The sequence below is a fragment of the Ferrimonas marina genome, assembly GCF_900129905.1.
GTDB lineage: Bacteria > Pseudomonadota > Gammaproteobacteria > Enterobacterales > Shewanellaceae > Ferrimonas > Ferrimonas marina.
In genome coordinates this window covers 1-112,267 of record NZ_FQXG01000005.1, presented here as the reverse complement: position 1 = coordinate 112,267, position 112,267 = coordinate 1, and the positions used below count along the sequence as shown (strand labels likewise).

The 112,267-nt window shown below is 62.1% G+C and carries 106 protein-coding genes, 2 tRNA genes and 1 pseudogene (1 of these 109 cut by a window edge); 50 read left to right on the top strand and 59 right to left on the bottom strand.

The window, feature by feature from the left end; translation table 11 throughout:
* From BUC04_RS12885 to gndA, 5 genes are all read left to right on the top strand, one after another.
* Window positions 1-987 carry the 3' end of a M3 family metallopeptidase gene (locus BUC04_RS12885; RefSeq protein WP_067661261.1) on the top strand. 1,164 nt of this gene lie to the left of the window's left edge, so only the last 987 of its 2,151 coding nucleotides appear in the window; its start codon lies beyond the left edge, outside the window; it ends in the stop codon at window positions 985-987.
* A gap of 169 nt (window positions 988-1,156) precedes the next feature.
* A complete protein-coding gene (locus tag BUC04_RS12880; protein WP_067661263.1) occupies window positions 1,157-1,909 on the top strand; it encodes an SDR family oxidoreductase in 753 nt (250 codons plus the stop codon).
* 87 nt (window positions 1,910-1,996) lie between these two features.
* On the top strand, window positions 1,997-2,503 hold the full coding sequence (locus tag BUC04_RS12875; RefSeq protein WP_067661055.1) for a prepilin-type N-terminal cleavage/methylation domain-containing protein: 507 nt from the start codon (window positions 1,997-1,999) through the stop codon (window positions 2,501-2,503).
* Window positions 2,504-2,565: 62 nt separating this feature from the next.
* The gene (locus BUC04_RS12870; protein WP_067661058.1) at window positions 2,566-3,405 is read left to right on the top strand and encodes an MOSC domain-containing protein; all 840 of its coding nucleotides are present in this window, start codon (window positions 2,566-2,568) and stop codon (window positions 3,403-3,405) included.
* Between the two features lie 465 nt (window positions 3,406-3,870).
* Window positions 3,871-5,382, top strand: coding sequence for an NADP-dependent phosphogluconate dehydrogenase (gndA, locus tag BUC04_RS12865; protein ID WP_067661059.1), 1,512 nt, complete (start codon window positions 3,871-3,873; stop codon window positions 5,380-5,382).
* A gap of 76 nt (window positions 5,383-5,458) precedes the next feature.
* Here gndA and BUC04_RS12860 read toward each other — a convergent pair whose 3' ends face one another.
* Together BUC04_RS12860 and BUC04_RS23950 are read right to left on the bottom strand one after the other, a co-directional pair.
* The gene (locus tag BUC04_RS12860) at window positions 5,459-6,022 is read right to left on the bottom strand and encodes an outer membrane beta-barrel protein (RefSeq protein ID WP_082766694.1); all 564 of its coding nucleotides are present in this window, start codon (window positions 6,020-6,022) and stop codon (window positions 5,459-5,461) included.
* A 121-nt stretch (window positions 6,023-6,143) separates the two neighbouring features.
* The gene (locus tag BUC04_RS23950; protein ID WP_159437695.1) at window positions 6,144-6,707 is read right to left on the bottom strand and encodes a protein tyrosine phosphatase family protein; all 564 of its coding nucleotides are present in this window, start codon (window positions 6,705-6,707) and stop codon (window positions 6,144-6,146) included.
* Between the two features lie 193 nt (window positions 6,708-6,900).
* Between BUC04_RS23950 and BUC04_RS12850 the strand changes: the two genes are divergently transcribed.
* Both BUC04_RS12850 and BUC04_RS12845 read left to right on the top strand, forming a co-directional pair.
* Window positions 6,901-9,129: a patatin-like phospholipase family protein gene (locus tag BUC04_RS12850; RefSeq protein WP_067661065.1), complete on the top strand. Its 2,229-nt coding sequence runs from the start codon at window positions 6,901-6,903 to the stop codon at window positions 9,127-9,129.
* A gap of 140 nt (window positions 9,130-9,269) precedes the next feature.
* Window positions 9,270-9,590, top strand: coding sequence for a hypothetical protein (locus BUC04_RS12845; protein ID WP_067661067.1), 321 nt, complete (start codon window positions 9,270-9,272; stop codon window positions 9,588-9,590).
* Here the strand turns inward: BUC04_RS12845 and BUC04_RS12840 are convergent.
* The 8 genes from BUC04_RS12840 to BUC04_RS12805 all read right to left on the bottom strand — a co-directional run bounded on the left by BUC04_RS12840 (window position 9,584) and on the right by BUC04_RS12805 (window position 17,858).
* Entirely contained in the window at window positions 9,584-10,045 is a 462-nt protein-coding gene (locus BUC04_RS12840; protein ID WP_067661069.1) for a ferritin-like domain-containing protein, read from the bottom strand. The two genes, BUC04_RS12845 and BUC04_RS12840, sit on opposite strands and share 7 nt — an antisense overlap.
* Window positions 10,046-10,291: 246 nt before the next feature.
* The gene (locus BUC04_RS12835; protein WP_067661071.1) at window positions 10,292-11,116 is read right to left on the bottom strand and encodes a hypothetical protein; all 825 of its coding nucleotides are present in this window, start codon (window positions 11,114-11,116) and stop codon (window positions 10,292-10,294) included.
* 117 nt (window positions 11,117-11,233) lie between these two features.
* Entirely contained in the window at window positions 11,234-11,887 is a 654-nt protein-coding gene (locus tag BUC04_RS12830; RefSeq protein ID WP_067661073.1) for a TetR/AcrR family transcriptional regulator, read from the bottom strand.
* 82 nt (window positions 11,888-11,969) lie between these two features.
* Complete coding sequence (locus BUC04_RS12825) at window positions 11,970-13,010, bottom strand: M14 family metallopeptidase (protein WP_234977402.1); 1,041 nt, start codon at window positions 13,008-13,010, stop codon at window positions 11,970-11,972.
* Window positions 13,007-14,479 (bottom strand): glutamate-cysteine ligase family protein, encoded by a 1,473-nt coding sequence (locus tag BUC04_RS12820; RefSeq protein WP_067661075.1) that lies wholly within the window; start codon window positions 14,477-14,479, stop codon window positions 13,007-13,009. Before BUC04_RS12820 ends, BUC04_RS12825 begins: the two co-directional genes overlap by 4 nt.
* 118 nt (window positions 14,480-14,597) lie before the next feature.
* The gene (locus BUC04_RS12815) at window positions 14,598-15,446 is read right to left on the bottom strand and encodes a carboxypeptidase-like regulatory domain-containing protein (RefSeq protein WP_067661077.1); all 849 of its coding nucleotides are present in this window, start codon (window positions 15,444-15,446) and stop codon (window positions 14,598-14,600) included.
* Between the two features lie 110 nt (window positions 15,447-15,556).
* A complete protein-coding gene (locus tag BUC04_RS12810) occupies window positions 15,557-16,318 on the bottom strand; it encodes a ribonuclease H family protein (protein WP_067661079.1) in 762 nt (253 codons plus the stop codon).
* A gap of 55 nt (window positions 16,319-16,373) precedes the next feature.
* Complete coding sequence (locus tag BUC04_RS12805; RefSeq protein WP_067661081.1) at window positions 16,374-17,858, bottom strand: pyridoxal-phosphate dependent enzyme; 1,485 nt, start codon at window positions 17,856-17,858, stop codon at window positions 16,374-16,376.
* Window positions 17,859-18,012: 154 nt separating this feature from the next.
* Here BUC04_RS12805 and BUC04_RS12800 point away from each other — a divergent pair, with 154 nt between their 5' ends.
* The 4 genes from BUC04_RS12800 (at window position 18,013) to BUC04_RS12785 (ending at window position 20,946) form a co-directional block, all read left to right on the top strand.
* Window positions 18,013-18,273, top strand: coding sequence for a DUF5062 family protein (locus BUC04_RS12800; protein ID WP_067661083.1), 261 nt, complete (start codon window positions 18,013-18,015; stop codon window positions 18,271-18,273).
* A gap of 92 nt (window positions 18,274-18,365) precedes the next feature.
* A complete protein-coding gene (locus BUC04_RS12795) occupies window positions 18,366-20,018 on the top strand; it encodes an FAD-dependent oxidoreductase (protein ID WP_067661084.1) in 1,653 nt (550 codons plus the stop codon).
* 58 nt (window positions 20,019-20,076) lie between these two features.
* Entirely contained in the window at window positions 20,077-20,472 is a 396-nt protein-coding gene (locus BUC04_RS12790) for a YeeE/YedE family protein (RefSeq protein ID WP_067661086.1), read from the top strand.
* Between the two features lie 9 nt (window positions 20,473-20,481).
* Window positions 20,482-20,946: a YeeE/YedE family protein gene (locus tag BUC04_RS12785; protein WP_067661088.1), complete on the top strand. Its 465-nt coding sequence runs from the start codon at window positions 20,482-20,484 to the stop codon at window positions 20,944-20,946.
* Here BUC04_RS12785 and BUC04_RS12780 read toward each other — a convergent pair.
* Window positions 20,924-21,475, bottom strand: a complete 552-nt coding sequence (locus BUC04_RS12780) for a lipid-binding SYLF domain-containing protein (protein WP_067661090.1) — start codon at window positions 21,473-21,475, stop codon at window positions 20,924-20,926. The genes BUC04_RS12785 and BUC04_RS12780 overlap by 23 nt on opposite strands.
* Window positions 21,476-21,636: 161 nt before the next feature.
* On the opposite strand from BUC04_RS12780, the gene BUC04_RS12775 reads away from it, so the two are divergent.
* The gene (locus tag BUC04_RS12775) at window positions 21,637-22,344 is read left to right on the top strand and encodes a hypothetical protein (protein WP_067661092.1); all 708 of its coding nucleotides are present in this window, start codon (window positions 21,637-21,639) and stop codon (window positions 22,342-22,344) included.
* Between the two features lie 15 nt (window positions 22,345-22,359).
* Here the strand turns inward: BUC04_RS12775 and BUC04_RS12770 are convergent, their stop codons facing one another.
* The 6 genes from BUC04_RS12770 to BUC04_RS12745 all read right to left on the bottom strand — a co-directional run bounded on the left by BUC04_RS12770 (window position 22,360) and on the right by BUC04_RS12745 (window position 28,558).
* A complete protein-coding gene (locus BUC04_RS12770; protein WP_067661094.1) occupies window positions 22,360-22,578 on the bottom strand; it encodes a hypothetical protein in 219 nt (72 codons plus the stop codon).
* Complete coding sequence (locus tag BUC04_RS12765) at window positions 22,568-23,782, bottom strand: DUF389 domain-containing protein (RefSeq protein WP_067661097.1); 1,215 nt, start codon at window positions 23,780-23,782, stop codon at window positions 22,568-22,570. Before BUC04_RS12765 ends, BUC04_RS12770 begins: the two co-directional genes overlap by 11 nt.
* Before the next feature lie 111 nt (window positions 23,783-23,893).
* Window positions 23,894-25,084: a cation:proton antiporter gene (locus BUC04_RS12760; protein WP_067661099.1), complete on the bottom strand. Its 1,191-nt coding sequence runs from the start codon at window positions 25,082-25,084 to the stop codon at window positions 23,894-23,896.
* An 8-nt stretch (window positions 25,085-25,092) separates the two neighbouring features.
* Complete coding sequence (locus BUC04_RS12755; protein ID WP_067661101.1) at window positions 25,093-25,404, bottom strand: hypothetical protein; 312 nt, start codon at window positions 25,402-25,404, stop codon at window positions 25,093-25,095.
* Window positions 25,405-25,533: 129 nt separating this feature from the next.
* The gene (nrfA, locus tag BUC04_RS12750; RefSeq protein ID WP_067661103.1) at window positions 25,534-26,883 is read right to left on the bottom strand and encodes an ammonia-forming cytochrome c nitrite reductase; all 1,350 of its coding nucleotides are present in this window, start codon (window positions 26,881-26,883) and stop codon (window positions 25,534-25,536) included.
* A 325-nt stretch (window positions 26,884-27,208) separates the two neighbouring features.
* Window positions 27,209-28,558 carry an ammonia-forming cytochrome c nitrite reductase subunit c552 gene (locus tag BUC04_RS12745; RefSeq protein ID WP_067661105.1) on the bottom strand — a complete coding sequence of 450 codons (1,350 nt, stop codon included), beginning with the start codon at window positions 28,556-28,558 and terminating at the stop codon, window positions 27,209-27,211.
* A gap of 510 nt (window positions 28,559-29,068) precedes the next feature.
* On the opposite strand from BUC04_RS12745, the gene BUC04_RS12740 reads away from it, so the two are divergent.
* The 5 genes from BUC04_RS12740 to BUC04_RS12720 all read left to right on the top strand — a co-directional run bounded on the left by BUC04_RS12740 (window position 29,069) and on the right by BUC04_RS12720 (window position 34,066).
* A complete protein-coding gene (locus tag BUC04_RS12740; protein WP_067661107.1) occupies window positions 29,069-29,473 on the top strand; it encodes a hypothetical protein in 405 nt (134 codons plus the stop codon).
* Window positions 29,474-29,635: 162 nt separating this feature from the next.
* The gene (locus BUC04_RS12735) at window positions 29,636-30,349 is read left to right on the top strand and encodes an SDR family NAD(P)-dependent oxidoreductase (RefSeq protein ID WP_067661109.1); all 714 of its coding nucleotides are present in this window, start codon (window positions 29,636-29,638) and stop codon (window positions 30,347-30,349) included.
* Window positions 30,350-30,501: 152 nt separating this feature from the next.
* The gene (locus BUC04_RS12730; RefSeq protein ID WP_200804688.1) at window positions 30,502-31,857 is read left to right on the top strand and encodes a cytochrome C biosynthesis protein; all 1,356 of its coding nucleotides are present in this window, start codon (window positions 30,502-30,504) and stop codon (window positions 31,855-31,857) included.
* A 113-nt stretch (window positions 31,858-31,970) separates the two neighbouring features.
* The gene (locus BUC04_RS12725) at window positions 31,971-32,975 is read left to right on the top strand and encodes an NADP-dependent oxidoreductase (RefSeq protein ID WP_067661113.1); all 1,005 of its coding nucleotides are present in this window, start codon (window positions 31,971-31,973) and stop codon (window positions 32,973-32,975) included.
* Between the two features lie 164 nt (window positions 32,976-33,139).
* The gene (locus BUC04_RS12720) at window positions 33,140-34,066 is read left to right on the top strand and encodes an SPFH domain-containing protein (RefSeq protein ID WP_067661115.1); all 927 of its coding nucleotides are present in this window, start codon (window positions 33,140-33,142) and stop codon (window positions 34,064-34,066) included.
* 92 nt (window positions 34,067-34,158) lie between these two features.
* Here BUC04_RS12720 and hemL read toward each other — a convergent pair whose 3' ends face one another.
* From hemL to BUC04_RS12700, 4 genes are all read right to left on the bottom strand, one after another.
* Window positions 34,159-35,448: a glutamate-1-semialdehyde 2,1-aminomutase gene (hemL, locus tag BUC04_RS12715; protein WP_067661117.1), complete on the bottom strand. Its 1,290-nt coding sequence runs from the start codon at window positions 35,446-35,448 to the stop codon at window positions 34,159-34,161.
* A gap of 240 nt (window positions 35,449-35,688) precedes the next feature.
* The gene (pyrI, locus tag BUC04_RS12710; RefSeq protein ID WP_067661119.1) at window positions 35,689-36,153 is read right to left on the bottom strand and encodes an aspartate carbamoyltransferase regulatory subunit; all 465 of its coding nucleotides are present in this window, start codon (window positions 36,151-36,153) and stop codon (window positions 35,689-35,691) included.
* A gap of 11 nt (window positions 36,154-36,164) precedes the next feature.
* Window positions 36,165-37,094 carry an aspartate carbamoyltransferase gene (gene pyrB / locus BUC04_RS12705; protein WP_067661121.1) on the bottom strand — a complete coding sequence of 310 codons (930 nt, stop codon included), beginning with the start codon at window positions 37,092-37,094 and terminating at the stop codon, window positions 36,165-36,167.
* Between the two features lie 259 nt (window positions 37,095-37,353).
* Entirely contained in the window at window positions 37,354-39,024 is a 1,671-nt protein-coding gene (locus BUC04_RS12700) for a chloride channel protein (RefSeq protein ID WP_067661123.1), read from the bottom strand.
* Between the two features lie 60 nt (window positions 39,025-39,084).
* Between BUC04_RS12700 and BUC04_RS12695 the strand changes: the two genes are divergently transcribed.
* Entirely contained in the window at window positions 39,085-39,840 is a 756-nt protein-coding gene (locus BUC04_RS12695; RefSeq protein WP_067661125.1) for a DUF6776 family protein, read from the top strand.
* Window positions 39,841-39,894: 54 nt separating this feature from the next.
* On the top strand, window positions 39,895-40,245 hold the full coding sequence (gene erpA / locus BUC04_RS12690) for an iron-sulfur cluster insertion protein ErpA (RefSeq protein WP_067661128.1): 351 nt from the start codon (window positions 39,895-39,897) through the stop codon (window positions 40,243-40,245).
* 67 nt (window positions 40,246-40,312) lie between these two features.
* Here the strand turns inward: erpA and BUC04_RS12685 are convergent, their stop codons facing one another.
* On the bottom strand, window positions 40,313-41,695 hold the full coding sequence (locus tag BUC04_RS12685; RefSeq protein WP_067661130.1) for a sensor histidine kinase: 1,383 nt from the start codon (window positions 41,693-41,695) through the stop codon (window positions 40,313-40,315).
* Between the two features lie 343 nt (window positions 41,696-42,038).
* Between BUC04_RS12685 and BUC04_RS12680 the strand changes: the two genes are divergently transcribed.
* Entirely contained in the window at window positions 42,039-42,482 is a 444-nt protein-coding gene (locus tag BUC04_RS12680; protein WP_143165712.1) for an OmpH family outer membrane protein, read from the top strand.
* 871 nt (window positions 42,483-43,353) lie between these two features.
* On the opposite strand, the pseudogene BUC04_RS24280 reads toward BUC04_RS12680, so the two are convergent.
* The 4 genes and pseudogenes from BUC04_RS24280 to BUC04_RS12660 form a co-directional block, all read right to left on the bottom strand.
* Window positions 43,354-44,208: pseudogene (locus tag BUC04_RS24280) on the bottom strand (Ig-like domain-containing protein); the annotation flags it as partial.
* Between the two features lie 198 nt (window positions 44,209-44,406).
* A complete protein-coding gene (locus BUC04_RS12670; protein ID WP_067661135.1) occupies window positions 44,407-45,042 on the bottom strand; it encodes a response regulator in 636 nt (211 codons plus the stop codon).
* Window positions 45,039-46,418 (bottom strand): sensor histidine kinase, encoded by a 1,380-nt coding sequence (locus BUC04_RS12665; RefSeq protein WP_067661137.1) that lies wholly within the window; start codon window positions 46,416-46,418, stop codon window positions 45,039-45,041. The genes BUC04_RS12670 and BUC04_RS12665 overlap by 4 nt, the downstream gene beginning before the upstream one ends.
* A 438-nt stretch (window positions 46,419-46,856) precedes the next feature.
* Window positions 46,857-47,606 carry a DsbA family protein gene (locus BUC04_RS12660; RefSeq protein WP_067661139.1) on the bottom strand — a complete coding sequence of 250 codons (750 nt, stop codon included), beginning with the start codon at window positions 47,604-47,606 and terminating at the stop codon, window positions 46,857-46,859.
* 256 nt (window positions 47,607-47,862) lie between these two features.
* Here BUC04_RS12660 and chrA point away from each other — a divergent pair, with 256 nt between their 5' ends.
* Window positions 47,863-49,026, top strand: coding sequence for a chromate efflux transporter (chrA, locus tag BUC04_RS12655; protein ID WP_200804687.1), 1,164 nt, complete (start codon window positions 47,863-47,865; stop codon window positions 49,024-49,026).
* Between the two features lie 422 nt (window positions 49,027-49,448).
* Here the strand turns inward: chrA and BUC04_RS12650 are convergent, their stop codons facing one another.
* Window positions 49,449-50,546, bottom strand: a complete 1,098-nt coding sequence (locus BUC04_RS12650; RefSeq protein WP_067661141.1) for an anhydro-N-acetylmuramic acid kinase — start codon at window positions 50,544-50,546, stop codon at window positions 49,449-49,451.
* A gap of 49 nt (window positions 50,547-50,595) precedes the next feature.
* Complete coding sequence (locus tag BUC04_RS12645) at window positions 50,596-51,900, bottom strand: peptidoglycan DD-metalloendopeptidase family protein (protein ID WP_067661269.1); 1,305 nt, start codon at window positions 51,898-51,900, stop codon at window positions 50,596-50,598.
* Between the two features lie 148 nt (window positions 51,901-52,048).
* Here BUC04_RS12645 and tyrS point away from each other — a divergent pair, with 148 nt between their 5' ends.
* Window positions 52,049-53,236: a tyrosine--tRNA ligase gene (gene tyrS, locus BUC04_RS12640; protein ID WP_067661143.1), complete on the top strand. Its 1,188-nt coding sequence runs from the start codon at window positions 52,049-52,051 to the stop codon at window positions 53,234-53,236.
* Window positions 53,237-53,759: 523 nt separating this feature from the next.
* On the opposite strand, the gene BUC04_RS12635 is transcribed toward tyrS, so the two are convergent.
* Entirely contained in the window at window positions 53,760-54,710 is a 951-nt protein-coding gene (locus tag BUC04_RS12635) for a TDT family transporter (RefSeq protein ID WP_067661144.1), read from the bottom strand.
* A 90-nt stretch (window positions 54,711-54,800) separates the two neighbouring features.
* Between BUC04_RS12635 and BUC04_RS12630 the strand changes: the two genes are divergently transcribed.
* Window positions 54,801-55,679 carry a LysR substrate-binding domain-containing protein gene (locus BUC04_RS12630; protein WP_067661146.1) on the top strand — a complete coding sequence of 293 codons (879 nt, stop codon included), beginning with the start codon at window positions 54,801-54,803 and terminating at the stop codon, window positions 55,677-55,679.
* A 70-nt stretch (window positions 55,680-55,749) separates the two neighbouring features.
* On the opposite strand, the gene BUC04_RS12625 is transcribed toward BUC04_RS12630, so the two are convergent.
* The 7 genes from BUC04_RS12625 to BUC04_RS12595 all read right to left on the bottom strand — a co-directional run bounded on the left by BUC04_RS12625 (window position 55,750) and on the right by BUC04_RS12595 (window position 60,407).
* Complete coding sequence (locus BUC04_RS12625; RefSeq protein ID WP_234977397.1) at window positions 55,750-56,271, bottom strand: nuclear transport factor 2 family protein; 522 nt, start codon at window positions 56,269-56,271, stop codon at window positions 55,750-55,752.
* A gap of 11 nt (window positions 56,272-56,282) precedes the next feature.
* A complete protein-coding gene (locus BUC04_RS12620; protein ID WP_067661148.1) occupies window positions 56,283-56,912 on the bottom strand; it encodes a trimeric intracellular cation channel family protein in 630 nt (209 codons plus the stop codon).
* Window positions 56,909-57,304, bottom strand: coding sequence for a DUF2721 domain-containing protein (locus BUC04_RS12615; RefSeq protein WP_067661150.1), 396 nt, complete (start codon window positions 57,302-57,304; stop codon window positions 56,909-56,911). The genes BUC04_RS12620 and BUC04_RS12615 overlap by 4 nt, the downstream gene beginning before the upstream one ends.
* A gap of 8 nt (window positions 57,305-57,312) precedes the next feature.
* The gene (locus BUC04_RS12610) at window positions 57,313-58,278 is read right to left on the bottom strand and encodes a cobalamin biosynthesis protein CobD/CbiB (protein WP_067661152.1); all 966 of its coding nucleotides are present in this window, start codon (window positions 58,276-58,278) and stop codon (window positions 57,313-57,315) included.
* A complete protein-coding gene (gene mtnN / locus BUC04_RS12605) occupies window positions 58,278-58,979 on the bottom strand; it encodes a 5'-methylthioadenosine/S-adenosylhomocysteine nucleosidase (RefSeq protein WP_067661154.1) in 702 nt (233 codons plus the stop codon). Before mtnN ends, BUC04_RS12610 begins: the two co-directional genes overlap by 1 nt.
* 86 nt (window positions 58,980-59,065) lie before the next feature.
* Window positions 59,066-59,566: a hypothetical protein gene (locus BUC04_RS12600; RefSeq protein WP_073325912.1), complete on the bottom strand. Its 501-nt coding sequence runs from the start codon at window positions 59,564-59,566 to the stop codon at window positions 59,066-59,068.
* A complete protein-coding gene (locus BUC04_RS12595; RefSeq protein ID WP_067661158.1) occupies window positions 59,559-60,407 on the bottom strand; it encodes a winged helix-turn-helix domain-containing protein in 849 nt (282 codons plus the stop codon). The genes BUC04_RS12600 and BUC04_RS12595 overlap by 8 nt, the downstream gene beginning before the upstream one ends.
* A 431-nt stretch (window positions 60,408-60,838) precedes the next feature.
* On the opposite strand from BUC04_RS12595, the gene BUC04_RS12590 reads away from it, so the two are divergent.
* From BUC04_RS12590 to BUC04_RS12570, 5 genes are all read left to right on the top strand, one after another.
* Complete coding sequence (locus tag BUC04_RS12590; RefSeq protein WP_067661160.1) at window positions 60,839-61,753, top strand: C-GCAxxG-C-C family (seleno)protein; 915 nt, start codon at window positions 60,839-60,841, stop codon at window positions 61,751-61,753.
* A 12-nt stretch (window positions 61,754-61,765) separates the two neighbouring features.
* Complete coding sequence (locus BUC04_RS12585; protein ID WP_067661162.1) at window positions 61,766-62,227, top strand: hypothetical protein; 462 nt, start codon at window positions 61,766-61,768, stop codon at window positions 62,225-62,227.
* A gap of 308 nt (window positions 62,228-62,535) precedes the next feature.
* Complete coding sequence (locus BUC04_RS12580; RefSeq protein ID WP_067661164.1) at window positions 62,536-63,516, top strand: C-GCAxxG-C-C family (seleno)protein; 981 nt, start codon at window positions 62,536-62,538, stop codon at window positions 63,514-63,516.
* A 10-nt stretch (window positions 63,517-63,526) separates the two neighbouring features.
* A complete protein-coding gene (locus tag BUC04_RS12575; RefSeq protein WP_067661166.1) occupies window positions 63,527-63,991 on the top strand; it encodes a hypothetical protein in 465 nt (154 codons plus the stop codon).
* 261 nt (window positions 63,992-64,252) lie between these two features.
* Window positions 64,253-64,441, top strand: coding sequence for a hypothetical protein (locus BUC04_RS12570; RefSeq protein WP_143165711.1), 189 nt, complete (start codon window positions 64,253-64,255; stop codon window positions 64,439-64,441).
* A gap of 126 nt (window positions 64,442-64,567) precedes the next feature.
* Here BUC04_RS12570 and BUC04_RS12565 read toward each other — a convergent pair whose 3' ends face one another.
* Window positions 64,568-65,986 carry an FAD-dependent oxidoreductase gene (locus tag BUC04_RS12565; RefSeq protein ID WP_067661171.1) on the bottom strand — a complete coding sequence of 473 codons (1,419 nt, stop codon included), beginning with the start codon at window positions 65,984-65,986 and terminating at the stop codon, window positions 64,568-64,570.
* Window positions 65,987-65,998: 12 nt separating this feature from the next.
* Window positions 65,999-70,450, bottom strand: a complete 4,452-nt coding sequence (gene gltB / locus BUC04_RS12560; RefSeq protein ID WP_067661173.1) for a glutamate synthase large subunit — start codon at window positions 70,448-70,450, stop codon at window positions 65,999-66,001.
* Between the two features lie 430 nt (window positions 70,451-70,880).
* On the opposite strand from gltB, the gene BUC04_RS12555 reads away from it, so the two are divergent.
* Complete coding sequence (locus tag BUC04_RS12555) at window positions 70,881-71,801, top strand: tRNA modification radical SAM protein MnmL/YtqA (protein ID WP_067661175.1); 921 nt, start codon at window positions 70,881-70,883, stop codon at window positions 71,799-71,801.
* 34 nt (window positions 71,802-71,835) lie between these two features.
* Here the strand turns inward: BUC04_RS12555 and BUC04_RS12550 are convergent, their stop codons facing one another.
* From BUC04_RS12550 to lpxL, 4 genes are all read right to left on the bottom strand, one after another.
* Window positions 71,836-73,548 carry an RCC1 domain-containing protein gene (locus BUC04_RS12550; protein WP_143165710.1) on the bottom strand — a complete coding sequence of 571 codons (1,713 nt, stop codon included), beginning with the start codon at window positions 73,546-73,548 and terminating at the stop codon, window positions 71,836-71,838.
* Between the two features lie 135 nt (window positions 73,549-73,683).
* Entirely contained in the window at window positions 73,684-74,484 is an 801-nt protein-coding gene (locus BUC04_RS12545) for an acyl-CoA thioesterase (RefSeq protein ID WP_067661179.1), read from the bottom strand.
* Window positions 74,485-74,669: 185 nt separating this feature from the next.
* Window positions 74,670-76,373 carry an ammonia-forming cytochrome c nitrite reductase subunit c552 gene (locus tag BUC04_RS12540; protein WP_067661273.1) on the bottom strand — a complete coding sequence of 568 codons (1,704 nt, stop codon included), beginning with the start codon at window positions 76,371-76,373 and terminating at the stop codon, window positions 74,670-74,672.
* Between the two features lie 459 nt (window positions 76,374-76,832).
* Window positions 76,833-77,750, bottom strand: coding sequence for an LpxL/LpxP family Kdo(2)-lipid IV(A) lauroyl/palmitoleoyl acyltransferase (gene lpxL, locus BUC04_RS12535; RefSeq protein WP_067661181.1), 918 nt, complete (start codon window positions 77,748-77,750; stop codon window positions 76,833-76,835).
* 428 nt (window positions 77,751-78,178) lie between these two features.
* On the opposite strand from lpxL, the gene hldE reads away from it, so the two are divergent.
* From hldE to BUC04_RS12505, 6 genes are all read left to right on the top strand, one after another.
* Entirely contained in the window at window positions 78,179-79,609 is a 1,431-nt protein-coding gene (hldE, locus tag BUC04_RS12530) for a bifunctional D-glycero-beta-D-manno-heptose-7-phosphate kinase/D-glycero-beta-D-manno-heptose 1-phosphate adenylyltransferase HldE (RefSeq protein ID WP_067661183.1), read from the top strand.
* 4 nt (window positions 79,610-79,613) lie between these two features.
* Window positions 79,614-80,486 carry a hypothetical protein gene (locus BUC04_RS12525; RefSeq protein WP_067661185.1) on the top strand — a complete coding sequence of 291 codons (873 nt, stop codon included), beginning with the start codon at window positions 79,614-79,616 and terminating at the stop codon, window positions 80,484-80,486.
* A gap of 237 nt (window positions 80,487-80,723) precedes the next feature.
* The gene (locus BUC04_RS12520) at window positions 80,724-80,954 is read left to right on the top strand and encodes a hypothetical protein (protein ID WP_067661187.1); all 231 of its coding nucleotides are present in this window, start codon (window positions 80,724-80,726) and stop codon (window positions 80,952-80,954) included.
* Window positions 80,955-80,970: 16 nt separating this feature from the next.
* A complete protein-coding gene (locus BUC04_RS12515) occupies window positions 80,971-81,258 on the top strand; it encodes a coiled-coil domain-containing protein (protein WP_067661189.1) in 288 nt (95 codons plus the stop codon).
* 10 nt (window positions 81,259-81,268) lie between these two features.
* Window positions 81,269-81,520 carry a coiled-coil domain-containing protein gene (locus BUC04_RS12510; RefSeq protein WP_067661191.1) on the top strand — a complete coding sequence of 84 codons (252 nt, stop codon included), beginning with the start codon at window positions 81,269-81,271 and terminating at the stop codon, window positions 81,518-81,520.
* 10 nt (window positions 81,521-81,530) lie between these two features.
* Window positions 81,531-81,785, top strand: a complete 255-nt coding sequence (locus BUC04_RS12505) for a hypothetical protein (protein WP_067661193.1) — start codon at window positions 81,531-81,533, stop codon at window positions 81,783-81,785.
* Window positions 81,786-81,865: 80 nt separating this feature from the next.
* On the opposite strand, the gene BUC04_RS12500 is transcribed toward BUC04_RS12505, so the two are convergent.
* The gene (locus tag BUC04_RS12500) at window positions 81,866-82,534 is read right to left on the bottom strand and encodes a LysE family transporter (protein ID WP_067661195.1); all 669 of its coding nucleotides are present in this window, start codon (window positions 82,532-82,534) and stop codon (window positions 81,866-81,868) included.
* Between the two features lie 97 nt (window positions 82,535-82,631).
* On the opposite strand from BUC04_RS12500, the gene BUC04_RS12495 reads away from it, so the two are divergent.
* Window positions 82,632-83,360, top strand: a complete 729-nt coding sequence (locus BUC04_RS12495; RefSeq protein ID WP_067661197.1) for a hypothetical protein — start codon at window positions 82,632-82,634, stop codon at window positions 83,358-83,360.
* Between the two features lie 83 nt (window positions 83,361-83,443).
* The gene (locus BUC04_RS12490; protein ID WP_067661200.1) at window positions 83,444-84,064 is read left to right on the top strand and encodes a hypothetical protein; all 621 of its coding nucleotides are present in this window, start codon (window positions 83,444-83,446) and stop codon (window positions 84,062-84,064) included.
* 98 nt (window positions 84,065-84,162) lie between these two features.
* On the opposite strand, the gene BUC04_RS12485 is transcribed toward BUC04_RS12490, so the two are convergent.
* The 4 genes from BUC04_RS12485 to BUC04_RS12470 form a co-directional block, all read right to left on the bottom strand.
* Complete coding sequence (locus BUC04_RS12485) at window positions 84,163-84,543, bottom strand: DUF3622 domain-containing protein (protein WP_067661202.1); 381 nt, start codon at window positions 84,541-84,543, stop codon at window positions 84,163-84,165.
* Window positions 84,544-84,704: 161 nt separating this feature from the next.
* Entirely contained in the window at window positions 84,705-86,093 is a 1,389-nt protein-coding gene (locus BUC04_RS12480) for an NAD(P)(+) transhydrogenase (Re/Si-specific) subunit beta (RefSeq protein WP_067661204.1), read from the bottom strand.
* Between the two features lie 6 nt (window positions 86,094-86,099).
* Window positions 86,100-86,375, bottom strand: a complete 276-nt coding sequence (locus tag BUC04_RS12475; RefSeq protein WP_067661206.1) for an NAD(P) transhydrogenase subunit alpha part 2 — start codon at window positions 86,373-86,375, stop codon at window positions 86,100-86,102.
* A complete protein-coding gene (locus tag BUC04_RS12470) occupies window positions 86,375-87,586 on the bottom strand; it encodes a Re/Si-specific NAD(P)(+) transhydrogenase subunit alpha (protein WP_067661208.1) in 1,212 nt (403 codons plus the stop codon). The genes BUC04_RS12475 and BUC04_RS12470 overlap by 1 nt, the downstream gene beginning before the upstream one ends.
* Window positions 87,587-87,866: 280 nt before the next feature.
* Here BUC04_RS12470 and BUC04_RS12465 point away from each other — a divergent pair, with 280 nt between their 5' ends.
* From BUC04_RS12465 to BUC04_RS12450, 4 genes are all read left to right on the top strand, one after another.
* Complete coding sequence (locus BUC04_RS12465) at window positions 87,867-89,639, top strand: assimilatory sulfite reductase (NADPH) flavoprotein subunit (RefSeq protein WP_067661210.1); 1,773 nt, start codon at window positions 87,867-87,869, stop codon at window positions 89,637-89,639.
* Window positions 89,639-91,384, top strand: coding sequence for an assimilatory sulfite reductase (NADPH) hemoprotein subunit (cysI, locus tag BUC04_RS12460; protein WP_143165709.1), 1,746 nt, complete (start codon window positions 89,639-89,641; stop codon window positions 91,382-91,384). The genes BUC04_RS12465 and cysI overlap by 1 nt, the downstream gene beginning before the upstream one ends.
* The gene (locus tag BUC04_RS12455) at window positions 91,374-92,111 is read left to right on the top strand and encodes a phosphoadenylyl-sulfate reductase (RefSeq protein ID WP_067661212.1); all 738 of its coding nucleotides are present in this window, start codon (window positions 91,374-91,376) and stop codon (window positions 92,109-92,111) included. Before cysI ends, BUC04_RS12455 begins: the two co-directional genes overlap by 11 nt.
* Window positions 92,112-92,315: 204 nt before the next feature.
* Window positions 92,316-94,166: a methyl-accepting chemotaxis protein gene (locus BUC04_RS12450; protein ID WP_067661214.1), complete on the top strand. Its 1,851-nt coding sequence runs from the start codon at window positions 92,316-92,318 to the stop codon at window positions 94,164-94,166.
* 479 nt (window positions 94,167-94,645) lie between these two features.
* On the opposite strand, the gene BUC04_RS12445 is transcribed toward BUC04_RS12450, so the two are convergent.
* Window positions 94,646-94,722 (bottom strand) — tRNA-Pro (locus BUC04_RS12445).
* Between the two features lie 57 nt (window positions 94,723-94,779).
* Window positions 94,780-94,856 (bottom strand) — tRNA-Pro (locus BUC04_RS12440).
* A gap of 238 nt (window positions 94,857-95,094) precedes the next feature.
* Here BUC04_RS12440 and cobA point away from each other — a divergent pair.
* Window positions 95,095-95,922: a uroporphyrinogen-III C-methyltransferase gene (gene cobA, locus BUC04_RS12435; RefSeq protein ID WP_067661216.1), complete on the top strand. Its 828-nt coding sequence runs from the start codon at window positions 95,095-95,097 to the stop codon at window positions 95,920-95,922.
* On the opposite strand, the gene BUC04_RS12430 is transcribed toward cobA, so the two are convergent.
* The 3 genes from BUC04_RS12430 to BUC04_RS12420 are packed head-to-tail and all read right to left on the bottom strand — an operon-like array spanning window position 95,865 to window position 98,464.
* Complete coding sequence (locus tag BUC04_RS12430; protein WP_067661218.1) at window positions 95,865-96,710, bottom strand: TIGR03899 family protein; 846 nt, start codon at window positions 96,708-96,710, stop codon at window positions 95,865-95,867. The genes cobA and BUC04_RS12430 overlap by 58 nt on opposite strands.
* 3 nt (window positions 96,711-96,713) lie before the next feature.
* Window positions 96,714-97,253: an SRPBCC family protein gene (locus tag BUC04_RS12425; RefSeq protein WP_067661220.1), complete on the bottom strand. Its 540-nt coding sequence runs from the start codon at window positions 97,251-97,253 to the stop codon at window positions 96,714-96,716.
* A 26-nt stretch (window positions 97,254-97,279) separates the two neighbouring features.
* The gene (locus tag BUC04_RS12420; protein ID WP_067661222.1) at window positions 97,280-98,464 is read right to left on the bottom strand and encodes an MFS transporter; all 1,185 of its coding nucleotides are present in this window, start codon (window positions 98,462-98,464) and stop codon (window positions 97,280-97,282) included.
* 107 nt (window positions 98,465-98,571) lie between these two features.
* Between BUC04_RS12420 and BUC04_RS12415 the strand changes: the two genes are divergently transcribed.
* Window positions 98,572-99,696 carry a transglutaminase-like domain-containing protein gene (locus tag BUC04_RS12415; RefSeq protein ID WP_067661223.1) on the top strand — a complete coding sequence of 375 codons (1,125 nt, stop codon included), beginning with the start codon at window positions 98,572-98,574 and terminating at the stop codon, window positions 99,694-99,696.
* 6 nt (window positions 99,697-99,702) lie between these two features.
* On the opposite strand, the gene ppa is transcribed toward BUC04_RS12415, so the two are convergent.
* The 5 genes from ppa to BUC04_RS12390 all read right to left on the bottom strand — a co-directional run bounded on the left by ppa (window position 99,703) and on the right by BUC04_RS12390 (window position 103,505).
* A complete protein-coding gene (gene ppa / locus BUC04_RS12410) occupies window positions 99,703-100,236 on the bottom strand; it encodes an inorganic diphosphatase (RefSeq protein WP_067661225.1) in 534 nt (177 codons plus the stop codon).
* A 79-nt stretch (window positions 100,237-100,315) separates the two neighbouring features.
* Window positions 100,316-101,281: a class 1 fructose-bisphosphatase gene (locus BUC04_RS12405; RefSeq protein ID WP_067661227.1), complete on the bottom strand. Its 966-nt coding sequence runs from the start codon at window positions 101,279-101,281 to the stop codon at window positions 100,316-100,318.
* A 75-nt stretch (window positions 101,282-101,356) separates the two neighbouring features.
* Window positions 101,357-101,626, bottom strand: coding sequence for a hypothetical protein (locus BUC04_RS12400; protein ID WP_067661230.1), 270 nt, complete (start codon window positions 101,624-101,626; stop codon window positions 101,357-101,359).
* 111 nt (window positions 101,627-101,737) lie between these two features.
* Window positions 101,738-102,058, bottom strand: a complete 321-nt coding sequence (locus BUC04_RS12395) for a hypothetical protein (RefSeq protein WP_067661232.1) — start codon at window positions 102,056-102,058, stop codon at window positions 101,738-101,740.
* A 94-nt stretch (window positions 102,059-102,152) separates the two neighbouring features.
* The gene (locus BUC04_RS12390; protein WP_067661234.1) at window positions 102,153-103,505 is read right to left on the bottom strand and encodes a Na+/H+ antiporter NhaC family protein; all 1,353 of its coding nucleotides are present in this window, start codon (window positions 103,503-103,505) and stop codon (window positions 102,153-102,155) included.
* A gap of 202 nt (window positions 103,506-103,707) precedes the next feature.
* On the opposite strand from BUC04_RS12390, the gene mpl reads away from it, so the two are divergent.
* Genes mpl through hpt form a run of 3 tightly spaced genes read left to right on the top strand, consistent with a single transcriptional unit; the run spans window position 103,708 to window position 106,253 of the window.
* On the top strand, window positions 103,708-105,075 hold the full coding sequence (gene mpl / locus BUC04_RS12385; protein WP_067661236.1) for a UDP-N-acetylmuramate:L-alanyl-gamma-D-glutamyl-meso-diaminopimelate ligase: 1,368 nt from the start codon (window positions 103,708-103,710) through the stop codon (window positions 105,073-105,075).
* On the top strand, window positions 105,062-105,706 hold the full coding sequence (locus tag BUC04_RS12380; protein WP_067661238.1) for a flavin prenyltransferase UbiX: 645 nt from the start codon (window positions 105,062-105,064) through the stop codon (window positions 105,704-105,706). Before mpl ends, BUC04_RS12380 begins: the two co-directional genes overlap by 14 nt.
* A gap of 19 nt (window positions 105,707-105,725) precedes the next feature.
* Window positions 105,726-106,253: a hypoxanthine phosphoribosyltransferase gene (gene hpt, locus BUC04_RS12375; RefSeq protein ID WP_067661240.1), complete on the top strand. Its 528-nt coding sequence runs from the start codon at window positions 105,726-105,728 to the stop codon at window positions 106,251-106,253.
* 86 nt (window positions 106,254-106,339) lie between these two features.
* Here hpt and BUC04_RS12370 read toward each other — a convergent pair whose 3' ends face one another.
* On the bottom strand, window positions 106,340-107,104 hold the full coding sequence (locus BUC04_RS12370; RefSeq protein ID WP_067661242.1) for an outer membrane protein assembly factor BamD: 765 nt from the start codon (window positions 107,102-107,104) through the stop codon (window positions 106,340-106,342).
* Window positions 107,105-107,226: 122 nt separating this feature from the next.
* On the opposite strand from BUC04_RS12370, the gene rluD reads away from it, so the two are divergent.
* The 4 genes from rluD to BUC04_RS12350 all read left to right on the top strand — a co-directional run bounded on the left by rluD (window position 107,227) and on the right by BUC04_RS12350 (window position 111,994).
* Complete coding sequence (rluD, locus tag BUC04_RS12365) at window positions 107,227-108,198, top strand: 23S rRNA pseudouridine(1911/1915/1917) synthase RluD (protein ID WP_067661244.1); 972 nt, start codon at window positions 107,227-107,229, stop codon at window positions 108,196-108,198.
* Window positions 108,198-108,926, top strand: coding sequence for a peptidoglycan editing factor PgeF (gene pgeF, locus BUC04_RS12360; RefSeq protein ID WP_067661245.1), 729 nt, complete (start codon window positions 108,198-108,200; stop codon window positions 108,924-108,926). The genes rluD and pgeF overlap by 1 nt, the downstream gene beginning before the upstream one ends.
* A gap of 58 nt (window positions 108,927-108,984) precedes the next feature.
* Window positions 108,985-111,558 (top strand): ATP-dependent chaperone ClpB, encoded by a 2,574-nt coding sequence (gene clpB, locus BUC04_RS12355; RefSeq protein WP_067661247.1) that lies wholly within the window; start codon window positions 108,985-108,987, stop codon window positions 111,556-111,558.
* A 106-nt stretch (window positions 111,559-111,664) separates the two neighbouring features.
* Entirely contained in the window at window positions 111,665-111,994 is a 330-nt protein-coding gene (locus BUC04_RS12350; protein ID WP_143165708.1) for a hypothetical protein, read from the top strand.
* A 19-nt stretch (window positions 111,995-112,013) separates the two neighbouring features.
* Here BUC04_RS12350 and BUC04_RS24135 read toward each other — a convergent pair.
* A partial coding sequence (locus BUC04_RS24135; RefSeq protein ID WP_234977394.1) for a hypothetical protein occupies window positions 112,014-112,267 on the bottom strand: 254 nt, incomplete at its 5' end.

The window sequence follows — 112,267 nt, the reverse complement described above, 5'->3', positions numbered from 1 at the left end:
GTCTCCGAGTATCTGGAGTTCCACCGGGTGCTGGAGGACGGGGTGTTCTACACCATGAAGCGGCTGTTTGGCATCCGTTTTGAGCCTCGTAGCGACCTGCCGGTCTACCACCCGGATGTGCTGGTCTACGAGGTGTTTGATGAACAGGGCCAGGGGCTGGGCCTGTTTTACGGCGACTTCTTTGCCCGCCCCGGTAAGCGCGGTGGTGCCTGGATGGCCAACTTCGTTCACCAGTCCAACCTGCAGGGCAGTCGCCCGGTGGTGCTCAACGTAGCCAACATCGCCCGGGCGCCGGAGGGGCAACCGCAACTGCTGACCCCCAAAGAGGTCAACACCCTGTTCCATGAGATGGGCCACGGGGTTCATGGCCTGCTGTCCGACGTGACCTACCGCAGCCTGTCCGGTACCGCGGTACCACGGGATTTTGCCGAGTTCCCAGCCAAGTTCCAGGAGGACTGGCGCTTCCACCCCGAGGTGATCGCCAACTACGCCTTCCACCATCAAACCGGCGAGCCGATCCCGCCGCAGCTGTTGGCCAAAGCGATGGCTGCGGAACGGTTCAACAAGGGGTTCGACACCCAGGAGTACCTGGCGGCGGCGCTGCTGGATCTGGAGTGGCATTCGCTGGCGGCGGATGCGGAGATCCCCTCGGTAGCAGAGTTTGACGCGGCAGCCCTGGCGCGCCACGGCCTGTCCAGTGAGGTGATCCCGCCGCGCTACGGCTCCACCTTCTTTGGCCATGTCTTTGCCCGGGGCTACTCGGCCAGCTACTACGCCTACCTGTGGAGTGAGATCATGGCCGCCGATGCCTATGCCCACCTGCAGCGACAGGGCGGGCTGAGTCGTGAGTCCGGCGAGCGCTTCCGTAAGGAGGTGTTGGCCAAGGGCAACAGCGAGGATCTGATGTCCATCTACACCGCTTTCCGTGGCCAGCCGCCTAGCCCGGAAGCCCTGCTGGCACGACGTGGCCTCTCGGTAGGACTCTAAACAGCAAAAAGGCCCCACGCGGGGCCTTTTTTGTTGCCCTGAGTGGACCTCATGGCTTGGGTTTAGCCCGGCAGAGCTGGTGGCGACCCCGGGCTGTGCTTAGTGGTGGGGTTTACTTGTGCCGCTCAGGACTCTAACTTGGCCAAGAGTTGAGCAAGGAGGCAATCAAATCGTGCGACAGAACATAGTGATCACCGGTGCCAGTTCGGGCCTGGGTTGGGAGATGGCGCGGCAGTTTGCCGCCATGGGACGAAACCTGGCCCTGTGTGCCCGACGTACCGAACGGCTGGAAGCGCTGCAACAGGAGCTAAAGACCTCCTACCCCGATATCCAGGTGCATGTCCGCGCCCTGGATGTGAACGACCATGAACAGGTGTTTGCGGTGTTCGAGGCCTTTGCTCAAGACTTCGGCGGTCGCATCGACCGGGTTATCGTCAACGCCGGCATGGGCAAAGGGGCTTCCCTGGGCACCGGGCATTTCGAGGCCAATCGCCAGACCGCGGAGACCAACTTTGTCGCAGCACTGGCCCAGTGTGAAGCGGCACTGACCCAGTTCAGGGCACAGAATCATGGTCACCTGGTCACCATCTCTTCGGTCAGTGCGGTGCGGGGCTTTCGCCGCGCCATGACGGTGTACGCTGCCACCAAGGCGGCGCTGACCAGCTTGAGCGAGGGGATCCGGGTGGATCTGCTCAATACCCCCATCAAGGTAACCACGGTACATCCTGGCTATATCCAGAGCGAGATCAACGATCGGGTCGATAAGGTGCCCTTTATGGTGGACACCGAAACCGGTTGCCGCGCCATCATCAAGGCGATTGAGAAAGAGGGGGATAACGCCTTCGTACCCGGCTGGCCTTGGGCCTGGATGCGCTGGGTATTGCGCTGGGCACCGCTGCGGATGCTGCGCAGCCTGGGATAGACGCAGAGACGGATTGGCCTGACGGACACTCGGTGTTACTGTGCGTGGGAATTCCCATTGATGGGCAGCAGTACATGGAGTGGTTGTATGAAAGGAAGGCAGCAGGGGGGCTTTACCCTCATCGAGTTGGTGGCGGTTGTGGTGGTGCTGGCGGTGCTGGCACTGGTGGTTTATAGCCGCCAGATCAGCCTGCGTCAGGATGCGCAGGTTGCTGTACTCAATGAACTTCGCGGCCAACTTCAGCAGGTCATGGTTCAGGTGGACACCCTCAAGCAGGTCCCCAGTCGGGTACGAACCGACAGCAATGGTAACCAGTACCTTAGCTACGACAATAACAAGGAGTATCGGCTGGAGAAGGGCTACCTGAGCCGTGTGGAGATCTGCCATATCCTTGGTCTGACTGACACCGCCATGAGCAGTAACGGCAAACAGGATTCCACTGACGGTCGCTTTAGCTGCAAGGATGAAAACCGGGATTTTGCCTGGATCCGGATGACCGGGCTTGATAGCAGCGTGTGCTACCTGCGCTACAAGACCTTCAACAACTACACCCAGCGGCCCCAGCCGGTGCTCGAAGGAGAGTGCAGCAGTTGATCGGATCTCGACTGTTATCGGCCCAGGGTGCTGCGGCCACTGGCTATTAATGAGGTAAGGCATTGCGAGTCACCCAACTGTACCGTTACCCGGTGAAGTCCCTGCAGGGGATCGCCGTCGATCAGCTGCCACTGACCGAGACCGGCCTGCCCTGGGACCGCCACTGGATGCTGGTGGATGCCAACGGCCGCTTTGTCACCCAGCGGCAGCTGCCAGCGATGGCCCGCATCGCCACCGAGATCACCCAGGACAGCCTGCTGTTGCGTTGCGGCGATCAGCGATTTGCTGTGCCGCTGCAGCAAAGCCCGCAAGCCAGCACGCCGATCAGGGTGTGGCAAAGCGAGATGCCGGCACTGGATGAGGGGGCCGCGGCCAGTCACTGGCTGACCGAGCAGTTGGGGGCCTTTCGTGGCGCGCCGCTGCGCCTGGTGCGCTTTGACCCGCAGCAGACCCGGGCGATCAAGCCCAAGTATCTGCAAGCCGGCGAAAGCTCCAGTACCCACTTTGCCGACGGTTTCCCCTACCTGGTTGCCTCCCAGCAGAGCCTGGACGGGCTCAATCAGCAGTTGCAGGCCAAGGGCTGCTCGCCAGTTGAGATGGCGCGTTTTCGCGCCAATGTGGTGATCGACGGCTTTGAGCGCCCGTTCCAGGAGTTGGAACGGCTGACCCTGCAGGGCCCCAACTGGCGGTTGGCGCTGCGCAAGCCTTGCGAGCGCTGCCCGGTAACCACCATCGATCAGCAAACCGGCGAGCGAATAGGGGGCAAGGAGCCGCTGTCTACTTTGATGGCGATGGATCCCCTGGCAGATGGACGCGCTTACTTTGGTGGCAACGCGGTGCTGATCTCGCACCAGGGTGAGGCGATTCGCGTTGGCGACGCGGTGACCTTCAGCCTGGACTGATCAACGCAGCCAAGCCGCTCATCCCGAAAGACGGTGCGCTAACCAACCCAGGAGAAGATGGCTAAGTGCCGAATTCTCCTGGGTTTTATTATCGCTCGCGCACCCTTTTCTGTAATTATCTTTCAGCCTGCTGAGGCGCCCTGCCCACCGAGAGTCCCAAGACAAAAGTTCACAAATTGGCCGTTTGTGAGTGTGACGAGATGAAAATGCACAACTTATCACGAGGGTCGGTCCCCCGATCAGTTCCTGTTGCGCCGCGCAACCCTGCTTGGTGTGGCGTTTTAGGTGGTAGGCGTGATCTTTACGCTGAGTCCGGCGGGCAAACCATGACCTTGTTCAAAAAAGTCATCTCCTGCTGCCAGCAACCGAAATTAACGTGGTTTCACACTTACGCTCACCCGCTGCAGCGGGTATAATCCTGCCCGAATTTTGACTGGCTGTAATTTTTTTTCAGGGGAAGCGAGCATGGCGCAGTGCGATATCGGTTTTGTGGGCCTTGGGGTAATGGGCAAAAGCCTGACCCTGAACCTGGCGGACAACGGCTTCCAGGTGGCGGCCTTTGATCTGGACGCCGGCAAAGTCGATGCGGCCATGACCCAGGACCAGGTGGAGAACAACGGCGTAGCCCGTGTTCAGGGCTGCAGCTCTTTTGGCGACCTACTGGCCAAGGTGAAGGCACCGCGTACCATCGTTCTGTCGGTACCGGCTGGTGCCCCGGTGGACAGCGTCTGCCGTAAGCTGATTGAAGCGGGCATCGGCCCGGACGATACCGTGGTCGACACCGGCAACAGCCTGTGGAGCGACACCGTTCGCCGTGAGAAGAAGTACGCTGGCCTGTTCATGTTCTTCTCCACCGCCGTGTCCGGTGGCGAGGCGGGTGCCCGTTTCGGACCGTCGCTGATGCCTTCTGGTGACGAGCGTGCCTGGCAGCGCATCAAGCCGATGTGGCAGGCGATCGCCGCCAAGGTCGACCCGCAAACCGGCAAGCCCATCGAAGGCGCAGCCCCGGGCAAGCCGATCACCGAAGGCGAGCCCTGTGCTGAGTACATCGGTCCCAACGGTGCCGGTCACTACGTCAAGATGGTGCATAACGGCATTGAGTACGCCGACATGCAGCTGATTTGCGAAGCCTACCACGTGATGCGCGATGCCCTGGATATGACCCCCAAGGCGATCGCCGAGGTGTTCCGCCAGTGGAACCAGGGTGTGCTGGACAGCTACCTGATGGAGATCAGTGTCGAGGTACTGGAGCAGCAGGACAGCCACAGCGGTCAGCCGCTGGTGGACGTGATCATGGATCGCGCCGGCCAAAAGGGCACCGGCATGTGGACCGCCATGAGCAGTCTGGAGCTGGCGGCCCCAGCCCCGACCATCACCGCCGCGGTGTATGCCCGTGCCATGTCCGCCATGAAGACCGAGCGCGTTGCCGCTGCCAAGGTACTGCGTGGCCCGCAAGTAGCGCCGATGAGCGAGCAGGAGAAGGCGGAGACCATCGCCCAGCTGCATGATGCCCTGTACTGTTCCAAGATCTGTGCCTACGCCCAGGGCTTCCAGCTGATGAGTGCGGCGGCCAAGGCCAATGGCTGGAAGCTGGACTTCATCGCCATCGCCAAGATCTGGCGGGCCGGCTGCATCATCCGCGCCGTATTCCTGCAGTCCATCGCCGACGCGTACGGTCGTGACCAGGAGCTGGCTAACCTGCTGGTGGATCAGTTCTTTGCTGAGCAGATCGAGTCTCACCAGGGCAACTGGCGTATGGCCATCGCCAAGGCCACCATGATGGGGATCCCGGTGGGGGCCTTCAGCTCAGCGCTGTCCTACTACGACGCCTACCGCCTGGAAACCCTGCCGGCCAACCTGCTGCAGGGCCAGCGTGACTTCTTCGGTGCGCACACCTTCGAGCGTACTGATCAGCCGGCCGGTGAGATGTACCACGTTGAGTGGGGCACCGCCGAGCGCAAAATGGTGAAGATGTAAGCGTCGCTGTTAAGCCACGTTACCAAATGGCCCCGCAATCGCGGGGCCGTTTTTGTTTGGGCTTACCTGTTCGTGCTTACCAGCGGTGGCTGAAGTTGAGCATAACGGCCTCGGCGTCGTAGCGGGAGGAGAGGGCGTAGTGCTGGTATTCCAGGCCAAAGCTAAACTTGCGCGTTGGTGCCAGACGGATCCCGGCGGCGCCATAATAGCCTCCGTGCCAGCTCGAGCTGGTCTCCTGGGTGTCACCCTGGTAGCGGATCTTCTCGGTCAGCTCACCGAGCTGGACACCGCCGCGCAGGGTCAGCTGGGCCAAGTGATCATGGGGCCAGTACAGCATCAGCCCGGTGCCTGCGCCCACGTAGCTGGGCTCCACCCGCTCCGGTACCAACCAGTCGAACATCCAATCAATGGCACCGCCTTGCAGGTACAGTGCCTGGGCCTCCCAGTGCAGGTGACGGGCCAGTTCACGGCGGTAGCCCAGCTGAAAACTGAAAGAGCTGCTGGTATCGCCGTCGAACTCGCTGGTGTGCTCAATCACACCGCTGCCGATGCCCCAGTGGATCGCCTGCTTTGGCGGTGCTACCTCTGCCCCCAGCACAGCACTGCTCAGCAAAAGACAACCCCAAACGACCCCTCGCATCCCCACCTCGTCATCAACAATGCAAAGCAGCAGGCTAGCGAAAAGCGACTAACAATGGCGTGAAGCGGGTATTGAACGGCGTATCTTCGGCGTATCTTCGGCGGATACGTCGGCTAGGGCCTTATCGAGCGTTCGAGTCGGCCGTGGTGCGATGCTGCTCGATAAAGCGCTGCCACTGGGGATACTCGGCAAAGGCCTGGTCCAGATCGCCCCAGGGCTCCAGCAGGCCGATGTCACCCTGACCCTGCTGACTTTGGTAGAGGTAGTAGAAGGCGGAGGCGCGGTAGTTGGCCATGCAGTGCACCAGGACTCCCTTGCCCTGGTACTGCTGCATCAGCTCGGCAAACCGGGCCAGGTTATCCGAACTGGGGGCCTGCCAGTCCACCGGGATGTTGGCGTAAACCATGCCGGCGGCGCGCACCTGGGCCGGTTCCTGCGTGGGAGCATGGGGGTGATCCGGCGGGATCAGATCGATCACCAGTTCGATACCGGCGGCCTTGAGGGCGGTGAACTGCTCTGGGGTCGGCAGGCCGGCGGTGACCACCTGGGCGTCGTTGACCCGCATCGCCTTGAGTGCCGGCAGGGCTTCAGGGTCCACGGCGGCGCTGGCTGAACCACTAAGCAGGGCCAGCAGCCCCAGCCCTGCAGCCAGGATCTGCCGAGCCAATCTCTTTGTTTTCGCCATCACTCTCTCCTTCGATCTTTCTCCGCTGGAACCGGGGATACGCTGCCGATGTTGTGGTGGGTTTAGCCCATTGCCGCAGGCGCTGCCACGGCGCGGATTGCCCTTAGCTGAATAAGCTACCCCATCAAGATTCAAAACCTCCAAATAAAACCGTATTTTATTGTGAAGGTGAGACCAAGTTTGGAGCGAGATGATGCAGGGATGGCGATGGCTGGCGCTGATGCTGGTGGGGGTGTCCATGACCGCGGTGGCGGAGCGACCCAAGATCGGGGTGGTGCTCTCCGGCGGCGGTGCCAAGGGCGCAGCACACATTGGCGTGCTTCGGACCCTGGAGCGCAACCAGATCCCGGTGGACTATCTGGCCGGCACCTCCATGGGGGCCTATGTCGCCACCCTCTATGCCGTCGGCTACAGCGCCGATGAGATTGAAGCGATCATCGGCTCGATGGACTTCAACACCGGCTTCTCCGATGACGTCCCCCGGGAGCAGCGGATCTACCGGGATAAGGCGTTTTACGATCATTACCCCATAGAGACCAAGGTGGGGTTTAACGAGGGCGAATTCACCCTGCCCAAGGGCGCCTTGCAGGGCCAGACCATGTCCTCGCTGATCCGCCGCTCGCTGGGACCGGTGCCCACGGTGGAGGATTTCGATCAGCTGCCCATCCCGCTTCGCACCGTAGCGACGGATCTCACCGACCGCTCCGCCATGGTATTTGACCAGGGCAGCCTGGCGATCGCCATGCAGGCCAGTATGACGGTGCCCGGCGCGCTGGCGCCGATCCAGTACGAGGATAAGCTGCTGGTGGACGGTGGCTTGGTCAACAACCTGCCGGTGGACGTGGTCAAGGCGATGGGCGCCGATGTGGTGATCGCCGTGGACATCGGCTCGCCGCTGCACAGCCGGGATGAGCTCAACTCGGTGATCGATGTGCTCAGCCAGCTGTCGGGCTACCTCACCAACCTGACCCGGGATCAGCAGGTGGCGCTGATGTCGGAGAAGGATCTTTTGATCGTGCCGGACATTGGGGATGTCGGCACCAGCGATTTCGACAAGATGCCTTTGATGATCCAGCGCGGTGAGCACGCTGCCCAGGAGATGCTGGCGCAGCTGCTGCCCTACCAGGTCAGCCCCGCCGCCTATCAGCGTTACCAGGCAGAAAAGACCGAGAAGCGGGAGGCGCTGTTTGATCAGGCGCCGGTGATCACCGCGGTGGATCTGGAGAACGCCTCCTGGGTGGATCCCACGGTGATCCTGGAGGCATTGGATCTGCCGCTGGGCACGGCGCTGGACAGCGCCACCCTGGAGGAGGCGATCAGCCGGGTCTATGCCCTCAACCAGTTTGAGCGGGTGGATGCGCGCATCGATCGTCATGGCGATGAAGCCACCCTGGTGATCAGTGCCCGCAACAAGGACTGGGGCCCCAACGTGTTTGACCTGGGTCTGCGCTTCGAAGACAACTTCGAGGAGGAGCTGGATTTTGGCATCGACGTGGCGTACAGCGCCTACAACCTGTTCGACCTGCGTACCCAGTGGCGCACGGAGCTGAACCTGGGGACCAACAAACGCTTCGCCACTGAGCTGTACCAGCCACTGGGGCGTAACGAGATGCTGTTTAGCCGGGTGGGCTACCAGTACATCAATCAGCGCTGGAACGTGCTGGAGACCGAGGCCAACCTGATCCAGAGCCTGCGCCAGAGCAGCCACGATCTCTATGCCGGCCTGGGCCTGCATCTTGGCCGCGCCGCCCAAGTGGAGCTGCTGTATCGCTACGAGGATGGTGAGCTGGACTCCATCCCCTCCGGCAACAGCTCCAAGCTGGCCTACTACCACTACAAAGGGCCGGAGCTGCTGGTGGGCTACGATACCCTGGATAATGGTGTGTTCCCGACCCGAGGGATGGAGTGGCGGTTAAGTGCCGCCTACCTGGACAGCTATACCCGTTTCCTGCCGCCCTCCGGCATCGACGGGTCCGAGCACCAGTCGTTGTGGGCCTACCAGGCACGCTGGCGTGGTGCCTACAGCTTGGGTGCCCACACCGTGTCCGGCAAGGTGGAGGTGGAGAGTCTGGACCAAAACTCGCTGCAGCTGTCGCGGCTGACCTCCATCGGTGGCTTCCTTAACCTGTCCGGCTATTACAAGGATGCCCTGTTTGGCAATCACAAGGGGCTGGGCACCCTGATCTACCGCTATGACCTGAGCAATGCCCCCTTTGGCATCACCCTGCCGGTTTCCATTGGTGCCTCCGCGGAGGCGGGCAATATCTGGGACAGCAAGGACGACATGGCCCTGGATGACCTGATCTACGCCGGCAGCGCCTTTGTCAGTACCGATACCCGTTGGGGGCCAGCGGCCTTTGCCTATGGCCAAACCGACGACGGCAACCGCAGCATCTATTTCTTCTTTGGCAAGCCGTTCTGATCGCCTCTTCGGTGAGGCAGCGTAGAGAGGAGGTACGGTTTTGCTTGTGTTTGCTACGGCAAAAGCGTTTACTCGAAATGAGTAGAATAGAAAATACACAGGCTTAGGCAGGAGCCAAGCCACTTCAGGGGAGCGGAAGGATGACCGTGATCTGGGGCTATCTGACATTGGGTGCAATGGTGGTGCTTTGGGCCAGACTCAAGCGCGGCTACCTGCTCGGCCAGGTGCAGCCAACCGGCAGAGCCACTTGGCTGGTATACGCCAGCCTGTGCCTGCTGTTCTGGCCGCTGATCCTGCTTGACCTAATGACCGCAGGCTCAGTCGCCCCACGGCGACGGGATTGGCACCAGAGTGACCCCTGTGACGACACCATCCCCACCGACCGCCGCTGGTCGTTCCAGCGGCACTGGCTGGCCCAGCAGAAGCAGAAAGAGCGGGTTCGTCAGCGCCAGGATCAATGATCCGAATCGAACGCCTCAATATCGCCAGGCCGACGGAGCATTTTGTCGACTTCGTCCTCATGCAGGGTCTCCTGCACTATCATCTCCCGGGCGTACTCCTCCAGTACCACGGACTTCCCCTCCACCAGGGTCAGTAGGTTGTAATACAGCTGCACCACGCTCTTTTCGTGGGCCAGGCTTTCCCGCAGGATGTCGCCAATGTCGTGCTGTTTGGACTCCAGCAGCGGGCCTATCCCCAGCGAGGGGTGGCCGCCCAGCATGGTGACAAACTCACCGGCGCGCTGGGCGTGGGCCAGGCTCTCGCTGGCGTTGCCCTTGAGCCAGGAGACGATTGGGATGCGGCCGTAGCCGAACACCATCAGCGAGTAGTGGCTGTACCGCACGACGCCGGCCAGCTCCCTCTCCATGATCTCGTTGAGCAGGTTCAATACCTTCTTGCGCTCTTTGCCTTTCATTCCACACCTCGCATCCTGATCGCGTCTTACAGGTGTAGACGAAGTTACTGAACTTAGGATGGGGATGTGACTTGGGCAATGGCGACGGAAAGGGTCTATCCTTTTGATCCGGCGTGGGGTTCCGGTTGGGTTCGCCAGGTGAGGATCAACACCAGAGAATCAGAGCTGCCCAACAGGGGGAACCCTACGCCGTCAATTTAGCGCGATGCACGCCCCGCCAGGCTTGAGCCTCGGCGGGGCGTGTTGTTACTGGCCTTCGCCGCTGGGCTTTGCAGCCGCGGTTTTTGCCGGCGACGCCTTCGCGGGCTTGCTTGAGGCGGGCTTGGCAGCACGGGCTTTCGCCGCTGTGGCCTTGCCGGGTTTTGCTTCCACGCCCTTGGCGCTGCTGGCACTTGCCGCGGTGGCTTTGGTGGGAGCCACCTTAGCGCCATTGGCCTTGCTGGCCGCCGTCTTGGCGGGTTTGCTTGTCGCGGTGACTTTAGCGGCTGCCGGCTTGGCTGGGGCTGCCTGAGCTGCGGCAGTCTTGGCGACGCTGGGCTTGGTTGGGGCTGTCTGAGCTGCGGCGGCTTTTGCCGTCGTGCTCTTAGTCTTTGAGGTCTTGCTCGCTGTTGGCTTTGCCGGGGCAGCCTTGGCGGCGGGCTGGGGCTTGCGGGGTTTTGCCGTGGTGGTTTTGCGGGTGACTTTGCGAGTGGCTGTGCGGGGCTTTGATGGAGGCGGGGTGGTTTCTGCGGAGGCGGGTTGAGGCTGGGCGCTGGCGAGGCTCGTTGGCTGGGGAACCGCCTCCGTCACCGGGGCGCCACTGTGTTCAAACCACTGCTGCCAAAACTGCTGGCCCTCCTCGTAATTCGCCTGCCACACCGCTTGCCAATGCTGGTTCAGCTCGGCCTGCTGGGCCTGAGCCTGGGTCAGCATAGTCACCCCCATCTCGATGGAGGCGCGGTGGTACTCGATGCTGTGGCTTAGCCACTGCTGGCTGGCGGCCAGCAAGGTTTGGATCATGGTCTGGTTGGACAGCAGCAGTTGCTGACCAATGGAGGAGAGCTCCTCCGGTTTGAACAGAGATGGCGCCATGGCAGATTCCTTTGTCGTTGCTGTGGTCTACGTGGGGCCAAGCCATCCGTGCCAAGCGCCCACCTGATTCATGCTACGGGGCGAGCAGACACAACTCCATTTCAATTCGATTATGGTTTATATCGCTTCTTTGATGACCTCGGCGGGGACTGGTTTGGTAAACGCCTCCCGCACCTCCGGGCGCAGGTAGGGGTGCAACCGGTGCAGTACCTGGTTGATCCCCTCCACCAGGGCGAAGGGGTCTTGCTCATCCTGGTGGGTCACCCGGCCCAGTTGCAGCAGATCAGCGTAGCCCACCCATTGGGTGATCTGCAGGTGCAGTCCCTGGGCCAGCGCCTCCTGGGTGTCACTGTCGGCGTCGAGGATGCCGCTGGCCACCAGTCCGCGACAGAAGCGCTGGCTGCTCTCGCGGGTTTGCCGCAACAAGGTGGCAAAGGGGCGGCGCAGCTCCGGGTAGCGGTTCAGTACGTAGCTGGCGTCACGAAATACGAAGCGGTATTTGGCCAGCAGCTGGAAACTCAGTGCCAGCAGCAGCCAAAGCTCCTGGGGCGTGCGGACCGGCCGCTCGCTGGTACGGGTGTAGCTGAGGATGTCCTGGTTGAAGCACAGGTACAGCGCCTTGATCAGCTCCGCCTTGCTGTTGAAGTGGTAGTGCAGGTTGCCTGGACTGATCTCCATCTCATCGGCGATCTGGTTGGTCGATACACCAGCCACGCCGCGGGCGCTGAACGCCTCTAATGCAGTCAGTAAGATGCGATCCCGGGTTTTCATGCCGTGTCTCCTTCGGCTAGAAACGTCTGGCCACGGGGAGTGTATCACGCCAGCGGAAGGGTTCTTGTGACCGATTCGTTATCTATCCATCACTGGCCGATGGGCTACGGACGGCGTAGAACAGGCAGTCGCTGGCGGCGATGCGGGCGTTGGTGGTGATCATAAACAGCTTGCTGCCGCAGGCCAGGTGAAGCCGGTTGTCCTGCTGAACAAACAGCTCGCTGGCGGCCAGTTGCTGTTCGCCATCGCTGAGATTCAACGCATCCAGTCCCTTGCTGCCGAGCCAGCCCAGCGGCTCCTCCGGCTGCACCCAGCCGAAATTGAGTCGCTCGATGTCCGGCGGCAGGGTGATGTCGGCCTCCTCGCAGGGGGTCTCGCCGTAATGGATGGTGCTGCCGTGATTGAGCCGCACCCGGATGGGACGGGTCAGCAGGTCTAGCTGCCAGTCACCCTGCTGCTCCTCCAGTACCGATTCTGTCTCTAAAAAGCGTCGCAGCCCCTGGTAGGCCACTTCGTCTGACTGGGGATCCACCGCCCCGCCACACTCGATGGTGATGATGGGACTGTGGCGGGTGGTCATCTCCATCAGGGCGCCAAGGCGCACTTCGGTGATCAGCAGCCGTTCGGTGAACAGGCCAGCCAGGGCCCGGTGTTGGGCCCAGTTTTCAGTTGCCACGGCGAAGCTGGGGCCGCTGCCTGAGGTGTTGTGCAGATCCACCACCGCCTCCGGCCTGGCCGCCTGGATATGTTGAAGCAGATCCCGCGCCAACCGTTGGTGGGCCAGGTCTCCGTGCTCACCAAAGCCGCGGTTAAGGTCCCACTGGCCGGGCAGGTAGCGGTGGACAAAGCCGCCCTCCGCCAGGGCCGCCTCGACATTGATGATGGCAAAGTGGCAGGTTTGCGCTGGTCGGGGCGACTCGTGCCACCAACGCCACAGCCCTTTCAACCCCGAGGGCTCGTTGCCATGAAGCAGGGTAACCACCACCCGGGCAGGTTTGTCGGTGCTGCCGGGCAGGGTCAGCCAAACCGGGCCCGGCAGGCTATGAAGCCAGTGCAGCATCCCCTGTTCCAGTTGCCTTGGCGAGGGCAGGGGATGGGGGTGGAGCCGGTCCATCCGCATCATGCGGGCAACTCCCATTGGGCCACCGGCTGGCCTGAACGACTCAGTTCGCAGTAGTGCTGGACCATGCGCCGCAGTGCGGTGTCGTGGTCGTGCTGTTGCTCCAGCTTGGCCAGGGCACGCAGTTGCCACTGGGCCCCGGTCTGGCCCCGGGCCAGGCGCTCTGCCAGCAGTGTCATCAGTCGTGCCGCCTCGTCCGAGTCGATGCCCAGCTGCTCCAGTCCAGTTTGGGCCTGGGGCAGCATGGCCTCCAGCAGCGGTACTACCGGCTGCTCCTGCAGCAGCAGGCGTTGTCCTGGCCATAGCAGCTTGGCCTCCAGCCCGGATTGGGCGGCGCGGTAAAAGTTGTACTCGGCAAAGTCGAACGGCAGGCGGTCAATCAGGCTATCTATCTGGGCCCGGAAGCTTTGCGCCAGGCCCAGCAGCAGGGCGGCGTTGGCCATCATGTCGTCGATGGTGGGGCCGGCGGGCAGGGTGCGCATCTCGATGCGCAGGTGACCGCCGCCGGCGGGGTCATAAACCGGACGGTTCCAGCTCCAGATGGTGCCCTGATGCAGACGCAGGGCGTGCAGTGCCGGGCCTTCACCGGGTTTGTCCTCGACCCGGTGCCAATCCGGCAGGATCACCGGGAACAGGCTGGTGCCCTGGCGAAACAGCTCGATGGCGCTGTGGCGGACATAGCCCTTGCCGAACGAGACCCGGGCAGGGGGATCCCAGGGGGTATCACACAGGTTGCGGCAGTCGATGGACTGCTTGAACAGGGCGATGCGGGTCTCCTGCCACAGCCGCCGACCGAGAAACAGCGGTGCGTTGCCGGACAGGGCCATGACGAAGGGGGTGGCCAGCTGGATGGCGTTGAACCAGTCGGCAAACTCCGCCGGATCGACTCTAAGGTGCAGCTGGAACGAGGTGTTGGCCCCCTCCAGGGTCAGGTCGTCGGCGCTCATCATCAGTCGGTCCGGTCCATTGATGCAGATCTGGAACGGGCCATCCCGGCGCTGCTTCAGCGCCCGGGTCAGCTGGTGGTAGCGGGGCTCATCGGTCATCGAGGAGAGGCCGAAGTGGGCCGATTTGAGGGTGGGCAGGATACCGATGGCGGTGACCTGGCCGCCCATCTCACTGGCCAGGTGCTGGAGTTGGCTCAGCTGGCGCGTCATCTGGCCACCAAGCTGGCTGAACGGGCTGCCCTGGCACTGGGTGTAGGGGCAGTTGTACTCCAGGTTGAAGCGGTTGAGCTCTGGGGTCAGGTGGGGATCGGCAGCCGCCTTGAGCAGCTGCTGGTTGGCCATCCAGGGCCCTTGCTCCTGATCCAGCAGATAGAGCTCCAGTTCGGCGCCCAGGGTGCGTTCGCCCCGGCCCCAGTCGGGATCCGTCAGCAGCTGCGCCAGGCAGTCCAGATCCTCGGTGAGTTGCCGCTCGAAGCGGTGGTGATCCTGTTGGGAAAAGTGCTGCTCAGTGACCGTTTGACCCATGGGCGGACTCCTTTCTCTGTCCTACCCAGCTTATCTCAACTGAGGCGCGGTGCCACGGCGACACCGAGCCTGCTTTGGCTATCCGAGGATAACTTGTTTTGGATCAATCCAGTGGCGCTTAGGGCAGGATCAGGAAATCGACATCAACGTGCTTGCGACCACTGCTGGCGATGGGACGGTCCTGTTCGTCGAAGGCGGTGATGACGTAGCGGTAGAAGTAGCCGGGTTTGAAGCCGTCGTACAGCTCGCGCAGGTCCAGCTCGGTGGTGATGGTGCGGGGACGGTCGCCAAAGGGGAAGATCCGCTGCACCCCGCCCTCTTCGTAGGGGTCTTCGATCTCCAGTACCTGGATCTTGTAGTAGCTGGCGCCGAGGTAGGCCTGCCACTGCACCGGGATCGGCTCATCCACGCGGTACTCGGTTTGCTGCAGGGTTCGGCGCACCGGGGTGACAAAGCGAAAATCCAGCCCGGTGCCGGTTTGGCCATCGGCCAGGGTGAAGGTTTGATTAAAGCGGTAGGGGGCCTTGTGGATCAGCCCCAGCAGCAACTCATCGGCGCTGTCCCGGGCCAGTTCAAAGCCGGAGATGCGGTATTCCCCTGCCGGCAGCGGGATGCTGTAGCTGCCCTGGCTGTCGGTGGTGGCCCACTCGGTGGCACGGCTGCCATTGAGGTAGAGTCGCAGCTTCAGGCCGGGTTGGGGGATCCCCTCGACCCGGGCACTGCCTTGCAGCACAGCGCTGCCGCTGCCCACCGATTGCTTGCCGTGGTAGCTTTGACCGGGAAACTGGACGTAGGCGCCGAGAAAGCCCTTGGCATCCCGTTTGTCCGAGTTGGGAAACACCGGGTAGCCATGGGGGCATCGCCAGCGCTCAGCCCGGGCCTGCTCCTGTTGCCAATAGTGCCAGCCCAGGGCCGAGAGGGCCGCCAACAGAGCCAGGGGGATAAGCCAAAACGCCGGTTTACGCATTACGTCCTTGTTCAATCTATGCCGGGAGGGGATAGGCCGACTCTATCCTGCCACTGCCAGATTGCAAGTGGAGGGGGGAGGGAGTCGGACCCACTGCAAGTTATGGCGGCTTAGCCGGCCCGCATCGCCAGGATCTCGTCCAGGTCAAAGGGGGTGGGCAGGGCAACAAAATCCGGCTGTTTTTCGGTGACGGCGTAGACCGACATGCGATCGGCCAGCTCGTTGCCTTCGATGCCGGCGTGGCCCTTAACGTGCTCCAGGCTGACCTGGTGCTTGAGCTGCTGCCACAGGGCGTGGATGGTCTGGATCTGGGCCAGGTTCTGGATCTCGCCACCGGCCCGCTTCCAGCCGCGCTTCTGCCAGCCGTCGGCCCAGACCTTGATGCAGTTGATGGCGTACATGGAGTCGCATAACACGGTGACGCTGCGGCCACTCTGGCGCTCTTGCTGTGCCAGCAGCAGGGCCTGGTGCAAACCGTTGAGCTCGGCGGTGTTGTTGGTGCCCATGGGGTTGTAGAGCCCGTACCAGAGCTCGGCAGCCTGGCCCTGACGGTACAGCGCCACCCCGGTACCGGCCTGGCCGGGGTTGGGGTCGCAGGCGCCATCGCAGTAGATCGCCACTTCGCTGTCAGGCAGTGCTGCGGTGTTGGCGGGTTTCGACGCGGTATTGGCGGCGGGCTTGCTGGCCGCTTTCGCAGTAGCACCCAGGGCCGCAGCGTGGCCCTGCTTCAGTGCCGCCATGGCGGCTTCCCGGCTGGGGTAGGCCTTGTACTTGGCCCCGGAGAAGCCGCTGACGGCGGCCTGGGTCTGGGGCCAGTCGGTGAAGATCCCGGTCTTGTGACCGCGCCAGACAACGTAGAACTTTTTCGCCACAGGGGCCTCGCTCAGCTTGATTCAGAGGCCCCTATGATACCGGTGTGATGCCGGGCTAGCGAGGGTGGAGCCACTTGGGCAGCTGATCATAGGGATCGGCGTCGACGCTGGTGTCGAAGGGAATGCCCAATTCGGTCAGGCGTTTGGGCAGATCCCCTGCGCGGATCTGGTCGAACAGATCGGTACAGCCGCCGACAAACTCACCGCCGATGAAGATCTGCGGCAGGGTGGTCCAGCCGGTCTTCTCCTTCAGCACCGAGCGGATTTTACCGCCGCGTTGGTCCTGCTGATAGGCCACCGAGTCCAGGTCCACCGAGCGGTAGGGGATACCGTACTGCTTAAACACTTTACGCACTGACCAGCAGAACTCACACCACTCCAGGGCAAACATCACGATGGGCTGATCAGCGTCGGCGATCAGCGCGGCCACCTCGGCCTCCTGCTCCGGATCCGGCGGGATCAGCGCCGAGCCGGCGGTGGGGGGCGCGGCACTGACGTCAAAGCGGTAGTTGGGGGTGGAGCGGGCGATGGCGATCTCCTCCTCGGTCATCGACTCCGGTACCGGCTCAAACAGGGGGGTGCTGAGGTAGCGTTCGCCGGTGTCAGGCAGCATGCAGAGGATGTGACTGCCGGGCGGGGCCTTGCGGGCCACCGCCAGGGCGCCGGCAAAGGTGGCGCCGCCGGAGATCCCGGTGAAGATCCCCTCCCGGCTGGCCAGCTCGGCGCTGCACTTGAGCGCCTCGTTGCCATCGATGGGCAGGTAGTGATCGATGCGGCTGCCGTCCAATACCTCCTCCGCCAGCTGGGGGATAAAGTCCGGTGACCAGCCCTGCATCAGGTGGGGGCGGAAGTTGGGGTGACTGGCGCTGTGCTGGCCCTGCTCATCCCGGGGTTGGGGTACGCCGCTGGCCAGCAGCGTGGCATTGTCCGGCTCGCACACCATGATCTGGGTATGGGGGCTGCGGGCCTTCAGCACCCGGGAGACGCCGTTGAGGGTGCCCCCGGTACCAAAGCCGGTGACCCAGTAATCCAGTGACACATCGGCAAAGTCCTCGAGGATCTCCACCGCGGTGGTGCGGGCATGGGTGTCGGCGTTGGCGGGGTTCTCAAACTGGCGCGATTGCCACCAGCCGTGGGCTTCCGCCAGTTCCTTGGCCTTGGCCACCATGCCGGAACCCTTCAGATGGGCCGGAGTGAGCACCACCTTGGCGCCGAGAAAGCGCATCAGCTTGCGCCGCTCGACGCTGAAGTTCTCCGCCATGGTAACCACCAGCGGGTAGCCCTTCTGGGCGCAGACCATCGCCAGGCCGATGCCGGTGTTGCCACTGGTGGCCTCCACCACAGTCTGGCCCGGCTTGAGCTCGCCCCGGCGTTCGGCGTCTTCAATCACCCCCAGCGCCAGCCGATCCTTGACCGAGCCCATGGGGTTGAAGGCTTCGATCTTGACGTAGAGGTTGACCCCCTCGGGGGCCAGGTGGTTGATGCGGACCACCGGGGTGTTGCCGATGGTGTCGAGAATGCTGTCGTAACGATGAGCCACGCTGCGCCCTCCTTCAATTCGGGATCCTGTACAGGCTAGCAGTCGTGGGGGAAGACAGCGGGGATCCATCCCGGCTGGAGTGTAACGGGATCGGTCCTGTTACCCGCAGGCCAGGCCTGCTAGCCTAAGGACTCGGATCGCCAAGGAGCAGAAGATGAAGAAGCTGAAGAACGAAAAGGCCCTGTTTAAGAAGGCGATGCAGATCGGCGAAGCGCTGGCGGTGAAGTCCGGCTACAGCGCCTTTAAGCCCACCGATTCGGCCGATGAGAAGGCGGAGGCGATCTACCGCATGCTGGTGCACCTTAAGTTGCTGACACCGCTACCGGAAGACCAGGAAACCGGGGTCAACATCCGTCACCGCCTGGCCAAGTGGATCGCCGGCAAGCTGCCAAAGGACGATCCACTGCTGCAATAAACCCGTTGACAACTAAATTAGATAAAACTAAATTAGCTTCCCTATTTTAGTCTTGGGCTGCCCTGCTGTGGATGGCCCGATCGGGAGGCGGTATGAAGAAACTGGTGATTGTGGGTGGCGTGGCCGGCGGCGCGTCGGCGGCGGCGCGGGCCCGTCGGTTGGACGAACAGGCGGAGATCGTCTTGCTGGAGCGGGGTGAGCACATCTCCTTTGCCAACTGCGGCTTGCCCTATCACATTGGCGGTGACATCGAGCAGCGGGACGCCCTGCTGCTGCAGACCCCGGCCAGTTTCAAGGCGCGTTTCAACGTTGATGTGCGGGTACACAACGAGGTGCTCAGCATCGACTCCGCCGCCCAGCGCGTCACTATCCTCAACCGGGTCACCGGTCAGCGCTACCAGGAAAGCTACGATGCGCTGATCCTCTCTCCCGGGGCCGCCCCTGTGGTACCGCCCATCCCGGGCCTGCAAAACCCCCGCACCTTCAGCCTGCGCAACCTGCCGGACATGGACAAGATCCTGACCGCCATTGAGCAGCACCAGCCCAAGCACGCCACCGTGGTGGGTGGCGGCTTTATCGGTCTGGAGATGGTGGAGGCGCTGCACCAGCGCGGCATCCAGGTCAGCCTGGTGGAGATGGCAGACCAGGTGATGGCGCCGGTGGATCCGGAGATGGCCAATATGCTGCACCAGGAGTTGGTGGATCACGACGTTGATCTGCACCTGGCCACCGCGCTACAGCGGGTCGAGGAGACGCCACAGGGCCTGCGCCTGCAACTGAGCAACGACAAGGTGCTGGAGACTGAGCTGATGATCAGCGCCATCGGGGTGAAGCCTGAGGTGAGCCTGGCGGCGAACGCCGGCTTGACCATCGGCGAGCTTGGCGGCATCCAGGTGGATGCGCAGATGCGCACCAGCGATCCGCACATCTTCGCGGTAGGGGATGCGGTGGAGGAGATTGATCTGCTGACCGGCCAGCCGGCGCTGATCCCCTTGGCCGGCCCGGCCAACCGCCAGGGCCGCATCGCCGCCAACGTGATCTTCGGTCAGGACAGTCGCTATAACCGTACCCAGGGCACCGCCATCTGCCGGGTATTCTCTCTGGCGGTGGCCAATACCGGTCTCAATGAGAAGCGCCTGGCCCAACTGGGCTGGGATTACGACAAGGTCTACGTCCACGGTGCCAGCCACGCCAGCTACTTCCCCGGCGCCCATCCGGTCTCTTTGAAGCTGCTGTTCAGCCCCAAAGACGGCAAGTTGTTGGGGGCCCAGGCGGTCGGCAAGGATGGCATCGACAAGCGCATCGATGTGCTGGCGGTGGCGATCCGCGCCGGCATGACGGTGTTTGACCTGACCGAGATGGAGCTGACCTATGCGCCGCCGTTCGGCTCCGCCAAGGACGTGCTTAACCAGGCGGGCTTCGTCGCTAGCAACCGGGTGACGGGAGAGACCGCCCTGGTGCATAGCCAGGCGCTGGATGACGCCGGCGATGACCAACTGCTGCTGGATGTACGTAACCCCGGCGAGCTGAGCCGGACCGGTACCATCGCCGGGGCGATCAACATCCCGGTGGATCAACTGCGTGAGCGTCTGGCAGAACTGCCCAAGGACAAGACCATCCTGGTGTTCTGCCAGGTGGGGCTGCGTGGCCATGTTGCCACCAAGCTGCTGACCAACTCCGGGTTCCAGGCCAAGAACTTGACCGGGGGCTATAAAACCTACCAGGCGGTCAACGCCCGGTTCTGAGTGACATATCCTGAGGACGCGGGGGAGACCTCGCGTCGAGGTACAGGAGAGGATTTTGATGAGTTTGCTGATGCCCCTGTTGGGGGGCGCGATGATTGGCCTGTCGGCGCTGCTGATGTTGGCCCTGGGGGGGCGGATTGCCGGGATCAGTGGGATCCTGACCGGCGCCCTTAAGCCGGTGAGCGGCGACGGTTGGCGTTTTGCCTTCCTGCTGGGCCTGCTGGCCAGCGGCGTAGCGATGGGTCTGCTTGGCGCGGTCAGTGCCGATCTAGACAGCCTGAGCCTGCCCCGGGTGGTGGTGGCGGGCCTGCTGGTGGGGATCGGTACCTACCTGGGCTCTGGCTGCACCAGCGGCCACGGGATCTGTGGCCTTGGCCGCTTGTCGCTGCGTTCCGCCGCCGCCACCGGGGTGTTTATGACCACCGGCGTGCTGGCCGCCGTGTTTCTGCATTAAGGGGGCAGCATGAACAAGTTGATCGCCTTTGGCTGTGGCCTGCTGTTTGGTTTTGGCCTGTTTGTTTCCGGCATGGCGGATCCCGCCAAGGTGCTGGGTTTTCTCGACCTCTCCAGGCTGGCCGATGGTAGCTGGGATCCGGCCCTGATGGCGGTGATGGGCGGGGCCCTGGCGGTGTTCCTGCCCGGTTACCTGCTGTGGGTGAAGCCCAGGGCGGAGCAGGGGGCCAAGCCCGCGGCCGGTGATGCCTATCACCTGCCACTGAGTCAGGCCATCGATGGCCGCCTGCTGGGGGGTGCAGCCCTGTTTGGCCTGGGCTGGGGTGTGGCTGGGTTGTGCCCAGGGCCGGCACTGGCCAGCCTCGGTACCGGCCACCTCACCATCCTGGCCTTTGTGCTCAGCATGGCGGCGGGGATCCGCCTGGCCTGTGCCTGGCGGCCCAAAGCGGCGGTCAGTTTACCGGGTCAAAGGTAAAGGCCTGGCCACCCAGGCTGGCCTCGTACATCAAACCGCCCTTGGCGACGGTGAAGATCGCCATGCCGCCATGGTAATCGTTCTCCAACTGGTTGCCGGCGGCTCCAGCGCTGGTGCCCTTGGTGCCGGCGCTGGCGGAGGCGCCCACGGTCAGGGCAACGGCGCTGGCCTGGGCGCCAAACTCGAAGTCGCCACTGGTGAACTGGGCGTAGGCGTCCTTGTTCTGGAAGAAGATGATCTGGCTATAGGCCTGGCCGCCGAGCTGGAAGCCGAAGGTGACCTGGGCCATCTTGCTGTTGCCGGTCAGCTTGCCATGGCGATACACCTTACCGGAGCCATAGGCACCGCCTAAACCGATGCCGCCCTTACCAATGGTGGGGAACACCGCGTAGCCGTAGGCGTTGTCGAAGAACGAGTGGGTCTCCGGGGCCTGCTTAAAGGTGGTGATGGCATCGGCCACACTGTCCGCCAGGGCCTGGGGCACCACTAGGCTGCACACCAGCGCCAACCACAATCCAATCCGTTTCATTCTGCCTCCCAGCAAAAGCGATACAATTGCAGTCAGGTTCGCATGTTTCTGGCGGCTGGCCAAGATCCGTTACAACGTCCAACTTTTCAGCCGGTTGCCAATGCTTGCCGCGCTTCGATGAAGCTGGATAAGCTGGGTTTTTGACCGACTGAGAGGATGCTATGAGCCTGGAGATCGCCCCCCGATTCAATGGCCCTGATGGCAGTGGCAACGGCGGCTACAGTGCCGGCTGTTTTGCCCAGGCCTTTGCCCCGGACACCGAGCGCGCCATCACCGTCACCCTGCGCACTCCGCCACCGCTGGCGACGCCGATGACGCTGGAGCGGCAGGGGGAGCAGGCCCAGGTGATGGCGGGTCAAACCCAGGTGGCCACGGTGGCCTTTGATAGCTTGGCGTTGTCGATCCCCAGCCCCTGTGACTGGCCGCAGGCCCAGGCGGCCAGTGTCCAGTACCCGGGGTTTCACCATCACCCCTATCCCCGCTGCTATGTCTGCGGCCCCGAGCGTCAGCGCCATGATGGGCTGCGGCTGTTTGCCGGGCAGGTGGAGGACCATCAGATGGTGGCAGCGCCGTTGGAGCTGTTTCCGGCCCTGGCCAATGACCAGGGGGAGCTGGCGGCGGAACAGGTCTGGGCGGCACTGGACTGCCCCAGCTTCTTCGGCGCGACATTGGGGCAAACCAACCCCAAGGCGCTGTTGGGGCGGCTGACCCTGCAGCGCTTTCACTTTCACATCGGCCTGGATGCCCCGCTGATGGTGTGTGCTTGGCCCATGGGGCAGGAGGGGCGCAAGCATTACGGTGGGGCGGCACTGTATGACCAGCAGGGGCAGTGCCTTGCGGCGGCTCGTGCTACCTGGATTGCGGTGTAGCGCTGGGCTGGCAGTTCAGTTACCGGGGGATTGGCTCTGGGCCCAGCGCAGAAACAGGGCGATGGGCCAGGGGGCGATGAGCACCAGGCCCAAGCCCAGGCAGCTGGCCATCACTACCATGCGGCCGACGTCATGCTCCGCCGGGCTGACCGCATAAAGCGCCAGGCCGATGGCCAGAAAGACGAGGCCGGCGCGGTGGGTCCATTTCAGGGTATTCAGTACTTTAGGGCTCATGGCTGGGGCTCTCTGGCCGGGCGGGATTAGTGGGCTCAGACGTCACGCCAGGTTGTAGTTGAGTCAGTGCGCCCTCGGGCTGCTCCTCGGCGGGCAGGGCGGCGGAGCGGAACTTGAGCAGCTGCACCGGGATCACCTCGGTCTCGATCACCACCGACTCGCGGATCTCCCGCTCCAGCATCTCCCGGTAGAGGTTCAGCCGCTCCTGGGCGCCTTCAACCCTATCCTCGGCGATAAAGCCCTCGATGTGCAAGTGCACCACATCGTCCTGGTAGCGCACGCTCAGTGTGTCGACTCTCAGTGCCTTCTCAAAGATCCCCGGGTAGGTGCGGGGCAGGGTATTGGCCAGGCGTAGCGCCTCGCTTTTTACCTGCAGCTTGTGCAGCTCATCCCCCAGTGGCTGCACCAGGATCACCGCGCCGATGATGGTGGTGGCCAGACCCGCCATGCCACGGCGCCAGCGGGCGTAGCCCTGCAGCGTCATCACCATCCCTGCTACAGCAACGATGGCGGTCAGGTTGGTGAGAAACAGCACAAAGGCGCCGGTGGCGATGTCCATGCCCGCATCAAACAGCCCCAGCTCGCGAAACGACAGGCCGACGTCGGCGGCGGCGCTGCGCCCCAGCGCCAGGCCGATCCCCACTACCGACAGCGGCGGTACCAGCGCCACGGCGATGGCGACCCCGGCCACCGAGCTGCGGATGCTCTCCCGACTCAGTGAGAAGGCCCCGGCGGCGCCGGCGGCGATGGCCACCCCCAGATCCAGCAGGGTAGGGAAGGCGCGACTGAGCATCTCGGTGCCCGCCACCTCCAGGCCAATCACCCGGGCGCTGAGGTAGCCGATACCGATCACCACCCCGACCCCCAGCATCACGGTGATGCCGGAGCGGGCGATCTGCGACCAGCTCATTTGTACCACGCCGTAGGCCAGCCCCATGATTGGGGTCATCAGCGGCGCGATGATCATGGCGCCGATGATGGCCGGGGCGCTGTTGGCCAGCAGGCCAAAGGTGGCGATGGCGGCGGAGAGACCGAGCAGGAAGAAAAAAGCCATGGAGGGGATGGAGGCGGATTTCATCGCCTTGGCCATCTCCACCTTGGGAATGCGCGCTTCGATGTAGGGGTGCCACTCGCCGGTCAGCCGGTCCAAGGCGAGGCGGATTTTACGCCAGCTGTGGCGCAGTGGTTGTTTCCATGTGGTCATGACCATTTTCCCAGTTGAGCCAGGACAGCAACCGAGGGTTTCTACAGGCTGGGCGGTTGGTCCCTGGGCACAGGATCCTTAATGCAGTGTAGTCAGCGAGTCCCGTTTGGGTTACGACGCCAGCCGCTTAGCCAGCCAACGGGCCAGGGGATTGGCGCTGATGCCGTGCAGTACCAGGCTCAGCAGCACGGTGCAGGTCACCACATTGGCGATCAACGCGGCGTTGGGCAGGCCACTGTTGAGCACAATGATGGCGAAGACGATGCTGGCCAGCCCGCGGGGGCCAAACCAGCCGAGGAACAGCTTGCTCTCGGCGCGCTCGCCGCTGCCGCTGAGGCAGAGATAGATCGGCAGCATCCGCACTACAGTCAGGCTCAGCAGGGCATAGAGCAGCACCTGGGGAGTGAACTGCAAAGGCTGGCTGATCACCGCCGCGCCGAACACAAACCAGGTCAGCATCGCCAGGCTCTCGCCATCCACCTCGGCACCAATTACCGCCTCGTGGCCCTTTTCCGGGGCCAGGTAGCCAAACAGCAAGCCACCGGTGAAGGCGGCGATGTAGCCGCTGCCGTGCAGGCTTTGAGCGGTGGCAAACACCCCTAGGGCCAGGGCTGCCACCGCGATGTAGATCCACAGCGGGTTCTGCGGTGTGTGTTGATGGCAGAGCCGGAGAAAGCCCACCACCAGCAGGGTGCCGCCTACCCCAACCAGCAAGCCGACGCCCAGCTCACGGACAAACAGCTCCAGTGCGGCCCAGTTGCCCAGCCCCTCGATACTGCCCAGCTCCAGGGCGATGAACAGCAACAGGAAGGGGACGCAGAGGCCGTCGTTGAGTCCGCTCTCGGTGTTGAGCCCCTCTCTGAGCGGGGCGGGCACGTCGGGGTTGGAGAATACCGCCTTGCCCAGGGCGGCATCGGTGGCGGCCAGCATGGTGGCCAGCACCGCTGCCTGCAAGGGAGACAGTGCGTCGAACAGCCAGAGTGCCAGGACAAAGCCCAGCAGGATCACCCCGGGCAGGCCCAGCAACAGCATCCGCAGCGGCAGGGTAAAACGGCGGCGCAGGGTAGTGAGATCGGCGTTGGCGGCATCGGTGAACAGGATCAGTGCCAGGGTCAGATCGGTCAGTAGCTTGAGCTCCTCCCGGGCGACATCGCCATCGAACCAGCCCAGCCCCACGGGGCCCAATACAAAGCCGGCGGCGACAAAAAGCATGGGGCCTGACAGCACACTGCGCTCGAGCCGGCCCGACAGGCCGGCGTAGAGCACGATCAACCCACAGAGGATGGCCAGATCGCCGTACATGGCGTCTCCTAGTTGTCGCTGTTGTTGTGGCGGCGATGGATGGCCGGGGTCTCCAGATCGCGATAGCCGGACTCCCGCATCTGCTTAAGCTGAGCCTTGTGTGCCTGGCGCTGCTGGATACTTTGCTGGAATACCTGCTGGTGGGCGGCCGCCATGCGGGCCTCGCTGTCGGCCCGGCTGAGCAGACCGAGCACCTCTCCGGCGCGGACAAAGCCCTGCACCTGGGCGCGCAGATCATCGCAGGCCTGGCCCTGCTTGGTCTGTTCAAACAGGGTGACAAACAGCCTGTCGAGTTCATCGAAGTAGGCTTGTGGGTCCATCCTCGCCTCCCGCTGCAGTGAGGTTACGTTTTACGCTATCACGTCCCTGACAGAGATCCAGTGAAGCTCAGATAGCCCGCAGACGCAAAAAAGCCCGGGCAGAACCCGGGCTTTTTTACGTTAGTTGGCCTACTTCAGTGGGGTGTTCCACTGGGCCTTAACGCGCTCCTCGACAAACTTGTCTTTGGCGGCCTGATCTGCCTCCCGATCGTAACCCATCAGCGCTTGCGCCTTGGCCTTGGTGGAGATGTCCGGCAGGGCAACCGGTTGAGCCACGCCATGTTTATCCAACACCTTCTTCAGCTCGACCTGCGCCTGCAGGCCGATCTCCTTGGCAGAGGCCAGCAGTCGCAGGGCTTCACCGGGGTTGTGGGCATGGACGCCATGAGAGGCGATAGCGAAATCCCAGCGCCATTGGGCGTGACGGACGTGGGTCAGGGCTTGCTTCATCTCCGCCTCGGTGGCACCGGCGTCCCAAGCGGCGCCTGCTTCGAAGTGGGCACGGACAATTACCTCCTCGGCCTGGGCCTGGGCGGCTTTGATCTCTGCCTTGTTGGCCTTGAGCAGCGCCGCCATATCGGACTGGCTGTCGTGGCAGGAGGAGCAGGCGGCATCGAAGTTATCCAGGGTGTTGCCGACATTGTGCTTGGAGAACTTGCGGCCCTGGTCATTGGTGACCTTGGGCATGTGGCAATCGATGCAGGTGACGCCCATGTCGGCGTGGGCGCTGGTGGACCAGGTCTCATACTCCGGGTGCTGGGCCTTGAGCATCGGCGCCTTGGAGATGGCGTGGGTCCAGTCGGCAAACTCGATGGCGTCGAAGTAGGCTTCCGCGTCTTCGGCAGTCAGGCCGTTGTCCCAGGGGAACTTCACCGCGTTGTGGTTGGTCTTGTCGAAGTAGTATTCGACGTGACACTGACCACAGGTCTGGGCCGCCTTGATGCTGCGATCCTGCTGCTCAAACGGCTGATCGATGGTGGCCATGGCGCGGGCCGCGTAGGGGCGGGACAGGGCCAGCTTAGGGGTACCGGATTGGTGGCAGTCGTTACAACCGATGGCGTTGCTCATCTCGTGGCCGAGGGCACCAAACTTGGGATCAAAGTAGGCCGCTTCGCCCTTCTCTTCGATCAGACGGGCCACGTCCGGGGTCTTACAGGACCAGCAAGCCGCCGGCATGGGGCCATCTTTGTCGCCCATGGGGGCGCCGGTGCGCAGGGTCTGGATCACATCGGTGACGGCGAACTGGTGGCCACGGGCCTTGTTGTAGTCCTTCATAAAGCCGTAACCGCCCCACAGGATCACCAGGTTGGGGTTTTCCTCCAGCAGGTCGATAACGGCGTCGGTCTCCTGGGTCTCGGCCCAGGAGGCGTATTGATTGGGGTATTTGCTTTGCCAGGCTTCGTTGTTGGACTGGACCGGCTTGGCCACAGCGCCGCAACTGAGGGTAGCGATCACCATCGCCAGGGTCAGTTTTCTCATCTCATCATCCTCATTTTGCTCCCCTTTCCGGTGGGAAGCTGAGGGCGAAGCTACTTAAAGTGGTAAATGAAATAAATGTTTATGTTGTTGAGAAAGTGAAAACTGACACCCAGAGCACACCAGAGTGTCAATAAGAGTAAAGATTTTCACTTTCGTATCTAACTCAGTGGTTTCACCTAACAAAAGGTGGTTGGGATTTGAAGCCAGTAAGCCAGATTTTCGGCTTGGGGGCTGATTTGGCCGTGCCAGCCCAAAGCAAATCTTGGTTGAGTCGCAGACACAAAAAAGCCCGGGCACTGCCCGGGCTTTTTTCACGCTTATCGGCTTACTTCAGCGGGGTTTCCCACTGGCCCTTGGCGCGCTCTTCAACGAACTTGTCCTTGGCGGCCTGGTCGGCGGCCTTGTCAAAGCCCAGCAGGGCTTGTGCCTTGGCCTTGGTGGAGAAGTCCGGCAGGGCAACCGGCTGCTTCACGCCGTGCTTGTCCAGTACCTTCTTCAGCTCAGCTTGCGCCTGCAGGCCAGTGGCCTTGGCGGAATCCAGCAGACGCAGGGACTCGCTCGGGTTGTGGGCGTGGATGGCGTGAGAGGCGATGGCGAAGTCCCACAGCCATTGGGCGTGACGGATCTTGGTCAGCGCTTGCTTCATCTCGGCTTCGTCTGCACCGGCATCCCAGGCAGCACCCGCTTCGAAGTGAGCACGCACGATAACCTCTTCGGCCAGCGCTTGCTTGGCCTGGATCTCAGCCTTGTTGGCCTTCAGCAGGTCTTCCATGTCGGACTTGCTGTCGTGGCAGGAGGAACAGGCCACGTCGAAGTTATCCATGGTGTTGCCGACGTTGTGCTTGGAGAACTTGCGACCTTCGTCGTTGCTCACCTTCGGCATGTGACAGTCAACACAGGTCACGCCCAGCTCGGCGTGGATGCTCGGGGCCCAGGTCTCAAACTCCGGGTGCTGGGCTTTCAGCATCGGCGCTTTGGAGACAGCGTGGGTCCAGTCGGCGAAGCCGATGGAATCGTAGTAGGCCAGCTGCTGCTCGGCGTTCATGCCCATATCCCAGGGGAACTTCACCGCACCGCTGTTGGTGGGATCGAAGTAGTACTCAACGTGGCACTGGGCACAGGTCTGGGAGCCTTGCATCTTGCGGTCCTGATCGGCAAACGCCAGGTCCACGGTTTCCATGGCGCGCTCAGCGAACGGACGGGACAGGGTCAGCTTGGGCGAGGTGCCGTCGTGACAGTCGGCACAGCCGATGGCGTTGGACATCTCGTGGCCCAGGGCACCGAACTTCTTGGCGGAGTACTCGGCTTCGCCCAGCTCGGCGATCATGCGGGCGGAATCCGGGGTCTTACAGGACCAGCAGGAGGCCGGCATCGGGCCGTCCATGTCACCCATCGGGGCACCGGTGCGCAGGGTCTGCACCACATCGGTCACGGCGAACTGGTGGCCGCGGGCCTTTTTGTAGTCCTTCATGAAGCCGTAACCGCCCCACAGGATCACCAGGTTCGGGTTCTTCTCCAGCAGGTCGATCACCGCATCGGTCTCTTGGGTCTCGGCCCAGGAGGCGTATTGATTCGGGTACTTGTCTTTCCAGGCCTCGTTATCGGAGACCACGGTCTTGGCGGCTGCGCCGCAGCTGAAAGTGGCGACTGCCATCGCCAGAGCCAGTTTTTTCATCTCATCATCCTCATCGTGCCCTCTTTTGTGAGAGCTGACCCCGAGACTACCCCAATGGTGTAGATGAAAAGGTTGTTTTATAAGGGCATTTCGGCCATTTGTTAGATCGGCCACGGGATTGTGCTTGGCTGGGTAAATATTTTCGACTGAGACTTTAATTCGGGATAAAACCACTGAAAAGCAAGAAGGAATAGCTTGTGATTCGGTTCGGGATTTCTTTCTTTGCCAGGCAATAGGGCGACACAGTTCGCATGTTATGACGAGATTGTCGATTACTCCATGTACAGCAAAGGCTTACCAAGTGGCATTTGGAAACCAGTGTTGTCGCATGAGAATAATGCGTGAATGAATCGAGGCTTTGGTGATATTCTGCGCGCCACTTTGTCGCCTGCCGACTCGGCGAGGGAGGGTGCCAGCCTGTATTGTGCTGCGCGTTAAAACGGTCGCCTTAGGGCTCTCTGAACCCGGGGTTTCCGACCCGCCAAGATCGCTTAACGAAAGAGGATAGTCATGAAGTACCTTTCGATGGCCGCACTGGGTGCCACTGCCCTGTTGGCCACCACTGCCGCTGAAGCCCGCTTCGAGGTGGGTTTTGGTTACGACCAGGGCCTGGGTGTTACCGCCCAACTGGACAACAAGTACAACTTCTTCCTGGGTAATGACGGCATCAGTGCCGATTACCTGTTCAAGCGCGGTACCGTGCCGGATGTGGAAGATGTGCCCATGAGCTGGTACGTCGGCGGCGGTGCCTTCGTTGGCTGGGATGATGGCATCGGTGCCCGCCTGCCGCTGGGGCTGGAGCTGCACTTTGCGCCCCGCTGGGAGGCGTTCTTGCAGGTGGTCCCCAACCTGGATTTCGATGGCGGTGCCGAGTTCGGTCTGCACGCCGGTCTGGGTGTGCGCTACGCCTTCTAAGTCAGAAGCCCGCCAGAAGCTTGCGAAAGACAACGGCCCGTCATTTGGCGGGCCGTTTTGCGTCTGACCGCTTTTCATAAAGGGTCTAAGCAATACGGCACTGGCCGAAGATCAGGGCAAGACCCCATAGTGGCCTGACCGGCAGAGTAAGGGGGGCAAGGGATGCAGTGGCAACAACAGGTGGCGGTGGTGACCGGTGCCAACCGGGGCTTGGGTCGGGCGCTGACCCAAGCGCTGCTGGGTCGGGGTGTCGCCAAGGTGTACGCCTGCAGCCGTCGGGGGATATGCGATGATGACCCCCGGTTGATCCCGGTGACGCTGGATATCACCTGCGAGCAGCAGATCATGGCGCTGACCGAGCGTGCCCAGGATGCTACCTTGCTGATCAACAACGCTGGCATCAATGGCTTTGGTGACGCCTTGGGCGCGCCGATGGCATCGATTCAAGCAGAGATGGAGACCAACGCCTTTGGCACCCTGCGGCTGATCCGAGCCCTGGTGCCGGATCTGCGGCACAAGCCTGATGCCACCATCGTTAATGTCATCAGTGTCTGTGCCCTAGCCGGCATGCCGGGACTGGCCGGTTACAGTGCCTCCAAGGCGGCGCTGTTTTCCCTGCACCAGTCTCTGATCCCTTTGCTGCAGGAGCAGGGCATCCAGTTGCTGGGGGCTTTCCCCGGCCCCATCGATACCGAGATGAACGCCGGGCAAGCGGTGGCCGAGATGGCCACAGCAGAGTCGGTGGCACAGGCCATCCTGACCGGCATAGCGCAGCGCCAGGCGATGATCTTCCCTGACTCCATCGGCAAAGAGGTACAGGCCCAGTGGCAGGCTGATCCTCTGGCCCTGGCGGGCCAGTTTCGTCAGTACCGCTAGCGGCCATGCCCATCGCCATCATTTAACAATTTGGTTACCAATGTGGCTGGGCTTGAGGCGGATCACAGAACCTGAACCCATCGAGGCGTATTGATACGGGTAGGGCAGGTGCCCGGTCAGTAACAAGGGATGTAATGATGGTAATGCGGTGTATGGCTCTGCTGGGGCTGGTGGCGATCTTGTGGGCAAACAGCGTGGCGGCAGAGCCGATGTGGCATCAGTCGGACCCCAATAGTGAGCCCCGTATCACCCTCTACTTCGTCTGGTCGGAGACCTGCCCCCACTGCGCCGAAGCGCACCCCTTTATCGATGCCCTGGCGGCGCAGTATCCCTGGCTTGAGCTGGTGGCCCCCAAGGTGACCGACGCCAGTACCGGGCCGCTGTGGAGCAGCCTGGCGCAAGCCACCGGCACCCCTGCCAACTCGGTGCCCTACATGGCGGTGTGTGAGCGCGCCGTGGTCGGCTACAACGGCGATGGTGTCACCGGGGCTTACCTACAGGAGTTGGTGCGGGCCTGTTATCAGCAGCAAGGGGGCGATCTCAGCGCTTACCCGCCGCTGCCAATCAGTGAGGCGTCAGGCGGTGGGCTGTTCGCCACCTGTGATGAGGGCAGCCTGACCGCCGGCAGCTGTGGACTGGACACCCCGGTTACCCCGGCCCAGGTGGCACCGGTCAAGCTGCCGCTGCTGGGAACGGTGGCGCCGGAGACCCTGTCACTGCCGTTGCTGACCGTGGTGCTGGCGGGGGTTGATGCCTTTAACCCCTGTGCCTTTTTTGTCCTGCTGTTCCTGCTGTCGATCCTGGTCAACGCCCGCAGCCGTCGCCGGATGTTGCTGGTGGGGGGGATCTTCGTGTTCTTCTCCGGCTTTATCTATTTCCTGTTTATGACCGCCTGGCTCAACCTGTTTGTGCTGCTCGGCGGCGCCGGTGGCGGCGTGATCATGATAGCGGCGGGTCTGCTGGCGTTGAGCGCTGGCGCCATCAATGTGCGGGAGTACACCACCAGCAAGGGTGATGTGTCGCTGTCGATGTCGACCCAGAACCGCAGCAGCCTGATTAAGCGGATGGGTCAATTGACCAAAGCCAGCAGCCTGCCGACCCTGATTGCCGGCACCGTGGTGCTGGCGATCCTGGCTAACGCCTATGAGCTGCTGTGCACCGCCGGGTTCCCGATGATCTTCACCAGTGTGCTCAGCCTGCACGATCTGACCCAGACCCAACGCTACCTCTATCTGGTGTTCTACAACCTGGTCTACGTGGTGCCCCTGGCGCTGATCGTGCTGGTGTTTGCCCTGACCATGGGCAAGCGCAAGCTGACCGAGAAGGAGGGCCAGACCCTGAAGCTGATGTCCGGCCTGATGATGATGGGGATGGGGGCGCTGCTGGTGTGGGATCCCACCCTGCTGCAAAGCCCGGCGATCGCCATCGGCCTGATCCTGTTTGCCATCCTGCTGACGGCAATCATCGCCCTGGGGCGCAAAGCCTGGGGACGACGGGCCCAGGCCTGAACACCACAGGAGATTGACAGCTTGGTAGCCTGACCGCTGGTTGGACCTGATGATGCCAGCGGCCAGGCTTTCTGCTAACGTCATTGGGCCTGATGACGACAAGGAGAGATGCGATGTCACTGCAATGCCAAGGCTGGCAACTGGATACTTACCCCCAGGGCCTGCCTACCCCTCAGGATGTTTCCCTAGTCTCCCACTCCCTGCCTGAGCCGCAACCCGGCCAGTTGGTGATCCGCAATCACTGGCTGTCGGTGGACCCTTATATGCGTGGCCGGATGATCCCGGTGAAAAGCTATGTGCCCCATTTTGAGCTGGGCCAGCTGATGGAGGGGGGCGCCGTGGGAGAGGTGATCGCCTCCCAGCACCCGGACTTTGCGGTGGGCGATAAGGTGCTGCATATGCTGGGTTGGCGCGACCTGGCGCTGAGTGACGGCACCGGTGTGACCAAGCTGCCGGAGGGGATGGCGCCGCTGCAGTCCTACCTGGGAGTGTTGGGGCTTACCGGCCTGACGGCCTGGGTTGGCCTCAATCGCATCGGCGAGCTGAAGGCCGGGCAGACCCTGTTTGTCTCCGGCGCCGCTGGCGCGGTGGGCACCATGGTGTGCCAGCTGGGCAAGCTCAAGGGCGCCACAGTGATTGGCTCGGTGGGCAGCGAGGCCAAAGGCCGCTACCTGACCGAGCAGCTGGGGGTGGATGGGGTGATCCACTACAAGCAGGAAGCCAGTCTGACCAAGGCGTTGTCGCGGGTGGCCCCGCAAGGGGTGGATCTCTACTTCGACAATGTCGGCGGTGAGCACCTGGAGGCGGCCATCAGTAACATGAACGACTTCGGCCAGCTGGTGATCTGCGGCATGATCGATCTCTATAACAGCGACGGCAACCGCCCGGGCCCGGGTAACCTGACCGAGATCATCCGTCGCCGCCTCAAGGTGCAGGGCTTTATCGCCACGGACCATCTGGCGGACTTCAATGCCTTTGCCCAGGAGGTGGGCGCTGCCCTGGCCCAGGGCCAGATCAAGGCGGAGGAGACGGTGTACCAGGGGTTGGAGAGCACGTTTGACGCCTTCCTAGGGCTGTTCTCCGGTGCCAATACCGGCAAGATGCTGGTGAAGCTGTAGCAGCACCATACCGAGAGGCTGGTCTCGGAGCCATCGCCCCACTGTGCTGAAGTGCTGGGCTGTCCCGCTGGGACCAGCCCAGCGACATCATCCCTTCGTTTTGTCATTAACCTTTTGATTGTGTAGGTTTAACAGCTTGTTATGCACAGTCAAAGGAAATGACGATGACAGGGAATTTAACGGTCTCCGCGCCGGTAAAGAGATTCAACCTCTCCTACCTCAGTGGTGGCATTGCGGCTCTGGTGTTGCTGGGGCTAGGTGCCATGAGTTGTTACACCATCGACGAGGGCCATGTCGGCATCGTCAAGCGTTTCGGCGAAGCCACCACGCAGGTTAATCCGGGTCTGCATTTTAAGATCCCCTTTGCCGATACGGTGGAAGAGTTGGAGATCCGTACCCGCAAGAACCTGGAAACCCTCAAGGCGGCCACCAATGAGCAGATGCCGGTGGACGCTGAGGTGTCGGTCAACTGGACGGTGATCCGCGCCGAGGCGTTTGAGCTTTACAAGAACTTTGGTGGCTTGGATCAGTTCGAGGCCCGCATTCTCGACCCCCGGCTGCGCAGTGCGGCCAAGGAAGCGCTGGCCAAGTACAAGGCGGAGCAGATCATCCAGTCTCGCGGCCAGGTGATCGCCATGATCGAGTCCGAGTTGCTGGAAACCATGGCGGAGTTTCCGGTCAAGCTGGACAGCGTGCAGATAGAGAATCTGGTATTGCCTGCTAAGTACCTGCAAAGCATTGAGACCAAGCAAACCGAGAAGAACTTGGCGGCGGCGGAGATGCACCGGTTGGACCGGCAAAAGCTCGAAGCCCAGCGTGAGGTGAACACCGCCGAAGCGAAGCGGGATGCGGAGAAAGCGCGGGCGGACGGCAAGGCCTACGCCATCATCACCGAGGCGGAAGCGCAGGCGCAGGCCATCCGCATGACCGGCCTGGCCGAAGCGGAAGCGATGACCCAGAAGGCTAAGGCGTTGGCCAACAGCGATCGTCTGGTGGATTACGTCAAAGCCCAGCAGTGGAATGGCCAGATGCCGTCCACCATGATGGGGGCGGATCAATCCATTCTGTGGAATATGAGCGCCGAGAAATAACCGGGCAAGTACAGATGGAATACAAAAAAGGAGCCACGTGAAGTGGCTCCTTTTTTCATGCCTGGTTGGGCACGAATGCCCTTAAAACCCGCTTAAGCAGCGGCGATATTGGCCAGCACCTTGTCGGCGGCGTCCAGGGTCGCCTGGATGTCTTCGTCGCTGTGGGCCATGGAGAGGAAACCCGCTTCAAACGCGGACGGCGCCAGGTTAACGCCCTCATCCAGCATGCCGTGGAAGAACGCCTTGAAGTGATCCATGTTGCAGCGGGACACCTGGGCGAAGGAGGTGATGTTCTGCTCTTCGGTGAAGAAGAAGCCGAACATGCCACCCACGGTGTTGATCGCCATCGGTACGCCGTGCTTGTCGGCCGCGGCCTTGATGCCGTGGATCAGCTTCTCGGTCTTGGCGGTCAGCTCATCGTACAGGCCAGGCTGTTGCAGCACTTCCAGCTGGGCCAGGCCAGCGGCCATGGCGACCGGGTTACCGGACAGGGTACCGGCCTGGTATACCGGGCCATTCGGAGCCAGGTGAGCCATGACGTCGGCACGGCCACCGAAGGCGCCTACCGGCATGCCGCCGCCAATTACCTTACCCAGGCAGACCAGGTCCGGGGTTACGCCGTAGTGGCCGTGGGCACCGGTCAGGGAGACGCGGAAGCCGGTCATCACCTCGTCGATGATCAGCAGGGCGCCGTGCTGGTCACACAGGGCGCGCAGGCCTTCCAGGAAGCCTTCTACCGGCGGGATGCAGTTCATGTTGCCAGCCACCGGCTCCAGGATGATGGCGCCGATCTCGCCCGGGTTGGACTCGAACAGGGCCTTAACGCTGTCCAGATCGTTGTAGTCGGCGGTCAGGGTGTGCTTGGCGAAGTCCGCCGGCACGCCCGGGCTGGTGGGCTCGCCGAAGGTCAGCATGCCGGAGCCAGCTTTCACCAGCAGGCAGTCGGCGTGGCCGTGGTAGCAGCCTTCGAACTTAATGAACTTGTCGCGGCCGGTGAAGCCACGAGCCAGGCGCAGGGCGCTCATGGTGGCTTCGGTGCCGGAGTTCACCATACGAACCTGCTCAACGCTGGGCAGCAGCTTGCAGACCAGGTCCGCCATCTCCACCTCGGACTGGGTGGGGGCACCGAAGGAGAGGCCCTTGTGGGCGGCTTCGATTACGGCGTTACGGATGCTGTCGTGGTTGTGGCCCAGGATCATCGGACCCCAGGAACCGACGTAATCGATGTAGCGCTTGCCGTCCACATCGTACAGGTAGGCGCCGTCGGCGCTGTCGATGAACACCGGGGTACCGCCCACGCCTTTAAAGGCACGCACCGGCGAGTTCACGCCGCCGGGGATGGTTTGCTGGGCTTGTTCAAATAGCGTTTCGGAACGGTTCATGGGTTTCCTTGATCCTTAGTTGCCGGCGTCGTCGCCGGGCCATCAATGTAGCCAGCCCTGTCCCGTTGTAACACCGACGGGGCAAGGTTGTTATCCAGTGAGGGGAGGGTGGCATTTTGTGACGGGGTTGATCAAGGGGGCGGATCACAGGCCGGGCTATTTTTGCCCGTTGCCGGCTGGCAGGGGCTTGAATGGCATTAAAAAACGCGCCCGAAGGCGCGTTTATCCCGGCGGCAGCCGTTAACGCAGCTCTGCCACGCTGTCGCGGTTGAACGCCTTCTCGCAGTATTTGCACTTGAGCTTGATGGCGTCGCCCTTGCTCACCACGGTGAAGCTGGAGGCCACAGGCTCGGTGCGGGTGATGCAGTTGGAGTTGGGGCACTGGAACACCCGGTCCACCCGCTGCGGCAGGTTCAGCTGCAGCTTCTTCACCACCTCGTAATCCTCGATCTGGTTGACCGTGGCGTTGGGGGCCAGCAGCGCCAGCTGGTTGGCCAGGTCTTCGTCGATGAAGACGTTCTCGATCTTGATCAGATCCTTATGGCCCAGGGCAGAAGAGGGCAGGTTCAGACCGATGGTGACCTTGTTTTGGGTTTTGTGCAGCTCAAACAGGCGCAGCACCTTGATGCCGGCGTGGGCCGGGATGTGGTCGATCACCGAGCCCTGTTTGATCGCCTCGACCTGCAGTTGGTTCTCTTTGCTCATGACGGGACTCCTCAAATCTCGGGGTTCAGGACCAGGGCCAGCAGCGCCTGACGGGCGTAGACGCCGTTCTCGGCCTGTTGGAAGTAGTAGGCGTGGGGGGTGACATCCACGTCGGTGGTGATCTCATCGACCCGGGGCAGCGGGTGCAGCACCTTGAGGTTGCCACGGGCGCCTTCCAGCAGCTTGGCGGTGAGGATGTAGGCGGATTTAACGTGGGCGTACTCGGACTCGTCAAAGCGCTCCTTCTGTACCCGGGTCATGTAGAGCACGTCCAGCTGCGGGATCACCGACTCCATCGAGGTGTGCAGGTGGTAAGCGATGCCCGCCTCGTCCAGCTCCTCGCAGATGTAGTCCGGCATCGCCAGCACTTCCGGGGCGATAAAGTGGAAGGTGACGTTGTCGAACTTGGCCAGTGCCTGAGTCAGCGAGTGGACGGTGCGTCCGTACTTGAGATCGCCGACAAAGGCGACATTGAGGTTGTCCAGCCGGCCCTGGGTCTCGTAGATGGAGAATAGGTCGAGCAGGGTTTGGGTCGGGTGCTGGTTGGCACCGTCGCCGCCGTTGATGATTGGCTTGCCGTTGGCGCACTCGGACGCCAGGCGGGCGGCGCCTTCCTGCGGATGACGCATGACGAAGGCATCGACGTAGGAGCTGATTACCTGGACCGAATCGGACAGGGTCTCGCCCTTCTTGGCCAGCGAGGTGTTGCCGTCGTTATCGAAGCCGATGACGCTGCCGCCGAGACGCTGGATGGCGGTTTCAAATGACAGTCGGGTGCGGGTGGAGGGCTCAAAGAAGCAGCTGGCCACCACCTTGTTCTGCAGTAGGGTGGGGTTGGGCTCGGCCTTCAGGGCGCCGGCGGTTTCAACGATGAGCTCCAGCTCGGCCCGGCTGAGCTCGGCGATGGAGATGATGTGTTTCTGGTACAGGGGGTTCGCCATGACGTCTGTTACCTCAGGTTCGAGTACGAGATTCTTAGGGCGGATCCAAAAAAAGCCCCCAGGGAAGGCCAGGGGGCTTTTTTCGAAACGCGAGGGGACGGGAAGCGACAACACGGCGCCTGGGACAGGCACCCTTGGGGGCACTCATGCAGCTTTTGCAGCGGCCAGTGTTGCGTCATTTTTCATCCAGTCCCGGCAAATTTTCGGTGGATTATACGCCCATTTGAGGGCGGCGCAAAGGGCGGCCATGGCAGGGTTTTCAGCCACTTCCCTCGATCCGGAAGTAGCGGTGCAGGCGGGCCCAGGTGATCACCCCGATGGGGCAGCTGGGATCCTTGTGGTAGATGAACACCATGCCAGTGCGCTTGGGCTCCAGGGCCCGATACACCTCCGCCAGGGTGGCGGTGTCCGGCAGCCCCTGCAGTGGCGTGCGTTTCAACGGGGTAGCCTGATGAGCGTAGTCGTCGCTGAGGGAGAGCAGGTCCTGCCCTTCGCCGGTGGGGATCAATAAGCGCCGGCCCTCGGCGCTTTTGATCAGGTCCAGCTGCTCCGCCTCGGACAGTTGCGGCCGTACCGCGACGATGGCGGAGTTGACCAACGCCAGTACCCCCACCTTCTGCAGTGCCTGCTCCAGTGGCGGCACCTTGTAGTTCAGCCCCATCAGATCGAGCTGCCGCAGGAAGATGGCACGGCCGCCCAGACCTTCGTGGGCCAAAAGGAAACCGGGCAGGGTGATCAGCAGGAAGGGCACGATCACCGTGGCGTTGTCGGTCAGCTCCACCAGGGCGATCAGTGAGGCCATCGGGGCATTGAGGCAGATCCCCATCATGGCGGTCATGGTCAGGGCGGTGTAGAGGCTATGGTATTCGGCCACCTGAGGCAGCATGGGGGAGAGGATCAGTACCAGCAGGGCGCCGAGCAGGGCGCCGATGCCGTAGAGCGGGCCGATCAGGCCACCGGGGATCCCCAGCCCCAGGGCGGCGATGGTGAGCACCATCTTGCCCAGCAGTAGGGCGAAGATCAGGCCCAGGGTGATGTCGCTGCTGTGGGACAGGGCCACCACGCCCGCTTCGCCGCCCAGGGCGCCTGGGATCATCAGCCCCACCACCGCGGTAATGCCCCCGGCCAGGGCAAAGCGCAGCCACTGTGGCTGGTTGGCACTGACCGCCGTGGTGGTCAGCAGCGCCTTACTGAACAGGGCGGAAACCACCCCCACTACCAGGCCAAACAGCACCAAAGTGGGGTACTGCTCCAGCGGCATCCGCAGCAGCTCCAGATGCTCGTAGACGTGGGTATTGCCAAACACCGCCCGGTAGATCACCGCGCCGGCGATGGCGGCGAGCATGATCGGCAGGATGTAGTGGATCTTGTACTCCCGCAGTACCACCTCGAGGACGAAGATCACACCGGCCAGCGGGGTATTAAAGATCGCCGAGATACCGGCCGCTATGCCGCAAGATGAGAGGATGCGCATGGTGTTGTCTGGCAGCGACCAGCGCTTGGCCACCATGGTGGCGGCGCTGGCACCGATGTGCACCGCTGGGCCCTCTTTACCGACCGAAAAGCCGCTGGCCAGCGCCACCACCGCGTGGAGGAACTGGCCGATGCCGGAGCCCAGGGGCAGCCGGCCGTAGTGGATCTTGACCCGGTGGATAACGTAGGCGATGCCCATGCGTCGGTAGGAGGCGCGGGAGTGGCGGATCAACTGATGGATGATCGCCGCCCCAGCGATGGGCAGCGCCACTCGCATCCACATGGGCAGCTGGGTAAAATCCTCGGATTCGACCCAAAGCAGGGCCTGCAAGCCGGACACGGCAAGCTGGAACAGCACGATCAAGCCGCTGGACAGGATCCCCACCAACAGCCCCAGGAAGCAAAGCTGGAGGCTGATGCGCGGATGGGATAAGCGAAACTTATGTTCGTTGATCATGTCAGAAAAATCGGGCGGCGATACAACAAGTTTATCACTGACAAAGCTAAGAAAACCAACATGATGCAATATTTAAAACATCGCTGGCACGCCTTTACCCAATGGGAACAGCGGCTTAATCCACGAGGTGTCCTGCTGTTTCCGCTGATGCTGCTGGTTCTGGTGCTGGGGATGGGGCTGGGCTGGCTCAATCAGTTGCATGTGATCAAGGAGTTCGGCGAGCTGGAGACCGAGTCCAAGCTGTGGAACTACGAGCGGCTTGAACTGGAGAAGCGCAATGCGGCGCTGGACCTGGAGCTGAAGATGGAGCAGCAGAGCCAGCAGGAGACCCGGGCGCTGATGGCCCGCCAGCGTGGCACCATGGAGGAGATGGAGCGCGAGCTGGCGTTCTACCGCAACATCATGGCGCCGGAGAAGACCGCCGACGGGGTGCACATCCATGACCTGGTGGTGGATGAGACCGCCTCGGCCCAGCGCTTTCGTTTCCGCCTGGTGTTGAGCCAGCAGAAGATCCGTAACAGCACGGTGCGCGGTACCGCCCAGGTAACGTTGGACGGCAGTCAGAACGGCAAGGCCCGCAGCCTGAAGCTGACCGAGCTGGGCGGCGATGAGGAGCGTCTGGCGTTCTCCTTCCGCTACTTCCAGGAGCTGGAGGGCAGCCTCAAGTTGCCTGACGGCTTTGTGCCGGAGCGGATCCGCGTCAACCTGCGCCTGCCCGCCAGCGGTAACCAGCGCGCCGCCAGTGCCGAGACCGCCTTTCCGATCACTGAGTTGATCAGTGAGGGGGCTCTCGCACGTTTGATTGAGAAAGCTTGAATGCTTTGGTCGGGTATTGGATAATCCGGCCGTCAAACAATCCCAGAGGTAACCATGACTGCAGCCGTTGAACAAGCCATGCCGATTGAGTTCTCCGATGCCGCGGCCGCCAAGGTAAAGGCGCTGCTGGCCGAAGAGGAAAACCCGGAGCTGAAGCTTCGCGTGTACGTGACCGGTGGCGGTTGCTCCGGTTTCCAGTATGGTTTTACCTTCGATGAGAAGATCAACGAAGGTGACTTCACCATCGAGAAAGAGGGCGTGACCCTGCTGGTGGACGCCATGAGCCTGCAGTATCTGGTCGGTGGTGAGGTGGATTACACCGAGGGTCTGGAGGGCAGCCGCTTCTTCGTTAGCAACCCCAACGCCACCTCCACCTGTGGCTGCGGTGCCTCCTTCTCCATCTGAGCCTACCCGGTTCAGATAACAAAACGCCCCGGCCATGCCGGGGCGTTTTTGCGTTTAGAGCCTGGCGTCAGGCTGGCTGGTGACGGGGCCAGTTCAGGTGCACCGCCAGGCCGTGGTGCCAGTTCTCCAGGCTCAGTTGACCGCCATGCTGCTGCAGCACCTGGTGGCAGAGGGTCAGGCCCAGCCCCATGTGCTCCTGCTTGGTGGTGTAGAAGGGTTCGGTGGCGTTGTTTTGGCCCTCACCACTGAGGCCCGGGCCGTAATCGCGTATCTCCAGTTGCACCTCGCCCTCCTTGAGTACGGCGCTGATCTCCAGTCGTTTGACCTCCTCGGAGGCGTCGATGGCGTTGCTCAACACGTTGACCAGCACCTCCTTGAGCTGTTTCTCATTGCCCAGGATGGTCAGCCCCGGCTCCAGGTCCTGCAGCACGATAAAGGGCTTGAGGCGGTGACTGAGCAGCTCCAGTGCGGAGTTGAGCAGGGTGTCCAGTGGCAGGGCCTGCAGATCATCCTGGGCATGCTGGGAGAAGGTCACCAGCTCCTTGCACACCTCGCGGGAGCGCTGCAGCTCGTCGCGGATCTGCTCCAGCCGATAGGGGCCGTCGGAGTCCATATCGAGCTCCGGCTCCAGTTCGTCACACTTCTCCATCGCCCGCTGCAGCGGTTGTTCGATCTCACTGGCAAGGCCGGAGGCCAGGGTGCCGACAGCACGGTGGTGATCGGCGCGAACCAACTGCCACTGGGCCTGGCGGATCTGCTCCTCCCGCTCCCAGTCGAAGATCGAGAGGGCCCTGGCCAGGCAGTACAACACCGCGAGGGCGCAGCTGGCGCGCAGCACGGGGACCCACAGGCCCAAATCGGTGGGGATGATGCCAGTAGCAACGCCGTAGGCGATCAGGGCCAGACCGCAGTATCCGAAGTAGCGGGCGCCACGATGGCTGCGCCAATGCTGCTGGCGAGCGTAGGCGGTGAGGGCCAGGCCAGATACGACCGCAGGCCCAAGGCCAAAGATCCAACGGGTAAGGGTATTGGCAGTCGGCAGAAAGGCTTCCAATGCCATCGCTTGGTAGCTGATGGCCAGCAAGGCCAGGTAGGTGGTCATCACCGCGTAGGTGATGGTGCGCATCCAGTGCAGGTAGCGCCAGCGGATCAGCCCCAGCATCTTCCAGGCAAACCAGCCCAGTGCCAGGTAGGACAGCAGCAGCTTGACCGAGCGCATCGACTCCACCTGCAGGTGCCAGCTGACATCCCGGTTGGGGCCAACCCATTCGATATAGAGCTCGGTCCATTCGTGCAGGGCATGGGTATAGCCAAACAGCGCCAGTGCCGGCAGCGCGGCGACGATGCTTAACCGGCTCAGCTTCAGGTCGCGCAGCGAGATGGTCATGCCGATGGCGAAGAAGGCCAGGCCGTAGATCAAATAAATGGTGTAGAGTGCGAGTTCGTTCATGCCTGCCCCCTATGAATAGATGATGAGCATCATAGGGGGCGGCACGAATTGCGTCTGTGATTTATGTCAGTAGTTTTATGGCTAAGTTAATCATTTTTAAGAATAAAAATTCGACTGATATTACTCCGGTCTGGTGTCGTTCATTCTTTGCCGGGGAAGCTATGCCGCGACAGATCCGGGTGGGCTCTCTGGCAATGCCACACTTTGTTGCATTTTGTTTTGCGTGGTCATTGAGGCACCTAGTCTTTGGTTGCCGCCACGACAGTGACAAACCGGTGTTGGCCAGCTTTACTTGCCGGTGGCCAAGCGCCTGTCCGCCCCTGCTTGGTCGAGGAGTTTGGTTGTGTCCCGTTATCCCCACCCCGTCCGTGTTGGCCCGGTGTCGCGCCGTGCCAGCGCCCACCATCGTGATTTGAGTGACTCACTGCGGCGCATGCGCTGGCGCTTGGCAATGCGTGAACTGCGCGGCTTACTCACCGCCATCCTGGTGCTTGCCAATGTGCTGCTGTTTGCCCTGATCCTGTGGCAAGGCTGGGGAAGCCGATCCGCGGTGGTGAGTGCTTCGCCTGAGCCCGCGGTGGCGCCACAGTCACTGGAGCGGCGTACCCTGTTCTTGGAGCAGCAGCTGGCGGTGCAGAGTGATGAGATCCAGGCACTGGAGCAGCGATTAAGCGGAGGAATGAACCTGTCGCTACAGCAGCGACAGGCCCTGGAGCAGCAGCTGGCTCGGTTGCGCTACACCTATTCGGTCCAGGCGGAGGAGTTGGCCCTGCTGACCTACAACTGATGCACTTGATGACAAAAAAACGGCCCCGCGAGGGGCCGTTTGTCGTATGGAGTGAGAAGTGAGATGAGGCGGCTTATTTGTGGATGGTGCCGCCTTTGGCCTTGAGTACCTCCAGCTTGCCGTCATCCGCGTTGTGGCACTGGCCACAGGCGAAGTCGTGCTGCAGGTAGGGGTACATATAGGTGTCCCGCGCCTCGCTGTCTTGCACCTGACCCTTTTCGTTGTAGAGGTCGATGGCGAAGGTGTGCAGGGCGATATCACCGGCTTTGACGCCAGCCTTGGTGGTGGTGGTCAGGGCGTTCTTCACCACCTTGGGCATGTGGCAGGCTACACAGTCGACAGAGGCGTGGCTGAAGCTCAGCTCGTCGTTGAACTCCTTTTGGTGATCGCCAGTGTGGCAATCGGTACAGGCCATGGTGGCGCCGCCTTCAAACACGGTGGACTCGTGGGTGTCGTGGCACACCGCACAGGCGTTCTCGGCACCGTAGTAGAGCGGGAACTTCTGGTAGTGCTTACCGGTGATCTCGAAGGTGTCCGGATCGATCGCCATCAGTTCGTCGTGGGTCTGATGGTGACGGGGCAGGCCGGAACGAACCATCACGCGGGCACCGTATTCCGGCGCGGCATCGGCCACTTCCTGAGTGATCTCGCCGGCTTCCAGCGCAGCGGCCACGGCCAGGTTGAAGGAGCTCTCATAGCCCTTCCAGTGGGTACGATCACCATCGCGGGTGTGGCACTCGGCACAGTGCATCGGCTGACCGTAACCCATGGTGTCGCTTTGCAGATCCGCGGTGGTACGCGGGGTGGCGAAGCGGGTGATGTCGTCCTTGCTCATGCTCTTAACGTGGTCACGACCGGCGCCGTGGCAGGCCTCACACTGCACGCCCTCGGCCACCCAGGTGCCCATGATGCCGGGTCGGTCATCCTGCTTCTGCGGGTTGAGCGCTTCGTCGTAGGGCTTCCAGCCGGTGGTGTGGCAGTGGCCACAGTCGTAGGGCTTGTCGACGGTGCCGCCGTTGTAGTTGGACATGATCTGGTCGTCGTAACCCAGGCGCTCAGCGTGCACGTTGTGTTGGGCCTGCTGGCCGGTCACCAGGTAGCCGTCTTCATCCATCCAGCGGATCTTCCAGGCGTAGCCGCCGGAGGTGTAGCTGACGTCGGCGTAGCTGACTGGGGTACCCAGGGTGTTGTCGGTGGGATTACCGTCGTTGTCGATCATCTCCAGCGCGCCGTCCACATCCACGTAAGGGAAGGCCGGTGCTTCGTCGTTGGCGATCTTCATGATCTTGAAGTTGTGACCGTGGTTCTGGTGCGCACTGGCATCCCCCAGGGATTCCATGCTGTGGCAGGTCAGACAGGTCTGGGTACCCGCGTAGATCGCCTCGTGCACCTTGACGGTGATGGTGGCGGAGGCTTCGTCGGTGCCGTCACTGATGGTGTACTGGATGGCTACTTCGCCCACCTCGCCCTGGGGGTCAAAGCGGATGCGATCGCCATCGACGGTGATCTTGCCCTGCTCGCTGCTGGCACTGACCAGAGTCAGCACGTCGCCTTCGTCGGCGTCGCTGGCGTGCAGCATCGGGTTGATGGTGAGCGGCAGGTTGCTCTCGGTGACGCGGCTGGCGTCTTCCGCGACTGGCGGGGTGTTCTCCGGCGGCGGGGTCACCGGCGGGGTGGTGTCGTCCTTGCTGTCACTGCCACAACCAACGAGGGCCACGGACCCCATCAGCAATGCCAGGGTGGTTTTCTGGAAGGTTTTCATCATCATCTCCTGCACCGCTCAATGCGGCTATTTTTGGCAGGATGAGTATCTGAAATTGGCCTCAGTGGCTTCCAGATAAGCCCGGTTACCCAGAATGGGGTTTCTGTGAAGTGGCCTTATCTGAACCTGATTAAGCTGCTGTTTTTACTTGTTTTAAATTGATCATTCACCGGCCAGAAGTTGACACATCTGGCGGCCTTTGTTGGTCAGAATGTAGAGCTTGTTCACATTTTGTTGCAGCAGCCCACTCTGCTTGAGTTGGCGCAGGTGGAAGTTGAACTTGGTGTGATCCTCGATGCCCACCTTGCGGCACAGATCCATAAAGCGCATTGGCGCATGATGGCTTAGGTGCAGCAGGGCCTGGCGCCGAATGGGGTTGGACAGGGCGGCGAAGATCTTGTCCGCCTCTTCGTCGGCAAACTGAGGCTGGGTTTGCCGCTGGGCCTGAACCCGTCGCAGGGTAGTGGCCAAGGCTTCCAGGTTAAAGGGCTTGGTGAGGAACTCGTCGGCGCCTTTCTTCATCGCCTCCACCGCGGTGTCCACCGTGGCAAAGGCAGTGGTCAGTACCAACCCCATATCCGGCTGTATCTGTTTCAGGGCGGTTTGTGCTTCGATCCCGGTCATTCCCGGCATCACCAGGTCCAGCAGGGCGATGTCGAACCGCTCCTGCTGTGCGGCGGCGATGGCGGTCTCGGCACAGTCGCAGGCGCGCACGGCCATCCCTTCAAACTCCAGCGCATCCACCAGGGTTTCGCGCAGCTCGGTATCGTCTTCCGCTAACAGGATCTTCAGCGTCATGCCAGGTACCTCGGTAGGTTAATGGTGACACGCAGGCCCTTCATCCAGTTGTCCAGGGTCAGCTCGCCCTGGTGCTCATGGATGATCTGCTGGCTGATGGCCAGACCCAGACCGGTGCCGTTGTCTTTGGTGGTGTAGAAGGGCTGCAGCACCCGTTTGAGTTGGGTCGGGTCGATGCCGCTGCCGTGATCCAGCACCTGCAGCAAGACGCGGTCACCCCGGGCCCAGCTATGGATCTCCAAACTCTTCTCCTGCTCGCTGGCATCGATGGCGTTCTGCAGCAGGTTGATCAGCACCTCCTCCAGCTTGATGCGATCGCCCTGGATCCTCAGGCTGGGATCCAGCCGACACGCCACGGTGAAGGGCTTAAGGCGATGTGCCATCAGGTCCAGGGCGGAGTGCACCACCTCACTGAGCTGCACGGTCTGCATCTGCGCCGGTTGCTGGCGGGAGAACTGCAGCACCTCCTGGCTGATGTGGGCTGCCCGCTGCAGGCCACGCTGCACCCGGTCGAGCTGTTTGCGTTCCGGTGCGTCGGGGCACCAGCGCTTCTGCAGCAGGTCACAGCTGAGCTGGGCGTAGCTCAGCGGGGTTTTAATCTCATGGGCGATGCCGGAGGCCAGCTCGCCCATGGCGCGCATCTTCTCGCCGCGATAGAGCTGTCGCTGTTGGGCTTGGATCTGCAGCTCCCGTTCCCGATCGAAGATCTTCAGCGCGCGAAACAGGGTGACCAACACGGCCAGGGCGCAGAAGGTTCGGGTTACCGGCACCCACAGGCTCCATTCGGTCTTGAGCAGGCCCGCCGCCAGGCCATAGGCGATCAGGGCGATGCCACAGTAGCCAAAATAGACGGCGGAGAGATCGCTCTCGGCGCGGTGTTGCCGGGCATAGAGGATCAGCGCGGCTCCGGCCACCACCGACGCGCCCAGGCCAAAGATCAGGCGGGTGAGCAGGTTAACCGTGTCGAGATAATGGTCCTGGTTGAGGTAAAACGCGCTGAACAGCACATGCAGGCCAAACAGGAGAAACAGGCCGTAGGTACCGGTGCGGACCCAGTGGCGCAGGGGGAAGCGGATCAGGCCCAGCATCAACCAGGCAAACCAGGTCAGTGCCACGAAGGAGAGCCACAGCTTGATGGTGCGCAGCACCGCCATCTCCCTTAGCCAGGAGAGGGATTTGTAGGGGGCCAGCAGTTCAAGGTAGAGCTCGGCCCACTCATGGAAGGCGTGGGTAAAGCCAAACAGGGCCAGGGCCGGCAGGGCGGTGGCAATGGGAAGCTGACTGAAGCGCAGGTTTTGAAATGCGATCACGCTGCCGATGGCAAAGAAAGCTAAGCCATAAAATAGATAGATATTAAATATTAACAGCGACGACATCAGCCTCTCCCTAGCCAGGCTTTGGGGATTATAGGGGGACCAATGAACCGAATCTGTGAGCCAATTCCAAACCCGGGACCCTGTGTGACAACAAGATGACTTAAATGTGAAAGTTGGGTCGAAGTCCTGCTGCCACAGGCATAGCCTGTCGCGGCTACCTTAGCTTTTGCCCTCGAATGCCGGTGACGACACCTTGGTGAAATCGCAAGATCATGCTGTTGATAAATAAAGTTATCAAAGCCTGATAATTTTATTTATCAGCTTGCTTGGCCTGACTGGGAAGTTATTTCCAGCTCGGGGTTTTAGTTTTAATTTCCGGGCCCTTAGACGGGGAGCGATTGATCGGAAAAAGAGGGGGCCGGCACGCCGCAGTCTGATACAAAAAAGCCCACCGCCGAGCAGGTCGGGGTGGGCCAGAGACAGGCTCAATCGGAGCGGTTAGTCCAGCTCGGCCAGGTACTCTACCAGCGCCATGCGCTGTTCATTGGTTTCAATGGCGTCGGAGTAGAGCACCATGTATTTCCCGTTGACCACCAGGGTGGGGACAAACTGCAGCTCGATGGCGTCCATCTCCCGTTTGGTGGTGGCGATCAGGGCATCCACGTCGGCGCCGTTGGCCAACTTCAGTAGGGCGTCGTAATCCATGCCACGCTCGGCAAAGAAGGGGGCCAGATCGGCATCCGCAGCGTCGACGCCGCTGCGACGCAGGGCCACATAGTGATCCATCAGCTCGTGCAGCACCGCCAGTTGATTGGACTGCTCCAAGGCGTAGTAGAGCCGGGCATCGCGCTCCCAGGTGGGATTCTTGGCGGAGTGACGGCGCACCAGCGCGGTTTCCTGGTTATCGGCCAGGTAGCCGTCCAGGTAGGGCTCAATCTTGATGCAGTAGGGGCAGCCGATCCATAGGTACTCCACCAGGAACGGGGTGTCCGCCTCGATCTCAATGCCGGAAACCTGCTTGTAGTGCACCCCTTCGACATACTCACTGTCGCTGCCGTGCTCAGGTAGCTGAGTCGGGGTTGCCAGGCTGTCGCCGGAGCAGGTGGAAAACAGCGAGGGGGCGCCGGACTCGGTGGTCTGGGGCTCGCCACCACAGCCGCCCAGCTCTTCGGCCTGGCTGGCGATAGGGGCCAGGCCCAGGGCGGCAGTCAGGAGCAGGCTGGCGGCGCGTTGATAGGCAGTTTGCATGAGGGATCCTTTGCTTGAGTGGTTGCTGCGCAGGGGTATCGCCGATTGTGGCAAGGGCAGCAAGCAAAGGGGTCGTTTTGTCGGCAAAATGTGAACTGTTCGCCCCCAAGGTGACGCAATCTGTGATGCGGATGCCGAGATAGAGCATGGGTAAGGATGTAAATCTTTGTCATAGCAGCCCGAATTGTCATGACAACATCATCGACATCATTAAGATCGGGGGCCAGAGAATCTATTGCAAACAACCGAGTCGCTGATGAAGGCCGTGATACACATCTTTGTTCAATTCTTTCTGCTGGGCTGGGTCAGCTTTGGTGGGCCGGCGGCTCATATTGGCTACTACCGCAAGAAGTTTGTCGAACAGGACAAGTGGCTCGATGACGCTGCTTATGGTCGTCTGGTGGCCCTGTCTCAGTTTTTGCCGGGGCCCGGTTCCAGTCAGGTTGGTTTTGCCTTGGGCTACCGTAAGGCCGGGGTGCCGGGCGCCATCGCGGCTTTCCTTGGCTTTACCACGCCCTCATTTCTGCTGATGTACGGCCTCAGTCGCCTGGGCCAGTCGGTGATGGGTAACCCGGCAGTGGATGCGGTGATCTTTGGCCTGAAGCTGCTGGCGGTGGTGGTGGTGACCGACGCGGTGTGGGGGATGGCGGGCAGTTTCTGCAAACGTCGGCTGCACTGGGGCCTGGCCTGCGTCAGTGCCGCGGTGCTGTTGGTGGTGCCCGGGGTGCTGGCGCAACTGGCGGTATTGGCTGTCGCGGCGCTGCTGTCAGCTAGCCTGACCCCAGCGGTTGCGATACCGGCAACCGCCAATGGCACCGGTAGTACGCGCTGGCAGCGCGGCGCGGCACTGGCATTGGCGCTGGCGCTGGGCCTGGCGCTGTTACCCGCCATGGGCGGCTTGCATCAGATCTACAAAGACTTCTTCCAGGCCGGGGCGCTGGTGTTTGGTGGCGGCCACGTGGTGCTGCCACTGCTGCAGGAAACCGTGGGCAGCCAGGTGGGGGCGGAGACCTTTTTGACCGGCTACGCTGCTGCTCAGGCGGTGCCGGGGCCGATGTTCACCCTGGCTACCTTCCTGGGGGCGGAGCTGGCACCGCAATCGCCGTTGCTGGGGGCCTTGGTGGCCACCCTGGCGTTGTTCCTGCCGGGACTGCTGCTGGTACTGGTGCTCTATCACGGCTGGGAGGCGCTGGCGTCACGCCCTAAGGTGGCGGCGGCAGCGGCGGGGATCAACGCTGCAGTGGTGGGGTTGCTGATCAGCGCCCTGTTTGCCCCGGTGTTTGTCACCGCGGTGCACGGCCCGGTGGAGATGGCGCTGGTGATCCTGGGGCTGTTTGTCCTGCGGGGCTTGAAGTGGCCGATTTGGGCGCTGATCGCCTTTATGGTCGGGGCTTGCTTGCTGCGTTTCGCCCTGCTGTAGGGATACTAAAGGGGCCTGCGGGCCCCTTTCTTTGTTCTTTTGTCTTTGTGTTTCCACATTGCCATTGTGCAGCAGCTTCAAAGCACTTGGTTGTCGCGTTGGCGACTTCAACCAAAGGGGCTCTGCCCCTCTGGACTCCCCTTTGCCTCCATTCGGTGCTTGTCTTCGCCCAGCGACATCGGCTAGCAGCACTGACCAGAGTCGACCTCCCTGTCTCCGCTGGTCATTCGGGCCATCCTGGCCCTCAGCCTTGCCGACGCCGCTTCTGCTCAGGCACCTCTAAGTCGGCGTGAAGCAGTTGGGGCATCGCGTCTTTGAGTATTGAATTACTTTCCTCTCAACCGTGCTCTTTTGGATTGAGAAAGGGGCCTTGGGGCCCCTTTTCTTATCCAGCGTTCGCCGTCGCTAAAGCGACAACAACATCATGCTGCCGGATAGCGCGCGCCGAGGATCGCCTCGCGCTTGGCGCCGGTGACCGCCGGCAGGTTGCCGGGCAGGCCGTTGATGTGGCGCCAGGCCAGCCAGGCGAAGGCCAGCCCTTCTACCCATTGAGGGTCCAGCCCCAGCTCGGAGGTGGTAGTGACCTTGAAGCTGGGCAGGGTTTGCTGCAGCTGACTGACCAAAGCCGCGTTAAAGGCACCACCACCACAAAGGTACAGCTCGCCGCTGTCGCTATGACGCTGGGCGCTGGTGGCGATGGTTTGCACGGTCAGGGCCAGCAGGGTGGCCATCACATCCTCCAGCGGCAGAGCATCGAGGCTGTTGAGGTGGCTGGCCAGCCAACTGGTGTTGAACAGCTCCCGGCCGGTGCTCTTGGGCGCAGGTTGGGCAAAGTAGGGGTGACTCAGCAGTCGCTTGAGCAGCGCGCCGTCCACCTTGCCACTGGCGGCGATCTGGCCGTCGCGGTCAAAGGGCAGGTCAAAATGCTCGCGGGCCCAGGCGTCCATCAGGGTATTGCCCGGGCCGGTGTCATAACCCAGCACCTCATCGCCTTTCAGGCAGGTCAGGTTTGCAATGCCGCCGATGTTGACGATCATCCGCGGGACGTCGGCGGCAAACAGGCCCTGGTGGAAGGCGGGCACCAGGGGCGCGCCCTGGCCGCCCAGGGCGATGTCTTTGCGGCGAAAATCGGCGATCACATCGATGCCGGTCTCCACCGCCAGGGTGTTGGGGCAGCCGATCTGCAGGGTGAAGGCGTGCGGGCCACCGGGGTGATGGCGTACGGTCTGGCCATGGCTGCCGATGGCGGCGATCTGCTCGGGCTTGAGCTCTGCTTTGGCCAGCAGGGTATGAACCGCTTCGGCAAAGGCGAAGGCGATGGCTCGGTCAGCCCGTCCCATCCGGTCGATCTCGTTGTTGTTGGGGCTGCACAGGCGATGCAGATCCGACAGCAGTGGCGGTGGGATCTCAATGCTGTGATGGGCCACCAGGGTCGGAACCCCAGCTGAGTCAAACTGGGCCAGCACCGCGTCGATGCCGTCCATGGAGGTTCCGGACATCAATCCAATGCAGTAGGTCATGGCAAGCTTCCGTTAAGCGAGGGGACTGCGAGACAGCATGGCAGCGGAACTAGGGGTTGGCCAGCACTATGGCCTGACGGTGCGCCAGTTGGCTCAAAAGATCGTCAGAACGCAAAGCGAATGCAGGCTTCTCTTTGTCTGACAATGGCTTAGATTGTGGCAGCTTGACCGTCCTGGGATTGCGGTGGACGCCGTTAACCAAGAACTCATAGTGCAGGTGGGCCCCGGTAACCCGACCGGTGGCCCCAAGCTTGCCGATGTGCTGGCCCTGGCGCACCCGCTGGCCCTTTTTCACCAGCCGTTTGGACAGGTGCAGGTACTTGGTGACGTAGGTGCTGGAGTGCTGGATAAAGACGTAGTGGCCGTTGTACTGGTTGTAGCCGGAGGCCACCACGCTGCCGTCGCCGGCGGCCATGATCGGGGTGCCATGGGGGGCAACGTAGTCGGTGCCGTTATGGGGGCGCACCTTGCCGGTTACCGGGTGCAATCGACGGGGATTGAAGTTGGAGCTGACGTAGTTGAACTGCACCGGGGCTCGAAGGAAGGCCTTGCGCATCGGCCGCCCATCCGGGGCGTAGTACTTGCCATCATCGTGGCGGATCGCCCGGAACACCTCGCCCTGGTTGACGAACTCCGCTGCCAGGATGTCGCCATCGCCAACGTAGGTGCCGCCAACGTAGTCATCCTCCCACAACACCGCGAAACGATCACCGGCGCGGATATCCAGGGCGAAATCCACATCCCAACCAAACAGCCCCGCCAGGCGCATGATCTGGTTTGGCGTCATGCCCGCACCCACCGCGGCGTTCCAGAAGTTGTTGCGGATCTCCGCCTGGGCGAAGTTGCGGCGCTTCTCTACGACCTCAACCTCCAGCGTCTCTTCGAAGCCGCCGTCCCCCTGGTGGACGATCAGGGTTTGGCGCGGATCGATCTGGTAGCGCAACTGGCGCAGGGTGTCTTGATCGAACCCCAGCTCGATGGTCTGGCCCGGCAGGATCTTGACCAGATTTTTGCCGGCATGCTTCAGCTGGGTGATGCGGTAGAGGGTTTGCGGCGAGAGCCCGGCACGATCGAACAGGCGGGCCAGGCTGTCGCCGGATTGCACCTCGAACCGCTTCCATTGCAATTGCGGGGTCTGGGCCGGCTGGTGAGGGGCAGTCAGGACCTCGGGAACATCCAGGGCCAATCGCTGGTTGAGCGGCAGGGGTTCAGTAAAGCGGCTGGCCAGGGAGCTGGCGGAGGGTAGGGTCATCGCAATCACCACCAACAGCACGGCGGTGCCGATCCCCCATTTGTGGGGGCTGGGTAGCCGTTGCCAGGAGGCGCCAGCATCGCCTCCGCTGCGGTTTCGGATCTTCCTTGCTTGCTGCCCAGCCACGTCCTTGATACCTCATGTTGCGCGACGGCCCACAGAGCCACCGCCAGTCTTTCCTTTAGTGGGGCTAACCAGTAACATTATCGCTTTTGCGAACAGATGCAAACTTTGCTTGCGGAGACACGGAATGAGTGATTTGGACAAGGCCTTGGCCGAGATCCGTCGTGGTACTGATGAGATCCTGGTGGAAGAGGAGCTGGTGGCGAAGCTGAAGCTGGGCCGTCCGCTTCGGGTGAAGCTGGGGGCCGATCCGACCGCCCCGGATATCCACCTGGGTCATACCGTGATCCTGAACAAGCTGCGCCAGTTCCAGGCGCTGGGCCACGAGGTGATCTTCCTGATTGGTGACTTTACCGGCATGGTGGGTGACCCGTCCGGTAAGAACTCCACCCGTCCGCCGCTGACCAAAGAGCAGGTGCTGGCCAACGCTGAGACCTACAAAGAGCAGGTCTACAAGATCCTGGACCCGGCCAAGACCCGCATCGAGTTCAACTCCTCCTGGCTCGGTGCGCTGGGTGCTGAAGGGATGCTGCGCCTGGCGTCCCAACAGACCGTGGCCCGGATGCTGGAGCGGGATGACTTTAAGAAGCGCTACGGCTCCGGTCAGTCCATCGCCATCCACGAGTTTATGTACCCGCTGCTGCAGGGCTACGACTCCGTGGCGCTGCAGGCCGACGTGGAACTGGGCGGCACCGATCAGAAGTTCAACCTGCTGATGGGCCGTGAGTTGCAGAAGGCCGAAGGTCAGGAGCGCCAGGTGGTGATCACCATGCCGCTGCTGGTGGGTCTGGATGGCGTCAAGAAGATGTCCAAGTCCGCTAACAACTACATCGGCGTGTCCGATGCACCGAGTGAGATGTTTGGCAAGATCATGTCCATCTCCGATGAACTGATGTGGGATTACTTTGAGCTGCTGTCGTTCCGTCCGCTGGAGGAGATCGCTCAGTTCAAGGCCGACATCGCCAACGGTGCCAACCCACGTGATGTGAAGTTTACACTGGCCAAAGAGATCATTGCCCGTTTCCACGACGAAGCGGCGGCCGAAGCGGCGCAGCAAGAGTTCACCAGCCGCTTTGCCAAGAAGCAGATCCCTGACGAGATGCCAGAGTTTGAGTTTGCCGAAGGCATTGCTATCGCCAACCTGCTCAAAGACGCCGGTCTGGTGAATACCACCTCCGATGCGCTGCGCATGATCCGTCAAGGTGGCGCCAAGATCGACGGTGCCAAGATTGAAGACACCAAGCTGGTACCGGCCGCGGGCACCGCGGTCTACCAGGTGGGCAAGCGTAAGTTCGCCCGGGTGACCGTCAAGTAAGCGGTTGCTCGTATGAAGCAAGCCTCCTAAATGGGAGGCTTTTTTGTGTCGGTTGCTGATGAGCTGCCGGAGGGCGCATGATCCGGCGTTCACTGCGGCGCCAAGATCGACGGTGCCAAGATTGAAGACACTAAGTTTGTGGTGATGGCTGGTGCCGGCCGCGGGCATCGTGGTCTGCCACGTGGGCAAACGTGCTAACACCAAGTTTGGGCCCGGGTAACCATCAAGTAAGCTGCTGGCTCGCTGGTTAGAAGAAAGCCTCCCAAATGGGAGGCTTTTTTGTACCGGTTGCTGATGATACGGCGTTCACCGTGGCGCCAAATGCGACGGTGACAAGATTGAAGACACTAAGTTTGTGGTGATGGCTGGTGCCGGCCGCGGGCATCGTGGTCTACCACGTGGGCAAACGCGCTAACTCCAAGTTTGGGCCCGGGTCACCATCAAGTAAGCTGCTGGCTTGCTGGTTAGAAGAAAAGCCTCCCAAATGGGAGGCTTTTTTGTGCCTGTAGCTCGGTGGTAGCGGTTAGCTTTGAGCTGGTCCGAAGCGGGGCCAGTAGGCCGCCAGGTAGCGCAGGCCCACGTAGGTCACCACCGCGGTGGCGATCACCAGCTCGATGTCCGCCAGGTGGTGCAACAGATTAGCCTGCTCCAGCTGCCAATGGCGGAACAGGTCGGCGCTTTGGTAAAGCGCGGTGGCACCGATCACCATGGGGAAGGTGAAGGCGGCATAGCCGGGGCTGAACGGCAGCTGCAGCAGATGAAAGAACGCCAGGTAGATAAGTGCAGTCATCAACAGGGCGATGCCCAGCAGCAAGGCTACCACCAGGGCGTTGGGCTCGCTCACCAGGTTCAGGTAACCCGCCAACGAGAGGCTGGCCGGTGCTGCCAGGATGGCGATGGTGGGCTTGGCCGGCTCAGGCACATTGGCGTGGAAGATCAGGCGGTAGAGCATCAGTGGCAGGGTGACCGCATAGGCCAGCATGCCACCGTAAAGCAGCGCGGTGGCCAGCGGGCGAACATCGTCGCTGGGGCAGGTTACCGCGGCGACGATGATCCCCACCGGCGGCACGAACCAGCTGGGCACCACATGGTGCCAGCCCGGCTGCTTAACGCGGTGATAGAGGAAGCTCAGCAGCATCATCAGATGCAGCGCCACCCCGGTCTGCCAGAGCCACAGCCCCTGTTGGGGCAAAAAGCGGTAGAGGCTGGTGGCAATCACCATGGTGGCCATGGCAAAGGTGGGAATGACGCTGCCCACCACCGCATGGGCCAGGTCCTGCTTGAGCTGCCCGGGGTTGAGCAGAAACTTGAGCAACAGCAGCAGCAACAACAGCCCAGCGAGCAGTGCCGCCGCCAGTTGCCACTGCCCCTGACCGCCAAGGCGCTGATCCAGGCAGAGGCCCAGGCTGGCGATCCCCAGGGCCAGTCCAGCCAGGGGGGTTGGGATGCGGTTGAGGCTGTGGGCAAATGGCATGGCGTGCTCCTTCTGGGTTGCTGCCATTGTGCGCTGCCATTATGTTTAGCGATATCGAATGATTTCTTACGGCCTGTATAGCTGAGGTATATGGTGGCGGAGCTTTCCCTGCGTCAACTGCGTGTTTTTGTCTCGGTGGCCCACAGTGGCAACCTTGGCCAGAGCGCCGAGGCGCTGTTCCTGACCCGGGGCGCGGTGTCCCAGGCGATCAAGGCACTGGAGCAGCAGCTGGGAGTCGCCCTGTTTGAACGACGGACTCAGCGCCTGCTGCTCAATAGCCAGGGGCGGCAACTGCTGCCACTGGCCGAGGCGCTACTGGCCCAGGAGCAGGGGGTCCAGGCACTGTTTCACTCCGGGGCCTTGCAGATACCACTGCGCCTGGGGGCCAGCACCACCATCGGTAACTACCTGCTTCCCACGCTGTTGGCACAGCATTGGCCCGGGGAGTGGCCGCTGCCCCAGGTGCAGCTGGCCAACAGCGAACATCTGCAGCAGGCGCTGCTGCAACGCGAGCTGGACCTGGCCCTGGTGGAGTCCGAAAGCCTGCATAGTGAGCTCAGCCGCTGGCCCTGGCGCGAGGATGAGATGGTGCTGATCGCCCCGGCCGACCACCCTTTGGCGGGTCAGTCGGCGGCCTGGTCGGCGCTGGAGGGGCAGCCCTGGGTATTGCGCGAACCCCGCTCTGGCAGTCGCGCCCAGTTTGATCATCGGGTGGCGCCGCAGCTGCAGCGTGTTCAGGTGGTGTTGGAGTTGGGCCAGCTGGAGGCGGTGGTGCGGGCGGTGGCGGCGGGCCTGGGGTTGTCGCTGGTCTCCCGGTTGGCCTGCCAGCAAGCGATAGCACAAGGGCAAGTCAGCGAGCTGCGCCTGCCCGAAACGCTGGTTCGGCGACTCTACCTGGTGCACCCGCCCAGCAGTGACGCCCTGCCAGCGTTACAGCGGCTTAAGGGACTTTGGAGTGGGGAGCAATGACGATTGGGCGGCGCGGTTGAGCGTTTTGGCCGCTTTGACCGCCAACAATCAGGCCTGAGCGGGTCTTGGCTCAGTAAAGCTCCGAGTAGGTCATCTTCAGCTGGTCTTTCATGGTGGCGTAATCCAGCAGGTCCAGGTGCTCATCCACCCGCTGGTTTTCCATATCCAGCTTCAGCGTGGTGACGCCGGGCAGCGAGAAGGTGATCGACTTGCCGGGGTAGCCAAAAAGGTCGCCCCGGGCCTTGTAGTAGTAGCTGCCGATCATCACCACCAGTGAGCCGTTATAGAAGGTATGGTCACTGACGAAGTAGTACTCCTGGGTGTAGCTATGGACCCGGCGCAGGAAGGTGATGATGTCGCGACGACCGGTGAGCTTCTTGCCGGCGGTGCGGTCGTACCATTCGGTTTCCCGGTCGTAGAAGCGGGACAGCCGGCTGTAGTCGCGGTTGGTCAGGGCATCCATGTAATTTTGCGCCAGCACGATCGCCTCGGGCAGATCCGGACTGACCGGCTCCGGCGGCCCGGGTTGCTCGGCCCAGGCCAGTGTGGTCAGCGAGAGCCATAACAGGCAGCCAGACACCCATTTCCCCACGTGAAGACTCCTTAATGCTTTTCGGGTTTGTCCAAGGCAAAGGCGGGCAGTGACAGCCCGGTGAAGATCCCCACCAGGCGCAGTACCAAGGTGCCCAGCATCCCCAGTACCGCAGCGAACACCGGCGCCAGGCCCAGGGCCAGGGCGCTGACGTAGAGCACGCCACCGGCGATGCAGGCAGTGGCGTAGATCTCGGTGCGCAATACCAGGGGCACTTCACGACAGAGCACGTCGCGGATCATGCCCCCCATCACTCCGGTCATGGTGCCCATCATGATGGCGATCAGCGGGGATGTGCCAAAGCTTAACGCCTTCTGTGCACCGATAACAGTAAACACTGCCAAACCAAAGGCATCCGCTACCTGGAACCAGCGACCGGAGAGTCGGCGAGGGCAGCGAACCAGCAAAATGACCAGGGCCGCAGTCAGGGCGATCAGCCAGACGTAGATGGTGTTGGTGATCCAGAACACCGGGGTGGCGCCGAGGATGGCATCTCGGACGGTGCCACCGCCAACCGCGGTGACGCCGGCCAGCACCAGCACGCCGAAGGGATCCATCCGCAGTCGACCGGCGGCCAGGGCGCCGGAGATGGCAAACACCACGGTGCCGAACAGATCGGCGGCATAGATGAAGTTGTTCATTTGGCCAGGTTATCCAGGAAGATGTCCAGGGCGCGCTGGGAGATGCGGATCTCCAGCACCGACAGCAACAGGGAGTAGATCAGCAGTGCCAGGCTGGCTCCGAAGGTCCAGAAGGCGGCCGCATCCAGCTCTAAGTAAATCAGCAACATACTCAGCACGCAGAAGATGAAGCTGAGCACGCCTGCCTCCTGCATGCGGCGGATGATGCCGATGCGGCGACGCAGGTTATCCAGCTGCTGGCTGGCCACCTGGCAGGCTTCGGCCGCGCTGGTGGTTTGGGTTTGCGGTGCCAGCGAGCGGACCAGGGCCGCCAGGGACAGGAAGCGATTGGTGTAGGCCAACAGCAGCAGGGAGATGGCCGGAAACAGCAGGGCCGGGGTGGTCAAGTCCATGGTGGCTCTCAATAGATGGTGTGGTACCAGACCAGGGCCAGAGCGGCCCCGAGCAGGAAGATCAGTGCCAGCCACAACCAGCTGGCGAAGCTGAGCAGACGGCGGGTGCGCAACACATCCTGGCTTTGCGGTGCGCTAGCTGGCCCCAGCCGAGGACGCAGCAGGCGCTGGCCCTCGATCTGCCATGGGCCGCCGAGCTGGCGCCCGAGGCTAAAGGCCAGGCTCAGCTGTGGCCATTGCTGACTGCGGCTTTGCCAGTCGCCGGTGAGCTGGTGCCGGGCTCGCCACACGGCAAAGGGGGAGCCGTACAGCGACAGGGTCAGCGCCAGCAGGCCATTGACCGGCCAGGCCAGCACCGTCGCCAGGGTCGAGACCGGTTGGGCATAGGGTGCCATCTGCGGCCGGTTGCGATGCCAGGCCCGGGCCAGCTCCTGACAAAGCCAGGCCAGCAGGGTCAGGTAGATGCCGCCGATGCAGTACCAGAACAACACGGTGAACAGCTGACTCTGGCTGTGGGCCAGCTGGGTTTCGATGCCGGCCTTGGTCAGTCCCAGTTCCGACAGGCTCTGGGTATCGCGGATGGTCCAGTGACTGAGCAGGCCGCGGGCCTGCTCCTTGTGTCCGGCCTGCAGCTCTGCCGCCAGGCGGACGCTGTCCTGGCCCAGGGCGATGCCGGGCATCAGCCAGGCCAGCAGGGCCAGTTCAAAGGGCAGGGGGTAGGCGGCGACGTTGAGGATCAACGCGGTGGCCAGCAGGCAGGGCAGCAGCACGATCAGGCTGGCAAGGGTGCCGGCGATGCGCTGCTGTTGCGGGCTGCGCTGGGGCTTGTGGGTCTTGCGAGCCAGGGTCTCGGCGATGGGCGCCAGGTAGCGCCGGGGCCGGAAACGCTCCGGGATCAGCAGCGCCATCAGGTAGGCCACCGCAAGCAGCAGCGGTGGCATCAGCATCGGCGCGAAGGGACCCAGTTGAGCCATCAGGCGTCGGCCAGGGATTCCAGCATCACCATCACCACCTTGGCGGAGTGCTCGCCGGCTTGAACGATGAAGCTGTCAAAGTCCACGGCACCGTCGTCGTTGGCGTTATCGGAGATGGCGCGGATCACCACGAAGGGGGTACCGAACTGGTGACAGGTCTGGGCGATGGCCGCCGCTTCCATTTCACAGGCCGCCATGGCGGGGAAGTTGGACAGCATCACCTGGGTGCGGGCGGGATCGGCAATGAAGCTATCACCGGTGCAGATCAGGCCCTCGATGGCGTTAACCTCACCCACCTTGACCACACTCTCGCGGGCCACTTTCACCAGCTGGGGATCGGGGCTGAAGGCCGCCGGCTGGCTCGGTACCTGACCGATCTCGTAGCCAAAGGCGGTGGCATCCACATCGTGGTGACGCACCTCGGAGGAGATCACCACGTCGCCAATGCTCAGCGCCTGGGCGAAGCCACCGGCGGAGCCGGTGTTGATGATGCAGTTGGGCTGGAAGCGCTCAATCAGCAGGCTGGTGGCGATGGAGGCGGCCACCTTGCCGATGCCGGAACGGCACAGTACAACGTCCGCCTGGCCCAGCTTGCCCTGGTAGAATTCGATGCCAGCCACGGTGTCGATCTGCAGGTTCTCGATGTGGCTGCGCAGCAGGGCAACCTCTTGCTCCATGGCGCCAATAATGCCGATTTTCATGATATTGCTTCGCTTTAAAAAGATGAATGGCGGTAATGATACCAGCTTTTCCGGCCGGCACAGTGACCCTGGGGTGATCCGGCAGGTTATCCGGCGTAGACGCAGGAGCAGACCATCTGGCTGGGCTCAAAACGGACCACGATGGCGTTGTCATCATCGTGACGTTCAATCACCTGCATCTGTACCCGGTGGATGCCATCGCGGTCCACATTACTGGCGATGGCGTTGGCCAGTTGATGGTAGTGGGCCGGCAGTTGGGCATCTTGCTGGTGCATCACCGGTTCGAACTGATCCATGTCCATCACCAGGTTGTCAGGATCGCGGTTCACCCGTTTGCCGGACAGCATCAGGGTGGCGATGGGCTCCCCCTCGACGCTGAAATAGCGGTAGTAGATGCGCCCACTTTTGCCGAAGAAGACATAGTCCGCCAGGTAAAAGCCTTCTGGTCCAGAGGCTTCCGATGACGCATCGTACAGGGTGTTATGGCAGTTGAGGCGCAGGTAACCGGGCCCGGGCCGCAGCCAGTGGGCCGCGGCAATCAACAGTACCACCAGGACCAGCAGGGCCAGTTTCAATCGGTCAGTCACACAGGCCTCCCTTCTGGAACCATTGCTCTGGGGCGAAATCGCCGCGCAGGCGGGTATCGACGACCTTCAGGTTACGCAGCTTCAGTTGCCCCCCCTCATCGTGTCCTACCAGGGTGACAGAGAGCCCCTGCTGATCTGACGACAGGGCGATGTAAACCGACTCCCAGGGGGCTTCGGGGCATTGTGCCAGGCTCTTGAGGATGCGATCGCTCAGGGCTTGTTGATCCAGGCCGTGGCCGGTGCTGGGGCTGTACCAGTGCAGGGTGACGTCCCCATGACTAATCTGCCGTGGCTCGAAACCTGAGCTCGCCTGGGTACGGATGAAGTAGCTGGCGTGGGTGAGCAGCAGCAAAACCAGCAGTACCCCCACCAACAGCAGTGACAGCGCCCGGTTGCGGACCCACCAGGGGACGCGGGTTGGCTTTTCTTGGGCTGGCTGGGGCTTGATCGCTGCCAGACTGGGTTGTGGCTCCACGCTGTCGACAGACGGGCTGGCGATCTGCTGCTCAGCGCTGCCTGCCTGGGGTTCGTTGGCCAGGCGGTAGCCCACCCCCTTGATGGTCTCAATCAGGGTGTGGTCTTCATCTTCCAGGAAGTTGCGCAGCTGAAACACAGCCCGGGCCACGGCGGACTCCCCCACCTGGGGTTGATCGAACTCGCCGCAGCGCAGACGCAACTTGTCCACCGGTCGGCCACGCTCCGCCACCAGCAAGGTCAATACCTGGCACTCTGCCCGGGGCAGGTCCCATTGTTCGCCGTTGGTGTGCAGCAGTCGTTTGGTGTCCGGCAGAAAGCTGCAAGTTCCGATATGAACCAGGTTGGGGTGCTGTGTCTTGCTCATTCAGAGGATGGTATCGCCTTGTCCGAATACTGTCCGTGATCCGGTCAGCAGCTTAACGGGTTAGCCATAAAGGCAACGCTAGAGGTGGACCGGGCAAGAGGCAAAGCTGCCGGTCGCATCTGTGATCCACAACCGCTAATTTTCGCCCCGGCAAATCGATTTTTGTCACCGCAAATAAACATTTGCGCCACCAAATCCCCACCTTTACTGGTGGCTGATTATCTTGAGTCGACCTCATGGTGCGCCAGCTCACAAAATGGCGGCTGCGGCCGTAGGGAGTTTCGCATGAGGGGCGAGCGAATTTTGGTCGCTCCAGCCCAATCCTTTGTGTGATTGCCACACCAAAATCGGCCCCCGACGCTCCGTAACATGGCTTCCATCTTTGGTGGCGACAGTGGGTTGCCGCTGCAACATTGAGAAGGTGAGTAGAGATGACGGCAAAGATCGATCGTCGTAAAGCAATGGGTCAGATCCTGGGGATCGCCGGTGGTGCCGGTGCGGCGTTGGCCGTACCCAGTGTGTTTGCTAACGAAGGCGGCTGTGGCAGTGAGATCGGTATCGGCTGCGGCGGTAACGGCGACCTGGGTCAGAACCTGCTGCAGTACGTTAAGCTGGACCCGATGGCGGTTGCCAAGACCGCCTACGAAGGCTACGGCAACGGCGGCTGCATGTACGGTGTGTTCCACGCCATCGTCAAGGAGCTGGCCAAGTCCGGCAGTGAGAATGCCGAGAACTTTGCCGCCATCCCCACCAACATCTCTGCTTATGGCGGCGGCGGCATCGCTGGCTGGGGCACCCTGTGTGGCTGTGTCAACGCCACCGCCATGGCCGTTAACATGCTGGACGGCGTTGACCGTCCCAACGTGATCCGCGCGGTATTCCGCTACTACGAAAGTGCCGACATGCCCCGCGGCGACAAGTCATTCCTGGATGCCATCGGTGCCCCGACCCGCTTCAACGGCAATGACGAGCTGCTGACTCCGGAGCACATCAAGAGCTCCGTAGCCCAGACCATCCTGTGTCACGCCTCCGTTTCCCGCTGGTCCAAGGAATCCGGTTACGGCTCCAACCACCAGGCCAAGCTGGAGCGTTGCGCCCAGGTCACTGCCGAGATTGCCTACCAGACCGTGGTCTACCTCAACGCCTCGCTGGAACAGAACCTCGACGCCCCGACCCAGTCGCCGGACAACGGCGAGTGCATGGCCTGCCACGGTGGCACCGATGCTGAGCGTGAGGACTACTTCTTCACCGACGTGAACAGCCAGATGGAATGCAGCTCTTGCCACACGCCGCACAAGATCGTCACCGAAGGCAACCCGCACAACACCTGCAGCGACTGCCACTGATAGGAGAGCGCCATGAAAAGAGCGATTGGCCTGGCAGGGGTTCTGGCGCTGAGCCTGACCGCCTGCAGCAGCGACAGTGATAAGCGCGTCAACGTGGACGAGGCAAACGAGCTGGTTGTTTCTGCTATCACCCTGGACGTCGAGACCTACCAGGTGGGTTTCCGTCTGCACGATGGCAACGGCAACGCCGTCTCCGGTGTGAACGACTACAGCGTCACCTACTACGGCTTCGCCGGCGAAGAGCACACCGCCTTTAGCTTCCCCTGGCACAGTGCCGAGCAGTTTGGCTGCGGCCAGGAAGTCCCGGCATGTCTGGGGGATCTTGAGGAGCACGCCAAGGGTCAATACCGTTTCCTGCCGGATCAGGCGCCGGAGATGGGCTGGCGCATTGAGGACGTCAAACTGACGGTTCGAGTCCACGGTGCCCGCACCAGCAGCGCCCCTGAGGTGGTGGTGCCGGAAGCGGCACAGTAAAGACTCGCTAACCTGCTCATTGAGGCCCCATCTGTGATGGGGCCTTTTTTGTACTCGGCTTAACGAGTATTTCAGGCCGTATGTGCCGGTTTCAGATTATGGATTTGCACAAGGGGGAAGAGGTAATGGGGATTCTTCGAACCTGCTGGATTTGTCTTGGGGTTCCGCTTTTTTTATACCGAATTAGGTTACTATTTGGCCTGTGATCTTGCTATCAAATGGCTGATTTGTAGATGGATATATTGATTCTCAACCGGAGTGGCCCAGGAATCCCTGGCCTGCCGATTTCTGAGTAAAGGAGAGCAATGATGTCCATCAATCGACGCAAAGCCATGGGGCAGATCCTTGGCATCGCCGGCACCATGACCGGGGCCGCCCTGATTGGGCCCAAGGCCCTGGCCGCGGACCACCCCTGCAACTGCTGCGACAACGGGGTGGGTACCGGGGGTACCGATCTGGAAGAGCGCCGCCTGCCCTATGTTCGCCTCGACCCGCTGGTGGCAGCGAAAGAGGGCTACGAGGGCTATTGGCGCAAGCACTGCTCCTATGGCTGTTTCCAGTCGATCCTCAAGCCGTTGGCGGACGAACTGCGCCGCCAGGGCCGCGACGAGGATGCCGAGCGGGTGGAGTGTGTGCCCACCAACGTGGCCGCCGTGGGCCAGGGCGGCATGCTGGGCTACGGCTCCCTGTGTGGTGCCCTGACCGGCATCGCAATGGCGGTGAATATCCTCGAGCTGCCCGGTGGCAACGCCACTAATGCGGCGGTGCTGCACGCCATCTTCCGTTACTACGAGAAGACCTCCATTCCGGTGGGAGACGTGAACGAATCCGGTTACCTGAAGTTTATCGGTGCACCGTCCAACCAGTGGGACGACGGCAGCGCGGTGACCCAGGAGCAGGTGGGGGCCTCGGTAGCCGGCTCGGTGCTGTGCCACGCCTCCGTCACCAACTGGTCGATCTCCAGCGGGTATGGCATCGGCTCCAAGGCCTTTACCGAACGCTGTGCCCAGGTGACTTCCGACATCAGCTACATCGCGGTCAAGTTCCTCAATGACGCCCTGGACGGCAAGCTGGATGCCCCGATTGTAGCGCCGGCCAACGAGGGCTGTATCAGCTGCCATGGCCAGCCCGGCGATGCCCAGACGCCGGACAACCCGGTGGGGGCCAGCAACGTGATGAGCGGTATGGAGTGCGCCTCCTGTCACGCCCCGCATCCGCTGGACACCACGCCGGTGCACCCGGACTTCGGCGGTGGCGATCTGTCTGACTGCCTCACCTGCCACAAGTAAGGAGGTGTCTATGTACAAGCAACTTGCCACCGCAGTAGGGCTGGCGCTGCTGGTCTCCGCCTGCAGCAGTAGCAGCGATGACGATCCGGCCCCGGGCCTACCCATCGACCAGGCCGACAGCGTGGTGCTCGAGGTAACCGGCTTTGATGCCAGCAGCCACGAGGTCACCTTCACCTTGGCGGACGACAGTGGTGAGCCGCTGACCGGAGCGGGGGATAACTACCTGCTGGCCTTTCTGGGCTTTTCCGATCAGGTGATCTCCGCCTACAACATGGGCTGGCATCACAGTGAGCAGTTCGGCTGCGGTGAGTTTGTGCCCCAGTGCCTGGGCGAGCTGGTCAGTGAGGAGCCGGGACAGTACCGCTTTGTGCCGGATGTCACGCCCGAGTGGGACGAGAGCATCAACCAGCTAAAGCTGATGATCCACGTCGCCGGTGAGCGTGCCGCTTCCGACTGGCAGACCATCACGCTCTGAGTTTAGGGTGAGGTTGAGCAACAACGGCGGCACCCAGTGCCGCCGTTTTTTCTCTGGACTGACACGCTAGGCAGTAGGAGGGAGATTCCAGGTTGGGGATTTTTTGTTCACCAAGGGGATAACACTCTTGGCCTGACAAAGGTGATAACAATGGTGTAGAGACTGGGATGCCGCCACGGCGGTTACCCGGTTTACGGATAGCAGGTGGACTGACGCGACCCCAGGGTGGGCGTGGCCATCCAGTTTGCGGAGGGAGGCGACATGGTATTGAGCATCCTGTTGAGGCTTTTGGTGGGACTGGCAGCAGTGCTGGTTACCCTGGCCCTGTTTAGCCTGGTGGGCAAGGTGATGGACTGGGTATACCGACGCTGGGCGCCCCACGGCACCTGGCAACCTCCGCTAAACACTAGGGAGCCGCCCGCCAGTCCGGTGGACAGTGACGCCGAGTAACCCCTCACGCGGTGTTGATCGATATCGGCTCGCCCTCTTGGGGCCGGCCGCTGGCCTGTCAGCGACACACTGCTCGCTATGAAAAAGCCCGCTAAAATCAGCGGGCTTTGTGCTTTGCGGCCGGTGTTAACTCTGGCGCTGATCCAGCATGTCGAGGATCCCCGCCGCGGCGCGGCGGCCCTCGTCGATGGCGGTGACCACCAGATCCGAGCCACGCACCATGTCGCCGCCAGCGAATACCTTGGGGTGGCTGGTCTGGAAGGCGAACTTACCGCCCTGCGGGGCACGTACCCGGCCCCACTCGTCGGTGAGGATGCCGTGCTCGCCCAGCCAGGGCGGCGGGCTGGGCTGGAAGCCAAAGGCGATCAGCACCGCATCGGCGGCCAGGATGTGCTCGCTGCCCTCGATGGGCTGGGGACGACGACGGCCGTTCTCATCCGGCTCACCCAGTTCGGTTTCGCAGCACTTAAGACCGATCACCTGGCCTTCCGGACCGGTTTCGATGGCCAGGGGCATGCGGTTGAACAGGAACTCCACCCCTTCCTCGCGGGCATTTTGTACCTCGCGACGGGAGCCGGGCATGTTGGCTTCGTCCCGGCGGTAGGCACACTGCACCGAGGTGGCACCCTGGCGCACCGCGGAGCGGACGCAGTCCATGGCGGTGTCGCCACCACCGAGCACCACCACCCGCTTGTCCTTGAGATCGACATAGTCGTGCTCGGTGGCGTAGCCCTCGAGCTTGGCGGTGTTGGCGATCAGGTAGGGCAGGGCCTGGTAGACCCCCTGGGCAGACTCGCCGGGCAGGTTGCCCTGCATCGACTTGTAGGTACCCATGCCGAGGAAGACGGCGTCGTACTGCTCCACCAGATCGGCGAAGGCCAGATCCTTGCCGATCTCCACCCCCAGCTTGAACTCGATGCCCATCTGCTCGAACAGGCCGCGGCGCTTGCGCACCACCTCTTTCTCCAGCTTGAACGAGGGGATACCGAAGGTGAGCAGGCCGCCGATCTCCGGATGGCGATCAAACACCGTCACCTTGGCACCGTTACGGCGCAGGATGTCGGCACAGCCCAGACCGGCGGGGCCGGCGCCGATCACCGCGACATGCTCCGGCCGTGGCTCGACATTGGAGAGATCCGGCTTCCAGCCCATGGCGATGGCGGTGTCGGTGATGTACTTCTCCACCGAGCCGATGGTCACTGCGCCAAACTCGTCGTTGAGGGTACAGGCCCCTTCGCACAGACGGTCCTGGGGGCAGACCCGGCCGCACATCTCCGGCAGGGTGTTGGTCTGGTGCGACAACTCCGCCGCTTCCATGATCCGGCCCTGCTTGGCCAGGCGCAGCCAATCCGGGATGTAGTTGTGCACCGGGCACTTCCACTCACAGTAGGGGTTGCCGCAGTCCAGGCAGCGGTCGGACTGGGCGTCCACCTCTTCCTGGTCAAACGGCTGGTAGATCTCCACGAAGGCTTCCTTGCGCTTGCTCAGCGCTTCCTTGGCGGGATCCTGGCGTTCGATGTCGAGAAATTGAAAATCGTTGCTCATGATGCGTCGTCCTTATCCCGCCTGTACCTTGAGTTCGTTGCTCTGCTGGATGGAGAGCAGCTCGGTCAACTGACTGGACTTGGGCTTAACCAGCTTGAAGCGGGGCAGCCAGTGGGTCAGATCCTGCAGGATGTCATAGGCCCGCTCGGAGCCGGTGGCGTCGTAGTGGGCCTGCAGCAGCTGCTTGAGGTGATGTTGGATCATCGGCTCGGACACCGGCAGGGTCTCCACCAGCTCGCCGTTGATGCGGCGCTCGAAGTCGTTGTGCTGATCGAACACGTAGGCGAAGCCGCCGGTCATGCCGGCACCGAAGTTCACCCCGGTCTCGCCCAGGATCACCACCACACCGCCGGTCATGTATTCACAGCCGTTGTCGCCACAACCCTCGATCACCGCGATGGCACCGGAGTTACGCACCCCAAAGCGCTCACCGGCCTGACCCGAGGCAAACAGCTTGCCGCCGGTGGCACCGTACAAACAGGTGTTGCCGATGATCACCGAGTCGTGGCTGTCGTAGGCCACCCCCGGTGGGGTGCGGACGATCAGCTCACCGCCGGTCATGCCCTTGCCGACGTAGTCGTTGGCGTCGCCGGACAGGGCCAGCTTGAGGCCACCGACGTTGAAGGCACCAAAGCTCTGGCCCGCGGTGCCCTGGAACTCGATATGCAGGCACTGCTCCGCCAGACCCTGGTTGCCCCATTTGGCGGCAATCACCCCGGACAGGGTGGCGCCGACGGAGCGGTCGGTGTTGAGGATCGGCAGCTGCCACTGGCCGTCGCGCTTCTGCTCGACGTGGTCCTGGGCCAACTCCACCAGCTGGCGGTTCAGCTCGCCCTTATCCAGCGGCGGATTAAGCTCGGTGTTGAAGCGGGCGGTGTGCTCAGAGGGCAGGGCTTGAGTCAGTACCGGGGTCAAGTCCAGCTTGCCCTGGCGCTCGGTTTGACCCGGCAACTGGGCCAGCCAGTCGCTGCGGCCCACCAGCTGGTTGAACTCGGTCACCCCCAGCTGGGCCATCAGGGTACGCACATCCTCGGCCATAAACTGGAAGAACTGCATCACCTTCTCCGGGGTGCCCCGGTAGTGCTGCTCACGCAGGCGCTTGTCCTGGGTCGCGACCCCGGTGGCGCAGTTGTTGAGGTGGCAGATCCGCAGGTATTTGCAGCCCAGGGCGATCATCGGGGCGGTACCAAAGCCGAAGCTCTCGGCGCCCAGCAGTGCCGCCTTGACCACATCCAGGCCGGTCTTGAGGCCGCCATCCACCTGCAACCGCACCTTGTGGCGCAGGTTGTTGGCCACCAGCGCCTGCTGCACCTCGGCCAGACCCAGCTCCCAGGGAGAGCCGGCGTAGTGGATGGAGGTCAGCGGTGAGGCACCGGTACCGCCGTCGTAGCCGGAGACGGTGATCATGTCGGCGTTGGCCTTGGCTACGCCACAGGCGATGGTGCCGATCCCCGGCTCGGATACCAGCTTGACCGACACCCGGGCCTTGGGGTTGACCTGCTTCAGGTCGAAGATCAGCTGGGCCAGATCCTCGATGGAGTAGATATCGTGGTGCGGCGGCGGCGAGATCAGGGTCACGCCGGGACGGCTGAAGCGCAGGGTGGCGATCTCCGCCGACACCTTGTGGCCCGGCAGCTGACCGCCCTCACCGGGCTTGGCGCCCTGGGCCACCTTGATCTGGATGACGTCGGCGCTCATCAGGTAGGCAGCGGTGACGCCGAAGCGGCCGGAGGCCACCTGCTTGATGCGGGAGTTGCCATCGTTGCCAAAGCGGCGCGGATCCTCGCCCCCTTCGCCAGAGTTGGAGTGGCCGCCGAGCCGGTTCATCGCCACTGCCAGCGCCTCGTGGGCCTCCGGCCCCAAAGCACCGATGGACATGGCGGCGGTGTCGAAGCGCCAGAACAGCTTGGACTGCGGCTCGACCTGGTCGGCGTCGATGCCGTCCTGGCCGGGCTTGAGGGCGATCAGGTCGCGCAGCGCCGCGGCCGGGCGCTGATCCACCAGCTCCCGGTAGCGGGCCCAGGCCTCGGCATCGCCGTGGTTTACTGCCTGTTGCAGCTGCTGCACCACATCCGGGTTGAAGCAGTGGTACTCGCCACCGTGGACAAACTTGAGCAGGCCGCCGTGGGCCAGCGGCTGGTGACGGCGGAACGCCGCCTGATGCAGCCGGGCCTGGTCCGCCTCGATGTCGACGAAGTCGGCACCCTGGATGCGGGAGGCAACGCCGTTGAAGCACAGCGCGATCACCTCATCGGACAGCCCCACAGCCTCAAACAGACGGGAGCAGCGGTAGCTGGCGATGGTGGAGATCCCCATTTTGGAGAGGATCTTCTGCAGCCCCTTGTCGATGCCGGCACGGTACTTGTGCAGCAGCTCGCGGATGCGGTGAGTCTCGCCCCGCTTGGGTGCCATCACGTTGATGCACTCGTAGGCCAGGTAGGGGTAGATGGCGGTGGCACCGAAGCCCAGCAGTACGGCGAAGTGGTGCGGATCCCGGGCGGCGCCGGTTTCGACGATGATGTTGGTGTCGCAGCGCAGCTGGTTGCGCACCAGGGTGTTCTGTACCGCGCCTACCGCCATGGCAGCGGGGATCAGCAGCTTGTCCTGTTGCAGCTGGCGGTCGCTCAGCACCACCATGGTGGCGCCATTTTGCGCCTCCACCTTGGCCTGGCGGCAGATCCGCTCAATGGCGGCCTGCAGGCCCTCGGCCGGGTCGTAGTTGAGATCGATCTTGGCAGAGCTGTAGTGCTCGTTATCCAGCGCCATCAGTTGGGCAAAGTCACTGTACAGCAGCACCGGTGAGTCGAAGATCACCCGGTTGGCCAACCCGGTGGTTTCGTTGAAGGGGTTTTGCTCCTTGCCGATGCAGGTGGCCAGGCTCATCACGTGTTTTTCCCGCAGCGGATCGATGGGCGGGTTGGTGACCTGGGCAAACTGCTGGCGGAAGTAGTCAAAGATGGAGCGCACCTGGGTGGAGAGCACCGCCATCGGGGTGTCGTCCCCCATGGAGCCCACCGCCTCGGCGGCACCGTCGGCCAGCGGCCAGATGATCTCCCGCAGCTCCTCGCGGGAGACGTTGAACATCTTCTGGTACTGCAGCCGCTGGTTGTCGTTCATCTCGGCGCTGCCGTCCGCTTCCAGCGGCAGGTTCTCGCCGGCCACTAGGCGCTTGGCGTTGACCTTCATCCACTCGCCGTAGGGGTGGCGGTTCTTCAGATCGGTGTCGATCTCGAACGAGGTCTGCAGCTTGCCGGTGTAGGTGTCCAGCACCAGCAGCTCACCGGGGCCGACCCGGCCCTTGGCCACCACCTCGTCGGGCTGGTAGTCCCAGATCCCCACCTCGGAGGCCAGGGTGAGGATACGATCCTTGGTGATGACGTAGCGGGAGGGGCGCAGGCCGTTACGGTCGACTGCACAGGCGGCGTGACGGCCGTTGGTCAGCACCACCCCGGCGGGGCCATCCCAGGGCTCCATGTGCATGGAGTTGAAGTCGTAGAACGCCTTGAGATCGTCGTCCATCTCCGGGTTGGACTGCCAGGCCGGCGGGATCATCAGTCGCATCGCCCGCTTGATGTCCATGCCCCCGGCCAGCAGCAGCTCCAGCATGTTGTCCAGGCTGGAGGAGTCGGAGCCGGACTGGTTGACGAAGGGGGCGGCGTCCTGCAGATCCGGGATCAACGGGGTGCGGAACTTGTACTGGCGAGCCACCGCCCACTGGCGGTTGCCGGCGATGGTGTTGATCTCGCCGTTGTGGGCCAGGTAGCGGAACGGCTGAGCCAGCTGCCAGCGGGGCTGAGTGTTGGTGGAGAAGCGCTGGTGGAACAGACAGATGGCGCTGGCCATGCGCAGATCCGCCAGGTCGGGGTAGAAGGTGGGCAGGTCGCGGGGCAGCATCAGGCCTTTGTACACCACGATCTGGCCAGACAGGCTGGAGACGTAGAAGTCCGGGTCCTGCTCCAGCTCCTTCTCGATGCGGCGACGGGCCATATAGAGGCGTCGCTCCAGGTCCTCATTGCGCCAGCCCACCGGGGCGTTGATAAACACCTGCACCATGGCGGGGGCATCAGCGGCGGCGATGGGGCCGAGGGTGTCCATCTGTACCGGCACATCACGCCAGCCCACGACGCTGAGGGTCTCGCGCTCCAGCTGCTGGCGGATGATCGCCTTGCTGGCGGCCTGGCGCACCGGGTCGTGCCCCAGCATCAGCATGCCGACAGCGTATTTGTCGGCCAAACGCCAGCCGTTCTCTTCGGCGATGTGCTGGAAGAAGCCATCCGGCTTGGCCATCAGCAGGCCACAGCCGTCACCGGTTTTGCCGTCGGCGCCGATGGCACCACGGTGTTGCAGCCGATCCAGCGCGGAGATAGCGGTGCGGACCACGCGGTGGCTGCGCTCCCCTTCCATGTGCGCGATCAGGCCAAACCCACAGTTTTCCTTTTCGAAACCGGGTTGATACAGACTCATGTGTTCCCTCCAGCCTCTGCACCGTGATGAGGCATTGACGGCACAGGTACATATTTATGCAGCAGAACATTCTAAATTACTTTTCGCTCTCGAACCGGTCAATAACCGGGCTTGAGGCGCAGCCGGCATGGAATCATATGATTGGGCTATAGCTTGACAGGAATCAGGGGCTTAGGCAGGGCGATTAACGAACGTAAAATATGCACTTTGAGCGCGCTAAATCCCGCTTTTTGCAGGGGTGGGAGCAGGGTGGCGAATCCGGCTCAGCCAAAATGGGGCAGGGCTGCCCCGTTTCGGGTCAGTGGGGTTATCGGCCGATAATCCCTGCTTATTGTCACCGTGATCCGGATCGGTGCATGGGGCGCGGCGATCTGGTAGCCTTGCGCGTTTTTTCGACAGCCCGGTTTTGCCGGGCGGCATTGGAGCGAGCATGGGGCTGAATCAGCACGTCCACACCCTGGGTGAGTATATGAAGGCGCGGTACGGTGAGAAGATCCATAAGCTCACCATCGACGCGGCGTTCACCTGTCCTAACCGGGACGGCACCCTGGGGCGCGGCGGCTGCACCTTCTGCAACGTCTCCTCCTTCAGCGCCGAGCACGGCAGCAAGGCCTCGGTGGCGCAGCAGCTTAGCGACGGCAAGGCCCGTCGACCGAATGCCGCCAAGGCGGGTAAGGCCAAGCGCTACATGGCCTACTTCCAGGCCTACACCTCTACCTACGACGAGTACGCGGTGCTCAAGCGCAAGTACGAGGAAGCGCTGGCGGTGTCCGACATCATCGGCTTGTGCGTCGGCACCCGGCCGGATTGCGTGCCGGATGAGGTGCTGGCGCTGCTGGCTGGCTACCAGCAACAGGGGATGGAGGTGTGGCTGGAGCTGGGACTGCAGACCGCCCACAGTGAGACCCTGAAGCGGATCAACCGCGGCCACGAGTTCGAGGTGTACGCCGACACCGTGCGCCGGGCCCGGCTTTATGGCATCAAGGTGTGCACCCACTTGATCCTGGGCCTGCCTGGAGAGACCCCGGCCCATGCTCACCAGACCCTGGACCAGGTGCTGGCGGTGGGCGTCGATGGCCTCAAGCTACACCCGTTGCACATCGTTCAGAACAGCACCATGGCCAAGCAGTATGAGGCCGGCCGGCTTGAGCTGTGGTCGATGGACAGCTATGTGAAGACCTGCGGTGAGCTGATCCGCAAGACGCCGAAAGAGGTGGTCTACCACCGGGTGGCGGCCTATGCCCGACCGCCGGAGCTTATAGCCCCGGACTGGTGCGGCGACAAATGGCTGGCGATGAACGCCATCGTTGAAGACCTCAAGGCCCGCGGTGGCCAGAGCGCGGCGCTTTAGCCACGCCCTAACGGTGTTGCCCGGCCTTGCTGGTTCAGGGCGGCGTCAGGCTGGACTCGGTCAGGACGAACTGCGGCGCCAACCGATGGTGCACCTGCGAGCTGTCCTGGCCGTTGTTGGCGGGACAACCCGAGCCGTTACACCAGTTGTTGCTGCCCCAGGTGGTCACCTCGCCATCGTTCTTCAGCGCGGCAAAGGCCTTGCCGGTAGCAAATACCCGTTGCACACCCTGGCTCAGTTGCTCGGCCACCTCGCTGCTGTCGCCAGCGCCCGAATGCGACCCCCATACCACCAGTGAGCCATCGGCTTTCAGTGCCGCAAAGGCCCCCCAGGAGCCGTCGCTGGTGAATACCTCACTGACCCCTTGCTCAAGTGCCTCTGGCCGCTCGGCGTGGTTGCCGCCGGCGTGATGGCTTCCCCACAGGATCAGCTCGCCGCTGGCCTTGCGAGCGACAAAGGCGCGCCGATTGGTGTAGATCTGCTCGACACCGCCGGCCAGCTCTGACGCCACGGCACTGGAATCGCCGCCGAGAAAATCCAATCCCCAGGTGACCACACTGTTGTCCGCCTTGATGGCGGCGAAAGCGCTGTCTCCGGCCACGAGGCGAACCACGTCGGCGCGCAACTGCTCCGCTACCCGGCTTTGGTCACCGCCCCCTTCCGGGTTGCCCCAGCTGACCACCGAGCCATCGGACTTGAGAGCGGCGAAGGCGGTGAAGCTGGCGTAGAGCTTCACCACCTCATCACCAAGCTGTTCGGCCACTGCGCTGCTGTCACCACCGTAGTCGTCCTGGCCCCAGGTGATGACCGAACCGTCCGCTCTGAGCGCGGCAAAGGAGGTCCAGTTGGCCTCAACGGCGGTGAGGTCATGCAGCGCATCCCGGGGCACATCGCCGTCAAAGCCACAGTCAGGGCATTTCCAGGCGACAACCTGTCCGTCGGCCTTAAGGGCGGCAAAGGCCGAGCCCGAGGCGGTGATGGAGACCACGTCGCTGGCAAGCTGATGGGCGACGTGGCTGCTGTCGCCGCCCTTATCCGCCTTGCCCCAGGTCACCACCGAGCCGTCGCTGCGCAGGGCGGCGAAGGAACCGGAGAAGCTCCCCTGGGTCGAGCTGATGTCCTGAACCGAATGCAGCTGGGTGGCAACGGCGCTGCTGTCACCGCCGGATTCGGGTCTGCCCCAGGTCACTACGCTGCCGTCCTGCTTGAGGGCGGCAAAGGCCCCCTCCCTCTCGTTTCGGTAGAGGCGAGCCACGCCGTCGGTAAGTGCATGGGCCACTGCGGAGCTGTCGCCACCCTTGAGCGGATGGCCCCAGGTCACCACCTCGCCACTGCTTTTCAGCGCGGCAAAGGCCTGCTCGCTGCCGACAATCTCCATCACCACGTCCGGTGTGTAGACCACGTAGGCGAGTGGAGCTGAGGGTGAGCCCTGAACCGTGGCCTCTAGGCGGACTGGCGCGCCATAGTGCTTGGCTGGTAGCACCAGGGTGTCGTGTTCGGACACCAGCTCATCGTCTATCCACCAACGGTAATCAATCTGCGGGCAGTGCTGGCACTGGATCTCGGCGCTAAGCGGTAGATTGACGCCGTACTGGCCGGCGATCGCCAGCCGGGATACCTCCGGCGCAGGCGCTTCGTCCGTCTCGTCGCTGCGCAGGCGGACAGGATAAACAGGCAGGGAAGGAATATGAGTGCGGTTGAAAGAGCGCGATGCATAGGACCTCCGCAGGGCAGGGTAATAACCCAATCTGCCAATACGGATGGATAAAAAGGGGCGCAGCGATCACGAATCCGGCTTCTGCTGCGCCGAGGCATAGCTGCCTGCCAAGGGGGGCGGCTTCAAACCAGGCTCAGCGAGAGCAGGCTCTCTTTGGGTTGTCTGTCAGGCGAATACCGCCACACTCTGGCGGCTGATCGCCACCAAGTCGCCGGAGTGGTCCCAGATGTCCGCTTCCAGGTGGGCATAGCCATTGGCGGCCTGGCGGGTGATCGCCTTGTAGGCAAACCAGTCACTGCCTGCAGCGGGTGGGTGCGGGTGAATAAACTCCAGGTTCCACATCATGGTGCTGACCGGCGCCGGGGCCTTCATCATCTGCAGCACCGCCGGAGGCCAGGCATCAATAAGACCAATCAGGTGGGCGTCGGTGACTATCTTGGGTGGCTGGCCGAAGCGCATCCAGCCGCTCAACTGCGCGCTGCGGTTGCCGCTGTAGGGCAGGGCGCCTTCCGCAATGGCCAGCTCGACGTGCTGGATAAAGTTGGGGGTGACACCCGGCAGGAAGGGCATCTTGCTGAGCTGTTCGGGCTGCGGTAATCCATGCTGGCGACGCTGGTTGACCTCGATCTCTGAAAAACGCTCTACCCCGAAACTGGCTTGCTGCAGCACTGCCACCTGGCCGTTCTGGATGATCCGGGCGGTCAGCTGAGAGGCGCTTTTGCCCTCACGCAGCAGCTCCACCTGGAAGCAAAACTCGGTGTCAGCCAGCAACGGGCCGACAAAGTTGGTGGTGAGTGAGCGCAGCGGACGGTCGTCGGCCACCTGGGTTTTCATTGCTGCGTAAAGCAGTGCAGCGGAGAGGCCACCAAAGGCGGTGCGGCCCTGCGCCCAGCTGTCAGGAAAGGTCATGCTGGTGTGGTTCAAGGCACAGGCCCTGGCCTGTTCGAGCAGCGCATCAATGTTCATAACCGTCTGATGTTGTCGGATTGTTGTATCGACACTAACTGGTATGACCAGGTGGGTCAATGGGCTGCACTTCGGGGTATTTCGATAACGCGCTGGGGGGGAATGGAGCGCCCGCTACCTCATCGGACAAAAAAGCCGGCCCCAGGGGGCCGGCTTGGACGTGAGAGTGAGATGAGGTCGTGCGATTAAAGTTGCAGGTCGACCGGCCACTCCTTCTTCACGCGCTCTTCGATAAAGGTGTCTTTATCGGCCTGCATCTTCTCTAGGTTGAGGCCTGCGTGCGGCTGATTCTTCGCTTTGCTGTCGTAGTCCGCCGGGTTGTAGACGTAATCTGCGGCGTACTTAGTCAGCAGAGCGTCGGCGTCGACCAGGGCGGCATCGATGATGGCATTGGTCTTGGTCAGCAGACGGATCGCCTCTTCCGGGTTATGGGCGTGGATACCGTGGGACGCGGTGGCACTGTCCCAGAACCATTGGGCATTACGGATCTGGGTCAGCAGTCCGTTCATCTCACCCGCCAGCTCGGTACCGGCCGCCAAGGCGCCCTCGTAGTTGGCTTTGGCTTCGCCGATGGTGGCGCCATCGTTGATGCCTTTGATGCCGTTGGCAGACCAGATGGCCTGAGCCTTCACATGCAGCTCGGTCAATCGGGCGTCGGAGCCGTTGGTGCCGAAGCGCAGCTCGTTGATGGTGGCCTTGCGGGCAGACAGCATGGTGTCGAAGGCGTCAGCGTCGTGACAGCCCTGGCAGCTGCTGGGCAGTGCGTTGGCATCGAAGCGCACGTTATGGCGGAAGTACTCAACCCCATCGTCGTTGCTGGCCTTAGGCATGTGGCAGGTGACACAGGTGAAGTCCATGTGGCTGCTCATGCCAGCGGACTGGCGATCCGCCAGGTTCTCGTACTCCGGGTGCTGCGCTTTCAGGCTCGGGGCACCGGAGATGGCGTTGGTCCAATCCTTGAAACCGATGGCGTCGTAGTAGGCCAGTTGCGCTTCGGCGGTGAAGCCCAGGTAGAGGTCATCATCACCCTGGTAACCGGCTTGCTCGGCGTAGTTGGTTTCGACACCCGGAACCCAGAAGTCCCAGGGGTATTTGACGTTGCGGTTGTCGGTGCCGTCGAAGTAGTACTCAACGTGGCACTGGGCACACACCTGGTTGCCCTGCTCGGCGATCTCCTGCTGGCCGAAGGTGCGACCGATTTCCGTCATTGCCCGGTCGGTGAACGGACGAGACAGGCGCAGCTTGTCTTCACCCAGTTCGTGACAATCGGCACAACCGATGGTGTTGGACATCTCGTGGCCCCAGGTCGACCAGGAGTTGTCGGAGAAGTAGCCTTCGCCAACCTGGTCAAACATGCGGGCGGAGTCCGGGGTCTTACAGGACCAGCAGTTGGCGGGCATCGCCTCACCCACTACGGTGCCGTCTTCGCTGACCATGGGGTTACCGGTGCGCAGGGAAGCGATCACGTCGGTCAGGGCGAAATGGTGGCCTCGAGCACGGTTGTAGTCCTTGGCGAAGCCGTAACCTGCCCAGGCAACGACCAGGTTTGGATTGGCTTCCAGCAGGTCATCCGGCCCCGCTTCCGGGGTGTTCTCTTCGGTTTCGGCCCAGGAGGCAAACTCCGCCGGGAATTTCTCGGCCCAGTTGGCGCTGTTGTAATAATCGATCGGGCCTTCGGAGGGCGGGATCACACAGCTGTTGGTGTCAGGATCCAGCACGGTGCCCTCACCGCATTCGGTCGGCGGCGGGCCGGGGACCACCTCGCACATGTTGTTATCCGGGTTGAGGACAGAGCCTTCACCGCAGGTAACGTCGTTGCCATCATCGCTGCTACATCCAGCCAGAGCCATAGGTACGGCCATGGCGATCAATACTTTGTTAAATTTCATCATCATCCTCTGCAATCGCTTGTTGTTGTTTGCTACTCGTAAAGGTGCATTTGCGTTGCGAGATTGATTTGAGCATGTGAATTTCAGCTTTCCAATTGTCGAAATTTCTTTTTCTAATTAGTGAGATCTCCTGCCTGAATCGGGTTTCTGTAGGGCGATACCCGTTGTATTCCTTGCCCCTTGGGGCAGGGCACTGATTCAGAAGATCACGTTTTAAGACAAAGGTGTGTGCTGGATGCCACTTTCCCGGTAACGGGCAGAAAGGTCTTTCGCGGTATCGCAAAAAGCTTCATTTTTGTGAGCAGGCTCAACCTGTTTGTTAGTGTCGATTTTCCGAGGTTTGCCAGTGGAAGTTGGCTGATGAGCCTGGGTTGAAACCATCGCGGAGAGAGGGGAAGAGTCGTCGACCCAATGGCCTGGGCAAAGAAAAGCCCAGTCAGGCTGACTGGGCTTGTTGTTTCAGTAGAAGGCCGGGTCGTCCGGAGAGGGCCGGGTCTTGAAGCGGCGGTGCAGCCACATGTACTGATCCGGCCGTTTGAGCACCAGCTGCTCGGTGACATGGTTGCAGCGTTGGGTGTCCGCCTGCTCGTCGCCACTGGGAAAATCCGCCAGGGCCGGCTGGATCTCGATGGTGTAGCCGGAGTGATCGGCGTTACGCTCGACGAAGAAGGGCAGCACTCGAGCCTTACCTAGCTTGGCCAGGGTGGAGGCACCGGCGGCAGTGGAGGCGGGGATGCCAAAGAAGTCGACAAAGGTGCCCTTGCGGCCGCCGTCCTGGTCCTGGGTGTACCAGAGCACCTCGCCCTTGCGCAGTGCCTTGACCATCTGGCGTACCTCCCGCTTGGGGATCAGCGCCTTGTTGGACTGCAGCCGGCCCTTAACCTGGAGGTACTCCATCAGCTTGTTGTTGTGGGGGCGATACACCCCGATCCCCTGCCGGTATTGGCCGAAGATCCGGGCACCCGGTTCCAGCATCAGGCAGTGGGCGGCCAGCAGAATGACCCCCTGGCCCGCCTCGGCGGCGGCGTCTACATGCTCGGTACCCTTGATGGTCATGTGACGCTGCACCTTTTCATCAGACCACCACCAGGCGTTGGCGCTGTCGAATATCGCCATGCCGGTTTCTTCGAAGTTCTTGACCACCAGCGCCTCGCGCTCGGCCTCCGGCATCTGGGGGAAGCAGCGCTCCAGGTTACGACGGGCGACATGGGCGCGCTTGGGCACCCAGCGCAGGATGGCGCGACCAAAGGCGCTGGCCAGACGGTACTGGGTGGCCAGGGGCAGGCGTGCCATAAGCTTCATTACCGCAACCCCAAACCAGGTTAACCAGTACTTGGGGTGAAGCAGGCTGCGGTCAAACTGCGCGCTTTGTTGCATCTCGTTCCTCAATGAACAGGGGCGAAGTGCCCGCTGCAGCATGGGCTGCAGAGTGTGGTGGGCTGAGCGCGGGTCAGGGCGTCAGCGCCGTCGGGGCTCGAACCGGGCTCTGGATACTATCGCTTCGTAGCCCGGTCTACCCTGGCCGCTATCTTACTGAAGCAGAGCGCATTAGAGGGCTTGCGACAACGGACTTTCGGCGGGTAGTCAACGGACAGAGTAGGATAAAGCCCACTGGCGGGGCTGGCAACCGTGCTGGCCGCTGCGGCGCCTGGTGCGCGCTTGGCCCATTAACGGTGGCACAACCCAGTGTAAAGTAGCCTGAATCAGCCTCGTATTTGCCCGCTTTGTGCGCCAAAGCCAAGCCTTGCCCCCGGGGGGCTGTGTTACACTCGCGACACTGATTGTTGAAACGATTGAGAGTGGCGATGAAAGTGTCCCTGCCTGCATTTGAACAGGCTCAGGTCTTGGTGGTCGGCGATGTGATGCTGGACCGTTACTGGGTTGGCCCGACTGGCCGGATCTCTCCGGAAGCCCCGGTGCCGGTGGTGAAGGTGGATAGCACCGAGGATCGCCCCGGCGGCGCGGCCAACGTGGCACTGAATGTGGCGGCCCTGGGCGGCCAATCTGCCCTGGTGGGGCTGGTGGGTTGGGATGAAGCGGCGGATGCATTGCGCCAAAGCCTCAACGCCGCGGGGGTGAAACCCCAGCTGGTGGCCGTTGAGGGGGCCCCCACCATCACCAAGCTGCGGGTACTGTCCCGCAACCAGCAGCTGATCCGACTGGATTTCGAGGATGGTTTTGATGCGGAATCCGCGGCCCCGCTGCAGCAAGCCACTGAGGACAACCTGTCCCAGGCCAAGGTGATGGTGCTGTCGGACTACAACAAGGGCGCCCTGCAGCAGATCCATGACCTGATCGCCAGCGCCAAACAGGCTGGCATTCCGGTGCTGGTGGACCCTAAGGGCAGCGATTTTGGCAAGTACCGCGGCGCCACCCTGCTGACCCCGAACATGTCCGAGTTTGAGGCCGTGGTCGGCCCGGTGGACGGCGAAGCAGACCTGGTGGAGAAGGGCCTGGCCCTGATCGCTGAGCTGGAGCTGGAGGCACTGCTGATCACCCGTTCCGAGAAGGGGATGACCTTGCTGCGCCCCAACCTTCCGGAGCTGCATCTGCCGGCCATGGCCCGTGAGGTCTACGACGTTACCGGTGCCGGTGACACGGTGATCGGTACCCTGGCCGCCGCCCTGGCTGCCGGCAGTGAGCTGGACAGTGCCTGTGCCCTGGCCAATGCCGCGGCCTCCGTGGTGGTCGGCAAGGTGGGCACCTCTGCCATCTCTGACGTGGAGCTGGCCACCATGGTCGCCTCCATGCACGACGAGGGTGGTTTCGGTGTGATGAGCGAAACCCAGCTGTGCTACGCCGTCGCAGCCGCCCAGGCCCGTGGCGAGACCGTGGTGATGACCAATGGCTGTTTCGACATCCTCCACGCTGGCCACGTCAGCTACCTGAACCAGGCCCGCAAACTGGGTGATCGCCTGATCGTGGCGGTTAACGATGACGAATCGGTGCGCCGCCTGAAAGGCGATGGTCGCCCGGTTAACAGCGTCGACCGTCGTATGGCGGTTCTGGCCGGTCTGGGTGCGGTGGATTACGTGGTGCCCTTCAGCGAGGACACCCCGCAGCGCCTGATCGCCCGGGTTCTGCCGGACATCCTGGTGAAAGGCGGTGACTACGAGGTTGAGCAGATCGCCGGACACCGCGAGGTGTTGGATAACGGCGGTGAGGTCAAGATCCTTGGCTTCGAAGATGGCTGCTCCACCACCGCCATCATCAATACCATCCGCCAGCAGGATTGAGCGGATGGGCGCAGGGAAGCGCTTACTGATACTGCTGCTGGCGGCCCTGGCGCTGCCAGCGGCCGCGGTGCCTTCGCACCAACTCTGCCGGCTTGATCAGCTGACGCTGTGCCGTCATGAACTGCCCAGCAACTGGCAACAGGTGCTGACCCAGTTGTGGCCCGGTGAGCTGGAGCAATCGGTGAGCCAGGCCCTGGCCGGGCAGGGGGGCGTGACCCTGCTGTCCGAACAGGATGCCCTGATCCTGCTTGACCCCCAAAGCCTGCAACGTCAGCACGTCATCCTGCTGGGCAACCAGCTGATTGAACGCCCCCCCCTGCGCAACTTCCGCTCCACCTATTATCACGAGATTGGCCACGTGGCGACGCGCCACTCCCCCTGGCTTGAGCAGCTCAGGCAGCCTTTATGGCCCCACCATTGGGCCGAGGAGGTGCTGGCGGATCTCTACCTGTTCTGGCACCTGCTTCGGGAAGGGGCCGAGGCGGAGGAACTGTGGATGCAGGTGCATCTACGCAACATCAGCCTGATCCAGGCCCGGCCGGACTGGACCCATTGGACCACCCCGGTCACCGCGCCGCTGCTGTGCGATTTTAAACGGTTGGAGTTTTTGGCCGAGCGACCGCTGGAACCCTTCCTGGATGCGGTGCTCAGCGGCAGCCAGGACTGGCCACTGTCCGCCTACCGACGCCTGGGCCAACGCCAGTTCGCCCTGACCCCCCCTTCCGTTGCCCAGCCTTACCTGGCCCAGCCCCATCGGGCTCACTGGGCAGCCTTGCTACAGCCCACTTTCCAGTGGATGGGCGTCGATCTTGAGCGCTACTACGGGCAGCAACATCTGCCGGTCGCCGCATCGGTCTGTTCCGTGATCAATGAGTGATTTTCACCACTTCTTCTGCGTCTGCATTTTTAAAACCTAATTAAAATCATCAACTTGTTTTTTGGTCTGGTTATTGCTTAACCGTTACCGCCCCCGGTAAGGTGATCCCCGGGGGTGACTTTGACTCGGGAGAGGGTGACGGCTCTCCAGCGCATGGCAGCGTGGTTGTCACTTGACTGTGGCGGCCACGAGGCCAAAGTTTCAGACGGGCCGAAAGGCAACAGAGAAGGAGGGAGGATGGCTTCCTGGGCGATAGTGGCCGTTGTGGCAGTGGTCATGGCGGGGGTAGTGCTGATGGTGCAGATAGGGCGTGGTGGTGCCAACAGCAAAGAGAAGGCGAGCTGGGAACAGCGCTTTGACGAATTGGAACAGAAAAACCAGGCGCTGCAGCACCGGGTGGAGATCCTTGAGCGGGTGATCACCGATCGGGGCTTCGAGCTGGATCAGTCGATCCGTAACCTGGGTTAGCCAAAGGAGAGGATTCATGAAAGAGCTATTGATTGTCGGCCTGTTGGCCATTGCGGTGGTCTTTATGGTGCTGGCCTGGCGCTCACCCACCCGCTTTCGCCAATGGTGCGCCGCCATGGGCATGTCTGACGGCCCATTGGATAAAGCGATCGAACAGGCGGTTAGTGCGGATCCGGAGCTTGAGAAGCGCATTGAGGCACTGGAGAGCGAGAATGAGGCGCTGAAATCCCGACTGGCGGCGCTGGAAACCATCGTAACCGACAGCGGATTCGAGCTGGATCAGCAGATCCGCAAACTGGGTTGAGGAGAGTAGCATGTCGTTTTGGACCTTTTTGGCCATTTTCTTTGGTGGGGCCTTCGCCCTGGATGCTTGGACCAGCCACAACAAGACCAAACAGAAACAAGCCGACGCCAGTGCCAGTGCCAGCGCCGTTAAGGATGTAGCGCAGGAGGTAGAGGCGTTAAAGCAAGACAACCAGGCGCTGCGTCAGCGGGTGGAAACCCTGGAGGCGATCGTCACCGATCGCGGTTTCGATGTGGCGGACGAGATCCGCAAGCTGGGCTAAGGGAGGAAAGATGGAACTGTTTCATGCCTATTGGTGGCTGATCTTCCCCATCGGCGGGATGGTGTTCGCTGGATTGATGGCGGGACTGGACTACCGCCACAAGGAGCGGATGGCTCAGCTCAAGGGCGGCACTGATCAGATGCAACAGCAGCTGGATAGCTTGACCGAGCAGAACCGTCAGCTGGCTGAGCGGGTGGCGGTGCTGGAGCGCCTGGCCACCGAAGAGAGCACCGCCCTCAATGCGGAGATCCGCAAGCTGGTATGAGGGTATGGGGGCTTGCCATGCCGTAGCTCGGCGTTATGGCAAGCCTCTAGCCCTGCACTAGGGCTGACTGCGCCGTTTATTCAAGCCCCCATCGACAGCAGGGCCGACAGCAGGATCCCGCCGCCGACCAATACGAACAACCCGCCACACAGGGCATCGATCAGTGGTGCCACCTTCATCACCCAGCGCTGCATCCGCTGGCCGGTCAGCAGCCAGGCCAACAGCGCAAAATACCCCAACGATAAACCCCACAGCAGTACAATGGCCGCCCCTTTGCCTGTAACGGACATGGTGGCGGGGATCAGGCTGGTGATCAGGCTGAGGAAAAACACCAGGGCCTTGGGGTTGAGCAGGTTGGTGGTGAAGCCCTTCAGCAGGGCTGCAGCCCAGTGGGTAAACTCCTCCGCCTTGGCAGCGCTGCGTTGCGCACCGGCATGCCAGCTCAGCCAGGCTCCCCGCAGTGCCCCATACCCCAAGTACAGCAGGTAGCTGCCGCCGGCTATCTGCAGTCCGGTTGCTAGGGCCGGGATCTGGCGGATCAGCAAACTGACCCCGGTGATCGCCAAGATGGCGTGCAGCAGGATAGCCAGAGAGATCCCCATGGCGATGGCCAGGCCGATGCGACGACCGTGGCGGCTGGCGTTTTGCACTACCAACGCAAAGTCCGGGCCGGGGCTGGCCAGGGCAACCAGGTGGATCAGCGCCAGGCTGGAGAGCAGTGACAGTTCATGGAGTGGAATGGGGCTCATGGTCAGGTTCTATGGTCTACGCTTAAAGTTTCGCGTCAAAAAACGTTGGAGTGCGCACCATACCATAGGATGTTGCTGTAGCTCGTGGGAGGTGCTTGTGAGTGTTATCTGTATTGACGTAAAAATCGAGCGGGCACGGCGTCTGCTCTGGCTTAGTTGGGCCGCGCTGTTGCTGCTGTCGGTGGGGGCCACCCTGGTGATGGTGTCGGAGCCCCATCGTCACTTCGTCCGCCTGGCCGAACTGTTCTACGTCGGCGGCGAGAACAACCTGCCCACCGCCTTCTCTTCCGGATTGCTGCTGTTTTCTGCCCTACTTTCCTTTCTGGCCCGCCAGGCAGCGAGTGCCCAGGACCGTCCCTACTGGTTGGGATTGACCCTGGGCATGGTATTGATGGCCATGGATGAAGCGCTGGAGTTTCATGAAAGCCTCAGCGGCCCGGTCCGAGCCTTGCTGGGATTAGAGACCTTTGGTCCGCTCTATTTTGCCTGGGTGCTGCCCGCCGCCCTGCTGGTGCTCGGCCTGGCCCTGGTGTTCTTTCGATTCTGGTGGCGGCTGCCGATGCCGCTGCGCCGTCAAACCCTGCTGGCGGGGGGGATCTACCTCGGTGGTGCCCTGGGCATCGAAGCCATGGGAGGCTGGTGGTTCGAGGCCACAACGTCGAAACAGGCCGGCTACCAGGTGTTGGTGCACCTGGAGGAGGGCGCAGAGATGGCGGGGTTGCTGCTCTATATCCAGGCGATGTTGGTGTACCTGGGCCGGGATCGCTGGGTGCTGCGCTTTCGCACTACCCCCAAGTTGGCCCTGCCACATTGGAGCCCCGGTTAACGAGCACCTGGCTCAGCATCGACTAACCTTAGAAAAAGCGCGATGGATGAGTCGCTTGGGATGAGATTGAGCTGGGAGGCAAGATGCAGGGACAGCACAAAGAGAAGGGATCGGAGCGCCGAAACATCGGCTATGGGGTCGCACTGGCGGTGGGGCTGATGGCGATCTGGTCGGGGCCTCTTGCGGCATCGCAGGGGAGCGAGGGCGTTGTTTCGGACCTGGTTGCCCGGATGGCCCTGTTGCTGCTGACTTTGCCATTGTTGCCCCAGCTAGGCCTGCTGGCCAAGCTGGAGCGACGCCAGGGCTATGGAGCTTACTGGCTGACCCTGCTGCTGACTGCGGCGCTGGTGATTGCCGTGGTGGCCTACCCACAAGGATGGCTGGCCACAGAGCTGGCCCCCGAGGGGCGCAGCTTGCTGGGTCAGGCCTGGCAGATCCCCCTGGCGATGCTGGCGATGGCGCTGTTGGTGGTGCTCTATGCCTGCTGGCAGCACCTGCCCCGCTCGGTCAATCGACTGGCGGTAGCGGCACTGCTGCTGTGGCTGGCGGGGCCATTACTGGCGCTGTTCGCCGCGCCCTGGGGCCAACCCTTGGCCCTGTCGCTGATGCTGTTGGCCAGTTGGAGCTTGCTGCGGGGGCTTTCCGCCGAGTTGGCGCAGCGCTCAGCCCAACTGCAGGCCCAGGCGCGGGCCGGCAATGGCTGATAGGTCTTGAGATAACCTGGCCCTAACAACCTAGCTCTAACAACAAAGGCCCCAACCGACATGCGGTTGGGGCCCGTGTTTTTCAGCGCTGCCGTGGGTTAGCGCTGGTTGTCGTCGTCGCCGTCGAAGCCGTCTTCGAAGCTCCAGTCGTCGCCGTCCTCGTCTTCTGAGTCTTCCTGCTCAGCCAGCTCGGCCAGGCGCTTAGCAGCGGCTTTCTGCTCCGCCTTCTCCGCCTGTTGGGCAGCCAGGGCCTCACGCTCCAGGCGACCCTTAGCCTTGCGCTCATTGCGCTCCGCCTGCTGAGACAGGAAGGCCTTCAGTTCATTCTCAGCCCAAGCCACGGCCTCCGCTTCGCTGGCAAATTTGCCCTGCTTCTTGGACACCACGGTACGTCGTGCAGTGACCTTACGGAGGATCGCGGCAGACCAGACGCCGCCCTTTTCATTTACGCGATAATCGTATTTTTTGCTTTGAGCCATGTTGGAATACTCAGTAATAAAGAGTGTGGGGACCGGCCCCAGAACAGGGGCGCAAAGTATACGCGAATGGCGCGAAATTACCCGCGCTTTTTGTCCTGTTGTCATGGAAGTGTGAGCACAAAAAAAGGCCGCCCCTTGGGCGGCCTTTGTGTTGGCTGTGTTTAGGCGGCTTCCGCTTCCTTCAGCGACGCGGTCAGATCGACGATCGCCTTCTTACCATCGCCAAACAGCATCAGAGCATTGTCTTTGGCAAACAGCGGGTTGGGCAGGCCAGCGAAGCCCGGGCTGAGGGAACGCTTGACCACCACCACGGTCTTGGCCTTGTCGACGTTGAGGATCGGCATGCCGTAGATGGGCGAGCCTTTGTCCTCACGGGCCATCGGGTTGGTCACGTCGTTGGCACCGATGACGATAGCCATATCCGCCTGCTCGAACTGCGGGTTGATCTCGTCCATCTCCACCAGCTGCTCGTAGGGCACCTCGGCCTCGGCCAGCAACACGTTCATGTGGCCAGGCATCCGACCGGCCACCGGGTGGATGGCGTATTTGACGTCGCAGCCACGGGCTTCCAGCACGGTGGCCAGTTCACGCACCGCGTGTTGAGCCTGGGCCATCGCCAGACCGTAGCCGGGCACGATGATCACCCGCTCGGCGGTTTCCAGCATCATGCCTACCTCGTCCGGGGAGGAGGCGGTCACCTTACCGGCGTAGATCTCATCGGCATCGATGGTTTCACCGCCTTCTGCCATCACACCGAACAACACGTTGGGCAGCGAACGGTTCATCGCCTTACACATGATCTGGGTCAGGATCAGGCCAGATGCGCCCACCAGCGAACCGGAGATGATCAGCACGGTATTGCCAGAGATGAAACCGGCGGTGGCCGCGGCAATCCCGGAGTAGGAGTTGAGCAGGGCAATCACCACCGGCATGTCGGCACCGCCGATGGGCAGCACCAGCACCAGGCCCAGCAGGACGGCGACCGCCACCAGGGCGTAGATGTAGCCGGTTTCGCCCGGGTTGGTGACGCTCAGCGCGATCAATGCCAGGCCCACCAGCACCAGGGCACCATTGAGCAGGGTGTTGCCGGGCACCGAGATCGGCTTGCCGGAGATCAGCTCCTGCAGCTTGGCAAAGGCGACGAAGGAGCCGGACAGAGTAACGGCACCGATCAGGATGGTGATGCCGATGGACAGATCCGCCACGATGCCGGCGCTGGCGACCGGGTCCCAGACGTTGGCCAGGGCCACGAACAGGGAGGCGCCACCACCGAAGCCGTTGAGCATCGCCACCATCTGCGGCATGGAGGTCATCTGTACGGTACGGGCCATAAAGGCACCGATGCCGCCACCGAGCACCAGACCGGCGATGATCCACTCGTAGGAGAGGATGTTCTGATCCAGCAGGGTGACCACCACGGCGATCAGCATACCGATGGAGGAGAGACGGTTACCCAGCACGGCGGTACGGGGCTTAGTCAGGTTCTTGATGCCGAGGATGAACAGGACGGCAGCAACGAGGTAGCTCAGGTAAATCACGGTTGAACTCATGGCAGCTTACTTCCTTTTAAACATCGCCAGCATGCGGTTGGTGACCATGTAGCCACCCACCACGTTGATGGAGGCCAGGGTCACGGCCACGAAACCCAGTACGTTAACCAGGATGCCGGCACCGGAGCCGGCGGCAAGCAGGGCGCCCACCAGGGTGATGCCGGAGATGGCATTGGAGGCGGACATCAGCGGTGTGTGCAGGGTGGGCGGCACCTTGGTGATCAGCTCCACCCCGAGAAACAGGGCCACCACGAAAACGGTGATCAGCAGTAACAGTTCCATCAGCTGGCTTCCTTATTGTCGGTGGACTCGGCGGTCGGTTGCTCTTCGGCGGGTGCCGGCGGCGTCAGCGGGTCCATACCCAGCAGTTCGCGCAGGCGGACGCTCACCACCTCACCGTTGTGGCTGACGGTGGTATCACGGATGATCTCGTCCTCGAAGTCCCAGCTCAGCTGGCCCTCCTGGTTCATCAGCATCAGCAGATTGGTGAGGTTGGTGCCGAACATCTGGCTGGCGTGGTTGGGCACGCTGGCGGCAAAGTTCTGCGGGCCGACGATGGTGACACCATGGTGTACCACGGCTTCACCGGCCACGGTCAGTTCGCAGTTACCGCCGGTTTCGGCGGCCAGGTCGATGATCACCGCGCCGGGCTTCATCTTCATCAGCTGCGCCTCGGTGATCAGCACCGGAGCCTTGCGACCGGGGATGGCCGCGGTGGTGATCACCACGTCCTGCTGGGCCAGCACGTCTGCCATCGCTGCCTGCTGGCGGGCGATGAAGTCGTCGCTTTGCTCCTTGGCGTAACCGCCTTTGGTCTCGGTGTTCTCCGCTTCGATGTTCAGCTCCACCGGGCGGGCACCCACCGACAGGATCTGCTCGCGAGCGGCGGGGCGAATGTCATAGGCCTCGACCACGCCACCCAGGCGCTTGGCGGTGGCACAGGCCTGCAGGCCGGCGACACCAACCCCCATGATGAAAACTCGGGCCGGTTTCAGGGTACCAGCGGCGGTCATCATCATCGGGAACATCTGATGGGAGTGGGTCGCCCCCAGCAGCGCGGCCTTGTAGCCGGCAATGGTGGCGTTACTGGAGAGCACATCCATGGACTGGGCCCGGGTGATGCGGGGCACCAGCTCTAGGGCGATGCCATTGATCTTGGCCTGCGCCAGCTTCTCGGCCACTTGAGGCCCGGCGAGGGGATCCATCATGGCCACCAGGGTCTGGCCTTCAGTCAATTGCGGCAGCAGCAGGTCCAGTTCGTCGCCACGGCCGTGGTGGGTCAGCACTACGTCGGCGTCCTTCAGCACCTCGGCACGGCTGCCGATCACGGCTCCGGCCTCGGTGTAGAGGGGATCATCGAAACCGGCATTTTCCCCGGCGCCTGCTTCAACGGCAATGGATAGGCCCGCTTTGGTCAACTTACTTACGTTGGCGGGGATGAGCGCGACCCGGGTTTCACCGGGGAACGTCTCTTTGATCACTGCGATCTTCACAGGTGGGACCTCCTTTTACTAATACGGATCGGGGGCCTGCTGGCAGGCTCCCACAGCGATACATCCTGGTATGGTGCAGCCTCGATGACGTTGGGGACAGCGGGACGCAACGATAGGGGCAATCTGTATTTTAATGTACTGTTTATTTGGCTCTTTTTTGAGCTAGAACTGAGGTTGCTTTATTACTTTTTGTTATAAAAACTGATGATCTAATCTTTTTTTACCATACCTAAACTGCCTACCCTGTGGCTACTTCATAAGGATCCGGGTAGGAACAAGCATGTTGTTAAAGGCATTGGAGGCGGGTGCAGGCCTGCTGGCGCCAGAGCAGATCAAGACCCTCAGAGCCCTCAGCGCGGAACTCAGCCCCATCCAGGCGGCCTGGGTCAGTGGCTATCTGGCCGCGGTCGCCAACCAGGGGCAGGCCCTGCCAGTGGCCGAATCTCAACCCAGCGCTGAGCCGCTGACCATCCTCTACGGCAGCCAGACCGGCACCGCCCGGGGTATCGCCAAGCAGCTGGCCAAGGACGCCGAGGCACAAGGGTTCGTGGTGAACCTGGTGTCGATGTCCGATTACAAGCCGAAGCAACTGAAAAGCGAACGGCAGTTGCTGGTGTTGGTCAGCACCCACGGCGAGGGCGATCCGCCGGACGATGCCGCGGCCCTGCACAAGTTCCTGCACTCCAATCGGGCCCCGAAACTGCCCGACCTCAAGTTCAGTGTACTGGCGCTGGGGGATTCCAGCTATGACCAGTTCTGCCAGACCGGCAAAGAGTTCGATCTGCGCCTGGCGGAGCTGGGTGCCACCCGGCTGGTGGACCGCATCGATTGTGACGTGGATTTCGAATCCGCTGCCAGCCAGTGGCGTCAGTCGGTGCTGGAGAAAGCGGATAAGGGCACTGGCTCCGGCCAGGTGGTGCCACTCAATCCCTCCCTGGTGTCTGCGGAGAGCGAGTATGACCGCAACGCCCCCTTTGCCGCGCCGCTGCTGCTTAGTCAGAAGATCACCGGACGCAACTCGATCAAGGACGTGCGCCACGTGGAGCTGGACCTGGCGGACTCCGGCCTGCGCTATCAACCCGGGGATGCCCTGGGGGTGTGGATGGACAATGACCCCGAGCTGGTGACCCAGCTGCTGGCGTTAACCGGCCTGGACGGCGACACCCCAGTGGCGGAGGAGACCCTTCGTGAGGCGCTGATCCGTCGCTATGAGCTGACCCTGCTGCACCCGGCGCTGGTGCAGGCCTGGGCCGAGTGGTCCGGCAGTGATGAGCTGACCAAGCTGGCCCGGGACGGTGAGACCCTGCGGCCGCTGATCCAATCCCACCAGTTGATTGATCTGGCCAGCCGCTATCCGGCCCAGCCCGATGCCGAGCAGCTGCTGTCGGTACTGCGCAAGCTGACCCCCCGTCTCTACTCCATCGCCTCCAGTCAGGCGGAGGTGGAGGAGGAGGTGCACCTGACCGTCGGGCTGGTGAGTGACCAGCGTGATGGCGAGGAGCGGCTGGGGATGGTCTCCGGTGCCTTCGCCCGGCGGCTGAGCGAGGGCGACAGTGTGCGGGTCTATGTCGAGTCCAACAACAACTTCCGCCTGCCGGACAACGACGACACCCCGATCATCATGGTCGGCCCCGGTACCGGCATCGCTCCGTTCCGGGCGTTCCTGCAGGAGCGGGATGCCCGGGGTGCCAGTGGCGATAACTGGCTGCTGTTTGGCAACCCCACCTTTACCGAAGATTTCCTCTACCAGGTGGAGTGGCAGGGCTACGCCAAAAGTGGCCTGCTCAGCCGCATCGACCTGGCCTTCTCCCGGGACCAGGCGGAGAAGATCTACGTCCAGGACCGGCTGCAAGAGCAGGGGGCTGAGGTCTACGCCTGGCTGGAGCGGGGCGCCCACTTCTATGTCTGTGGCGACATGCATCGGATGGCCAAGGACGTCGAAGCCACCCTGCTGACGATCCTGATCGAGCATGGCCAGATGACTGAACAGCAAGCAAACGAATACCTGGAGCGTCTGCGCGACACCAAGCGTTATCAGAAGGATGTGTACTGATGGAACAGCTGAATGAGAAATTGAAGGCGCTGCAGGTGGAAGGGCCACTGGCAGACAACGAGCGGATCAAGGGACAGAGCCGGGGCCTGCGGGGCACCATCGCCGAGGATCTTAAGGATGACCTGACCGGTGGCTTCAGCGCCGATAACTTCCAGCTGATCCGTTTCCATGGCATGTATCAGCAGGACGATCGGGATATTCGCCAGGAGCGCACCGAGCAGAAGCTGGAGCCACTGCACACCGTGATGCTGCGGGCCCGGATGCCCGGTGGGGTGATCAGCCCCACCCAGTGGCTGGCCATCGATGCCTTTGCCGGCGAGCACACCCACGCCGGCAGTATCCGCCTGACCACCCGTCAGACCTTCCAGTTCCACGGCGTGCTCAAGCGCGACATCAAGCTGATGCACCAGACCCTGAATCGCATCGGCATCGACTCCATAGCCACCGCCGGTGACGTTAATCGCAACGTGCTGTGCACCTCCAACCCGGAGCAGTCAGCGCTGCACAGCCAGGCCTACGCCTGGGCCGCCAAGATCTCCGAGCACCTGCTGCCCCGTACCCAGGCCTATGCCGAGATCTGGCTCGATGGCGAGAAGGTGGAGAGCACCCAGGACAGCGATATTGCACCGGAGGCGGAGCCGATCCTCGGGCCCACCTACCTGCCGCGCAAATTCAAGACCACGGTGGTGATCCCGCCGCAGAACGATGTGGACCTGCACGCCAACGATCTCAACTTCGTTGCCATCGCCGATGGGGACACCCTGGTGGGGTTCAATGTGCTGGTGGGCGGTGGCCTGGCCATGACCCACGGTGATCACAGCACCTACCCTCGCAAGGCGGACGAATTTGGCTTTGTGCCGCTGGATAAAACCCTGGAGGTGGCCGCCGCAGTGGTCACCACCCAGCGGGACCTGGGCAACCGGGTCAACCGAAAGAATGCCAAGACCAAGTACACCCTGGACCGGGTGGGGATCGAGGTGTTCAAGGCGGAGGTGGAGCGCCGTGCTGGCGTCGACTTTGAGCCGACCCGGCCTTATGAGCTGACTGAGCGGGGCGATGCCTTTGGCTGGACCGCCGGCATTGATGGCAAGCACAACCTCACCCTGTTTATTGAGAACGGTCGGATCCTGGATTATCCCGGCAAGCCACTGAAAAGCGGCATGGCGGCCATCGCCGAGGTTCACCAGGGCGAGTTTCGCATGACCGCCAACCAGAACCTGGTGATCGCCGGGGTGGCAGAGGCGGACAAGGCGCAGATCGAACAGCTGGCCCGGGATCACGGCCTGCTGGACGACGAGGTGAGCCTGCAGCGCAAGAGCGCCATGGCCTGTGTCTCGCTGCCTACCTGCCCGTTGGCGATGGCGGAGGCAGAGCGCTTCCTGCCGGACTACGTCACCCGGCTGGAGGGGGTGCTGGCCAAACATGGCCTGGCGGACGACGCCATTATCTTCCGGGTCACCGGCTGCCCCAATGGCTGCGGCCGCGCCATGCTGGCGGAGGTGGGGCTGGTGGGTAAGGGGCCGGGTCGCTACAACCTGCACCTGGGCGGTAACCGCAATGGCACCCGCATTCCCAAGATGTACCAGGAGAACCTGGATGAGGACCAGATCCTCGCGGTGCTGGATGAGCTGATTGGCCGCTGGGCCAAGCAGCGACAGCCCGGTGAAGGCTTTGGCGACTTTGTTGTCCGTACCGGGGTGATCGCGCCGGTAGAGGTGTCGAGGAGGGATTTTTATGCCCAGTAACAGTCTGACGGCGCTACTGAGTCAATCGGCGGCGCAAAGTGAAGCGGCGCTGGCGTCGCTGAACCGGGAGTTGGGGGGGCTGACCGCCCAGGAGCGGGTGGCCTGGGGGCTGGAGAATCTGCCGGGTCAGCATGCCCTCTCCTCCAGCTTCGGTGTGCAGGCGGCGGTGATGCTGAAGCTGGTGACCGAGCAGGCCCCCAAGATCCCGGTGATCCTCACCGACACCGGTTACCTGTTTGAGCAAACCTATCGCTTTATCGACGAGCTGAAAGAGCGGCTGGATCTGAACCTTAAGGTGTACCGCTCGACCCTGTCTCCGGCCTGGCAGGAGGCCCGCTTTGGCCGCCAGTGGGAGCAGGGCACAGACGGCATCGATCGCTACAACCGCCTCAACAAGGTGGAGCCGATGCAGCGTGCCCTGGAGGAGCTGGAGGTAGGCAGCTGGTTCGCCGGCTTGCGCCGTGAACAGGCCCAGAGTCGGGCAGAGCTGCCATTCTTGGCGGTACGCAGTGGGCGCTTCAAGCTGCTGCCGATCCTCGACTGGAGCAACAAGGACGTGCACTACTACTTGGAGGAGCACGACTTGCCCTATCACCCGCTGTGGCATGAGGGTTACGTGTCGGTGGGGGATATCCACACCTCCCGGCCGCTGGAGCTGGGCATGAGCGAGGAGGAGACCCGCTTCTTTGGCCTCAAGCGCGAGTGCGGCCTGCACTACGACATCTGAACCTCTGCGTGGGCCGCTCCCGGCCCACGTTATCTCTGGCCCTAGTGGTCATACCTTCCCTCCACAACTTTGCGACCTTGCTCCCAGATCTGCAGTCGTCGGTGACTTGGAAAAGATCGTCACTGACCGGGCTGTATGATATGCCGCCAATGTTGAGTGAAATCAGTCATTTTGCTCGATGAATCGGGTTTTTTGGGAGGCACCATGAGTCTAAAGCATCGGCTGCAGGCATTTATCGCAGCCGTCGTCATCGCGGCGAGTCTGATCCAGACAGGTTTGTTCCTTGAGCGTTACCTTGAGGAGAGCCGTGAAGAGGTGCTGGAGCAGATCGAGTTCCAGGTGACCTCCACCGAGCGTCAGATGAGCCAATGGCTGGCGGGCAAGGCCGCAGCGGTTGAGCAAGCCGCCGTGGCGCTGTCGCAGCAGCCGATGACGCCGGAGCTCTACCACATGGTGGCCCAGGCCAATGAGATGGCGGCCTTCTACGCCGGTTTTGCCGACGGTGGCATCGTATGGGACAAACTGGATGTGCCGGTGCCGGATATCGATCCGCGCAGCCGCCCCTGGTACCGCCTGGCCCAGGCGCAACAGACCCTGGTGATGACCGAGCCCTACCAGGATGTCGGTGGTGAGATGGTGATCAGCCTGGCGGCGCCGTTCTCCGGTACTTACAACGGCGTGGTGGCGGCGGATCTGCTGATCGGCGGCCAGGCCCAGGCACTGGCTGGACAACTGCCGGAGGAGCAGGGGGCGCTGATGCTGCTGGATGAACGTGGTCGCATTCTGGCGGCGCGGGATACCGAGCTGCTGCTGCAGCCCATCGCTGCAGTGATCCCCGAGTTTGAGCAAGCCCTGGCTCAGGGTGACAGCCTGGTGCAATGGCGCGGGCACAGCCACTATATCGGCGCTCAAACCCTGCCCCAGTGGGGCTGGCAGGTGGTGATGCTGTACGACCGGGAATACGCTGAGCGGGGCATGATGGTGATGCTCAAGCGCAGTGCCTGGTTGACCGGTGTGCTGATCCTGGTGGTGGCATTGCTGACCGCCTGGTTGTTGCACACCCTGCTGCAGCCGGTGTCCGAGCTGGAAGAGGCGATTGGCGAGCTGGCCCAGGGAGATGGTGATCTGACCCGCCGACTGCCGATCAGCCGGGAGGACGAGCTGGGTAGAGTGGCGCAACAACTCAATGACTTTATCGCCCACCTGGCCCAGATGGTGGGCAACGTGTCTGATCGCAGTGAGGCGCTGCTGTCCCATAGCCGGGGCAATCGTCAGCAGGCGGCCGAGCAACAGCAGGCGGCGGAACGTCAGCACGCCCGGCTGAACCAGGTGGCCGCCGCGGTATCCCAGATGGCCGCCTCCGCCCAAGAAGTGGCTACGGGGGCGGTGAGCACCTCAGAGGCGGTGCGTTCTGCCTCGGGGGCCTGTCAGCAAAGTGAGGTGGTGTTGGAGCGCTCCGCCAAGGTCAGTGATGAGCTGGCGGTGCAGGTGGACCAAAGCGCCAAGGTGATTGGTCAGCTGGAGAACCATGCCCAGCAGATCAACCAGGTGCTGGTGACCATCGAGAATATCGCCGAGCAGACCAACCTGTTGGCACTGAATGCCGCGATTGAGGCGGCTCGGGCGGGCGAGAAGGGTCGGGGCTTTGCCGTGGTCGCCGACGAGGTGCGGGTGCTGTCTCAGCGTACCAGCAGCTCCACCGATGAGATCCGCCAGATGATTGAACAGCTGCAGCAGGTCAGTCGTGATGCGGTGGGTGAGATGGAGAAGGGCAAGGAGCTGGCCCGCAGTGGTGCCGCGGAGGCCCATCAGGCGGAGCAGAGCCTGCAGGTGATCCTGGATGCCATTGCCGAGATCGCCGCCATGACCACCCAGATCGCCACCGCCGCAGAGCAGCAGCGGGGGGTTAGCCAGGAGCTGGCAGGCTCAGCACAGAGCATCCGCGACGACAGCCAGGCGATGGCTCGGGCTTCGGATCTGCTGGGCAACTCCGCCGAGTCGATGGAGCAGGAGAGCCTGGGGTTGCAGCAGCAGGTCGAACGCTTCCGCATCTGATCTTAAGATGACCCAGCAAAGCCCACCGCAAGGTGGGCTTTTTGTTGCCTTCTGAAGCGGGTGTCGGAGGGCAGAAACGAAAAAAGCCGCGATGCTGGGCATCACGGCTTTTCTCTCTATGTGGTCGGTGTGAGAGCTGCTCTTAGAAGCAAAAGCACCTGGGCGGCACTCCGCTCCGACTTCGAGTCCCGAACCCAGCTGTTCCAACCAACTTAAAAGTGGTCGGTGTGAGAGGCTGCTCTAGGAGGAAAGAGCGCCTGGGCGGCACTCCGCTCCGACTCCGAGGGCCGAACTGCGTCAGGGTCCAGAAACGAAAAAACCCACCTGACGGTGGGTTATCTCTTAATGTGGCCGGTGTGAGAGGCAGCTCTTTTGGGTCAGAGCACCCGGCCGGCGCCCCGGTCCGACTGTCCTCGCCAGAGGGCGGGTCGGAAACGAAAAAAGCCGCGATGCTGGGCATCACGGCTTCTCTCTAAATGTGGTCGGTGTGAGAGGATTTGAACCTCCGACCCCTTCGTCCCGAACGAAGTGCGCTACCAAGCTGCGCTACACACCGATAAATTTTTGCTTCTGGCTAAGCGCCAAAGTTTCGCAATCGCAAAACTTATAAAAGTGGTCGGTGTGAGAGGATTTGAACCTCCGACCCCTTCGTCCCGAACGAAGTGCGCTACCAAGCTGCGCTACACACCGATTGTCTTTGCCTGCCCAGGTTTCCCTGTGCAACGGCGGCATAGTTTATCGATTTTACGTTAGGGCGCAAGAGTTAGTTTGGCAATTGCGACCAAGCGCTGTTTTTATCACCGAAAGGCGCAGACTTTCTCCTTTTTTATTACCGTGGGGAATATCAAAAGGGAAAAGCGTCTTTCCTTCGCTATAAGGCCTGAACGTATGCTAAGCGCTCGAATCGCCCTTTGAATGGAGAATCTGCATGGGTCAGGACGTCATCACCATGCCCAGCCAAGAGAGTGCCCTGGTCTGGCTGGTCAGTGCAGGGCCGGGTGATCCCGGCCTGTTGACTCTGCACGCCTACCAAGCGCTGCAGCAGGCCGAAGTGGTACTGCATGACGCCCTGGTGAGCGATGCGATCCTGGCACTGATCCCGGCATCGGTCGAGTTGATCGCCGTGGGTAAGCGCTGCGGTGCTCACAGCATGGACCAACGGGAGATCGAGCGGGTGATGATCGCCAAGGCGCACCAGGGCCACCGCGTGGTGCGACTGAAGGGGGGCGATGGGATGCTGTTTGGCCGCATCGGTGAGGAGATGGCGGCATTGAAGGCGGCGAAGATCCCCTACAAGGTGGTGCCCGGGGTGACTGCCGCCAGTGCGGTCAGTGCCTATGGTGCGATGCCATTGACTCATCGCGACCTGGCCCAGGGCGTCACCTTTGTTACCGGCCGCGGCAAAGCGGGTCAGGCGGTACCTGACTGGCGCCCTTATGTTGAGACCGGCCACACCCTGGTGATCTACATGGGCCTTAAGCGCGCTGAGTCGGTGATGGAAGGGCTGCTATCGGCGGGCATGGATGCCAGCACCCCGGTGGCGATCGTGGGTCAGGCCAGCCAGCCTGGCCAGCGAAGGGTTGTCGGCGAGTTGAGTCAGCTGAGCCAGTTGGCTCAAACCCCAAACCTTCCCACCCCTGCCGCTATGGTAGTGGGAGAGGTAGTGGGCTTGGCGGCCGAGCTGGACTGGTATGTGCCTCAGGAAGTGGAGGTGTCGAAGTCCCTGGGCACCAGCTTGCTTAACGCGGCGATGTAGTCCGGATCGCTGTGATCCTGGGCCAGACGGGCCAGCTCCTGGCCCAGCGGAGTGAAGCGGTAGTAGCGCAGTCTTAGGCGGTCGTGCTTGGGGGTCATCAACAGGGTCTTGTTGATGAAACGCAGACGCAGCGGCTTGGCTTCCTCCAGCACGCCGGTTTCCAGCTCGGCGTTGTAGAGGATCCCCTGCTCGCGCAGGCTGAGGATGGCGCTGTAGGGCAGGCCAAAGCGCGACAATGACAATTGGGGCTGACGCGAACGGACCAGGCCACCGAAGGCGGAGCGGCTGCTGTAGCCCAGCACAATAGTGCGGCTGCTTTCGGCGTTGAGGGTGCAGGACAGGGCGACGGCACGAGCCAGCAGTAGGGCATCCCTCTGGGTCATCCGCCGCAGGCACTCCAGTGAGCGCAGGCTAAAGGCACCGGGCTGGCCCAGTTCGGTGGCCAGGATCCGACCCCACATCTCCTGCATTCGGCTGGAGTGGATCTGTTCTGACAGCATCAGGAACTGGTGCATCCAGTCCGGATCCGGCTCGTGACCGGCCAGGCTGTTATCGGAGAAGTTGAGGGCGTGGTTGAGCACCGACTCCACATTGAGCTGGTACTGTTCTGCTCGGCGTTTGCTGCGTTGATCGGCCCGTTGTAACAGGGTGGCCTGCTGGCCCGTCTCTTCGGTATTCAGACCAATCAGTCTGGTCAGGGCGACCGCCATATGGCGGGTGCTGCGCTGTTTGGTGGACAGGGTGCCCGGTTGGGTTTTTGCCACTGCGGTGGATGTGGTCTCGCTCAACGACTACTGCTCCTCAGGCATCTGCTGTTGCTCCACAACCCACTTGAGTTTCCCCAATCCTTGCTCAAACGGGTCGCCAATCATTCGGTCAGCCATCAACGCCAGGTAGGGCGCTAATATGGGCACCTTCATGGTGCCCTCCATGCGCCAATAGACTCGGGTACTTTGTCCATTCAATGGCTCAAAGTTAAACGAGGCCGGGTAGGCTTCTGGGCTGGTGCCAAAGAACGTATCGTAACTGATTCCAACCGCAGGATCCGAGGCGGTGATCACCAGCCGCCCACCGCCACTGCTGTCGGTCCAGCTTTGATTACCGCCCACACCCTGGCTGGGTACCCCCAGTATCACCTGGATATTCGGGTCCTGGTCTTCCCAAGGGGACCATAGCGGCCAGAGAAAGAGCTCGTTCACATAGGGGTGGATCTGCTCCGATGGGGCCTCGATCACCACCTCCCGCTCCACGCTGAAATTGGCGGGGAGCAAGACACCTAGCACAATCACAATAGCGACTATCGATACCGATAATTTAAGAAGAGTTTTCATCCGAGAGTCCTTGCTCTGCCAGGAGACTATAGCTTAGCTGACCTCAGCGTCAGCCAAGGACGAACTGGCTGTTCTGGTGTGGGTTGTCGAGGGATTGCCATTGATAACGTCAATGACACCGCGGCAAATGCAGCGCCGATCAGGAAAACCTGGCTCGGGCTTTGCAGCCAGAGCCAGCCCAACAGGGCGGGGATAACCACCGCGGCGATGTGGTTGATGGTGAAGCTGACCGAAGCGGTGGCGGCCATGTCCCGGGGATCGCCAATCTTCTGCAGATAGCTCTTCATTGCGATGGCCAGGGCAAACAGCAGGTGGTCGATGACGTAGAGCCCGGCGGCGATAGCGGCATTGTCGACCACGGCGTAGCCACAGAACACCAGCACCAGGCCGCTGTACTCCAGCAGCAAGGCACGCTGCTCACCAAAGCGGGCGATCAAGCGGCCGATGGCCGGGGCACAGAGCAGGTTGAATAGGTGGTTGAACAGGAATAGGGCGGTGATCTCCAGCACGCTGAACTCGAACCGCTCCACCATCAGGAAGGCGGCAAAGACCAGAAAGATCTGCCGTCGTGCGCCGGACAGGAAGGTGAGGCCGTAGTAGAGCCAGTACTGACGCCGCAGCAACAGCTTCTTATGCTGGGCCGGGCCACCCTCGAAGCGTGGAAAATGACGGGCCAGCGCCAGCAGCATCCCCATCCCCAGAGTGCCGATCAGCAAGTAGACCTGGGCATAGTCCCACTCCAGCCAGCCCATCAGCAGGGCGATCAGGCCGTAAGCCAGCAGCGCGCCGAAGGCCTTCACCGACAGGCTGCGACCGAGAAATTCAGCAGTTTGCTGCTTGGGCAGCCACTGCAGGGTCAGCGACTGATTGACCGTCTCGTAGTAATGGAAGCCGATGGACATCAATACCGTGGTGGCATAAAGGCCCAGCGCCGAGGGAAACAGGCCGGTCAGGGCGACGCCAAGACACAATGCCGCCATCGCCAACAGCGCCAGGGTCTGCTCGCGCCAGAGCAGCAGTAGCCAGACCGCGGTGAAGGCAAGAAAACCCGGCACCTCCCGCAAGGACTGCAGCAAGCCTATCTGCTGGCCATCAAACTGAGCCACCTCCACCACGAAGTTGTTGAGCAAAACCTGCCAGGTGGCGAACACCAGCGACATGATAAAGGTCAGTCCCAGCAGGAGCTTGGCTTGCGGAGTAAAGGTTGGCATCGACAGGTCCTTGTTCGAGTGCGGTCGGCATTCAGGTCACTAGCAGAGTATTGTGACGATCGTGTGAATGGGGTGTAAAGTGTCCGCGGCGGCGCTATGCTGTCTTTATGCGAACTCTGTCCGTTTTCCTCGCCTTGTTACTGGGGCTGGCAGGCTGCGCCAGCAGCGGGCCCACCCAGACGGCCGACCCCTCGCTTTGGCAGGATCATCACTTTGATGACTCCGGCGTGGTGCCCTCCCCTGAGCAGGCGTTTGCTATGAGCCCGCCAATGGAGGTACTGGCACGCAAGCTGGCCAAGAGCTCCAATCCCAAAAAGGCGCTGGTGGATTACCTGTTCGACGATGGCGAGGTGCGCTACGACAACAGCCGTACCCGCAACGCCTCAGAAACCTTTGAAACCGGCTCCGGCAACTGCATGTCGCTGGTACTGATGACCGCCAGCCTGGCCCGCAGCCTCAATATCCCCTACCAGTACCAGTTGGTGGAAGCACCACCGGTGTGGGATCGCCAAGGCGGACTCTACCTACTCAATGGCCACGTCAATCTGCGTCTTTCCAATGTCGTGAACCTGGATGAGGTGCGCTTCAGTGGCGATACCTCCACCATTGATTTTCTGCCGGGCAGCCAGATGCGTGGTTACCAGATCCGCCGTTTGTCCGAATCCCAGTTGATGGCGCGTTACTACAACAACCTGGCGGCGGAAGCGATGGTGGATGGCGATCGGGACCGGGCTTACCAGCTGTTGAAGATGGCCTACCAGATTGAGCCTGGCTACGACCAGATGTGGAACACCCTGGGGGTACTCTATCGCCGTCATGGTCTGGAGGCGGAGGCTGAGGCGGTCTATCGCCATGCCATGCAGTTGCCCAAGGTGGAGCTGGATGCGATGCACAACCTGTCGGTGCTGTTGGCCAGTCAGAATCGCCTAATAGAGTGGCAGGCAATCCACAAAGAGCTGGAACTGCGGCGAATACGAAACCCCTATTACTACTACGACATGGGGGAGCAGGCCTATCGCCGTGGCCAGTACGCGTCGGCGGTGCGTTACTTTGAGCGGGCGCTGGACCTGGCGGATTATCGCCACGAGTTTCACTTTGGCCTGTCCCGGGCCTACTTCTCCAACGGTCAGTTCCGACTCAGCGAGCGCCACCTGAGTAAGGCCCACGAATTGGCCCCCCAGAACGAAAAACAGCGCTACCAGCTTAAGCTGACAGCGCTGCGATCCCACTAGGGCTAATTAGCCCTCTTGCTGATAGCGCTCGGCGGAGCTGCTGATCTCAGCACGGGCGGCGTCGGCATTATCCCAGCCATCCACCTGCACCCACTTACCACTCTCCAGCTCTTTGTAGCGTTCGAAGAACTGCTTGATCTGGGCCTTGAGCAGCTCCGGCAGGTCGTCCACATCCTGGATGTGGTCGTACTCCTGGGACAGCTTGGTGTGGGGCACGGCGATGATCTTGGCGTCCTCGCCAGACTCGTCGGTCATCTTCAGCACACCCACCGGGCGGCAGCGGATCACTGAACCGGGCTGCAGCGGGAACGGGGTGGGCACCAACACATCCACCGGATCACCATCCAGCGACAGGGTCTGGTTCACGTAGCCGTAGTTGGCCGGGTAGAACATGGGGGACTTCATCAGACGATCGACAAACAGCGCACCGCTGTCTTTGTCTACCTCGTACTTGATCGGATCGTGGTTGGCAGGGATCTCGATGATGACGTAGAGGTCGTCGGGCAGGGCTTTGCCTGCGGGAACGTGGTTTAGGCTCATGAAAAAATCCTTATTCCGAGCGGTGAGGTGGGGAGAGTATAACCCGCCCCCACAGTTCCGTTAAGGGGCGGGATCCGGATCACGCTTTGTGGTAATCCAGGCAGGTCTCCACCTCATCCTTGGAGCCCAGGATCACCGCGACACGCTGGTGGATCTGCTCCGGCTCGATGTCGAGGATGGTCTCATAGCCGGTAGAGGCAACTCCGCCGGCCTGCTCTACCAGCATCGCCATCGGGTTGGCCTCGTACATCAGGCGAAGCTTGTAAGGCTTGGCCGGGTTCTTGGTGTCCTGCGGGTAGGTGAACAGACCACCGCGGCTCAGCACCCGGTGAACATCCCCCACCATGGCGGCAATCCAGCGCATATTGAAGTTGCGGCCGCGCGGGCCCTCTTTACCGGCGATCAGGTCGGCGATGTAACGCTGCATCGCCGGCTGCCAGAAGCGCTGGTTGGAGGCGTTGATGGCGAACTCGCCGGTCTGCTGGGGGATCTGCACCTGGCCATCGCTCAGCACAAAGGTGTCAGTCTGCGGATCCAGGGTGAACATCCAGGTGCCCTGACCTGTGGTCAGTGCCATCACGGTCGCCGGGCCGTAGAGGATGTAGCAGGCCGCCAGCTGGTTGCGGCCGGGCTGCATAAAGGCCGCCTCGCCACTGACGCCGGATTGCGCCGGCAGTACCGAGAAGATGGTGCCTACCAGGCTGTTGATGTCGATGTTGGAGGAGCCATCGAGGGGGTCAAAGCTGACCAGGAAGCGGCCAGCGGGGTTGGCGTCAACGCTGTGATCTTCCTCTTCGGAGGCCAAAGCCTGCACCAGCGGCTGGGCGCTGAGACGCTCCTTGATCAGGTCGTTAGCGATGACATCCAGCTTCTTTTGGGTCTCCCCCTGCACGTTCTCCGATTCGGTCGCCCCGAGGATGCCAGACAGGGCACCACCACGCACCAGGGTGCTGATGGCGCTGCCGCACTCGGCCAGGGTCAGGATCAGGGAGGCCAGTTCCGGGTCGACGTTCCGGGACTGAAGTTGTGCATGTAAACTCGACATTTCGGCGGTCCTTAGGTGGTTGCCAGTGGGACAGATTGGACTGGCGGTATGATAGCCGAAGGCGAGTTGGAAGTCCTAAGGGGTTAGTGCGCCGAGTCGACGTTTTTGGCTAATCCACTGATAGATCGTCTTGGCCAGCAGCGCCGCGATGCCCAGCAAAGCCAGACCGAAGGAGAACAGTGCCACCGGGGGCGGCAGGAAGGTCAGGATCGCCACAAACAATATCACCCCGATGGGCCACATCCAGATCCGGCCGGAGGCCAGAAAGGCCAGCAGCAGGTAGGGAGCCAGCAGGGCAAACAGGGTGATAAAGCCATACAGCAGGTAGATGGTGAACGCTGACATGGGATTTCCTTAAGGTGCAACCGTGATGCAAGTTTAAGGCTGACCACGTCGCACCACAGTGATCTGGCGCAAAAAAACCGGCTTACGCCGGTTTTTTTGCAGGGCAGACCCTCAGAAGACGATGGTGCGGTTGCTCCACAGCAGCAGCGGCAGCACCACGGTGGGCAGCAGGTGCAGCAGCAGGGCCACCATCGACTGGCCGCTGGGGCCGTTCATCAGGGTTTTGACCGAGTAGAACAGGCCCGGGATATGGAGGAACCAGGCCAGGGTGACCACCACCGAGGCGATGATAAAGGCCCAACCACCGAAGCCGGCCATCATCTGGCCCGCTTCTGCCTCGTTGCCGACAAAGGCATAGGGGGCGAAGGCCAGAACAAAGGAGCCGAAGTAGAGTGCGTAGGCCAGTAAGGCCAGTTTGAGTTCACGCTGCATGGAGAACAAAGGTCCTGAAACAGATTGGAATTTTCTTATTGTACAAAAACGGCCACCAAAAGGGTGGCCGGTTTGTTTCATCCTTGCAGAGCGCTTAGTCGCGCTTGCTGCGCCACAGGATGGTGCCGATGGCGATCGCCGCCAGGATCATGCAGTACCAGCCGTGGGCTACCACGGTCAGCGGTGACAGGGCAAAGGTGGAGGCCAGCAGCAGGGCCTGGGCACCGTAAGGGATCAGGCCCTGGACGATGCAGGCAAAGATATCCAGGGTGGCGGCGGAGCGACGGGGGGTGACGCCGTTGCTGTCCGCCAGGTCTTTGGCCACCGGGCCGGCGACAATGATGGACACGGTGTTGTTGGCCACGCAGGTGTTGGTGGCGGCCACCAGGGCGCCCATGCCTAGCTGAGCACTGGCGGCGCTGCGGCGCTGCCCCAGCCAGCCGGTGATCTTCTGGGTCAGCCAGCTCAGGCCGCCCTGGGCGGTCATCAGCGCAGCGAGGCCACCCACCAGCATGGACAGCAGGAAGATCTCCTGCATGTTGGTGAAGCCTTCGTAGATGTCCTGGCCAAAGGTCATGATGCCGTAGCTTGTCTGGGCATCGCCCATGGCGCTGATCATGCCGGTCACACCGGCCAGCAGGATCCCCAGTGAGAGTACCAGGAACACGTTCAGACCCATCACCGCCAGGATCAGGATGGTCAGGTAGGGCGCCACCTTGGTCAGCTCGATGCTTTGTGGTGCGATCTCTGCCTGGCCGCTGCCGGCCAGGGTGAACAGCAGCAGGGCGACAATGGCGGCGGGGCCGGCAACGTAGATGTTCTCGCGGAACTTGTCCTTCATCTCGGCGCCCTGGGTACGGGTGGCGGCGATGGTGGTGTCGGAGATGATGGAGAGGTTGTCACCGAAGATGGCACCGGACAGCACCACGCCGGCCATCAGTGCCGGATCGATGCCGGTCTGGCTGGCGATGCCCAGGGCGACCGGGGCAACCGCGGCGATGGTGCCCATGGAGGTGCCCATGGCGGTGGCGATGAAGGCGCTGATAAGGAACAGGCCCGGCAGCAGCAGGGTGGCCGGGATCAGGGCCAGACCCAGGGCGACGGTGGCGTCCACTCCACCGGTGGCCTTGGCCACTGCGGCAAAGGCGCCTGCCAGCAGGTAGATCAGGCACATGGCGATGATGTTATTGTCACCAATGCCCTTCATCAGGGTCTCGATGCTGTCATTGAGGCGCTGCTTGCTCAGGGCCAGTGCCAGGATGATCGCCGGCAGGATCGCCACCACCGGGGAGAGCTGGTAGAAGGCGAAGTCGGTGCCCTGACTCTGGAAGTAAACGCCGGCACCGACAAACAGGGCCAGGTAAACCAACAGGGGCAGCAGGGCCAGCGCGGAGGGGCGCGGCGTGGATTCGACGTGGGCAGCGGAGCAGGCCTGGGTGTGACTCATGAGCGATTCCTGAAGCGGTGGCATCTCCCTGCCGACAAGCGCATCCATGTGAGATTGTGATTTTCTACTGGTGCGGGAATGTACGGGATCTTTGGACTTCCGTCAATATAGACGTCTAAACGGCTTGGCTTCCGTCATCGTCATTCAGCCTGTTTCCGATATCCGTTACAATGTCGCTTTTGCGCCAGGACTCGGACTTTCTATGCATATTCATATTCTTGGGATCTGCGGCACCTTTATGGGCGGGCTGGCCCTGCTGGCTCGCAGCCAGGGTCATCGGGTGACGGGCAGCGACGCCAACGTCTACCCGCCCATGAGTACCCAGTTGGCGCAGCAGGGGATCGGGCTGATTGAAGGCTTTGACCCCCAGCAGCTGGATCCCGAGCCGGATCTGGTGGTGATCGGTAATGCCATGAGCCGGGGCAATCCTTGTGTGGAAGCGGTGCTGGAGCGTGGCCTCAATTACGTCTCCGGCCCGCAATTCCTGGCGGAGCAGGTGCTGCCTGGCCGCTGGGTGCTGGCCGTCGCGGGTACCCACGGTAAGACCACCACCGCCTCGATGCTGGCCTGGTTACTGGAAGACAACCAGCTAGCCCCGGGTTTTTTGATCGGCGGCGTACCCCGCGAGTTTGGCGTTTCGGCCCGACTGGGAGAGACCCCCTTTTTCGTGGTGGAGGCGGACGAGTATGACAGCGCCTTTTTCGATAAGCGCTCCAAGTTTGTCCACTACCGTCCCCGCACCCTGGTGATCAACAACCTGGAGTTCGACCACGCCGATATCTTCCGTGACCTGTCGGATATCCAGCGTCAGTTCCACCACCTGATCCGCACCGTGCCGGCCAGTGGCCAGATCCTGGCCCCCAGCGGGGTAGAGTCGATCGAGCAGACCCTGGCGATGGGCTGCTGGAGCGAGCGGGTAGCACTGGACGACCCGCAGGGCTGGCAGGCCCGTAAACTCAGCGAGGATGGTCAGCGCTTTGAGGTTTACCTCGAGGGCGCGCTGATGGGCACCGTTGAGTGGGATCTGATCGGCGATCACAACATCAGCAATGCCCTGGCGGCGCTGGCGGCAGCGCGCCATGTCGGGGTCCGCCCCGCCGATGGCATCGCCAGCCTGGCCCGCTTCGCCGGTCCCAAACGGCGATTGGAGCTGCGTGGCGCGGTGGCGGACATCGAGTTGTTTGATGACTTTGCTCACCACCCCACCGCCATCGCCACTACCCTGGCGGGACTGCGGGCCCGGGCCCAGGGAGGCCGGGTGCTGGCGGTGCTGGAGCCACGCTCCAATACCATGAAGCAGGGGATCCATCAGGCCACCCTGGCGCAGGCGCTGGGTGATGCCGATGCGGCCTTTGTGTTGCAGCCCGAGGGACTAAGCTGGGATATCGAGGCGGTGATGGCGAAGGCACCGGTGCCGGTCACCCTGGCCCAGGCCACCGACAGCCTGGTAACCCGGCTGGTGGCCGAGGCGAAGCCGGGGGACACCATCGTGGTAATGAGCAACGGCGGCTTCGACGGTATCCATGAGAAACTGCTGAGCGCACTGGAGGCAGAACATGTCAAAGCGTGAGCAAGCCATCACTTTGGCCTTCACCGGGGCATCCGGCGCACCCTACGGTCTGCGTCTGCTGGAGTGTCTGCTACAATCCGGCCTCCAGGTGCACCTGATGGTCTCCTCCGCCGCCCGTGTGGTGCTGGCCGAGGAGGAGGGGATGAAGCTGCCCGCCGCGCCCCAGGCCTGTGCCGAGGCCCTGAGCCAGCGCTATGGTGCCAAGCCGGGTCAGCTGCAGGTGTATGGCAAGGAGCAGTGGTTCTCACCGGTGGCCTCCGGCTCTGGTGCGCCACGACGGATGGTGATCTGCCCCTGCAGCACCAGCACCCTGGCCTCAGTGGCCACCGGGATGAGCAACACCCTGATCGAGCGGGCCGCCGATGTGGTCCTCAAGGAACGCGGCCAGCTGGTGCTGGTACCGCGGGAAACGCCGTACAACGCCATCCACCTGGAGCATATGCTGAAGCTGACCCAGCTGGGTTCCACTATCCTGCCGGCGTCACCGGGGTTCTACCATCGACCCCAAAGCATCGAGGACCTGGTGGATTTCATCGTGGCGCGGATCCTCGATCATCTGAACATTGAACACCGGCTGATGACCCGTTGGGGTTATGGGCCAAGCAATAAGACTGAAGACACCCAAGGCTGATAAGCAAATGAGTGAATTGATGAAGCACACCCTTGAGGAGATGATCTCCCAAGCGGATATCGACGCCAAACTGGACGCACTGGCGGCGCAGATCAATAAGGATTATGCCGATGTGGACAACCTGCTGTTGGTTGGTTTGCTGAAAGGCTCCGTGGTGTTTATGTCCGATCTGGCACGTCGCCTGGACTTCGATGTGCGCATGGACTTCATGACCGCCTCCTCCTACGGCGGTGGTACCGAGTCCTCCGGTGAGGTGAAGATCGTGATGGACCTGGCCAACAACATCCATGGCCGTCACGTGCTGCTGGTGGAAGACATCATCGACACCGGTCGTACCCTGTCCAAGGTGCGTGAGCTGCTGATGACCCGTCACCCGGCCAGCATCAAGATCGTCACCTTCCTGGACAAGCCGAGCCGCCGCGTGGTGGAGGTGCCGGTGGATTACGTTGGCATGGAGATCCCGGATGAGTTCGTGGTGGGCTACGGTCTGGACTACGCCGAGCGTTACCGCCAACTGCCCTACATCGCTAAGGTGATCCCGGCCTAAGGGGTGAGCCAATAAAAAAGGCGTCGCAGTTGCGACGCCTTTTTTGTGTCCTGGTTAGCGCAGCTGACGCTTAGCGCACTCGACGCTTAGCGCACCAGGCGGTTATCGGGGTAGGTGGCCTTTAGCACCTGGCGGCTGTGGTCTTCCATCGCGCTCATCTCCAGCTCACCGTAGCTGCGCACCATGATCTCCAGCGCCTTCTCGGTGGCGGGAGTGTCCGGGTAGGTCTCCAGCACCAGCTGGGCCCGGTTGGCGGCGGCCACCCAGGCCTCCATGGTGACGTAGTACTCGGCCACACGCAGGGAGTACTCCGCCAGGCGGTTTTTCAGCATCTGCATCCGCTTGAGGGCGTCCGGGGCGTAGCGGCTGTCCGGGTAGGTCTTGATCAGGGTCTCGAAATCCCGGAAGGCGCTGATGGCGTTGCTCGGGTCGCGATCGCTGCGGTCCATCCCAACCATCTCGTGGAACAGGTAGCTGTCGGTCTGCATGTTGACCAGGCCACGCATGTAGTAGACGTAGTCGATGTCCGGGTGGGTCGGGTTCAGGCGAATGAAGCGGTCGACGTTGGCCAGGGCGCTGGCGCTGTCATCCAGCTTGTAATAGGCGTAGATCAGGTCCAGCTGAACCTGGGTCTTGTGAGCGCCAAAGGGGTAACGGCTATCCAGCGCTTCCAGCATCTCGGAAGCCCGGGTGAAGTTGCCCAATTCCATGGCTTGGCGTGCATCGTTATACAGGGTCTCGGGGGAGCGATTATCCAGCTGGAACTGGTTATCGTCGCCTGAGCTGGAGCACCCGGTGACAACTAGGAGACTGCTGACTGCCAGCAGCAGCGGGCCTGTGATTTTACGCATGCGTGTGAAGGATCCCTAAAACTGACCGTGCCGGAGCACGGCAAAAAGCGATAAAATGCAATCTGAGCGATTCTAACAGAACTGATATTGAATTCGAGCCTTTCCAGCTTAAGCCTGAAACTATGACGCAACAGATTGAATTAGAAGGAAACATCTCCGAATCCCAACTGGGACAACGGTTGGACCAAGCCCTGGCGGAGTGCTTCCCGGACTACTCCCGCAGCCGGATCAAGGAGTGGATCCTGGCGGAGATGGTCACCCTTGACGGCCGAATCGCCGCCAAACCCCGTGAAAAAGTGATGGGGGGAGAAGCAGTTCGGATCCAGGCCGAGCTGGAGGAGGAGGTCAGTTCTCGACCTCAGGATATCCCGCTGGACATCGTCTATGAAGACGCCGACATCCTGGTGATCAACAAGCCGGCGGATCTGGTGGTGCACCCCGGTGCCGGCAACCACGACGGCACCATCCTCAATGCCCTGCTGCATCATTACCCGGAGATCGTGAATGTGCCGCGGGCGGGGATCGTCCACCGCCTGGATAAGGACACCACGGGTTTGATGGTGATTGCCAAGACGGTGCCGGCCCAGACCCACCTGGTGGCCCAGCTGCAGGCCCGGGAGATCACCCGGGAGTACGAGGCGATCGCCTTTGGCATGATGACCGCCGGTGGCTTTGTTGATGAGCCCATCGGCCGTCACCCGCAGCGTCGCACCCACATGGCGGTGACCGAGATCGGCAAGCCGGCGGTCACCCACTACCGGGTAGCGGAGAAATACCGGGCCCACACCCGCCTGCGCCTGCGCCTGGAGACCGGCCGTACCCACCAGATCCGGGTACATATGGCCCACCTGGGTCATCCGCTGGTGGGCGATCCGCTCTACAGCGGTCGTCCCCGTCCGATCAAGGGCGCCAGTGAAGCGCTGCGCAACGCCATCAAGGGCTTGGGTCGTCAGGCCCTGCACGCTGCTATGCTGCGCCTTGAGCACCCCATCACCGGTGAGATGATGCAGTGGCAGGCCGATGTGCCCCAGGACATGGTGGATCTGGCGGAACTGCTGCGCCAGGACACCCAAGAGCACGGCTTCGACTACTGATGTTGAAGCCCTGTTGGCCCGTACCGGACTCTGTGCTGGCGCTGTCCACCGGCCGCTTTGGCGGGGTCTCCGAGGGAGACTTTCGTGGTCTTAACCTGGGTGGTCATGTTCAGGATGACCCCGTCCGGGTCGAGCAGAACCGCCAACGTCTGATGGCGGCCTTGCCCGAGGGCGCTGCTTTGCAGTGGCTTGAGCAGGTACACGGCACTGAGGTGGTAACCCTGCCCAGGGCCGAATCCATTCCCGTCGCCGACGCCAGCTACAGCGATCAGCCCGGCCAGTTTTGCGCGGTGATGACCGCCGATTGCCTGCCGGTGCTGCTATGCAGCCAGGCTGGCGACGAGGTTGCGGCGGCTCATGCTGGTTGGCGCGGCCTGCAGGCGGGGGTGCTGGAGCGTAGCGTCGAGCGATTCCGTGCGGCGCCGCCGTCGCTGATGGCCTGGCTCGGTCCGGCCATCGGCCCCACCGCCTTTGAGGTGGGGCCGGAGGTGCGTGAGGCGTTTTTGGCCGAGGATGCCAAGGCCGACAGCGCCTTTCAGCCTCATGGCGATCGTTTCCTGGCGGATCTCTACCAACTGGCCCGGCAACGCTTGCAACGCCTTGGTGTGACCGCCATTTATGGCGGCGATCTCTGCACCTGGAGTGACCCTTCCCGTTTCTATTCCTACCGTCGTCAATCCCGCACCGGCCGTCAGGCCAGCCTGATCGGGATCCGCCCTCAAGCTTGAAATTCGGTCAATCTGTCCCCAAATTCCTCTCAGTAGCAAAGATTAGAGGGGACAGACGATGCGACTTGATCGAATGACCAACCGATTCCAGATGGCGATCTCCGATGCCCAATCCCTGGCACTGGGGCGCGACCATCAATACATCGAAGCCGGCCATGTGATGCAGGCCCTGCTGGATCAGCAGGGCAGCAGCGTACGGCCGTTACTGCAGGCAGCAGGCGTCGATGCCAATGCCCTGCGTTCATCACTGGAGAGCTACCTGGCGGGTCTGCCCAAGGTGACCGGTGTGGACGCCGAGGTGCAGCTTTCCCGCGACCTTATCAAGGTGCTCAACCTGTGCGACAAGCTGGCGCAAAAGCGCGGCGAGCAGTTTATCTCCAGCGAGCTGTTTGTGCTGGCGGTACTCGAAGCCAAGGGTGACCTGGGTAACCTGCTGATGCAGCTTGGGGCTAACCCGGACAAGCTAAACCAGGCTATTGAGTCGGTGCGTGGCGGGGCCAAGGTGGACAGCGCCGGGGCCGAGGACCAACGCCAGGCGCTGGAGAAGTACACCCTCGACCTGAATGCGCGGGCTGAGGCGGGCAAGCTTGACCCGGTGATCGGCCGCGATGACGAGATCCGACGCACCATCCAGGTGCTGCAGCGTCGCAGCAAGAACAACCCGGTGCTGATCGGTGAGCCTGGCGTGGGTAAGACCGCCATCGTTGAGGGCCTGGCCCAGCGCATCGTTAATGGCGAGGTACCGGAAGGGCTGAAGGACAAGCGGGTACTGTCGCTGGATATGGGCGCGCTGCTGGCCGGCGCTAAGTACCGTGGTGAGTTCGAAGAGCGTCTCAAGGCGGTGCTCAATGAGCTGGCTCACGAAGAGGGTCGGGTGATCCTCTTTATCGATGAGCTGCACACTATGGTCGGCGCGGGTAAAAGCGAAGGCGCCATGGATGCCGGCAATATGCTCAAACCAGCACTGGCCCGGGGCGAACTGCACTGCGTTGGCGCCACCACCCTGGATGAATACCGTCAGTACGTCGAGAAGGATGCGGCGCTGGAGCGCCGTTTCCAGAAGGTGCTGGTGGGCGAGCCCAGCGTTGAGGACACCATCGCTATCCTGCGTGGGCTGAAGGAGCGTTACGAGCTTCACCACAGCGTGGAGATCACCGATCCCGCCATCGTTGCGGCGGCCAGCCTGTCACACCGTTACGTCTCCGACCGCAAGCTGCCGGATAAGGCGATCGATCTGATCGACGAGGCCGCCTCCAGCATACGCCTGGAGATCGACTCCAAGCCGGAGGCGCTGGACCGTCTGGAGCGCCGCATTATCCAGCTCAAGCTGGAGGAACAGGCGCTGCAGAAAGAAGAGGATGAAGCCAGCCGCAAACGGCTCGACAGTCTGCGTGAGCAGATGGTGGAGCTGGAGCGCGAGTTTGCTGAGCTGGAGGAGATCTGGCGCAGTGAGAAAGCGGCACTGGCGGGCACCCAGCACATCAAAGCCGAGTTGGAGCAGGCCCGTCAGGAGATGGACCAGGCCCGTCGGGCCGGAGATCTGAGCCGGATGTCCGAGCTTCAGTACGGGCGCATCCCGGAGCTGGAGAAACAGCTCGACCTGGCCGCCCAGGCGGAGATGCAGGAGATGCAGCTGCTGAAGAATAAGGTGACCGACACCGAGATCGCCGAGGTGCTGGCCAAGGCGACCGGGATCCCGGTGGCCAAGATGCTGGAAGGCGAACGCGAGAAGCTGTTGCAGATGGAGAGCCACCTGCAGCAGCGGGTGGTGGGTCAGCAGGAGGCGGTGGATGCGGTATCCAATGCCATCCGTCGCAGCCGGGCTGGGCTGGGCGATCCGGATCGTCCCATCGGCTCCTTCCTGTTCCTGGGTCCCACCGGGGTGGGTAAGACCGAGCTGTCCAAGGCGCTGGCGCACTTTATGTTCGACACCGACGAGGCGATGGTGCGCATCGACATGTCAGAGTTTATGGAGAAGCACTCTGTTGCTCGCCTGGTCGGCGCGCCCCCGGGGTATGTCGGTTACGAAGAGGGCGGTTACCTGACCGAGGCGGTTCGCCGTAAGCCCTATTCCGTCATCCTGCTGGACGAGGTGGAGAAGGCCCATCCCGATGTGTTCAATATCCTGCTGCAGGTATTGGATGACGGCCGCCTGACCGATGGCCAGGGACGGACCGTGGATTTCCGTAATACGGTGATCATCATGACCTCCAACCTGGGCTCGGATCAGATCCAGCAGCATTTTGGAGAGCTCTCCTACGGTGATCTTAAAGAGCTGGTGCAGGGAGTGTTAGCCCAGGCATTCCGACCTGAATTCCTCAACCGGGTGGATGAGACCGTGGTGTTTCATCCGCTGGAGCAGGAGCAGATCGCTCGTATCGCCCGGATCCAACTGGACAAGCTGCAGCGGCGCCTGGCGGAGAAGGAGTACCAGCTGGAGATCGGCGACGAAGTGCTGGCGGCATTGGCCACCGCGGGCTTCGACCCGGTGTTTGGTGCCCGACCGCTGAAGCGGGCCATCCAGCAGAAGCTGGAGAACCCGCTAGCCCAGGCGATCCTGTCTGGCAGCCTGCAGCCGGGATTACCGATCCAGGTTCAGGTCAGCGATGGCGAGCTTCGGTTCAGCCAGTAAAGCAACAACGCGCGGCCCAGGCCGCGCGTTTTGTTACAGAACCAACTGGCGCCCACTTACGTTCAATGCTATTCACAGAGGGTGACTTGCCTTAAGGGGAAGGGATATGAAAGCGGTAATAGCAGTAGCATTGATGTTGGGGGCAGCGCCGGTGATGGCCAATCACTATGGCGGCACCAACTACTATGAGAAAGCGATGCAGGCCCAGGCTCAGCAAACACAGGTGCTGGCCCAGGCCGACAGTGCAGAAGCACTACAAGCTCAGCTGGCGGATACCAGCAATATGGACATCAATGAGATGTTGGAGGCGGCCCCCACCGCGGCCGGCCCCAGCGCAGGTGGCCAAGTCATAGAGAAAGAGGTGGTAGATAAGTGCTACCACAGCGTCCAGGCCGTTGCCTGTACCACCAAGACGGTGTACCAGCTGGTGGAATAGCCCACAGGTCATAGCGCTTTTACAAGGTCAGGCGGCTTGAGCCGCCTTTCTTATCGCTTAATGAGTGGGTGCTGTTGGTTTTATGTACCCCTATTGGTGGCTGTTTGAGCGACAATGCTTGAGGTGATGGATTATTGTCCGCTTGAACGGGATTTTGAAATAACCCCTTGCGCGGCGAAATCCGCTCCCTATAATGCGCTTCCTGTCGACGGGGCACAGCGAGCAACTCAACGAGATGCGAAGCCAGCCACCATCGGGGTTCAGGCCCCACAG

Bases quoted from the DNA above. Each gene is read 5' to 3' on its own strand.
- BUC04_RS12830 (WP_067661073.1), bottom strand. From the start codon at position 11,887: ATGAAAACCCGGGATCGCATCTTACTGACTGCATTAGAGGCGTTCAGC.
- cysI (WP_143165709.1), top strand. From the start codon at position 89,639: ATGGAACAGCTGAATGAGAAATTGAAGGCGCTGCAGGTGGAAGGGCCA.
- BUC04_RS12665 (WP_067661137.1), bottom strand. From the start codon at position 46,418: ATGTCGTCGCTGTTAATATTTAATATCTATCTATTTTATGGCTTAGCT.
- nrfA (WP_067661103.1), bottom strand. From the start codon at position 26,883: ATGAGAAAACTGACCCTGGCGATGGTGATCGCTACCCTCAGTTGCGGC.
- BUC04_RS12465 (WP_067661210.1), top strand. From the start codon at position 87,867: ATGTTGTTAAAGGCATTGGAGGCGGGTGCAGGCCTGCTGGCGCCAGAG.
- BUC04_RS12515 (WP_067661189.1), top strand. From the start codon at position 80,971: ATGAAAGAGCTATTGATTGTCGGCCTGTTGGCCATTGCGGTGGTCTTT.
- pyrI (WP_067661119.1), bottom strand. From the start codon at position 36,153: ATGAGCAAAGAGAACCAACTGCAGGTCGAGGCGATCAAACAGGGCTCG.
- BUC04_RS12350 (WP_143165708.1), top strand. From the start codon at position 111,665: ATGAAAGCGGTAATAGCAGTAGCATTGATGTTGGGGGCAGCGCCGGTG.
- BUC04_RS12765 (WP_067661097.1), bottom strand. From the start codon at position 23,782: ATGACCACATGGAAACAACCACTGCGCCACAGCTGGCGTAAAATCCGC.
- BUC04_RS12540 (WP_067661273.1), bottom strand. From the start codon at position 76,373: ATGAAATTTAACAAAGTATTGATCGCCATGGCCGTACCTATGGCTCTG.
- BUC04_RS12555 (WP_067661175.1), top strand. From the start codon at position 70,881: ATGGGGCTGAATCAGCACGTCCACACCCTGGGTGAGTATATGAAGGCG.
- BUC04_RS12525 (WP_067661185.1), top strand. From the start codon at position 79,614: ATGGGCGCAGGGAAGCGCTTACTGATACTGCTGCTGGCGGCCCTGGCG.
- mtnN (WP_067661154.1), bottom strand. From the start codon at position 58,979: ATGAAAATCGGCATTATTGGCGCCATGGAGCAAGAGGTTGCCCTGCTG.
- lpxL (WP_067661181.1), bottom strand. From the start codon at position 77,750: ATGCAACAAAGCGCGCAGTTTGACCGCAGCCTGCTTCACCCCAAGTAC.
- BUC04_RS12510 (WP_067661191.1), top strand. From the start codon at position 81,269: ATGTCGTTTTGGACCTTTTTGGCCATTTTCTTTGGTGGGGCCTTCGCC.
- BUC04_RS12650 (WP_067661141.1), bottom strand. From the start codon at position 50,546: ATGACCTACTGCATTGGATTGATGTCCGGAACCTCCATGGACGGCATC.
- BUC04_RS12380 (WP_067661238.1), top strand. From the start codon at position 105,062: ATGTCAAAGCGTGAGCAAGCCATCACTTTGGCCTTCACCGGGGCATCC.
- BUC04_RS12775 (WP_067661092.1), top strand. From the start codon at position 21,637: ATGAGCCTGGAGATCGCCCCCCGATTCAATGGCCCTGATGGCAGTGGC.
- clpB (WP_067661247.1), top strand. From the start codon at position 108,985: ATGCGACTTGATCGAATGACCAACCGATTCCAGATGGCGATCTCCGAT.
- BUC04_RS12660 (WP_067661139.1), bottom strand. From the start codon at position 47,606: ATGCAAACTGCCTATCAACGCGCCGCCAGCCTGCTCCTGACTGCCGCC.
- BUC04_RS12565 (WP_067661171.1), bottom strand. From the start codon at position 65,986: ATGAGCAACGATTTTCAATTTCTCGACATCGAACGCCAGGATCCCGCC.
- BUC04_RS12755 (WP_067661101.1), bottom strand. From the start codon at position 25,404: ATGGACCCACAAGCCTACTTCGATGAACTCGACAGGCTGTTTGTCACC.
- BUC04_RS12735 (WP_067661109.1), top strand. From the start codon at position 29,636: ATGCAGTGGCAACAACAGGTGGCGGTGGTGACCGGTGCCAACCGGGGC.
- BUC04_RS12545 (WP_067661179.1), bottom strand. From the start codon at position 74,484: ATGAACATTGATGCGCTGCTCGAACAGGCCAGGGCCTGTGCCTTGAAC.
- BUC04_RS12450 (WP_067661214.1), top strand. From the start codon at position 92,316: ATGAGTCTAAAGCATCGGCTGCAGGCATTTATCGCAGCCGTCGTCATC.
- BUC04_RS12455 (WP_067661212.1), top strand. From the start codon at position 91,374: ATGCCCAGTAACAGTCTGACGGCGCTACTGAGTCAATCGGCGGCGCAA.
- BUC04_RS12670 (WP_067661135.1), bottom strand. From the start codon at position 45,042: ATGACGCTGAAGATCCTGTTAGCGGAAGACGATACCGAGCTGCGCGAA.
- gndA (WP_067661059.1), top strand. From the start codon at position 3,871: ATGGCGCAGTGCGATATCGGTTTTGTGGGCCTTGGGGTAATGGGCAAA.
- BUC04_RS23950 (WP_159437695.1), bottom strand. From the start codon at position 6,707: ATGGCGAAAACAAAGAGATTGGCTCGGCAGATCCTGGCTGCAGGGCTG.
- BUC04_RS12595 (WP_067661158.1), bottom strand. From the start codon at position 60,407: ATGAGCAAGACACAGCACCCCAACCTGGTTCATATCGGAACTTGCAGC.
- BUC04_RS12815 (WP_067661077.1), bottom strand. From the start codon at position 15,446: ATGCGTAAACCGGCGTTTTGGCTTATCCCCCTGGCTCTGTTGGCGGCC.
- BUC04_RS12800 (WP_067661083.1), top strand. From the start codon at position 18,013: ATGAAGAAGCTGAAGAACGAAAAGGCCCTGTTTAAGAAGGCGATGCAG.
- BUC04_RS12425 (WP_067661220.1), bottom strand. From the start codon at position 97,253: ATGAAAACTCTTCTTAAATTATCGGTATCGATAGTCGCTATTGTGATT.
- BUC04_RS12850 (WP_067661065.1), top strand. From the start codon at position 6,901: ATGCAGGGATGGCGATGGCTGGCGCTGATGCTGGTGGGGGTGTCCATG.
- BUC04_RS12570 (WP_143165711.1), top strand. From the start codon at position 64,253: ATGGTATTGAGCATCCTGTTGAGGCTTTTGGTGGGACTGGCAGCAGTG.
- BUC04_RS12860 (WP_082766694.1), bottom strand. From the start codon at position 6,022: ATGCGAGGGGTCGTTTGGGGTTGTCTTTTGCTGAGCAGTGCTGTGCTG.
- BUC04_RS12760 (WP_067661099.1), bottom strand. From the start codon at position 25,084: ATGTACGGCGATCTGGCCATCCTCTGTGGGTTGATCGTGCTCTACGCC.
- BUC04_RS12390 (WP_067661234.1), bottom strand. From the start codon at position 103,505: ATGAGTCACACCCAGGCCTGCTCCGCTGCCCACGTCGAATCCACGCCG.
- BUC04_RS12875 (WP_067661055.1), top strand. From the start codon at position 1,997: ATGAAAGGAAGGCAGCAGGGGGGCTTTACCCTCATCGAGTTGGTGGCG.
- BUC04_RS12835 (WP_067661071.1), bottom strand. From the start codon at position 11,116: ATGGCGCCATCTCTGTTCAAACCGGAGGAGCTCTCCTCCATTGGTCAG.
- BUC04_RS12725 (WP_067661113.1), top strand. From the start codon at position 31,971: ATGTCACTGCAATGCCAAGGCTGGCAACTGGATACTTACCCCCAGGGC.
- cobA (WP_067661216.1), top strand. From the start codon at position 95,095: ATGGGTCAGGACGTCATCACCATGCCCAGCCAAGAGAGTGCCCTGGTC.
- BUC04_RS12780 (WP_067661090.1), bottom strand. From the start codon at position 21,475: ATGAAACGGATTGGATTGTGGTTGGCGCTGGTGTGCAGCCTAGTGGTG.
- hldE (WP_067661183.1), top strand. From the start codon at position 78,179: ATGAAAGTGTCCCTGCCTGCATTTGAACAGGCTCAGGTCTTGGTGGTC.
- BUC04_RS12485 (WP_067661202.1), bottom strand. From the start codon at position 84,543: ATGGCTCAAAGCAAAAAATACGATTATCGCGTAAATGAAAAGGGCGGC.
- BUC04_RS12785 (WP_067661088.1), top strand. From the start codon at position 20,482: ATGAACAAGTTGATCGCCTTTGGCTGTGGCCTGCTGTTTGGTTTTGGC.
- tyrS (WP_067661143.1), top strand. From the start codon at position 52,049: ATGAGTGATTTGGACAAGGCCTTGGCCGAGATCCGTCGTGGTACTGAT.
- BUC04_RS12585 (WP_067661162.1), top strand. From the start codon at position 61,766: ATGAAAAGAGCGATTGGCCTGGCAGGGGTTCTGGCGCTGAGCCTGACC.
- BUC04_RS12590 (WP_067661160.1), top strand. From the start codon at position 60,839: ATGACGGCAAAGATCGATCGTCGTAAAGCAATGGGTCAGATCCTGGGG.
- BUC04_RS12520 (WP_067661187.1), top strand. From the start codon at position 80,724: ATGGCTTCCTGGGCGATAGTGGCCGTTGTGGCAGTGGTCATGGCGGGG.
- BUC04_RS12820 (WP_067661075.1), bottom strand. From the start codon at position 14,479: ATGGGTCAAACGGTCACTGAGCAGCACTTTTCCCAACAGGATCACCAC.
- BUC04_RS12770 (WP_067661094.1), bottom strand. From the start codon at position 22,578: ATGAGCCCTAAAGTACTGAATACCCTGAAATGGACCCACCGCGCCGGC.
- BUC04_RS12700 (WP_067661123.1), bottom strand. From the start codon at position 39,024: ATGATCAACGAACATAAGTTTCGCTTATCCCATCCGCGCATCAGCCTC.
- BUC04_RS12415 (WP_067661223.1), top strand. From the start codon at position 98,572: ATGCGAACTCTGTCCGTTTTCCTCGCCTTGTTACTGGGGCTGGCAGGC.
- BUC04_RS12740 (WP_067661107.1), top strand. From the start codon at position 29,069: ATGAAGTACCTTTCGATGGCCGCACTGGGTGCCACTGCCCTGTTGGCC.
- gltB (WP_067661173.1), bottom strand. From the start codon at position 70,450: ATGAGTCTGTATCAACCCGGTTTCGAAAAGGAAAACTGTGGGTTTGGC.
- erpA (WP_067661128.1), top strand. From the start codon at position 39,895: ATGACTGCAGCCGTTGAACAAGCCATGCCGATTGAGTTCTCCGATGCC.
- mpl (WP_067661236.1), top strand. From the start codon at position 103,708: ATGCATATTCATATTCTTGGGATCTGCGGCACCTTTATGGGCGGGCTG.
- BUC04_RS12505 (WP_067661193.1), top strand. From the start codon at position 81,531: ATGGAACTGTTTCATGCCTATTGGTGGCTGATCTTCCCCATCGGCGGG.
- BUC04_RS12795 (WP_067661084.1), top strand. From the start codon at position 18,366: ATGAAGAAACTGGTGATTGTGGGTGGCGTGGCCGGCGGCGCGTCGGCG.
- BUC04_RS12695 (WP_067661125.1), top strand. From the start codon at position 39,085: ATGATGCAATATTTAAAACATCGCTGGCACGCCTTTACCCAATGGGAA.
- BUC04_RS12720 (WP_067661115.1), top strand. From the start codon at position 33,140: ATGACAGGGAATTTAACGGTCTCCGCGCCGGTAAAGAGATTCAACCTC.
- BUC04_RS12730 (WP_200804688.1), top strand. From the start codon at position 30,502: ATGGCTCTGCTGGGGCTGGTGGCGATCTTGTGGGCAAACAGCGTGGCG.
- pyrB (WP_067661121.1), bottom strand. From the start codon at position 37,094: ATGGCGAACCCCCTGTACCAGAAACACATCATCTCCATCGCCGAGCTC.
- BUC04_RS12575 (WP_067661166.1), top strand. From the start codon at position 63,527: ATGTACAAGCAACTTGCCACCGCAGTAGGGCTGGCGCTGCTGGTCTCC.
- BUC04_RS12610 (WP_067661152.1), bottom strand. From the start codon at position 58,278: ATGGCTCAACTGGGTCCCTTCGCGCCGATGCTGATGCCACCGCTGCTG.
- ppa (WP_067661225.1), bottom strand. From the start codon at position 100,236: ATGAGCCTAAACCACGTTCCCGCAGGCAAAGCCCTGCCCGACGACCTC.
- BUC04_RS12745 (WP_067661105.1), bottom strand. From the start codon at position 28,558: ATGAAAAAACTGGCTCTGGCGATGGCAGTCGCCACTTTCAGCTGCGGC.
- BUC04_RS12630 (WP_067661146.1), top strand. From the start codon at position 54,801: ATGGTGGCGGAGCTTTCCCTGCGTCAACTGCGTGTTTTTGTCTCGGTG.
- BUC04_RS12405 (WP_067661227.1), bottom strand. From the start codon at position 101,281: ATGTCGAGTTTACATGCACAACTTCAGTCCCGGAACGTCGACCCGGAA.
- BUC04_RS12845 (WP_067661067.1), top strand. From the start codon at position 9,270: ATGACCGTGATCTGGGGCTATCTGACATTGGGTGCAATGGTGGTGCTT.
- BUC04_RS12615 (WP_067661150.1), bottom strand. From the start codon at position 57,304: ATGGACTTGACCACCCCGGCCCTGCTGTTTCCGGCCATCTCCCTGCTG.
- BUC04_RS12635 (WP_067661144.1), bottom strand. From the start codon at position 54,710: ATGCCATTTGCCCACAGCCTCAACCGCATCCCAACCCCCCTGGCTGGA.
- BUC04_RS12840 (WP_067661069.1), bottom strand. From the start codon at position 10,045: ATGAAAGGCAAAGAGCGCAAGAAGGTATTGAACCTGCTCAACGAGATC.
- BUC04_RS12490 (WP_067661200.1), top strand. From the start codon at position 83,444: ATGCAGGGACAGCACAAAGAGAAGGGATCGGAGCGCCGAAACATCGGC.
- BUC04_RS12500 (WP_067661195.1), bottom strand. From the start codon at position 82,534: ATGAGCCCCATTCCACTCCATGAACTGTCACTGCTCTCCAGCCTGGCG.
- BUC04_RS12480 (WP_067661204.1), bottom strand. From the start codon at position 86,093: ATGAGTTCAACCGTGATTTACCTGAGCTACCTCGTTGCTGCCGTCCTG.
- BUC04_RS12825 (WP_234977402.1), bottom strand. From the start codon at position 13,010: ATGATGCGGATGGACCGGCTCCACCCCCATCCCCTGCCCTCGCCAAGG.
- pgeF (WP_067661245.1), top strand. From the start codon at position 108,198: ATGTTGAAGCCCTGTTGGCCCGTACCGGACTCTGTGCTGGCGCTGTCC.
- BUC04_RS12790 (WP_067661086.1), top strand. From the start codon at position 20,077: ATGAGTTTGCTGATGCCCCTGTTGGGGGGCGCGATGATTGGCCTGTCG.
- BUC04_RS12475 (WP_067661206.1), bottom strand. From the start codon at position 86,375: ATGGAACTGTTACTGCTGATCACCGTTTTCGTGGTGGCCCTGTTTCTC.
- BUC04_RS12370 (WP_067661242.1), bottom strand. From the start codon at position 107,104: ATGCGTAAAATCACAGGCCCGCTGCTGCTGGCAGTCAGCAGTCTCCTA.
- hpt (WP_067661240.1), top strand. From the start codon at position 105,726: ATGAAGCACACCCTTGAGGAGATGATCTCCCAAGCGGATATCGACGCC.
- BUC04_RS12400 (WP_067661230.1), bottom strand. From the start codon at position 101,626: ATGTCAGCGTTCACCATCTACCTGCTGTATGGCTTTATCACCCTGTTT.
- chrA (WP_200804687.1), top strand. From the start codon at position 47,863: ATGAAGGCCGTGATACACATCTTTGTTCAATTCTTTCTGCTGGGCTGG.
- rluD (WP_067661244.1), top strand. From the start codon at position 107,227: ATGACGCAACAGATTGAATTAGAAGGAAACATCTCCGAATCCCAACTG.
- hemL (WP_067661117.1), bottom strand. From the start codon at position 35,448: ATGAACCGTTCCGAAACGCTATTTGAACAAGCCCAGCAAACCATCCCC.
- BUC04_RS12395 (WP_067661232.1), bottom strand. From the start codon at position 102,058: ATGCAGCGTGAACTCAAACTGGCCTTACTGGCCTACGCACTCTACTTC.
- BUC04_RS12580 (WP_067661164.1), top strand. From the start codon at position 62,536: ATGTCCATCAATCGACGCAAAGCCATGGGGCAGATCCTTGGCATCGCC.
- BUC04_RS12685 (WP_067661130.1), bottom strand. From the start codon at position 41,695: ATGAACGAACTCGCACTCTACACCATTTATTTGATCTACGGCCTGGCC.
- BUC04_RS12620 (WP_067661148.1), bottom strand. From the start codon at position 56,912: ATGAACAACTTCATCTATGCCGCCGATCTGTTCGGCACCGTGGTGTTT.
- BUC04_RS12420 (WP_067661222.1), bottom strand. From the start codon at position 98,464: ATGCCAACCTTTACTCCGCAAGCCAAGCTCCTGCTGGGACTGACCTTT.